General features: G+C 69.2%; 105 protein-coding genes (2 of these 105 cut by a window edge). 30 read left to right on the top strand and 75 right to left on the bottom strand.

Annotation, left to right across the window (positions count from 1 at the left end; genetic code table 11):
* A protein-coding gene (locus A605_RS06630) for an isochorismate synthase (protein WP_027004475.1) crosses the window boundary here: on the top strand, positions 1-361 show its 3' portion. Its footprint begins 752 nt before the window's first position; only the last 361 of its 1,113 coding nucleotides appear in the window; its start codon lies beyond the left edge, outside the window; the stop codon is at positions 359-361.
* Here the strand turns inward: A605_RS06630 and A605_RS06625 are convergent.
* On the bottom strand, positions 358-933 hold the full coding sequence (locus tag A605_RS06625; RefSeq protein ID WP_015400735.1) for a class I SAM-dependent methyltransferase: 576 nt from the start codon (positions 931-933) through the stop codon (positions 358-360). The genes A605_RS06630 and A605_RS06625 overlap by 4 nt on opposite strands.
* On the bottom strand, positions 926-1,732 hold the full coding sequence (locus A605_RS06620; RefSeq protein WP_015400734.1) for a fumarylacetoacetate hydrolase family protein: 807 nt from the start codon (positions 1,730-1,732) through the stop codon (positions 926-928). The genes A605_RS06625 and A605_RS06620 overlap by 8 nt, the downstream gene beginning before the upstream one ends.
* 238 nt (positions 1,733-1,970) lie before the next feature.
* Here A605_RS06620 and A605_RS06615 point away from each other — a divergent pair, with 238 nt between their 5' ends.
* Positions 1,971-2,501 (top strand): DUF488 domain-containing protein, encoded by a 531-nt coding sequence (locus A605_RS06615; RefSeq protein WP_015400733.1) that lies wholly within the window; start codon positions 1,971-1,973, stop codon positions 2,499-2,501.
* Between the two features lie 17 nt (positions 2,502-2,518).
* Here the strand turns inward: A605_RS06615 and A605_RS06610 are convergent, their stop codons facing one another.
* From A605_RS06610 to A605_RS15835, 9 genes are all read right to left on the bottom strand, one after another.
* On the bottom strand, positions 2,519-3,157 hold the full coding sequence (locus tag A605_RS06610; protein WP_015400732.1) for an exonuclease domain-containing protein: 639 nt from the start codon (positions 3,155-3,157) through the stop codon (positions 2,519-2,521).
* Entirely contained in the window at positions 3,157-5,010 is a 1,854-nt protein-coding gene (locus A605_RS06605; protein ID WP_015400731.1) for a DUF294 nucleotidyltransferase-like domain-containing protein, read from the bottom strand. Before A605_RS06605 ends, A605_RS06610 begins: the two co-directional genes overlap by 1 nt.
* A gap of 66 nt (positions 5,011-5,076) precedes the next feature.
* The gene (locus A605_RS06600; RefSeq protein ID WP_015400730.1) at positions 5,077-6,678 is read right to left on the bottom strand and encodes a hypothetical protein; all 1,602 of its coding nucleotides are present in this window, start codon (positions 6,676-6,678) and stop codon (positions 5,077-5,079) included.
* Positions 6,679-6,861: 183 nt separating this feature from the next.
* Positions 6,862-7,527 carry a hypothetical protein gene (locus A605_RS06595; protein ID WP_015400729.1) on the bottom strand — a complete coding sequence of 222 codons (666 nt, stop codon included), beginning with the start codon at positions 7,525-7,527 and terminating at the stop codon, positions 6,862-6,864.
* Positions 7,528-8,205 carry a hypothetical protein gene (locus A605_RS06590; protein WP_015400728.1) on the bottom strand — a complete coding sequence of 226 codons (678 nt, stop codon included), beginning with the start codon at positions 8,203-8,205 and terminating at the stop codon, positions 7,528-7,530.
* 60 nt (positions 8,206-8,265) lie between these two features.
* Entirely contained in the window at positions 8,266-9,066 is an 801-nt protein-coding gene (locus A605_RS06585) for an ABC transporter ATP-binding protein (protein ID WP_015400727.1), read from the bottom strand.
* Positions 9,059-10,135 carry a FecCD family ABC transporter permease gene (locus A605_RS06580; protein ID WP_027004470.1) on the bottom strand — a complete coding sequence of 359 codons (1,077 nt, stop codon included), beginning with the start codon at positions 10,133-10,135 and terminating at the stop codon, positions 9,059-9,061. Before A605_RS06580 ends, A605_RS06585 begins: the two co-directional genes overlap by 8 nt.
* On the bottom strand, positions 10,116-10,691 hold the full coding sequence (locus A605_RS15005) for an ABC transporter substrate-binding protein (RefSeq protein ID WP_244429028.1): 576 nt from the start codon (positions 10,689-10,691) through the stop codon (positions 10,116-10,118). Before A605_RS15005 ends, A605_RS06580 begins: the two co-directional genes overlap by 20 nt.
* Positions 10,613-11,242 (bottom strand): TroA family protein, encoded by a 630-nt coding sequence (locus A605_RS15835; protein ID WP_244429013.1) that lies wholly within the window; start codon positions 11,240-11,242, stop codon positions 10,613-10,615. The genes A605_RS15005 and A605_RS15835 overlap by 79 nt, the downstream gene beginning before the upstream one ends.
* 395 nt (positions 11,243-11,637) lie before the next feature.
* Here A605_RS15835 and A605_RS15830 point away from each other — a divergent pair, with 395 nt between their 5' ends.
* Both A605_RS15830 and A605_RS15825 read left to right on the top strand, forming a co-directional pair.
* Positions 11,638-12,027: a hypothetical protein gene (locus tag A605_RS15830; RefSeq protein WP_051625653.1), complete on the top strand. Its 390-nt coding sequence runs from the start codon at positions 11,638-11,640 to the stop codon at positions 12,025-12,027.
* Positions 12,028-12,143: 116 nt separating this feature from the next.
* On the top strand, positions 12,144-12,908 hold the full coding sequence (locus tag A605_RS15825; RefSeq protein ID WP_051625652.1) for an HNH endonuclease: 765 nt from the start codon (positions 12,144-12,146) through the stop codon (positions 12,906-12,908).
* A gap of 78 nt (positions 12,909-12,986) precedes the next feature.
* Here A605_RS15825 and A605_RS06565 read toward each other — a convergent pair whose 3' ends face one another.
* The 8 genes from A605_RS06565 to A605_RS06530 all read right to left on the bottom strand — a co-directional run bounded on the left by A605_RS06565 (position 12,987) and on the right by A605_RS06530 (position 23,183).
* On the bottom strand, positions 12,987-14,003 hold the full coding sequence (locus A605_RS06565) for a 3-isopropylmalate dehydrogenase (RefSeq protein ID WP_015400725.1): 1,017 nt from the start codon (positions 14,001-14,003) through the stop codon (positions 12,987-12,989).
* A gap of 135 nt (positions 14,004-14,138) precedes the next feature.
* Positions 14,139-15,731, bottom strand: a complete 1,593-nt coding sequence (gene serA, locus A605_RS06560) for a phosphoglycerate dehydrogenase (protein WP_027004469.1) — start codon at positions 15,729-15,731, stop codon at positions 14,139-14,141.
* A gap of 88 nt (positions 15,732-15,819) precedes the next feature.
* Entirely contained in the window at positions 15,820-16,719 is a 900-nt protein-coding gene (locus tag A605_RS06555) for a hypothetical protein (RefSeq protein ID WP_015400723.1), read from the bottom strand.
* A complete protein-coding gene (locus tag A605_RS06550) occupies positions 16,703-18,496 on the bottom strand; it encodes a GmrSD restriction endonuclease domain-containing protein (RefSeq protein ID WP_015400722.1) in 1,794 nt (597 codons plus the stop codon). Before A605_RS06550 ends, A605_RS06555 begins: the two co-directional genes overlap by 17 nt.
* Before the next feature lie 48 nt (positions 18,497-18,544).
* Positions 18,545-19,486, bottom strand: a complete 942-nt coding sequence (locus A605_RS06545; protein ID WP_015400721.1) for a cation diffusion facilitator family transporter — start codon at positions 19,484-19,486, stop codon at positions 18,545-18,547.
* 139 nt (positions 19,487-19,625) lie between these two features.
* A complete protein-coding gene (gene ilvC / locus A605_RS06540; RefSeq protein ID WP_015400720.1) occupies positions 19,626-20,639 on the bottom strand; it encodes a ketol-acid reductoisomerase in 1,014 nt (337 codons plus the stop codon).
* A 157-nt stretch (positions 20,640-20,796) separates the two neighbouring features.
* Positions 20,797-21,312, bottom strand: coding sequence for an acetolactate synthase small subunit (gene ilvN / locus A605_RS06535; protein ID WP_015400719.1), 516 nt, complete (start codon positions 21,310-21,312; stop codon positions 20,797-20,799).
* Between the two features lie 2 nt (positions 21,313-21,314).
* On the bottom strand, positions 21,315-23,183 hold the full coding sequence (locus A605_RS06530) for an acetolactate synthase large subunit (protein ID WP_027004468.1): 1,869 nt from the start codon (positions 23,181-23,183) through the stop codon (positions 21,315-21,317).
* Between the two features lie 312 nt (positions 23,184-23,495).
* Between A605_RS06530 and A605_RS06525 the strand changes: the two genes are divergently transcribed.
* From A605_RS06525 to A605_RS06510, 4 genes are read left to right on the top strand one after another with little or no spacing between them, the layout of a single operon-like run.
* Positions 23,496-25,205, top strand: coding sequence for a mechanosensitive ion channel family protein (locus tag A605_RS06525; protein WP_015400717.1), 1,710 nt, complete (start codon positions 23,496-23,498; stop codon positions 25,203-25,205).
* A 1-nt stretch (position 25,206) separates the two neighbouring features.
* Positions 25,207-25,764 carry a PH domain-containing protein gene (locus A605_RS06520; protein ID WP_015400716.1) on the top strand — a complete coding sequence of 186 codons (558 nt, stop codon included), beginning with the start codon at positions 25,207-25,209 and terminating at the stop codon, positions 25,762-25,764.
* Positions 25,765-27,606, top strand: coding sequence for a dihydroxy-acid dehydratase (ilvD, locus tag A605_RS06515; protein ID WP_015400715.1), 1,842 nt, complete (start codon positions 25,765-25,767; stop codon positions 27,604-27,606).
* Between the two features lie 45 nt (positions 27,607-27,651).
* Positions 27,652-28,980: a glycosyltransferase 87 family protein gene (locus A605_RS06510; RefSeq protein ID WP_015400714.1), complete on the top strand. Its 1,329-nt coding sequence runs from the start codon at positions 27,652-27,654 to the stop codon at positions 28,978-28,980.
* A gap of 288 nt (positions 28,981-29,268) precedes the next feature.
* Here A605_RS06510 and A605_RS06505 read toward each other — a convergent pair whose 3' ends face one another.
* Positions 29,269-30,261 carry a DoxX family protein gene (locus A605_RS06505; protein WP_015400713.1) on the bottom strand — a complete coding sequence of 331 codons (993 nt, stop codon included), beginning with the start codon at positions 30,259-30,261 and terminating at the stop codon, positions 29,269-29,271.
* A gap of 303 nt (positions 30,262-30,564) precedes the next feature.
* The gene (locus A605_RS06500) at positions 30,565-31,362 is read right to left on the bottom strand and encodes an HNH endonuclease family protein (protein WP_015400712.1); all 798 of its coding nucleotides are present in this window, start codon (positions 31,360-31,362) and stop codon (positions 30,565-30,567) included.
* Between the two features lie 140 nt (positions 31,363-31,502).
* On the opposite strand from A605_RS06500, the gene A605_RS06495 reads away from it, so the two are divergent.
* On the top strand, positions 31,503-32,579 hold the full coding sequence (locus A605_RS06495) for a glutathione S-transferase family protein (protein WP_015400711.1): 1,077 nt from the start codon (positions 31,503-31,505) through the stop codon (positions 32,577-32,579).
* Here A605_RS06495 and A605_RS06490 read toward each other — a convergent pair.
* A complete protein-coding gene (locus tag A605_RS06490; RefSeq protein ID WP_015400710.1) occupies positions 32,551-33,444 on the bottom strand; it encodes a LysR family transcriptional regulator ArgP in 894 nt (297 codons plus the stop codon). The two genes, A605_RS06495 and A605_RS06490, sit on opposite strands and share 29 nt — an antisense overlap.
* 70 nt (positions 33,445-33,514) lie before the next feature.
* Here A605_RS06490 and A605_RS06485 point away from each other — a divergent pair, with 70 nt between their 5' ends.
* Positions 33,515-34,216, top strand: coding sequence for a LysE/ArgO family amino acid transporter (locus tag A605_RS06485; protein ID WP_015400709.1), 702 nt, complete (start codon positions 33,515-33,517; stop codon positions 34,214-34,216).
* A 6-nt stretch (positions 34,217-34,222) separates the two neighbouring features.
* Here the strand turns inward: A605_RS06485 and A605_RS06480 are convergent, their stop codons facing one another.
* On the bottom strand, positions 34,223-35,161 hold the full coding sequence (locus tag A605_RS06480) for an aldo/keto reductase (RefSeq protein ID WP_015400708.1): 939 nt from the start codon (positions 35,159-35,161) through the stop codon (positions 34,223-34,225).
* Between the two features lie 113 nt (positions 35,162-35,274).
* On the opposite strand from A605_RS06480, the gene A605_RS06475 reads away from it, so the two are divergent.
* The gene (locus tag A605_RS06475) at positions 35,275-35,751 is read left to right on the top strand and encodes a MarR family winged helix-turn-helix transcriptional regulator (protein WP_015400707.1); all 477 of its coding nucleotides are present in this window, start codon (positions 35,275-35,277) and stop codon (positions 35,749-35,751) included.
* Between the two features lie 27 nt (positions 35,752-35,778).
* Here the strand turns inward: A605_RS06475 and mgrA are convergent, their stop codons facing one another.
* The 7 genes from mgrA to A605_RS06440 form a co-directional block, all read right to left on the bottom strand.
* Positions 35,779-36,879 (bottom strand): L-glyceraldehyde 3-phosphate reductase, encoded by a 1,101-nt coding sequence (gene mgrA / locus A605_RS06470; RefSeq protein WP_015400706.1) that lies wholly within the window; start codon positions 36,877-36,879, stop codon positions 35,779-35,781.
* A 49-nt stretch (positions 36,880-36,928) separates the two neighbouring features.
* A complete protein-coding gene (locus A605_RS06465; protein ID WP_015400705.1) occupies positions 36,929-37,858 on the bottom strand; it encodes a VOC family protein in 930 nt (309 codons plus the stop codon).
* Positions 37,859-38,026: 168 nt separating this feature from the next.
* Positions 38,027-39,322, bottom strand: a complete 1,296-nt coding sequence (locus tag A605_RS06460) for a YkvI family membrane protein (protein ID WP_015400704.1) — start codon at positions 39,320-39,322, stop codon at positions 38,027-38,029.
* A 531-nt stretch (positions 39,323-39,853) separates the two neighbouring features.
* Positions 39,854-41,359, bottom strand: a complete 1,506-nt coding sequence (gene gatB / locus A605_RS06455; protein WP_015400703.1) for an Asp-tRNA(Asn)/Glu-tRNA(Gln) amidotransferase subunit GatB — start codon at positions 41,357-41,359, stop codon at positions 39,854-39,856.
* Between the two features lie 86 nt (positions 41,360-41,445).
* Positions 41,446-42,456: a bile acid:sodium symporter family protein gene (locus tag A605_RS06450; protein WP_015400702.1), complete on the bottom strand. Its 1,011-nt coding sequence runs from the start codon at positions 42,454-42,456 to the stop codon at positions 41,446-41,448.
* A gap of 268 nt (positions 42,457-42,724) precedes the next feature.
* Entirely contained in the window at positions 42,725-43,756 is a 1,032-nt protein-coding gene (locus tag A605_RS06445) for a 6-phosphofructokinase (RefSeq protein WP_015400701.1), read from the bottom strand.
* 10 nt (positions 43,757-43,766) lie between these two features.
* Entirely contained in the window at positions 43,767-45,197 is a 1,431-nt protein-coding gene (locus A605_RS06440; protein ID WP_015400700.1) for an MFS transporter, read from the bottom strand.
* 83 nt (positions 45,198-45,280) lie between these two features.
* Here A605_RS06440 and A605_RS06435 point away from each other — a divergent pair, with 83 nt between their 5' ends.
* A complete protein-coding gene (locus A605_RS06435; protein WP_027004467.1) occupies positions 45,281-45,604 on the top strand; it encodes a hypothetical protein in 324 nt (107 codons plus the stop codon).
* Here the strand turns inward: A605_RS06435 and A605_RS06430 are convergent, their stop codons facing one another.
* The 5 genes from A605_RS06430 to gatC form a co-directional block, all read right to left on the bottom strand.
* Positions 45,605-46,444, bottom strand: a complete 840-nt coding sequence (locus A605_RS06430; protein ID WP_015400698.1) for a siderophore-interacting protein — start codon at positions 46,442-46,444, stop codon at positions 45,605-45,607.
* A gap of 74 nt (positions 46,445-46,518) precedes the next feature.
* Positions 46,519-48,168 (bottom strand): ABC transporter transmembrane domain-containing protein, encoded by a 1,650-nt coding sequence (locus A605_RS06425; protein ID WP_034991033.1) that lies wholly within the window; start codon positions 48,166-48,168, stop codon positions 46,519-46,521.
* A 63-nt stretch (positions 48,169-48,231) separates the two neighbouring features.
* Positions 48,232-49,422 (bottom strand): P-loop NTPase family protein, encoded by a 1,191-nt coding sequence (locus A605_RS06420; RefSeq protein ID WP_015400696.1) that lies wholly within the window; start codon positions 49,420-49,422, stop codon positions 48,232-48,234.
* Positions 49,423-49,646: 224 nt separating this feature from the next.
* On the bottom strand, positions 49,647-51,140 hold the full coding sequence (gatA, locus tag A605_RS06415) for an Asp-tRNA(Asn)/Glu-tRNA(Gln) amidotransferase subunit GatA (protein WP_015400695.1): 1,494 nt from the start codon (positions 51,138-51,140) through the stop codon (positions 49,647-49,649).
* Positions 51,141-51,142: 2 nt separating this feature from the next.
* A complete protein-coding gene (gatC, locus tag A605_RS06410; RefSeq protein ID WP_015400694.1) occupies positions 51,143-51,442 on the bottom strand; it encodes an Asp-tRNA(Asn)/Glu-tRNA(Gln) amidotransferase subunit GatC in 300 nt (99 codons plus the stop codon).
* 276 nt (positions 51,443-51,718) lie between these two features.
* Between gatC and A605_RS06405 the strand changes: the two genes are divergently transcribed.
* Entirely contained in the window at positions 51,719-52,381 is a 663-nt protein-coding gene (locus tag A605_RS06405) for an ACT domain-containing protein (protein WP_015400693.1), read from the top strand.
* Between the two features lie 6 nt (positions 52,382-52,387).
* The gene (locus A605_RS06400) at positions 52,388-52,732 is read left to right on the top strand and encodes a hypothetical protein (RefSeq protein ID WP_015400692.1); all 345 of its coding nucleotides are present in this window, start codon (positions 52,388-52,390) and stop codon (positions 52,730-52,732) included.
* A gap of 3 nt (positions 52,733-52,735) precedes the next feature.
* Here the strand turns inward: A605_RS06400 and ligA are convergent, their stop codons facing one another.
* Positions 52,736-54,778 (bottom strand): NAD-dependent DNA ligase LigA, encoded by a 2,043-nt coding sequence (gene ligA / locus A605_RS06395; RefSeq protein WP_027004465.1) that lies wholly within the window; start codon positions 54,776-54,778, stop codon positions 52,736-52,738.
* Positions 54,779-54,875: 97 nt separating this feature from the next.
* On the opposite strand from ligA, the gene A605_RS06390 reads away from it, so the two are divergent.
* Together A605_RS06390 and A605_RS06385 are read left to right on the top strand one after the other, a co-directional pair.
* Entirely contained in the window at positions 54,876-55,547 is a 672-nt protein-coding gene (locus tag A605_RS06390; RefSeq protein ID WP_015400690.1) for a 3'-5' exonuclease, read from the top strand.
* Positions 55,548-55,602: 55 nt separating this feature from the next.
* Positions 55,603-56,652, top strand: a complete 1,050-nt coding sequence (locus tag A605_RS06385; protein ID WP_027004464.1) for a zinc-binding dehydrogenase — start codon at positions 55,603-55,605, stop codon at positions 56,650-56,652.
* A 55-nt stretch (positions 56,653-56,707) separates the two neighbouring features.
* On the opposite strand, the gene A605_RS06380 is transcribed toward A605_RS06385, so the two are convergent.
* The 5 genes from A605_RS06380 to A605_RS06360 form a co-directional block, all read right to left on the bottom strand.
* On the bottom strand, positions 56,708-57,712 hold the full coding sequence (locus A605_RS06380; RefSeq protein WP_015400688.1) for a uroporphyrinogen decarboxylase/cobalamine-independent methonine synthase family protein: 1,005 nt from the start codon (positions 57,710-57,712) through the stop codon (positions 56,708-56,710).
* On the bottom strand, positions 57,709-58,809 hold the full coding sequence (gene mnmA, locus A605_RS06375) for a tRNA 2-thiouridine(34) synthase MnmA (RefSeq protein ID WP_027004463.1): 1,101 nt from the start codon (positions 58,807-58,809) through the stop codon (positions 57,709-57,711). The genes A605_RS06380 and mnmA overlap by 4 nt, the downstream gene beginning before the upstream one ends.
* Before the next feature lie 70 nt (positions 58,810-58,879).
* Positions 58,880-59,686 carry a sigma factor-like helix-turn-helix DNA-binding protein gene (locus A605_RS06370; protein ID WP_042440091.1) on the bottom strand — a complete coding sequence of 269 codons (807 nt, stop codon included), beginning with the start codon at positions 59,684-59,686 and terminating at the stop codon, positions 58,880-58,882.
* Positions 59,653-60,069: a carboxymuconolactone decarboxylase family protein gene (locus A605_RS06365; RefSeq protein WP_015400685.1), complete on the bottom strand. Its 417-nt coding sequence runs from the start codon at positions 60,067-60,069 to the stop codon at positions 59,653-59,655. Before A605_RS06365 ends, A605_RS06370 begins: the two co-directional genes overlap by 34 nt.
* 94 nt (positions 60,070-60,163) lie before the next feature.
* Positions 60,164-61,288 carry a cysteine desulfurase family protein gene (locus tag A605_RS06360; protein ID WP_015400684.1) on the bottom strand — a complete coding sequence of 375 codons (1,125 nt, stop codon included), beginning with the start codon at positions 61,286-61,288 and terminating at the stop codon, positions 60,164-60,166.
* A gap of 136 nt (positions 61,289-61,424) precedes the next feature.
* Here A605_RS06360 and A605_RS06355 point away from each other — a divergent pair, with 136 nt between their 5' ends.
* Together A605_RS06355 and A605_RS06350 are read left to right on the top strand one after the other, a co-directional pair.
* On the top strand, positions 61,425-62,291 hold the full coding sequence (locus A605_RS06355; protein WP_015400683.1) for a spermidine synthase: 867 nt from the start codon (positions 61,425-61,427) through the stop codon (positions 62,289-62,291).
* A gap of 415 nt (positions 62,292-62,706) precedes the next feature.
* On the top strand, positions 62,707-63,627 hold the full coding sequence (locus tag A605_RS06350) for an ATP-grasp domain-containing protein (RefSeq protein WP_015400682.1): 921 nt from the start codon (positions 62,707-62,709) through the stop codon (positions 63,625-63,627).
* Between the two features lie 96 nt (positions 63,628-63,723).
* Here the strand turns inward: A605_RS06350 and A605_RS06345 are convergent, their stop codons facing one another.
* From A605_RS06345 to A605_RS06325, 5 genes are all read right to left on the bottom strand, one after another.
* Complete coding sequence (locus A605_RS06345) at positions 63,724-64,827, bottom strand: glycoside hydrolase family 25 protein (RefSeq protein ID WP_015400681.1); 1,104 nt, start codon at positions 64,825-64,827, stop codon at positions 63,724-63,726.
* A gap of 233 nt (positions 64,828-65,060) precedes the next feature.
* Positions 65,061-66,014, bottom strand: coding sequence for an electron transfer flavoprotein subunit alpha/FixB family protein (locus A605_RS06340; RefSeq protein WP_015400680.1), 954 nt, complete (start codon positions 66,012-66,014; stop codon positions 65,061-65,063).
* Between the two features lie 34 nt (positions 66,015-66,048).
* Positions 66,049-66,846, bottom strand: a complete 798-nt coding sequence (locus A605_RS06335; protein WP_015400679.1) for an electron transfer flavoprotein subunit beta/FixA family protein — start codon at positions 66,844-66,846, stop codon at positions 66,049-66,051.
* A 98-nt stretch (positions 66,847-66,944) separates the two neighbouring features.
* On the bottom strand, positions 66,945-68,114 hold the full coding sequence (locus A605_RS06330) for a THUMP-like domain-containing protein (RefSeq protein WP_015400678.1): 1,170 nt from the start codon (positions 68,112-68,114) through the stop codon (positions 66,945-66,947).
* Positions 68,115-68,269: 155 nt separating this feature from the next.
* Positions 68,270-69,103, bottom strand: coding sequence for an ABC transporter ATP-binding protein (locus tag A605_RS06325; RefSeq protein WP_027004462.1), 834 nt, complete (start codon positions 69,101-69,103; stop codon positions 68,270-68,272).
* 176 nt (positions 69,104-69,279) lie between these two features.
* Between A605_RS06325 and A605_RS06320 the strand changes: the two genes are divergently transcribed.
* Both A605_RS06320 and glgB read left to right on the top strand, forming a co-directional pair.
* A complete protein-coding gene (locus A605_RS06320; RefSeq protein ID WP_015400676.1) occupies positions 69,280-71,298 on the top strand; it encodes a maltotransferase domain-containing protein in 2,019 nt (672 codons plus the stop codon).
* A 165-nt stretch (positions 71,299-71,463) separates the two neighbouring features.
* Positions 71,464-73,659: a 1,4-alpha-glucan branching protein GlgB gene (glgB, locus tag A605_RS06315; protein WP_015400675.1), complete on the top strand. Its 2,196-nt coding sequence runs from the start codon at positions 71,464-71,466 to the stop codon at positions 73,657-73,659.
* Between the two features lie 72 nt (positions 73,660-73,731).
* Here the strand turns inward: glgB and A605_RS06310 are convergent, their stop codons facing one another.
* Positions 73,732-74,142, bottom strand: coding sequence for an arsenate-mycothiol transferase ArsC (locus A605_RS06310; protein WP_015400674.1), 411 nt, complete (start codon positions 74,140-74,142; stop codon positions 73,732-73,734).
* The gene (arsB, locus tag A605_RS06305; protein WP_015400673.1) at positions 74,139-75,260 is read right to left on the bottom strand and encodes an ACR3 family arsenite efflux transporter; all 1,122 of its coding nucleotides are present in this window, start codon (positions 75,258-75,260) and stop codon (positions 74,139-74,141) included. Before arsB ends, A605_RS06310 begins: the two co-directional genes overlap by 4 nt.
* Before the next feature lie 81 nt (positions 75,261-75,341).
* Between arsB and A605_RS06300 the strand changes: the two genes are divergently transcribed.
* The gene (locus A605_RS06300; RefSeq protein ID WP_015400672.1) at positions 75,342-75,689 is read left to right on the top strand and encodes an ArsR/SmtB family transcription factor; all 348 of its coding nucleotides are present in this window, start codon (positions 75,342-75,344) and stop codon (positions 75,687-75,689) included.
* A 44-nt stretch (positions 75,690-75,733) separates the two neighbouring features.
* Here the strand turns inward: A605_RS06300 and A605_RS06295 are convergent, their stop codons facing one another.
* Genes A605_RS06295 through A605_RS06270 form a run of 6 tightly spaced genes read right to left on the bottom strand, consistent with a single transcriptional unit; the run spans position 75,734 to position 81,844 of the window.
* Positions 75,734-77,029, bottom strand: coding sequence for an LLM class flavin-dependent oxidoreductase (locus A605_RS06295; RefSeq protein WP_015400671.1), 1,296 nt, complete (start codon positions 77,027-77,029; stop codon positions 75,734-75,736).
* The gene (locus tag A605_RS06290; RefSeq protein WP_015400670.1) at positions 77,029-78,159 is read right to left on the bottom strand and encodes an LLM class flavin-dependent oxidoreductase; all 1,131 of its coding nucleotides are present in this window, start codon (positions 78,157-78,159) and stop codon (positions 77,029-77,031) included. Before A605_RS06290 ends, A605_RS06295 begins: the two co-directional genes overlap by 1 nt.
* Before the next feature lie 8 nt (positions 78,160-78,167).
* Positions 78,168-78,995, bottom strand: coding sequence for a DUF1684 domain-containing protein (locus A605_RS06285; RefSeq protein WP_015400669.1), 828 nt, complete (start codon positions 78,993-78,995; stop codon positions 78,168-78,170).
* Positions 78,985-79,941 carry a transporter substrate-binding domain-containing protein gene (locus tag A605_RS06280; protein WP_015400668.1) on the bottom strand — a complete coding sequence of 319 codons (957 nt, stop codon included), beginning with the start codon at positions 79,939-79,941 and terminating at the stop codon, positions 78,985-78,987. Before A605_RS06280 ends, A605_RS06285 begins: the two co-directional genes overlap by 11 nt.
* A gap of 5 nt (positions 79,942-79,946) precedes the next feature.
* The gene (locus A605_RS06275; protein WP_015400667.1) at positions 79,947-80,774 is read right to left on the bottom strand and encodes an amino acid ABC transporter ATP-binding protein; all 828 of its coding nucleotides are present in this window, start codon (positions 80,772-80,774) and stop codon (positions 79,947-79,949) included.
* Entirely contained in the window at positions 80,771-81,844 is a 1,074-nt protein-coding gene (locus tag A605_RS06270) for an amino acid ABC transporter permease (RefSeq protein ID WP_015400666.1), read from the bottom strand. Before A605_RS06270 ends, A605_RS06275 begins: the two co-directional genes overlap by 4 nt.
* A gap of 195 nt (positions 81,845-82,039) precedes the next feature.
* On the opposite strand from A605_RS06270, the gene A605_RS06265 reads away from it, so the two are divergent.
* Positions 82,040-84,001 (top strand): FAD/NAD(P)-binding protein, encoded by a 1,962-nt coding sequence (locus A605_RS06265; RefSeq protein ID WP_015400665.1) that lies wholly within the window; start codon positions 82,040-82,042, stop codon positions 83,999-84,001.
* An 18-nt stretch (positions 84,002-84,019) separates the two neighbouring features.
* On the opposite strand, the gene A605_RS06260 is transcribed toward A605_RS06265, so the two are convergent.
* The 19 genes from A605_RS06260 to rho form a co-directional block, all read right to left on the bottom strand.
* Entirely contained in the window at positions 84,020-84,952 is a 933-nt protein-coding gene (locus A605_RS06260) for a tetratricopeptide repeat protein (RefSeq protein ID WP_015400664.1), read from the bottom strand.
* A complete protein-coding gene (locus A605_RS06255; protein WP_015400663.1) occupies positions 84,952-85,260 on the bottom strand; it encodes a thiamine-binding protein in 309 nt (102 codons plus the stop codon). Before A605_RS06255 ends, A605_RS06260 begins: the two co-directional genes overlap by 1 nt.
* 31 nt (positions 85,261-85,291) lie before the next feature.
* A complete protein-coding gene (locus tag A605_RS06250; protein ID WP_042440087.1) occupies positions 85,292-85,615 on the bottom strand; it encodes a hypothetical protein in 324 nt (107 codons plus the stop codon).
* A complete protein-coding gene (gene nucS / locus A605_RS06245; protein ID WP_015400661.1) occupies positions 85,616-86,308 on the bottom strand; it encodes an endonuclease NucS in 693 nt (230 codons plus the stop codon). It abuts the gene before it with no gap.
* A gap of 20 nt (positions 86,309-86,328) precedes the next feature.
* On the bottom strand, positions 86,329-86,793 hold the full coding sequence (locus A605_RS06240; RefSeq protein ID WP_015400660.1) for a DUF2550 domain-containing protein: 465 nt from the start codon (positions 86,791-86,793) through the stop codon (positions 86,329-86,331).
* A gap of 250 nt (positions 86,794-87,043) precedes the next feature.
* Positions 87,044-87,415, bottom strand: a complete 372-nt coding sequence (locus tag A605_RS06235; protein ID WP_015400659.1) for a F0F1 ATP synthase subunit epsilon — start codon at positions 87,413-87,415, stop codon at positions 87,044-87,046.
* 10 nt (positions 87,416-87,425) lie between these two features.
* Positions 87,426-88,871, bottom strand: coding sequence for a F0F1 ATP synthase subunit beta (gene atpD, locus A605_RS06230; RefSeq protein ID WP_027004461.1), 1,446 nt, complete (start codon positions 88,869-88,871; stop codon positions 87,426-87,428).
* Positions 88,872-88,874: 3 nt separating this feature from the next.
* A complete protein-coding gene (locus A605_RS06225; RefSeq protein WP_015400657.1) occupies positions 88,875-89,855 on the bottom strand; it encodes a F0F1 ATP synthase subunit gamma in 981 nt (326 codons plus the stop codon).
* 56 nt (positions 89,856-89,911) lie between these two features.
* Positions 89,912-91,555, bottom strand: a complete 1,644-nt coding sequence (atpA, locus tag A605_RS06220) for a F0F1 ATP synthase subunit alpha (RefSeq protein WP_015400656.1) — start codon at positions 91,553-91,555, stop codon at positions 89,912-89,914.
* A gap of 57 nt (positions 91,556-91,612) precedes the next feature.
* Positions 91,613-92,431 (bottom strand): F0F1 ATP synthase subunit delta, encoded by an 819-nt coding sequence (locus A605_RS06215; RefSeq protein ID WP_015400655.1) that lies wholly within the window; start codon positions 92,429-92,431, stop codon positions 91,613-91,615.
* Positions 92,432-92,436: 5 nt separating this feature from the next.
* Positions 92,437-93,006: a F0F1 ATP synthase subunit B gene (locus A605_RS06210; protein ID WP_015400654.1), complete on the bottom strand. Its 570-nt coding sequence runs from the start codon at positions 93,004-93,006 to the stop codon at positions 92,437-92,439.
* 33 nt (positions 93,007-93,039) lie between these two features.
* Entirely contained in the window at positions 93,040-93,285 is a 246-nt protein-coding gene (locus tag A605_RS06205) for an ATP synthase F0 subunit C (RefSeq protein WP_015400653.1), read from the bottom strand.
* Positions 93,286-93,378: 93 nt separating this feature from the next.
* A complete protein-coding gene (atpB, locus tag A605_RS06200) occupies positions 93,379-94,176 on the bottom strand; it encodes a F0F1 ATP synthase subunit A (RefSeq protein WP_015400652.1) in 798 nt (265 codons plus the stop codon).
* A 556-nt stretch (positions 94,177-94,732) separates the two neighbouring features.
* Positions 94,733-95,158: a Cg1360 family ATP-synthase-associated protein gene (locus A605_RS06195; RefSeq protein WP_081602167.1), complete on the bottom strand. Its 426-nt coding sequence runs from the start codon at positions 95,156-95,158 to the stop codon at positions 94,733-94,735.
* Between the two features lie 76 nt (positions 95,159-95,234).
* On the bottom strand, positions 95,235-96,410 hold the full coding sequence (locus A605_RS06190) for an MraY family glycosyltransferase (RefSeq protein WP_015400650.1): 1,176 nt from the start codon (positions 96,408-96,410) through the stop codon (positions 95,235-95,237).
* Positions 96,411-97,070 carry an L-threonylcarbamoyladenylate synthase gene (locus tag A605_RS06185; RefSeq protein ID WP_015400649.1) on the bottom strand — a complete coding sequence of 220 codons (660 nt, stop codon included), beginning with the start codon at positions 97,068-97,070 and terminating at the stop codon, positions 96,411-96,413. It abuts the gene before it with no gap.
* 28 nt (positions 97,071-97,098) lie between these two features.
* Positions 97,099-97,944: a peptide chain release factor N(5)-glutamine methyltransferase gene (gene prmC, locus A605_RS06180; protein WP_015400648.1), complete on the bottom strand. Its 846-nt coding sequence runs from the start codon at positions 97,942-97,944 to the stop codon at positions 97,099-97,101.
* Between the two features lies 1 nt (position 97,945).
* Positions 97,946-99,019 carry a peptide chain release factor 1 gene (gene prfA / locus A605_RS06175; protein WP_015400647.1) on the bottom strand — a complete coding sequence of 358 codons (1,074 nt, stop codon included), beginning with the start codon at positions 99,017-99,019 and terminating at the stop codon, positions 97,946-97,948.
* Complete coding sequence (gene rho / locus A605_RS06170) at positions 99,019-100,974, bottom strand: transcription termination factor Rho (RefSeq protein ID WP_015400646.1); 1,956 nt, start codon at positions 100,972-100,974, stop codon at positions 99,019-99,021. The genes prfA and rho overlap by 1 nt, the downstream gene beginning before the upstream one ends.
* A 466-nt stretch (positions 100,975-101,440) precedes the next feature.
* On the opposite strand from rho, the gene A605_RS06165 reads away from it, so the two are divergent.
* The 5 genes from A605_RS06165 to mobA all read left to right on the top strand — a co-directional run bounded on the left by A605_RS06165 (position 101,441) and on the right by mobA (position 106,754).
* Entirely contained in the window at positions 101,441-103,189 is a 1,749-nt protein-coding gene (locus A605_RS06165) for a long-chain fatty-acid--CoA ligase (protein ID WP_015400645.1), read from the top strand.
* A gap of 61 nt (positions 103,190-103,250) precedes the next feature.
* A complete protein-coding gene (moaA, locus tag A605_RS06160; protein WP_015400644.1) occupies positions 103,251-104,354 on the top strand; it encodes a GTP 3',8-cyclase MoaA in 1,104 nt (367 codons plus the stop codon).
* A gap of 36 nt (positions 104,355-104,390) precedes the next feature.
* Complete coding sequence (locus tag A605_RS06155; RefSeq protein ID WP_015400643.1) at positions 104,391-105,647, top strand: molybdopterin molybdotransferase MoeA; 1,257 nt, start codon at positions 104,391-104,393, stop codon at positions 105,645-105,647.
* Between the two features lie 25 nt (positions 105,648-105,672).
* Positions 105,673-106,152 carry a cyclic pyranopterin monophosphate synthase MoaC gene (gene moaC / locus A605_RS06150; RefSeq protein WP_015400642.1) on the top strand — a complete coding sequence of 160 codons (480 nt, stop codon included), beginning with the start codon at positions 105,673-105,675 and terminating at the stop codon, positions 106,150-106,152.
* Positions 106,149-106,754 carry a molybdenum cofactor guanylyltransferase gene (gene mobA, locus A605_RS06145; RefSeq protein ID WP_027004460.1) on the top strand — a complete coding sequence of 202 codons (606 nt, stop codon included), beginning with the start codon at positions 106,149-106,151 and terminating at the stop codon, positions 106,752-106,754. The genes moaC and mobA overlap by 4 nt, the downstream gene beginning before the upstream one ends.
* A gap of 324 nt (positions 106,755-107,078) precedes the next feature.
* Here mobA and A605_RS06140 read toward each other — a convergent pair whose 3' ends face one another.
* A complete protein-coding gene (locus A605_RS06140; protein WP_015400640.1) occupies positions 107,079-108,518 on the bottom strand; it encodes a multicopper oxidase domain-containing protein in 1,440 nt (479 codons plus the stop codon).
* 329 nt (positions 108,519-108,847) lie between these two features.
* On the opposite strand from A605_RS06140, the gene A605_RS06135 reads away from it, so the two are divergent.
* Positions 108,848-110,335, top strand: a complete 1,488-nt coding sequence (locus A605_RS06135) for a DNA methyltransferase (RefSeq protein ID WP_015400639.1) — start codon at positions 108,848-108,850, stop codon at positions 110,333-110,335.
* 9 nt (positions 110,336-110,344) lie between these two features.
* Here A605_RS06135 and A605_RS06130 read toward each other — a convergent pair whose 3' ends face one another.
* On the bottom strand, positions 110,345-110,833 hold the full coding sequence (locus A605_RS06130) for a MogA/MoaB family molybdenum cofactor biosynthesis protein (protein ID WP_015400638.1): 489 nt from the start codon (positions 110,831-110,833) through the stop codon (positions 110,345-110,347).
* Between the two features lie 256 nt (positions 110,834-111,089).
* On the opposite strand from A605_RS06130, the gene A605_RS06125 reads away from it, so the two are divergent.
* Both A605_RS06125 and A605_RS06120 read left to right on the top strand, forming a co-directional pair.
* Complete coding sequence (locus A605_RS06125) at positions 111,090-112,424, top strand: MFS transporter (RefSeq protein ID WP_015400637.1); 1,335 nt, start codon at positions 111,090-111,092, stop codon at positions 112,422-112,424.
* 30 nt (positions 112,425-112,454) lie between these two features.
* Positions 112,455-114,225, top strand: the 5' portion of a protein-coding gene (locus A605_RS06120; RefSeq protein ID WP_015400636.1) for a nitrate reductase subunit alpha. It continues 1,976 nt past the right edge of the window; 1,771 of the gene's 3,747 nt are visible here — the first part of the coding sequence; the start codon lies at positions 112,455-112,457; its stop codon lies off the right edge, out of view.

The raw sequence follows: 114,225 nt of genomic DNA, 5'->3' as shown, positions 1-114,225 counted from the left end.
GATGTGGCACCTGGCCACCCCGATCGTCGGCACCCTGAAGGATCCGGCGACGACCGCGCTTGAGCTGGCGCTGCGGGTGCACCCCACGCCGGCGATCTGCGGTACCCCGACGGATGCGGCGGAGGCACTGATTCAGACGGCGGAGTCGGACCGCGGGTTCTACTCGGGCGCGGTCGGCTGGTGCGATGATTCCGGCGACGGCGAGTACATGGTGGCCATCCGCTGTGCGGAGGTCGCCGGCGACGGCCGCTCGGCCCGGGCGTGGGCCGGCGGCGGCATCGTGGCGGACTCGGTCGCCGAGGAGGAACTCGAGGAGACGACCGCGAAGCTGCGGACGATTCTGCGCTCGCTGGGGCTCTAACCGGTTCTTCCGGCCACCAGCACCACGTCGCGGGTGTGGTGGGCTCCGGCACCGTGGGTGATGCCGCGGTTGACGGTCTCCAGGGTGTGCACGGTGAATTCCGTGCCCAGCAGCTGCGCCACCTGCGCGGGTGAGATGATGCCGGAACGGCCCTGCGGGCCGAAGTCGTGGTGGACCCACAGCAGGGTGCCGCCCGGGGCGACGAGCTGTTCGACGGCCGCGACGGCCTCCGGTCCCACCGGCAGGTAGCTGCAGGCCACGAGGTCGAAGGGCTGGCCGGGGACGAACTCCCCCACCCCGGCGCGCCGGAGCTCCACAGCGACGCCGCGGGCGTCGGCCAGGGCACGGGCGCGCCCGAGGGTCGTGTCCACCGGGTCGATACCGGTCGTCCGCCAGCCGTGTTCGGCGAGCCAGACGACGTCGGCGCCCTCCCCGTATCCGACGTCGAGCGCGGTGCCCGGATTCAGCGGGCCGGCCTCGCGGACCAGCGCCGCATTGGGGTTGCCGGACCATTTCCGGCTCCCCGCGTAGAAGGACCCGAAGTCCTCCCGGTCAGGATGGTGCTCAGGCACGTTCAATCGGGTTGCCGAGCTTGCCGATGCCCGGGATCTCGACCTCGATGTAGTCGCCCGGGACCATGGCCTCGGTTCCCGCGGGGGAACCGGTGCAGATGACGTCGCCCGGCAGCAGGGTCATGGAGGCGGTGATGAACTCGATGATCTCCCCCATCTTCATGATCATCTGCTGGGAGTTGGAGTCCTGCTTCGTCTCGGTCACGCCCTCGTGGGTCAGGCGCGCCTTGATCGGCAGGTCGTCGACGTCAACGGCGTCGAGGTCGGTCTCGATCCAGGGGCCCAGCGGGCAGAAGGTGTCGATGCCCTTGGCGCGCGCCCACTGGCCGTCGGCGAACTGCAGGTCGCGGGAGGAGACGTCATTGACGATGGTGTAGCCGAGAACGACGGACTTCCAGTCCTCAGCCTTGACGTTCTTGCAGGGCTTACCGATGACGACAGCCAGCTCGCCCTCGAACTCGACCTTGGTGGCGAACTCGGGGATCTTGATGGCGGCCTCGGGGCCGACGACGGAGGTCGGGGGCTTGAGGAACAGGGTCGGGGGCAGGGAGTCGGCGGACTTCTGGAACACCTCGGCCACGTGGTCGGCGTAGTTGCGGCCGATGGCCACGACCTTGCTCGGCAGCATCGGGGCGAGGAGTTTCACGTCCTCCAGCGCCCACTCACGGCCGGTGTAGTTCGGCTCGGTGAAGGGGGTGCCCTCGATCTCCTTGGCCACCAGCTTCTCGTTGTTGTCCTCGGCGCCGTCGATCACAGCGAAACACATGCCATCCGGGGTGGCGATTCTTCCATAACGCATAACGGTCATCCTACAAGCCCCGCGGGCACCGGTCGATTCGGGGTGGCCCCTGAATGTTCCCGTCGAGCTGCAGTTTTACCCGCCGGAATTCACAGTGTGATGCGTCAACGTCAACACGCTCGCACTACTCTGCGAAGTTTAAGTTCGCATGCTTGTTAATCCCGCCCGGAACTGTAGCGGGGTGCCCGGCGCGCCCGGTCGCGGGTAGCATCGGGCCCACCGCGTAAGGAGGCCGATGATGACTGAGTTCCTCACCGTGGGCCACTCCAACCGGGAGCTCGGGGAGTTCCTCGACATGCTCCGCGGGGCCGGGGCGGACATGGTCGTCGACGTACGCCGGTTGCCGGGTTCCCGGAAGTACCCGTGGTTCGACCGGGAGAACCTGGCACCCGCACTGCGGGAGGCCGGGATCGGTTACCGCCACGCGCCCTCCCTCACCGGGCGCCGTCCCCGGCAGAAGGACATTCCCGCCGAGGTCAACGGCTTCTGGGAGAACCGCAGCTTCCACAACTACGCCGACTACGCCCTCTCCGGGGAATTTCAGGAGGGCCTGACCGAGCTGCGGGGCGGGGACGCGGCCCGCCCCACGCTGTTGTGCGCCGAGGCCGTGTGGTGGCGCTGCCACCGGAGGATCATCGCCGATCACCTCCTGGCCCGCGGCGAGACGGTCCTCCACCTCATGGGACCGGGCAAGCTCACGCCCGCGAAGCTCAACGAGGGTGCCGAGGTCGGCGCCGACGGAAGCCTCACCTATCCCGGGGACGCCTGACATCCCCCACCGCTGCCCTACCCCTGCAGGTCCTTCAGGGTCGAGGAGGCGGCGTGGGCCTTGAACGCCAGGTAGAGCTCCGCGCAGCCCAGGGCGTCGGTCAGGGCGTTGTGGCTGCGGTAGAACGGCAGACCGTAACGCCGCCGCACCCGCGGGAGCCGCAGATCCTCGCCGCGGGGATAGGTGCCGATGCGCTCCATGCGGCGGCGCTCCAGGGCGAAGGTGTCGATCACCGGCACCCGGAGCCCGGCCCCGAAGTGGCGGCGGCAGGCGTGCGAGAGGAACCCGGTCTCCATGGCCGCGAAGTGCGCCACCATCGCCCGCCCGGCCAGTGCCTCGAGCAGCATCGCCAGCGCCGTGGGCGTGTCGACGCCGAGGGCCACCTGGTCGTCGGTGAGGTGGTGGATGGTCGCCGAGTCCCCCACGTCCCCGCCCTGCAGGACGACGTAGCCGGCCCCCGAGAGATCGATGACGTCGCCGTTGACCGGCACCCAGCCGATGGACAGCAACGTGTCCCGTTTCGGCTTGAGACCGGTCGTCTCGACGTCGACGGCCAGCACCGGCAGGTCCTCGAGCGGGGTCCGCGGCTCCGGGGCGGGGACGGCGGCAAAATCTGCGAGCGGTCCGGTGGGTCTCTCCCGGCGGAACAGTGCCATCAGATGCTCCTGACCGGGTACCTGGTGGCCAGGGCGTTCTGCATGTTCTTGATGATCTGGAAGCTGTCGCGCAGGTGGTCCCGGTCCATCTTCGACAGCTGCTTCGGGTCGATGTTGTAGTCGGGGTCCTCGCCGAGGCGCAGCTGCTCCGCCTGGTGACGCAGGGTGATCATGCGCAGGTACTCGAAGGCGTCGAGCAGGTCCTGCGCGCCGCGTTCGGAGACGGACACCCCGGCGGACTGGGTCAGACGCTGGCGCGTGCCGACGGCCTCGATGCCCGCGCTGATGGCGAAGATACGGGCCATCTGCACGATGCCGGCGGTCCCGCCCTTCTTCACGTTGAGGGTGTTGGCGTACTGGCCCGAGCGGTCGACGACGAGCCCGCGGAAGAAGGTCAGCGGTGGCTCACGGCGGGCGGCCAGACTGGCCAGGTGGGCGTGCAGGCGCCGGGAGCCCTGCCCCATGTTCACGGCGGAGGCGTGGACGGCGTCGGCGAGCGTCCGGTCCCCGTGGATGGCGCGGAAGTCGAAGAAGGTCTGCGCGTGCAGCAGGGCGTCGGCCTCCGGGGCGGTCACCCAGGTGTGGAAGGTGTCCTCCCACTGGCTCACACTCTGGCGCCACTGCGGGTTGGAGGCCATCATGTCGCCGGGGCACAGCACCTGCCCGGCGGTGTCGAGCCCCTGGCACACGAAACTGCTCAGCCGGGCGAAGTATTCACCGTGGGCGGCCTCGTCGTAGTCGTCGGAGAGCACCAGGGCGTTGTCCTGGTCGGAGGCCAGCCCCATCTCGCGCCGGCCCTGGGAACCCAGGACCACGAAGGCGTAGGGCACCGGCGGGGCGCCGAAGCGCTCCTCGGCGATGGTGAGCAGCCGACGGGCCAGGGCGTCGGCCGCGATGGTCATCAGTCCGGCGGTCTCCTCGGCGGAGGCGCCGCGGTCGATGAAGCGGGCGGCGACCTCGGAGGCCCGTGAGTAGGAGTCGATGAGCTCATCAGGAGAATTTCTCCTGGTCAGATCGGCGGTGAGATAGATCGGGTCGTGGCGCAGCAACCGCATGATGTCGGCGGTGGTGACGATGCCGGTGACCTCGCCGTCGTCGACGATCGGCAGGTGGTGGATCGACAGCTCCGCCATGAACAGCATCGCCTCGAAGGCCAGGCTGTCGGAGCTGACGGTTCGTGGATCGGGGGTCATGATCTCGGAGACCGGCAGGTCGATGCCGAGACCGGTGGCGACGACCCGGCCGCGCAGATCACGGTCGGTGACGATGCCGCGGAGCCCGCCGTCCTCGATGATCAACAGGGAGGAGACGTTGGATTCCTCCATCATCCGGGCGGCGTCGCGGATGGAGGTGCGCGGGGACGTGCCCTTCGGTTCGGGGATCTTGAACTCCCCCAGCCTCGTACGCAGCACCTCCGAGGAGGCGCTCTTGCGCAGTTCCTCTGCGGCCGCGCGGATGCGGCGCGACTGGGAGGAGAAGAAACGCATGATGTCCGGGTTGCGCTCGCCCAGGGCGAGGAACTCCTCGCGCGGCAGCTCGATGAGCAGACTGTCCTCCACGGCGACCATGTTGTAGCGCGAGGGGTTCTCCCCCGTCAGCGTGGAGTAACCGAAGCTGCTGCCGGTGTCGCGCCGGTCGAGCAGCAGGTCACCCTTGCCGATGACGTCGATGGCCCCGGAACGGATGATGTGGAGGGAGTCATTGGGTGCCCCGCGGTGGATGACGGTCTCGCCGCGCCGGACGTAACGCATGGTCATCAGGGCGGGCAACCGATCGAGTTCCTCGGCGGGCAGCCGCATGAAGGGCTCGTGGTCGGCGAGGAAGTCGCGGACCTCCTCGAGTTCGATGCTCATGGCCTCCACAGTAGAAAACCCGCTCGGGGCACGGACGGGTTCGGCGGGAATTCTCTGGCACGCCGGCTACTGATAGGAGACGAACCAGGGGCGGGGTTCGATGTCGTAGGTCTGCTCCGGGGTGAACATCGGCGAATCCTCGTCGATGAAGTTCTTCCAGGCCATGAAGTAGTCCTCGGACAGTCCCTGTCGGAGGACGTTCCAGGTGTCGAACTTCTGCTCCGGAACGCCGTTGCCGTCGGCGTGGAGCACGAAGGCCAGTTCCGGATGATCGGTGTTGATCTGCTCCCGGTCGCGCAGCATCTGCAGCTGGAACTGGTGCAGGACCAGAGCCTTCTGCGGCAGGTCATTCTCCCGGACCAGATTCGCCAACCACTCGGAGACCTCATTGACCTCGTGCGCCTCGGCGTGCCCGATCCGCTGCATCGGCTGCTCCCCGGGCTGCAGGTTCCACTCCGGGTCCAGCGCCAGGCCGACATTCGGGTGCAGCAGCAGCTCCTCATACAGCTTGGCCTGCTCCAGGAAGGAGGCCTGGCCCGGCTGCAGATCCAGCACCGCATACCCGCCGGCGTCGATGATGGCGTCAACATAGGGGCGGAGATCCTCGACGGAGAACTCATTGGAGTAGTTGCCGTCCTCGCCGGGGAACTCAGAGGCGACCGTCGCGATGATCTCGAAGGCGGGGATGACGGGCTCGTTCACCAGGGCCTGGTAGTTCTCCACGTGCTCCTCCACCCGGGCGACCGCCTCAGCCGGGGGCTGCTCGCCCATCACGCCCAGCGCGGGCCCGGAGGGGTGGCCGTAGAACGCGATCATGCGACGACCCGGGAAGACCAGGCCGCCGCCACCCGGCAGCTCGCCGTTGTCGGCGAGGTCGATGAGCTCGGAGAACTCCTCATCGGTGCCGAACTGCTGACCCAGCGCCAGAACGTCCTGGTCGGAGACGAGCTCCATGGACTCGCTGCTGATGCGCGGGTCCGCGACCGCGAGCACCGTGACGTCGGCACCCGCCGCACGCGCCGTGGCGACGGCCGCCGCACCGGTCTCCGCGGTGGCGAGCATCGGGGGCATCTGGAGGGGGTGCTCGGTGTGCTCGACCTCGGGCAGCCCCGCCACCGGCGCGGGGGCCTGCCCCCAGCCGACGGTGAGCAGCTGCGGCTCGGACGCGTCGAGACCGGCGACGGCGGCGGTGATCTCCGCCTCGCTGTTCACCGGCCGGGTTTCGACCTCCCGGTCGGTGGCCGCGCCGTCGACGATCTCGACGTCGCCCTCCTCGCCCAGCGTCGTGACGTCGCCGACCTCACCGACGGTGACGACGCGCGCGGCACCCAGCCGCTCGATCTCCTCGACCAGCGCGGCCCGGTCGGCGTCGGCGGAGAGCATCGGGGCGCCGGCGGCCACCGCGATGGAGGCCGCGCGCAGCTGATCCTCCGGGGTGGGGCCGGCGAGCACGACGGTCCCGGAGTTCTCGAAGAGCCGCTGCGAGGCCTCGATGCCGGAGCCGTCCGAATCGGAGATCACCTCGGAGGAGGCCAGCTCGAGGGCGGGCGGCCCGTCGGAGCCCTGGGCCTGCGTCTCCCCGTTACTCCCGGATGAGCCGGAGGTGGTGCATCCGGCCAGGAGGGTGATCGTCGTGCCCACCGCGACAACGGCAGTCAGTTTCTTCATGTGGTCCCTGCACACTCCTCAATCAAGGTCAGCTCCCCGGAGGGGGAACTCGACTCGGTTTCCATGAAACGCCCCGGACGAGTCTAAGGGTCAGGGGCCCACCGGACGGGACGACACCCGCCCGGGAACCCGGACGGGTGTGGTTGGGGAGGGGGGCGCGGACGGGCTTCCGCTCCTTATTGTCTAGCGGGTGCCTTCCCGGTCCCCAGGACGGGTGGCCCACTGGAGGACGGCGTGCAGGAGCTGGGTGGCGCCGGGCATGAACCCCGAGCCGTGGTGGTAGAACGGATCCATCGTGGCCACCAGGAGCCGGGCCCGGCGCGACTCATCGACCAGCAGCAGGGAGCCGTCCCGTTCCCCCTCCGGGGTGAGCAGATCCACCAGGCTCGTGGCCGCCGGACCACCGTGCACGACGCCGTGGTAGTGCCACACCGTGGACCGTCGGCTGAAGATCTCCCATGCGGGGTGCTCCGGGGCGACCGGGCGGATGCGGGAGTCCTCGCCGGTGCGCCACCACCAGAAGATGGTGGGACGGGTGTCGTGCGTGATTCCCGGCACCCACTCCCCCGCGTGGTTCTCGCCGAGGACGACCAGGTCAGTCCCGTTGTCGTGCGCGGCGAGGAGGTGGGGCGCGGCGTCGAGAAGCAGATCCCGGCGCAGCCGGTCCGCCACCACGATCACGTCCGCGCTGTGCAGCGTGTCCGTGTGCCGGTGGACGTGCCGGACGTGGACCGGGGTGATGCGGTAGACCTGCAGCGCCGGGTCCGCGAGAGTGGCCAGCTGGGAGTGTGTGCCGCCGTGGATGACCACGATCCCCGGCATGCCGGAGCGCGTTGCAGAGGTGGGCATCTACGCCTCCTGGGCGGGGTCGGTGGGGCTGATGCGGCCGGCGAGCCAGGCGTGCAGCTGTTCGGCCAGGTGGGTGCTGCCACGTTCCGGGGCGGCGAAGTGCTCGAGGTCATTGCCGCAGTGGACCAGGACGTGTCCGTTGCCGAGCGGGTACTCCACGTCGATCGGCGCGCGGAGCGGACCGAGGCCGTTGATCACACGGGCGCCCTCCGGCAGCGGCAGGAGGTAGCCGCGGCCGTAGAATCCGGCCACGCCCTCTGAGCGCAGCTGCGCCTCGTCTGCCAGGCCCTCCTCAGGTGCGCGGCCGGCGCCCAGCGTGAACTGCAGGCGCAACAGGTCGACGCCGCGCCACACGGGGTGATCGACCAGGCGGGTCAGGGCCAGGTCGTCCGGGCCGCGGTAGTCGAGTCGGCGCCAGGTGCCCAGGCTCTCGAGGAAGGGGCGCTGCACGTGGCCGTTGATGAGGACCCGCCCGCCATGACGGACGAAGTCGTTCAGCAGACCGCGGTGCCCGAGGAGGTGGAGCTGGTCCACGTCCCCGGTAATGATCACGCCCCGTGTCCCCGACCAGTCGAGATATTCGAGGTCATAGACGTCGACATCGTGGAAGAGCGGTTCCTGGCCGGGTTCGGGCTCCGCGACCGGTCTTCCGACCAGTCTGATCACCGGATTGTTCATGGCATGTCTTTCTGTCTGGGTGGGTCTCGGTATGGGTCTCTGTCTGGGTCTCGTGCGGGGTCAGCAGGTGGGCACGGTGTGCAGGGAGGGGCCGAAGTCCGGGACGATGACCCGGCGGTGGTTCTCCCCGACCCGCAGGTCCGACAGCGCTATGCCGAGCCCGTAGAGCTCGGAGAGGGTCTCCTCCCGCAGCAGGCCGGTGGTGGTGCCCACGGCCAGTTCCTCCGGGCCGACGAACAGCAGGCTGCGTTCGGCGATCTGCAGGGCGTGGTCCGGGTGGTGGGTGGTCATCACGATCCCCATGCCCTCATCGGCCAGCGCACGCAGGCAGGTGAGCACCCGGGCCTGGTTGCGCAGGTCGAGCGCGGAGGCGGGTTCGTCCAGCACGAGCACCGAGCACTCCGAGGCCAGGGCGCGGGCGATGAGCACCATCTGCCGCTGTCCGCCCGACAGGGCGTGATAGTTGTGGTCGGCGAGATCCGCGATACCGATGCGTTCCAGCGCGGACCGGGCCGTGGCCCGGTCCTGTTTGCCGGGCATGCGGTGGGCGCGGATGTGGCGGGCGCGGCCCATGACCACCATGTCCAGCACACTCAGTCCGAAGGCCGGGGCGTGGCTCTGCGGGACGTAGCCCACCTCCGTGGAGGTGACGGTGCCTTCGACGGGTTCCTGCAGTCCGCTGAGTGTCTTGAGCAGGGTGGTCTTGCCGCGGGCGTTGGGGCCGAGGACAGCCAGAATCTCCCCCGGCACCAGGGACAGGTTCAGGTCACGGAAGATCCACCTGCCCCGGCCGTAGCGGAAGGACAGGCCGTCCGCCTCGAGCAGGGGCCGGGGGTGTGCGGTGTCGTTGCGGTCAGTCATGGGAACCCCACAGTTGCTTGCGGTTGCGGACGAGGAGCAGGACGAAGAAGGGCGCGCCGATAATGGCGGTGAGGATGCCGATGGGCAGTTCGGCGTCGGTGACGGTGCGCGAGAGCGTGTCGATCAGGGTCAGGTACGCGGCACCCAACAGGGCGCTGGCCGGAATCACGGAGTGGTTGTCCGAGCCCACGAGCATCCGCGCCAGATGCGGGATCACCAGGCCGACCCAGCCGATGACGCCGGCGACGGCGACGGCACCGGCCGTCATCAGGGAGACGACGCCGAGCAGCAGCGTGCGGGTCCAACGCGGGTTGCCACCGAGGGAACGGGCGTCCTCGTCGCCCAGCGCCAGGATGTTGAGCCGCCATCGCAGCAGCATCACGACGGTTCCGCCGGCCAGGGCGGGAATCAGGGCGATCAGCACCGTCGACATGTCGCTCGCGGCGAGTGAACCCATGAGCCAGAAGACGATCGACGGCAGGGTGTCGTAGGGATCCGCGACATAAGTGATGAAGGAGACGAAGGCGTTGAACATGGCGCCGACGACCAGGCCGGCGAGCACGATCACCAGCAGCGGCGCGCCGGGTGAGAGCCGGGAGATGCCCAGCACGATGACGAGGGCGAGCACCCCGCCCACGAAGCTTCCGGCGACCAGCGTGACGCTGCCCAGGCCGAAGAGGATGGCCAGCACGCCGCCGAAGGAGGCACCCGCCGACACCCCCAGCATCTGGGAGCTGGCCAGCGGGTTCTGGAACGCCGCCTGCATCGTGGCCCCGGTCAGGGCCAGGGAGGCGCCGACAATGCAGGAGACGAGCACGCGCGGCAACCGGATGTCCATGACGGCGGCGTACTCCGAGTCGTACCAGGTCTGCTCGAGATCGATGAGCGGGCTCAGGAGAATCCGCAGGACCTCGTTGACGGGCACGGAGTAGCGGCCGATGGCCAGGGCCGCGAGCATGCAGCCCAGACACAGCAGCGCCAGCACCGCGATCACGAGCCGCGGACTGAGGGTCCTGCGACGGCGCGGTTCAGCAGCGGAGTAGGTCCGCTCAGCGGTCGAACTGGTCATAGTCCGCGGAGCCTCCGTTCACGTCGAAGCGCAGGACGGCGTCGATCTCGTCCTCGCTGATCGCATAACCGTAGAGTTCGTCGAAGGCCTCCTTCACCCGGGTCCGCAGGGACTCCTCGGGGGCCAGTTCCTGGTTCGGGTAGAGCACCTCGTTGAGCCACTGCCAGTACAGCGGCGACTCCGCGCTGGGCACCTGCCAGCGGTACGCGCCCAGCGGGTTCTTGTAGACGCGCCTGTCCTTGACCGCGGTGACGTCGGCCAGCCGGGTGTCGTTGTAGATGTCCTCCGGGGTGGAGTCGTCGAAGCCGGAGAGCAGGATGACCTCGGGATCCCACTCCAGGATCTGCTCGGGGTTGACCTGTCCGGACTCGGAGAGGAAGTCCTCGGTGAGGAACTCGACGCCGGCCAACGGGTACTGGAACCCGTCGTAGCTCTGACCGTTGGAGGTGGTGAAGTTGCCGTCCTTGGCTGAGAGCATCATCGCACGCGGGGCAGGCCGGTCGGTGGCGGCGACGCGTTCGGCGATCTCGTCGCGACGCTCGTGCTGCCAGGCGATGATCTCCTCGCCGCGCTCCGGCTTCTGGAGCAGCTGTGAGAACAACGTGATCCGGTCTCGAGGTCCTCCTGGGTGCCGTAATCCAGCCCGACCACGGGGAAGCCGGCGTCCTCGATCGGCTGGATCACGTCCTCGCCCATGTCGCCCCACTGGATCACCACGTCCGGATCGAGGTTGAGAATCGTCTCCACGTTGGGGACGAAGTCGGAGCCGGAGATGGTCGGGGAATCCGCGGATTCCGGGAAGATCGTGGAGAACATGCCCTGCCGGTTGGCCACCAGCGTGGACTGGTTGATGCCGACGACCTTGTCGTAGCTGCGGTCGACCGCCGCGAAGATCGACGGGGCGGGGATGACGGCGAAGGCGGCGGTGTCGATGGGGCCGTCGATGACCACCTCCTGCCCTCGTTGGTCCGTAACGATGATCTGCTCGGCCGAGGCGGCGTCGGCCTCCCCGGCGACCGGGGTGCGGCCGGAGCAGCCGGCCGTCAGCAGCAGCGAGGCGCCGAGCACCCCCGCGAGACTCATCTTCATCAGGCTTCTTCTGGACACACGCGGCACGTGCTCTCCTTCCGGACGGCAGGAGACGAATATCGCCCTCTATTTAGGTTTGCTTTACCTTGCCCAGGTTAGCCTGCCCTTAATATGACAAGACGGAAGGGTGCCCTTTGGGGCGGGCAACGGGGCACGGGCCCGTCCCCGTCCCGACGCCACGCCCACCCGCCAGGCCAGCCCTCCGGGGGACCGCGCACCGCCGAAGTGTTCCAATATCGCGCGCCGAACCTTCCCGGAAAACCTTGAATTGGCCTGGTCACGCTGGCCTTACCCCCGTTATGGGGGTTGTGTCCGGACGGTGTTGTAGCTTCAGTTTCGAACACGCAATCTAATACCTGACCAGGTTCTCGTCCCACGACCAGCCCACCTTCCCAGGAGGTGACCTGCCCACCGTGACCACGACCACCCTGACCACCGCCCCACCGAGCAATCCGCCGGCCTTCTACACCGTCAACAACGCCCTCGATCCGGACGCCGTCGACACCACCGCTCTGCGCGCGGCCGAGTACCGCTTCTGGAAGCGTAAAGCCGACGTTCTCAACCCGGAGCGGGACTGCGACGCGCTCGCCAGCTCGCTGTCCCGGGTGACCGGCAAGCCGAGACGCTACAACTACAATGCGATCAACGCCCTGCTCACCCTGGCAGAACTCCCCCGCCTGCAGGCGCTGCAGGAGGAGCTCTTCCACCTGGACCTGCACCGCCTGCAGGCCATCGACCGGGCCCTGGCACCCGCCGACGCAACTACTTCGCGGAGCTCGACCGCCAACTCACCGACTACCTGACACCGACGAAGCCGAACCAGCACCTGCCCGGCCACAAAACCATTGTCGCGAAAATCCACGCCATCCTCACCGAACTCGACGACTCCATCGCCGTCGACGACGAGGACGGACCCGACGTGCCGGATCACTCCTACGCCCTGCAATTCCACGACGACGGCACCGCCGAACTCACCGCCCGTCTCACCCCGGCCGACGCCGTCGCCGTCGACGCGCGTGTCCGCGCCCTGGCCGAGGCGGAGAAGATCACCCTCACCACGGCACTCGTCAGGCTCCTGATGGGCGATGAGGGGGTCAAGGTCATCCTCGACCTCTACCGGGCGATGGATGTCCCCGACGCCCCGGCCTACCTACCCAAAGCCGGCTGGCTCGACCGGGCCACCACCGACGAGTGGGTCGCCCGCGCCACCCAGGTCCGCGATATCGACCAGGTTGCCGACACCACCACCGGCGCCTATCAGACCCCCGCCGCGATGCGTGCCTACGTGGTCGGCCGTGACGGGGTCTGCCGTTGCCCTGACTGCGGAAAATCTGCCGACGACTGCGAGATGGATCACCGCGTCAACCACGCCGACGGCGGGCCCACCACGCCGGGAAACCTCGCCTCACTGTGCCGCAGGGACCACAACCTGAAGACCTCCGGAGTCGTGTTCTACTTCATGAACCCGCACACCGGGGACATCATCTGGCTCCACGACGACGGACGCTTCACCTGCACCGAACCCGAAGGCCCCTTGTCCCGGACATCCCGCCTGTGGCTGCAGTCCCTTCACAGCCGCCGCGAGGAGCGCAACCACCGCGCCCGCCAGGAGGCCCAACACCGCAAACGACTCCACGACCAGGACAACGGCATCCCCGAGGAGGACACCCCACCACCCTTCTGACGGCTTCGCCTCCGGGCACGGAAAAACCGCCGTCCGGATCCGGACGGCGGTCGGGTTTCCCCGGCCCCTCGGCAGGCCCTACTTCAGCGCGGCGGCGATGCGGTCGCCCACCTCGGTAGTGCGCACCGGGGCGTCGCCACGCGCGGCGACGTCCTCGGCCACGACGGACTCGATCCGTGCGGCGTTGTCCTCGTCGCCGAGGTGGCGCAGCATGAGGGCCACGGAGAGGATGGCCGCCGACGGATCGGCGATCCCCTGCCCCGCGATGTCCGGGGCGGAGCCGTGCACCGGCTCGAACATCGACGGGTTGGTGCGGGTGGCGTCGATGTTGCCGGAGGCCGCCAGCCCGATGCCACCGGTGACCGCGCCGGCCAGGTCGGTGAGGATGTCGCCGAAGAGGTTGTCGGTGACGATCACGTCGTAGCGCGCCGGATCGGTGACCATGTAGATGGTCGCGGCGTCGATGTGGTTGTACTCGACGGTGACCTCGGGGTACTCCGTGGCGACCTCGTCGACGGTGCGCTGCCACAGCGAACCGGCGTTGACGAGCACGTTGGTCTTGTGGACCAGGGTCAGGTGCCGGCGGCGGCCCATGGCGCGCTCGAAGGCGTCGCGGACGACGCGTTCGACGCCGTAGCGGGTGTTCTGGGAGACCTCGGAGGCCACCTCGTGCGGGGTGCCGACGCGCAGACCGCCACCGTTGCCGGCGTAGAGGCCCTCGGTGCCCTCGCGGACCACGACGAAGTCGATCTCCCCCGGCTCCGCCAGCGGGGAGGACGAGGTCGGGTACAGCTTGGCGGGCCGCAGGTTGACGTGGTGATCCAGGGAGAACCGCATCTTCAGCAGCAGGCCGCGCTCGAGGACGCCCGGCGGCACCTCGCCCGGGGCGCCGATGGCGCCGAGCAGGATGGCGTCGTGCCCGCGCAGGGAGGCCAGGTCCTCCTCCGTGAGCAGCTCGCCGTTGCGCAGGTAGCGGCGCGCCCCCAGGTCGTAGTCCGTGGTCTCGACGTCGTCGCGGACCGCGCGGAGGGCCTTGAGCGCCTCCTCGGTGACCTCGGGGCCGATGCCGTCGCCGCCGATGACTGCCAGTTTCATAATGCGGGAATCCTTTCTCACCAGATGAACTTGGAGGCGACTTTACCAGTTGGGGTGGCGGAAGGGTCCCGAACGCACGGAACCCGGCCCCCTCCTTTCGGAAGGGGCCGGGTCGCGGCGTGGCACCGGTGCGGACTAGTCCAGGTTGAGCTGGATGGCCTTGGCGCCGAGCTCCTCGCAGATGGAGTCGACGATCTCCTGGGGGGCCTCGGACTCGATGCGCAGGACCAGGATGGCACCGTCGCCCTTGGCGGCCTGGGTCAGGGCGGCCGCCTCAATGTTGATGCCGGCCTCGCCCAGCTTGACGCCCACCTTGCCCAGCGCCCCCGGGGCGTCGGTGTAGCGCAGGAAGAGGTTGCGGCCCTCGGCGCGCAGGTCGACGCCACGACCGTTGATGCGCACGATCTTCTCCACGCGGTCCAGGCCGGTCAGGGCGCCGACGACGGTGGCGGTCTCACCACCGGCGCCGATGGCCTTGACCTCGACGACGCTGCGGTGGGTCACGGACTCGGTGGCGGTGTCGACCTTCAGCTCCAGACCGCGCTCCTCGGCGATGGTCGGGGCGTTGACGAAGGTGACGGACTCCTCGATGATACCGGAGAACAGGCCCCGGACGGCGGACAGCCCCAGGGCGGAGACGTCCTCGGAGGACAGCTCGCCGCGGGCCTCGACCTCGAGGGAGACCGGGGCGGCGGGCAGCAGCTTGCCGGCCAGCAGGCCGAGCTTGCGGGTGAGATCCAGCCAGACGGAGACCTCCTCGCCGACCCTGCCGCCGGAGACGTTCACGGCGTCGGCGACGAACTCGCCGGCCAGTGCCTTGAGCACGGAGTCGGCGACGTCGGTGCCGGCGCGGTCCTGCGCCTCGGCGGTGGAGGCACCCAGGTGCGGGGTCACGACGACCTCGTCCAGCTCGAACAGCGGGGAGTCGGTGCAGGGCTCGGTGGCGTAGACGTCGAAGCCGGCGCCACGGATCTGTCCGGCCTTGATGGCGTCGGCCAGGGCCTGCTCGTCCACCAAGCCACCACGGGCGGCGTTGATGATGATCTGGCCCTTCTTGGACTTGGAGAGCAGCTCGGCGTTGAACATGCCGGCGGTCTCCTTGGTCTTGGGCAGGTGGATGGTCACGAAGTCGGCGCGGCCCATCAGCTCCTCGAGCTCGACGAGCTCGACACCCAGCTGAGCGGCGCGGGTCGGATTCGCGTACGGGTCGTAGGCGATGACCTCGGTCTCGAAGGCTGCCAGGCGCTGGGCGAACAGCTGGCCGATGTGGCCGAAGCCGACGATTCCGACGGTCTTGCCGAAGATCTCGACACCCTTGAAGGAGGAGCGCTTCCACTCGCCCTCACGCAGGGTGGCGTCCGCGGCCGGGATCTGGCGGGCGGTCGACAGGAGCAGGGAGATGGCGTGCTCGCAGGCGGAGTGGATGTTCGAGGTCGGAGCGTTGGCGACCATGACGCCGCGCTCGGTGGCGGCCTCGATGTCGACGTTGTCCAGACCGACGCCGGCACGGCCGACGATCTTCAGGTTCGTAGCGGCCTCGAGGACCTCACGGTCGACGGTGGTGGCGGAGCGGACCAGGAGAGCATCGGCCTCCGGGACGGCGGCGAGCAGCTCGGGACGGTTCGGACCGTCGACCCAGCGCACCTCCACGGAGTCTCCGAGGGCATCGACGGTGGACTGGGCGAGTTTGTCGGCGATCAGGACGACGGGACGGCTCACTGGTGATATCTCCTGCTCTGAACGGATGGTTGTGGAACGAATGACACTTTAGCCCCCGCCTATCGCCGCCGTCATCACGCCTGCCCTTTATGGGGCATCAGCTGTACTTCTCCTCCCCCGCCCGAATGCGTTCCACCAGCTCCTCCGATGAGCCGAACTGCCCGCCGAGCGCGATGAGCGGCCGGTCCGCCAGTCCCGCCACCGTCTTCATCGAGGCCAGCGAGGAGGCCGGATCCGGATCGGGGAGCACGCTGACGTCGGCGCCGTAGCTGCGGGCGTTGGCGACCGAGACCACGGGGCTCGCCGCGGTGGCGATCACCACCGGCGCCGCGCGGGCGTCGCGACGCGACTGCGCCGGAAAGGCCGGCAGGTTCGCCTCCTCCGCGGGGATCTCGGGCAGCTGCTCCCACGCCGGGACCAGCAGAACACTGCCGCCCGGCTCCAGCGCGGCGAGGTCCGCCACCATGTCCCCGGGAGCGGGGACGGTCTGCCCGGTGAACCGGCGGGCGGTGAGGTAGTCGAGCGCCTCGAGCGTGCCGGGATCCCGGATCACCTCGCGACTCCCGGAGGTGGTGGCCAGCTGGACATCCCCGACGAGCAGGACGCGGGAGGCACCCAGCCGCTCGATCTCGGCGACGATCGGGTGGTGCGTCTCATCGCTGTAACTGAGCATCGGCGCGTGCGAGGCTACGGCTATTGACGCCGCACGCAGCTGCGCCGCATCCGACGGACCGGCGACGACGACGGTGCCCGACTGCTCGAAGAACAACCGGCTCGTCTCCAGACCGTTGGGGTCGTCGAGCACCATGGGGGTGTCCGGGAAGGCCGGGGTGACGTAACGGGACTGATTGGCCGCCCGTGCCTCCCGTAGAGGGTGCTCCCCCGTCGTCGCGGTGGCCGGGGAGGCCGTCGGATCCGGCCCCTGCCCCGCAACCCCGCACCCGCCCAGGGCCAGAACGGCGGCGAACAGCAGCGTCAGGCTAGCGCTCGAACGCATCCGGCCCCTCGTCACCGCCGGCCAGGTTGGCGTCGTCGACATCACGGATGACCGGTTTGCCCATGGCGTGCTCCACGACGCGGACCAGCCGCGCACGACGGTCGGCGAGAAAGGCGTCGACGTCGCCCTCCCGCAGCAGTTCGGGATCGAGTTCGTGGGTGGCCAGCACGGTGTCGAACTCGGAGTCCTCCATCAGGGACTTGGACTGGACGCGGATCAGGTAACGCGAGGGCGAATACCCCTCGAGCACGACCTCGGTGCGCTTGCCCATCGGGGTGCGGTTGAGGACACTGTCGGCCAGCACGGGATCCACCCCGCGCTCCCGGCACCACTCCAGCGGGAAGATGTGGTGGAAACCGGGGTTGAGGTCACCGAAGGTCCAGCGGTCGAAGGGCTGGGCGGTGCGCCAGTCGCGGGCCCCGCGCCCCATGAGCAGGGCGTAGATGCCCTGGTGGGCGCCGGAGTCCTCCCGTACGGAGAAGAAACGGGACTCGGCGAAGGTGGCGTCGGCCACGGACTGGGGCACCTCCCCCACCTCACCCCGGATCCAGGCGGTGACCTGGTCGACGTCGCGGGCGGCGCGGTGGATCACGGCCGCGGAACCGTAGAGTTCACCGAGGACACCGCACCAGAACCACTGGTTGAGCCGGTCCCAGCCCCGCGACGAGGCCAACGCCCGCGGGGTGTCGGTGAGCAGGGCGAGGATCACCGCCAGTGGGATGAGCTGGGCGGTGTAGGGGACCTGCGCGGTGCTGAGGATGCAGCGCTGGGAGAGGAACTCGGCGGCCTCCCGGAAGGTGATGCGCAGTTCCCTCGTCGCGGCGCGGTACTCTCCCAGGCTCAGATTGAGGATGTCCTCGCGTTGGCCGGCGGCGTGCCCGCGGCGACCGGTGACCAGCAGGGAGACGGCCGTGAGGAACTCGGTGCGGCCGATGTCGTCGAGCGCCGGGTAGTCGCGCAGATGACGTTCGGTTCCGGCCCAGTCGTCCGAGAGCCGGAAATCGGGGTCCTCGGAGGCGAAGACGGCCGTGAGCAGTTCGAAGACGTCCATCTGCAGGCCCGCGGAGTTGGCCTGCGCGAAGATCGACCCGATGCCCGCCTGCGCGGTCTCCCGGCCCAGCCGGATCATCGGGATGTCGTAGGCCGACAGTGGCCGGACAATGCGGTCGTAGAAGGCCTTGACGTCGTCGCGCCGTCGCCCGTCGTCCAGGGCGGCGAGATCGAAGAGCAGATCAGTGGCCTCCTCCCCCAGCAGGGCGGAGACCGGTACACACCCGGCGGCGAGGGCGTCCTCCCGATCGGCGAGGCCACCGGGGAGGGACGGGCCGAAGTGCGAGCGGAGCCCGCCGTTCTCGTCGACGGCGAACACGGCCTCGTCCGGCATGACGGGGGCCTCGACGGCCCGGGCGATGTCGACCCAGAAAGTGCGGCGGATGCGCTTGGACCGGAAGTCGACGGTGTCGACGTACCCGTCCCCGCGCAGACAGTGGTACAGGGTGGTCAGACGCTGCTGGCCGTCGAGCAGCAGCAGACCCGGATCGTGCCCGGTGTCCGGGGCACCCGCGATGGGACGCGGCCGGAAGCGCATGGGCTCGCCGCGGGTGTCGAGCGCGAGCAGGGAGCCGACCGGGTAACCACGCAGGACACTGACGACGAGCGCGCGGATGCGGTCGACGTCCCAGGCGTAGGCGCGCTGGAAATCAGGCAGCTGCAGGTCTCCGCGGTCGATGCGGGCGAACAGGTCGGTCAGGCCGTAGCTCGGCGTCGTGAAACCCATGGATCCGAGTCTAACCACCACCCCGACTTCCCACCGGTGCAGCGGAGATCAACAGACCTCCTCGTGGTGCGCGTGCCCGGTCCGCTCGAGCTGGATGGTGGAGTGGTGGATGCCGAAGTCGCGCAGCCGGGCCTGGGCGGAGTCCAGGACGGGGCACTCACCCCCGGAACCGCCGTCGATGATCTCCCCGTCGGCGACGACGAGGTGGCAGGTGGCCAGCGGCTCCGTGCCGTCGGTGCTCCAGATGTGCAGGTCGTGCACGCCGGTCACCCCGCGCAGATCCGTCAGCGCGGCCTCCACCTCGCGGGTGTTGACGCCGCGCGGGACCCGGTTCATCAGCACCGAGACCGATTCCCACAGCAGGCGCAGGGACCGCGGCAGGACGAGGGCGGCGATGAACAGCGAGGCGATGGTGTCCGCCGGCAACCAGCCCGTGAACCGGATGACCAGGCCCGCGATGATGACCGCCATCGAACCGATGAGATCCGAGAGCACGTGCAGGTAGGCGCCCCGCAGATTGAGGCTCTCGTGCTGGCGGCGCACCAGGATGAACGCCGAGACGGCGTTGGCGCACAGGCCGATGACGGCGACGATGAGCATCAGGTCGGTGTCGATCGGGTGGTGCCCCCCGAGGCGGCCGATCGCGCTGATGACGATCCAGATCGAGATCGCGGTGACCGCGGTGGCGTTGACCATCGCGGCGAGCACCTCGACGCGGCGGTGACCGTAGGTCGCCCGGTGGGTGGCCGCCCGGCGGCCGAGGAGCATGGCCACCAGGGCGATGAGCAGCCCGGTCGAGTCCGAGAGCATGTGCATGGCGTCCGACAGCAGCGCCAGCGAGCCGGAGACGACGCCCGCGATCAGCTCGGCGAAGAAGATCGTGCCGGTCAGCGCGAGCACGCCGACGAGCGCCTTGAAAGAACCACTCGGGGCGTGGGTGTGATCGTGGCCGTGCCGGCCGTGATCCTCATGGTGGCCGTGGGAGAACATGTTTCCAGCCTAGCCCGTTGGCGCCTTATTGAAAACCTATTGAAAACTACTGGTGCGGAGATGCGGGCGGAGACGCCGAAAAGGGGCCCGCGGTGAACGCGGACCCCTTTCTCAGGGATGAAACGGTGCTACCGGGGGCTTAGGCGGTGGCGTCGAGCGGGTTCTTGACCCAGCTCATCAGGTCGCGCAGCTTGGCGCCGGTCTGCTCGATCGGGTGCTCGGAGTACTCCTTGCGCAGGCCCTCGAGCTCCTTGTTGCCGCCCTCGACGTTGGCGATCAGACGCTTGGTGAAGGTGCCGTCCTGGATGTCGGTCAGGATGTCCTTCATGCGGGCCTTGGTGTCGGCGTCGATGACGCGCGGGCCGGAGAGGTAGCCGCCGAACTCGGCGGTGTCGGAGACCGAGTAGTTCATGTTGGCGATGCCGCCCTCGAACATCAGGTCAACGATCAGCTTGAGCTCGTGGAGAACCTCGAAGTAGGCCATCTCCGGCTCGTAGCCGGCCTCGGTCAGGACCTCGAAACCGGTCTTGACGAGCTCCTCGGTGCCACCGCAGAGCACGGCCTGCTCACCGAAGAGGTCGGTGACGGTCTCGGCCTCGAAGGTGGTCGGGATGACACCGGCGCGGGCGCCACCGATGGCGGCGGCGTAGGACAGGGCCAGGGCCTGGGCGTCGCCCTTCGGGTCCTGGTCCACGGCGATCAGGCAGGGAACGCCCTTGCCGTCGACGAACTGGCGGCGGACGAGGTGGCCCGGACCCTTCGGGGCGACCATGCCGACGATGATGTTCTCGGCCGGCTTGATCAGGTCGAAGTGGATGTTCAGGCCATGGCCGAAGAACAGGGCGTCACCGTCGTTGAGGTTCGGCTCGATGTCGTTGGTGAAGATGCCGGCCTGGGAGGTGTCGGGGGCCAGCAGCATGATGACGTCGGCCCAGGCGGCGGCGTCGGCACTGGTCTTGACCTCGAAGCCGGCCTCCTCAGCCTTCTCCGCGGACTTGGAGCCCTCGCGCAGGCCGATGACGACCTCGACGCCGGAGTCGCGCAGGTTCTGGGCGTGGGCGTGGCCCTGGGAACCGTAGCCGATGATGGCGACCTTGCGTCCCTGGATGATGGACAGATCGGCGTCGTCGTCGTAGAACGTTTCAATAGCCATGGGAGAAGTTCTCACCTTTCGTCGTGGTGGTCCGGGACACGGGAGCGCGCCCGGGTGCCTGAATCTGTTTGTACCACATCATGAGACAGTGGGGGCGATCCCACCCCGCATGTCGAGGTGGAACAGGCCGTAAGTCTCACTATGTGGGATTTACATGTTATTTGGAGGGGGCCATCGTCTTCGGGCCACGGTTGAGCGCGATCTGCCCGGACTGGATGAGCTCACGGATGCCGAAGGGCTCCAGCACATCCAGCAGGGCGCGCAGCTTGCCCGGGGTGCCGGTGGCCTCGATGACCACGGACTCCTGCGCGACGTCGACGACGCGGGCACGGAAGATGTTCGCGGCGTCAACGACCTGCGGGCGGTTGCTGATGTCGGCGTTGACCTTGACCAGCATGATGCCGCGGGCGATGGTCGTCTCCTCCTCGAGACGGACGACCTTGAGGACGGGCACGATCTTGTTGAGCTGCTTGGTGATCTGCTCGATGACCAGCTCGTTGGCGTCGACCACCACGGTGATGCGGTTGATGCCCTCGGTCTCGGTCTTGGCCGAGACGAGGGAGACGAGGCTGTAGCCGCGGCGGGTGAACATGCCGGCCACGCGTGAGATGATGCCGTCGACGTCCTGGACGAGAACGCTGAGGGTGTTACGGGTGATGTCGGTGGCGGCCATGCCTAGTTCTCCTTCTGCTCGGCGGACTCGTCGATGACCTCGTCGATGTCGGCCGGGGTCTCCGCCGCGGACGCCCCGTCGTTGAAGAACGGGCGCAGTCCCATGGCGTACTGGATGTCGGAGTTGGAGTGCCCGGCGGCGACCATCGGCCACACCTGAGCGTCCTCACCGACGATGAAGTCGATGACCACGGGGCGGTCGTTGATCTCGCGGGCCTTCCGGATCGCCGGGAGGACGTCCTCCTCACGCGTGACGCGGATGGCGGCGCAGCCGAGCGCCTCGGACAGGCCGACGAAGTCGGGCACGTACTCGCCCTGCTCGCGCAGCTTGGTGTTGGAGTAGCGGCCCTCGTAGAACAGGGTCTGCCACTGGCGCACCATACCCAGGTTGCCGTTATTGATCAGCGCGACCTTGATCGGGTAGCCCTCGACCGCGGCGGTGGTCAGTTCCTGGTTGGTCATCTGGAAGCAGCCGTCGCCGTCGATGGCCCAGACCTCGGTGTCCGGGGCGCCGGCCTTGGCGCCCAGGGCCGCCGGCACGGCGTAGCCCATGGTGCCCAGGCCGCCGGAGTTCAGCCAGGTGCGCGGCTTCTCGAAGTCGACGAACTGCGCGGCCCACATCTGGTGCTGGCCGACACCCGCGACATAGACGGCCTCCGGTCCGGCCTCCCTGGACAGCGTCTCGATGACGAACTGCGGCGACATGAAACCGTCCGACTGCGCCTCGTAGCCGCGCGGGAAGCGGTGCTTGAGGTCCTCGAGGTAGTCGATCCACGGGCCGACCTGCGGCTTGTCCAGCTTCTTGCTGGAGCGGTAGGTCCGGAGCAGGGCGGCGAGGACCTCGCGGGCGTCGCCGACGATCGGGACGTCGGCCGCGCGGATCTTGCCGATCTCGGCGGGGTCGATGTCGGCGTGGATGATCTTCGCCTCCGGGGCGAAGCTGTCGACGGCGCCGGTGACACGGTCGTCGAACCGCGCGCCGATGGCGATGAGCAGGTCGGAGCGTTGCATGGCGCCGACCGCCGGGACGGTGCCGTGCATGCCCGGCATGCCCATGTGCAGGCGGTGGGAGTCCGGGAACGCGCCCAGCCCCATCAGGGTGGTGACGACGGGGATTCCGGTGTACTCGGCGAACTCCAGCAGCTCCCGGTGGGCGTCGGCCTTGATGGCGCCGCCGCCGACGTAGAGCACCGGACGTTCGGCCTCGGCGATGAGCTGGACGGCCTGGGTGATCTGGCGGGAGTGCGGCGTGGTGACCGGCTTGTAGCCCGGCAGATCGATGACCGTCGGCCAGTGGAAGTCGAGCTCCGCGTTCTGGACGTCCTTCGGGATGTCGACGAGGACGGGACCCGGGCGCCCGGTGATCGCGAGGTGGAAGGCCTCGGCGAGGGCCTGCGGGATGTCGTTGGGGTCCGTGACCATGAAGTTGTGTTTGGTGACCGGCATGGTCACCCCACGGATGTCGGCCTCCTGGAAGGCGTCGGTGCCCAGCAGGGAGCTGCCGACCTGACCGGTGATGGCGACAATCGGGACGGAGTCCAGGTTGGCGTCGGCCAGCGGGGTGACCAGGTTGGTCGCACCCGGACCGGAGGTGGCGATGCACACCCCCACCTTGCCGGTGACCTGGGCGTATCCGGTGGCGGCGTGGCCGGCCCCCTGCTCGTGCCGCACCAGGACATGACGCACCTTCTCCGAGGAGTAGAGCGGGTCATAGAGGGGAAGAATGGCACCACCCGGCAGTCCGAAGACGATGTCGGTGCCGAGCTCCTCCAGGGTCCGGACGATGGCCTCGGCGCCGGTCATGCGCTCCGGCGCGGCACCGGAGGCCTTCCTGGCGACCGTGGCCGGGGTGGGCGGTTGCGAAGCTGCCACGTTATCAAGCTCCCTAATTCACAGGATCGGTTATTCACCGCGACCGCCGCGTCCGTCCCGGGTGTGGGACGGCGACGCCGGAACGCATACGTCGATGACAGTGTGCTACGACCAAAAAGACAAAGCCCCCGAACAGCACTGTGGGTGGGTGCTGTCGAGGGCGCTTGTCGAGACGACTGGAGGTCAGACCGTCACGGCAGGCGCCGTGCAGCTACTACCACAAGTCGAATGTTGATCATGGAAAAGATGATACACGGATTCGGCAGGTTTCTGGCTGCTTACCCCCAACCTCCCCCACTATGCTGGGATGGCATGCCCGTCAGACGCATACTCACCGACCTCTGGCAGTGGATCGCCGATCTGGGCATCCCCCTCGCCATCCTGTTCGTCATCGCCCTGCTGATCCCCCGGGTGGGGCGTTTCATCCAACGCTGGCTCGACAACCGCCTCGAGGCCTCCGACAACCCGGACGAGAGCAAGGTCCGGATGGCCGTGGCCGGGGTGTCCGTCTACATCGGCGAGATGATCGCCTACTTCCTGCTGCTGATCGCCTTCCTGCAGATGGTCGGCTTCTCCCTCGCGGGGGCGGCCATTCCCGCGACGGTGGTTTCGGCGGCCATCGGTTTCGGCGCGCAGTCGATCATCGCGGACTTCCTCGCCGGCTTCTTCATCCTCAGCGAGAAGCAGTTCGGCGTGGGCGACTGGGTCCGCTTCGAGGGCAACGGCATCACCGTCGAGGGCACCGTCATCCAGGTGACCATGCGCGCCACCCGTATCCGCACCCTCGCCCAGGAGACCGTGATCATCCCGAACTCCACGGCGCGCGTGAGCATCAACACGTCCAACTACTGGTCGCGCGCCGTCGTGGTCATCCCGGTCCCCCTGCTGGGCTCGGACAGTCCGCGGGAGGCCATCGCCCGCTCCGAGGCCGCCACCCGGCGGGCACTGGAGCGCCCGGACGTCGCCCCCGAGCTGCTCGGTGAACTCGACGTCCACCCGGCCGTGGGGGTGAACCCGCCGGCGACCGTCGGCATGCCGTGGACCGTGGACATGCGGTTCATGATGCAGGTGACGGCCGGCTCCCAGTGGCTGGTGGAGCGCGCGATCCGTACCTCCATCCTCGAGGAGTTCTGGGACGAGTACGGCTCGGCCCCCACCGTGACCGGCGAGCTCCAGGACCAGGTGCACACCGCCCCGGCCCCGGACCACGACACGACGGCCGCGCTGCGCACCGCACCGCGTTTCGACGTCCCCGTCGACCCCGCCCCGACGGCGGCCACCGACACCACCGGCACCACCGACACCACAGAGATCTTCGCGACGGCGGAGACCACCGCCCTGCCGGGCAGCCCCGACCGGCCTGAGACGTCGTTCACCCCTCCCCCGGGTTACTCCGGCGAGGAGGGCAAGGACCCTGCGGTCGTCGACAAGGATCTGCAGCTCAACGAGCCTGACGACAAGGACGACGCCGAGGCGTCCCGCCGGGACGAGCCCACCACCCGCTGGCAGAAGGTGACCACCCTCAACGGCCGGACACGGCCGTCGACGACCTACCTGTTCGCCGCCCTGTTCCTGCTGCTCATCCTCCGCGGTCTGACGCTGGGCGCCGGCGAGAACGGGCAGGGCGCGAGCGGTGTCCTCGCCCCACCCGCCCCGGCCCCGGAGACCACCGTGGAACAGCCGGAGCCGATCCCCTCCCCGGAGACGGTGCCGCCGACGCCCACGACCCCGTCGCCGGGGAACACCACCACCCCGGAGACGCCGCAGGGCACGCAGACCCAGCAGAGCCCCGAGGGAACCCAGTCCCCGCAGGGGACGCAGACGCCGCAGGGCACGCAGACGCCGCAGGGCACGCAGACCCAGCAGCCGCAGGCGCCGGACCAGACGGCCGGGCCGGCACCGGCCACCGAACCCGGCCCCTCCCCCGGGACCGGGACCGGGGGCGGCGGGACAACGCCGCAGGGTGGCGGACCGGAGGCCGCGTCGACCCCGGGCACGGGGGTGGACCAACCCCTGAACTAGCATGGTGACCATGAGTTCTGAAGCAGAGCACCCGGAGTCGGCGCAGTTCCAGCCGGAGCGCACCCACCTCCTGGCCGCCCTCCTGATGATCGGTATCGCCATGCTGGTCATCGGCGTCGCCCCGCTGTACCTGTTCTGGATCCTGGTCTTCCCGATCCTGTTCATCGTGTGGGTGCTGCGCGCCCGCACGGTCGTCGACGGCTCGGGGATCCGCATCCGCTACGCCTTCCGCGGCAGCCGGCACATCGTCTGGGATGACCTCTCGGGCGTCGGGTTCCGCGGTTCCCGGGCACTGGCGACGACGACCGGGGGCAGGGAATTCCTGCTGCCGGGTGTCACCTTCAACTCACTGCCTCGTCTGTCGAAGGCCTCGCAGGGCCGGATTCCCGACGTGCTGACCGCGGGTCGGGCCGCCGCCGACGACAAAGTCGTGGTCATCCACCGCGACGGAGAACAGGTCCTCATCACCAAGGAGGAGTACGCAGCCCGTCAGGCTGCCCAACGCGCCGAGGAATCGGCCGAAGAAGATCCCACCAACGACTCCCCGAGGAGCAAGTAAGTGATCCCGCTGCGATCAAGAGTCACCACCGTCGGCCGCAACGCCTCCGGGGCCCGCGCGCTGTGGCGCGCCACCGGCACCCGTGAGCACGAGTTCGGCAAGCCGATTGTGGCGATCGTCAACTCCTACACCCAGTTCGTCCCCGGTCACGTGCACCTGAAGAACGTGGGTGACATCGTCGCCGACGCCGTGCGCGCCGCCGGGGGCGTGCCGAAGGAGTTCAACACCATCGCCGTCGATGACGGCATCGCGATGGGTCACGGCGGCATGCTCTACTCCCTGCCCTCGCGCGAGATCATCGCCGACTCCGTGGAGTACATGGTCAACGCCCACACCGCCGACGCCATGGTCTGCATCTCCAACTGCGACAAGATCACCCCCGGCATGCTCAACGCCGCCATGCGCCTGAACATCCCGGCGATCTTCGTCTCCGGGGGCCCGATGGAGGCCGGCAAGGCCGTCGTCGTCGACGGCGTCGCCCAGGCCCCCACCGATCTGATCACCGCGATCACCGCCTCCGCCAACGACGCCGTCTCCGACGAGGATCTGCGCACCGTCGAGGAGTCCGCCTGCCCGACCTGCGGCTCCTGCTCCGGCATGTTCACCGCCAACTCGATGAACTGCCTGACCGAGGCGCTCGGCCTCTCCCTGCCGGGCAACGGCACCACCCTGGCCACCCACACGGCCCGCCGTCAGCTGTTCGAGCAGGCCGGCGAGAAGATCGTCGAGCTGTGCTCCCGCTACTACGGTGAGGAGGACGAGTCCGTCCTGCCGCGCAACGTGGCCACCAAGGAGGCCTTCCGCAACGCCATGGCGCTCGACATGGCCATGGGCGGCTCCACCAACACGATCCTGCACACGCTCGCCGCCGCCCAGGAGGGCGAGGTCGACTTCGACCTGTCCGACATCGACGAGATCTCCCACCGCATCCCGTGTCTGTCGAAGGTCGCGCCGAACGGCACGTACCACATCGAGGACGTCCACCGGGCCGGCGGAATCCCGGCCATCCTCGGCGAGCTGCACCGCGGCGGACTGCTGGAGGAGGACGTCCACACCGTGTCCCATCCGTCGCTGGACACCTGGCTCGACGACTGGGACGTCCGCGGCGGCAAGGCCATTGACGACGCCGTGGAGCTGTTCCACGCCGCACCGGGCGGCGTGCGCACCACCGAGGCGTTCTCCCAGTCGAACAGGTGGGAGTCGCTGGACACCGACACCGAGAACGGCTGCATCCACGACATCGGGCACGCCTTCTCCTCCGACGGTGGCCTGGTGGTCCTGCGCGGCAACCTGGCCCCGGACGGCGCGGTGCTCAAGTCCGCGGGCGTCGAGGAGGAGCTGTGGACCTTCACCGGTCCCGCACGCGTGGTCGACTCCCAGGAGGCGGCCGTGTCCACCATCCTCAAACGGGAGGTCCAACCCGGCGAGGTCGTGGTCATCCGCTACGAGGGCCCCTCCGGCGGGCCCGGCATGCAGGAGATGCTCCACCCCACCTCCTTCCTCAAGGGCGCGGGCCTGGGCAAGAAGTGCGCCCTGATCACCGATGGCCGCTTCTCCGGCGGCACCTCGGGTCTGTCGGTCGGCCACATCTCCCCCGAGGCCGCCCACGGCGGTCTGATCGGCCTGATCGAGAACGGCGACCCCGTCACCATCGACGTGCGCGAGCGCCGCCTCAGCCTCGACATTCCGGACGAGGAGATCGAGCGTCGCCGGCAGGAGATGGTCTCCCGCGAGAAGCCGTGGTCCCCGGTCGGCCGCAAGCGCGAGGTCTCCAAGGCTCTGCGCGCCTACGCCAAGATGGCCACCAGCGCCGACAAGGGTGCCGTGCGGCAGGTCGACTGACCCTCGTCCTTTGCCCGTGACAGGGTCTCCCCTAATCTTGACCGGGTGAGTGACCAACAGACCAGGCCCGCCCGAACCCCCCGCGACCTCATCATCACGATGATGACGGTCCTGGGGTTCGGTGCGGGCCTCGCCGCTTCCTTCGACCTCGCCCGCATCACGGACTTCCCGGTCGACATGATCATCTACCGGGACGGCGTGCGCGCCTTCCTCTCCGGTGACGAGATGTACTCGGTACCGATGCAGGCCGGGGATCTGCAACTGCCGTTCATCTACCCGCCCTTCGGGGCCCTGGTGCTCGTCCCACTGACGGTCTTCGAGTGGATGGACGACTACCGCGCAGCCACGTTCATGATCCTCGGCTCATCACTGCTGATCCTGCTGTGTCTCCACCTGGTGCTGCGCGCGCTGCTGCGCGACGTCGAACCCCGGGTGCGCCTCATGGTCACCGCGGTGACGTGGGCCTTCACGCTCCTGCTCGAGCCCGTCTGGCTCAACGCCAGCTTCGCCCAGATCAACGTCGTCATCATGGCGCTGGTGGTGCTCGACCTGGTCCCGCGCAAGCGCTGGCTGCCCCAGGGCTGGCTGATCGGCGTGGCCGCCGCGATCAAACTCTCCCCGCTGGCGATGCTGCTGTACTTCCTGCTGCGCCGGGATTTCAGGGCGATCTTCACCGCCGCCGCCTCCTTCCTGCTCATGACCCTGGCGGCTGCGGCGGTGCGCTGGGACGCGACCGTCGAGTTCTTCACCACGGTGCTGCTGGGCATGGGCACCGGCTCGGAGGTCGGCGTCGACCCCGCCTACACCTCCAACAGTTCACTGAAGGCCATGGTGATGCGTTTCTTCGACACGCAGGCGGCCCTCGACGCCAACGGCACGGCGCTCAACATCATCTGGTTGGTGCTCTCGTTGTCGGTCATCGGCCTCGGCGGGTGGCTCATGCTCGCCCTGATGCGCCGCGATCTGCACGTCGACGCCTGGCTGGTCAACGCGTTGATCATGCTGCTGATCTCCCCGATCTCCTGGTCGCATCACTGGGTGTGGGTGGCCCTGCTGCTGCCCGTCGCCCTGTGGCGCTGGGCCGCGGTGCTCGGCCGCCCCACCTTCCTCGGCGTCGTGCTGATGGTCTGGGGACTGGTCATGCTCACCGATCCGCCGAAATGGTGGTTCGGCGACGGCGTCGACGTCTACGCGCTCTCGATCTTCGAGAAGATCCTGGTCTCCGACTACGTGTGGTTCGCGCTGCTGACCATGCTCGGGTTGGCGCTGGCGCTGCGGAAAGTGCCCGTGCCGCCGAAAACCGCCGCAACGGAGGATCAGGCGGATCAGTCCGCTCCCGCCCGCGGACCTCAAGGCCCGCCCGGCTCCGCCTGAACCGACAGCCATGGCCTGCGCCATTTCCAATGCCCGGGCGGTCGCGGCGTCGGGAATGACCACGGTCCCGCCGGTGCCCTGCTGGCCCCGTCCCGCCCAGTCCAACAGGTTCCGGTCATCACCGTCGGCCCCAGCTATCCGGTGTTTCCGCGGGAGGGGCGGAAAGCGTCGGTTGCCCTGAACCGGCCCGAGGGTGCGGAAACCGGGCCCGTCAATCGGCGATGACGAAGGCCTGCTCCCGCAGCGACGGGAGCAGGCCTTTCGATCGGGAGCGAGCCGACGGGCGGGTTAAACGAAGGGGTTGGCACCCGCGCCGAACCACCACAGGCCCACACCCGCAGCGATCGCGATGACCACGAAGATCCAGGAGCTGAACAGCGGACGACGTGCCCAGCTGCGGCCGTAGTCGAAGGAGTACAGGCCAGGTCCGGTGAACTGCAGCGCCAGGGAAACCCCCAGCAGCACCAGGGAGAGCAGCGCGGAATCGGTCCAGGCGAAGAGGTTGTAACCGCCTCCGCCGACCGCGACCGCGTGCAGGAAGGTGAAGGAGGTGACCACGGTCGCGAGCATCGCGAACAACGGGGTGATCAGGCCGAAGATCAGGAAGACGCCGGCCGCCAGCTGCATGGCGGGCACCGCGATGGCCAACATCTCGGGGGCGAGGTAACCCGCATACTCGGCCTCGAGGCCGTTGATGCCCTCATTGCCGCCGAGCCGGAAGAAGGTGGCCACGGCCACGAGCACCAGCCAGACCCCCAGCAGCAGGCGGATGATGAGCAGGCCGAGGTCGATGGTGCCACGACGCGGGTCGGGCGCAGCCGCCTCTGTCCGCTCCTGCAGATAGTCGTCGCCGGCCACGGCCGTCGCCGCGGAACCGACGGGCACGGTGTTCGAGGGGGCGGATGCCGGGGCCGCGGCGGGTGCTGCGGGCGTCCCACCGGTCGTGGAGGCCGCGGACGCCGCGGAACTGCCTGCCGGGGCGAAATCCTGGTCGGCGTACGGAGTGGCACCGGAGGGTTCCTCAGGGCGATCGGAGGCCGCGAAGGCGGTGGTCTCCGCCGGCTGGCTGCCCCGGCCCGAGACCTGCCCCGTCGGCGGGATCTCCTGTGGAGCGGCGCGCCCGGTGCGCTCGTAGGGATCAGCGGGTCTGCCGTTCCCGGCGGCGGGGCCGGGACGGCCGGTGGTGCCTGGGGCGTCGGTGTCCCTGTGGTAGGTGGGGACATCCATGTCGTCGAAGTTCGACGGATTGGCCCGATCCGGTTTCTGCGTGTTGTCGCTCATACCTGTCAGGGTAGGTCAGGTTGGACTCCCGCCGCCGCCGAAATCCGGCGATTCGGTCCGGTACGTGGGAAAATCGTTATGCCGGGGACACGGTCGCCCGCTGGAAAGGGGACCCGGCCGTCTGCTGTGGCGGGACCGTCGGAACGCCCGCGACCGGACAGCTCGCCCGGCGTGCCGGCGGACAGCCGAGATGCGGAACGGGTTGCGTCCTCGGCCTTCCGGGTAATTTCCACCGATCACGTCGAGACCGGAGGAGCGCAACGGACCTGCCGGAAGAAGGCGACGGGAAAACCCCCTGTCCGCTCATGGACAGGTGTTCAGCTGCCGTTCGAGCGCGTCCCGCTCGGCCGCGGTGACCCACAGGTCGTAGCGCGCCTTGACGGTGATCTGCCGCTGGGCGTAGGTGCACCGGAAGGCCCGGTTCGGCGGGAGCCAGGTCGCCGCGTCACCTGCCCCCTTCTGCGCGTTCAGGCCGCCGTCCACGGCCAGGAGATTGTCCGGATCATTGGCGAGGTTCTGCCGGGTCCGCTCATCCAGCGCCCGGGCGCCCTTGGCCCAGGCGTCGGCGAGCGCCACGACGTGGTCGATCTGGACGTCGGAGGAGGTTCCCCGGCCGCGGGTGAACTCGATCTCCCCGCCGGAGTAGGGGTCGATGATCGTGCCGGACTCCACCAGGCAACCCTGGGTGCCCGGCCGGATCTGCACGGTCTCGAAGTCCCGCCGGAGGATGTCGTTTCTGGTGTCGCAGCCGTTGCGTCCGAATTCCACGTCCACGTCGTCGGTCCACGCCTGCCCGAAAAGGTCCCGGTCGTATCCGGTCATCGGGGCCCGGCCCTTCACCGGCAGCGACGCCAGGAGCTGGTGGTACTCCCCCGCCGCCCGGGGCGCGTCGCCCTGTGCGGAGGTGGACGGGGTGGACCCCGGCTCCCCTGGGGGCGCCGGCGCGGTGGAGCCCGTCGCGGTGGCGGTTTCGGTGACAGAGTCCGCCACTCCCCCGGAGCCGAATTCCTGGGTGCAGGCGGTGGCTCCGAGTGCCAGGGACAGGACGGCGGCGATGCCGGTCAGGAGCCGGACCGGCGTGCCCGGCGGGGATTTCCTCATGATCAGACAACCGTAGCAACGGCGCCGGAAGACAGACACAATGGAGTTGGGCGGGAGCCGGACCTGGAAAGGGACGGGCTTTTCACGTAGGATTGTTGATGCGTCACTAAGTTACGGCATTCACGAACAGGAGCCACACGATGAGCACCACCGACAAGGACTGGGTGGGCGACCCCAGGAACGCTTCCCCGGACGGCGAATTCGTCCGCGACACCACCTACATCGACGACCGCATCACGGCCGACGCCCCCGCCGGGCAGCCGACCGCGCAGGAGGACGGCACCTTCCACTGGCCCGTCGAGGCGGGTCGCTACCGGCTCATCGCCGCACGCGCCTGCCCGTGGGCCCACCGAGCCGTCATCGTGCGCCGCCTGATGGGCCTCGAGGACGTCATCTCCCTCGGTCTGGCCGGCCCCACCCACGACGTCCGCTCCTGGACCTTCGACCTGGACCCGGGCGGGGTGGACCCGGTGCTCGACATCCCGCGGTTGCAGGAGGCCTACTTCAACCGCTTCCCCGACTATCCGCGTGGCATCACCGTCCCGGCGATGGTCGAGGAGTCCTCGAAGAAGGTCGTCACCAACGACTTCCCCTCCCTGGTCCGCGACATGATCATCGAGTGGACGGACCACCACCGTCCCGGCGCGCCGAACCTGTACCCGGCCGAGCACGCCGAGGAGATGGAGGAGATCAACAAGTACCTGTTCACCGAGATCAACAACGGCGTCTACCGCTGCGGTTTCGCGGGCACCCAGGAGGCCTACGAGGCCGCCTACGAGCGGCTGTGGAACGCCCTCGACTGGGCCGAGGAACGACTGTCGGCCCGCCGCTACCTCGTGGGTGATCACGTCACCGAGACCGATATCCGGCTGTTCACCACCCTGGTCCGTTTCGACGCCGTCTACCACGGGCACTTCAAGGCCTCCCGCAACAAGATCACGGAGATGCCGAATCTGTGGGGCTACCTGCGCGAGCTCTTCCAGCTGCCGGGCTTCGGCGACACCACGGACTTCACGGAGATCAAGCAGCACTACTACATCGTGCACAAGGAGGTGAACCCGACCCAGATCGTCCCCGTCGGCCCCGATCTGTCCGGTCTGGCCACCCCGCACGGCCGCGAGGCGTTCGGCGGTCAGCCCTTCGCCGACGGCACCACCCTGCCCGGCCCGCTCCCGGAGGGCGAGGGACTCAAGAACCCGGAGCCGTTCCAGAAGTAGACAGCGGGGTCGCGGCGGCCGCGACAGAGCAGGTGAGTCTTTCCAGCAGCTCCGACTCGAGCCGCCAGCGCTGCCAGTACAGCTCCACCTCCAGGACCTTCTCGTCCAGGGTGACCAGTTCGCCCGCGTCGAGAAGGTCCTTTGCCTGCAGCTCGGGCAGCAGCGCCCAGCCCAGGCCGACGCGGGCGGCGTGGACGAAGGCCTCCGAGGACGGAATCTGGGAGATATTGCGGCGGCGCCTGACCGACCCGTCGAGCCGGCCCTCGAGGTCGGCGTCCTGGAGGGCGTCGTTGGGTCCGAAGCGCAGCGTCGGCATGTGTGCCCAGTCCAGCTCTCCGCCCCGGGTGAAGTCGTCGCGCAGTTCCGGTGTGGACACCGCGAGGTAGCGCATGACCCCCAGCGGCAGGGATTCGCAACCGGAGACCGGGGCGGCCTCGCGGGTGAGGGCGCCGAGGACGTCGCCGCGGCGCAGCAGGGCGAGGCTGTGGGCCTCGTCCTCGATCTGCAGGCGCAGGGTCACGTCCCCGAAGCCGGCGACGTCGGCGAGCACTGGCCGGAACCAGGTGGCCAGGGAGTCGGCGTTCACCGCGACGGACAGGGGCACGCGCGCGAGACGCCCGTGCAGCTGGGCGTCGGTCTCCGCCTGGAGCAGGCGCATGCGCCGGGCGGCCTGCACCAGGATTTCACCGGCGTCGGTGGCCGTGGCGGGGCTGGTGCGGCGGACCAGCACCCGCCCCGCCTCCCGTTCGAGGGCCTTGATGCGCTGGCTGACCGCCGAGGGGGAGATCCCCAGCACGAGGGCCGCGAGTTCGAAGCTGCCCTCGTCGACGATGGCCAGGAGGGTCTGCAGGTGAACCGGGTTCATGAAGCAATTCTAAACCACGCTGAAGGAACTTAACTGGTCTTCATGGGTGCGATGGACGAGACTGTCGGGTATGTCGATTGTGCTCGCCGGATTGTTGCTGGGACTGTCCCTCATCGTCGCCATCGGCCCCCAGAACATTCTGCTGATCAAACAGGGGGTGCGCCGTGAGGGGATCACCGCCGTCATCATCGTCTGCATCGTCTCCGACGTGATTTTGTTCACCGGCGGGACCCTGGGCGTGGGCGCGCTCGTCGAGCACGCTCCCCTGCTGCTCACCGTCCTGAAGTGGGCGGGCGTGGCGTATCTGGGATGGTTCGCGCTCATCGCCTTCCGGGACGCGCTGGCGCCGGGGAAGATCAGTGTGGTCGACTCCTCCGAGCCCCACGGCGGGGAGCCCGGGGGTTCCGGCGGCGGCACCGCCCTGGCGACCCGCACGCGGGTGGAGCCGGAGGTCCGGCGGGGACAGCGCCAGCGGCGGCAGCGGTCGTGGGTGAAGCCGATGTGGTTGGCGATCGCACTGACCTGGCTCAACCCGGGCGCGTACCTCGACTCGCTGGTGATGATCGGTGGCATGGCCAACCAGTACGGCGAGACGCTGCGCTGGCTGTTCGCCGGCGGAGCGCTGCTGGCCAGCCTCATCTGGTTCCCGGTGGTCGGCTACGGCGCCCGGGTGCTGTCGCGCCCCCTGTCCAGCCCCCGCGTCTGGCGGGTGCTCAATGTGGTCATCGGCGTCGTGCTGGTCGCCATCGCCGTGCAGGTGGCGCTGCAGTAGCGGTCATCAGCCGGCGAACGGTGCGGAGGCCTCGTCGAGCCTGGCCACGGCGGCGTCGTCAAGCCTGAGTTCGGGGGCGGCCATGAGTTCCGGCAGCTGGTCCGGGGTGGAGACCGAGGCGATGGGGGCGGTGACCCCCTTGGTCAGCAGCCAGGCCAGCGCGACGGTGGTCGGGGCGGAGTCCGCGGACTCGGCGACCTCGACCAGGGCGTCGACGACCCGGAGCGCGTCATCGGTGACCAGGTCCTCGGCGAAGCCCTGGCGGGCGCGGCCCTCGAGGTCCGCCTTGGAGCGGTACTTGCCGGTCAGCACGCCCGAGGCGAGGGCGAAGTACGGGAAGGACGCGGCCTGGAACTCCTCGGCCAGCGGGCGGTAGGAGTCCTCGTAGTCCGTGCGGTGGAGGAGGTTGTACTGCGGCTGGACGGCCACCGGGAACGCCGCGGAACCCTGCGTGATCTCGAAGAACTCGCGCATGCGCTCGGGGCGGTAATTGGACAGGGCCAGGTGCCGGATCCTGCCGTCCCTGATCAGACTCTCGGCGGTGGCGGCCTGCTCGGCGAGCGGGATGTTCTCGTCGTCGTAGTGGTAGTAGAAGATGTCGATGGTCTCCAGGCCGAGGCGCCGCAGGGAGTCGTCGACCGCACGGTAGGTGGCCTCGCGGGAACGGCCCTCCGAGGAGGGGTGACCGCCGGACTTGGTGGCGACGATGAGTTTGTCGGCGCCGCGGGAGGCCAGCCACTGGCCGATGATCTCCTCCGACTCGCCACCGGAGTTGCCCTCGGCCCACATGGAGTAGATGTCCGCGGAGTCGACGAAGTTTCCGCCGGCCTCGACGAAGGCATCGAGGATCGCGAAGGACTCATCCCTGTCCGCGGTCCAGCCGAAGGGGTTGGTGCCCAGGTTCAGCGGGAAGACGTCGAAATCGGTACGGGGAATCAGGGTCATGGCCGTTCCTTTCGGGGGTGGATGTTCCGTGCAGGCCCCACCCTAACGGCGCGGCTTACTTTAAGGCTCAAGTTTTGGCGTCGGAGCACCTCCACCGGCTACGATCGGTACCCATGAATGAACCGGTCAACTGGCTGAACACCGCCGAATCCCGCACCTGGCTGGCCCTGTGGTCGGTCAGCGAGTGGCTTCCGGTCCGTCTCGACGAACAGCTCAAACGCGACTCGGGGGTCAACCACCGCGACTACTTCGCCCTGGCCCAGATCTCCATGGCCCCCGGCGAGCAACTGAGCATGACGGAGCTGGCCAGGCTGTCCGACATGTCCGCCTCCCACCTCTCCCACGTGGTCAGCCGTCTGGAGAAGCGGGGATGGGTGGTGCGTCAGCCCTCCCCCGGCGACCGGCGCACGAACATCGCCTCCCTGACGGAGGAGGGCCGTGCCTTCCTCCGCGGGGCCGCCCCCGGCCACGTCACGGAGGTCCGCCGACGCGTCTTCGACACCCTGACGGAGGATGAGACCGTGCAGCTCGGCGACCTGCTGTCCAAGGTCCTCGGCGGACTCGAGCCACCCGGCACGCCACGCGCGTGACGGTGCGACCGCGTGCCGACGCCCGCGTCAGTCGCCGTGGATGCGCGAGGCCGTCGCCCCCGCCCAGATGTTGATGCCGGCGTCGCGGGCGACCTCGTCGATGGCCCTGAGTTCGGCAGCGGTGAACTCGAGATGGTCGAGGGTGTCGAGGTTCTCGTCGAGCTGGGCCACGCTGGAGGCGCCGATGAGCGCCGAGGCGACGGTCTCCGCCCCGTAGTCGCCCTGCTGGCGCAGCACCCACGCGATCGCCATCTGGGCCAGCGTCTGCTCCCGCTCCCGGGCGATGTCGTTGAGGCGGGAGACCATGGCCAGGTTCTCCTCGCTGAGCATCTCCCCCGACAGCGACTTCTGCGCCGCTGCCCGCGAATCCGCCGGCACCCCCTCCAGGTAACGGTTGGTCAGCAGCCCCTGGGCCAGCGGGGAGAAGGCGATCACGCCGAGCCCGTTGGCGGCGGCCGACTGCAGCAGGGACTCCCCGTCCTCGCCGGGCTCCTCCACCCAGCGGTTGACGATCGAGTAGCTCGGCTGGTGAATCAGCAGCGGGCACCCCTCCTCCGCCATGAACTCGGCGGCCTCCGCGGTCAGTTCCGGGCCGTAGGAGGAGATGCCCACATACAGGGCCTTGCCGGCGGTGACCATGTCGCGCAGGGCGTAGAGGGTCTCCTCCAGCGGGGTGTCCGGATCCGGCCGGTGGTGGTAGAAGATGTCCACGTAGTCCACGCCCAGCCGCGTCAGTGACTGGTCGAGAGAGGCCGTGAGGTACTTGCGGGAGCCCCCGAAGCCGTAGGGGCCGGGCCACATGTCCCAGCCGGCCTTCGACGAGATGATCAGCTCGTCGCGGTGGGCGGCGAGATCCTCGCGCAGGACGCGCCCGAAGTTGGCTTCGGCGGAACCGGGCGGCGGGCCGTAGTTGTTGGCCAGGTCGAAGTGCGTGACGCCCCGGTCGAAGGCGCGGCGGACGATCGCCCGTTGCGTCTCGAGCGGCCTGTCGTCCCCGAAGTTGTGCCACAGGCCCAGCGAGATGGCGGGCAGCCGGAGGCCCGAGTTCCCCACCCGGCGGTAGGGCATGTCCTCGTAGCGGTCGACGGCGGGGGTGCGGGAGGAGGAGGCGGTCCTGTGGAAGCTCATGGCACCAGTGTGCCCCGCCACGCGCCCCGGTGTCGAGGGTCTTCCCCGCCTAGGCGAGCGGGCGGTGCTCCGGGAGCAGCAGGCCCTCGGTGGTGGTGCCCGGCAGGGAGACCGTCACCTGCGTGTTCCACGGGTCGCGCACCGCGACGGTCCGGCCGTCGTCGCTGAACTGCAGATCCGCGGCCCGCAGTCGGGCGACGAGCAGGTCGAGATCCTCACGCGCGGGCACGGTGACCGCGACGTTGCCGAGGCCGAGGGTCGCCGCGCGCGGGCCCGCTCCCCGGCTGTTCCAGATGTTCATGGCCACGTGGTGGTGGTAACCGCCGGCGGAGGCGAACAGGGCGCCGGGGTACCGGGACTGCGTCACCTCGAAGCCGAGGGCGCCGACATAGAAGTCCCGGGCCCGGTCCAGCTCGCCGACCTGGAGGTGGACGTGGCCGACCTCGCCGTCGAGACTGGTGGTGTCGCCCACCGTCGCCTCCGTCAGATGTTCGGAGAGGTACCTGTTCGGATCGAGCCGGATGGTGTCCATGTCCACCTCACCCGCGGTGTACCTCCAGGCCCCGCGCGGCCGGTCGACGTAGAGCTCGATGCCGTTGCCCTCCGGATCCGTGAAGTAGAAGGCCTCGCTGACCAGGTGGTCGCTCGAGCCGACGAAGCGGCTGCGCGGGTCCCGGGCGGCGTGGTAGACGGTCGCCGCGAGGTTCGCGGCGTCCGGGAACAGCCAGGCGGTGTGGAAGAGCCCGGCCTGGCGGGGGTTGCCCACCGGCAGATCCGGCGTGGCGATGAGCCGGATGAGCGGCGCCCCCCTCCTGCCCAGTACGCGGTAGACCTCGTCGCCGTGACTCTTCTCCTCGAGGGGTTCCAGGGCCAGCGCGCCCGAGTAGTAGGAGGACATGTTCTCCAGGTCACCAACCCGGAGGGTCACGGCGTCCATGGTGGTGTCGGCGTTGAGGGTGGCGTTCTGCAGCGTGGTCATTTTCTTTCCCTTTCCATTACTTTAACTTTAAAGTTTAAGTGTAGGAGTGTGATGTTGACACGTCAATAGGGGCGGTGGTTTTTCCCGCCCCTCCCCACGGAGCGGACAACGACGTGCCCCGCTGTAGGGCGGGGCACGTCTCGGAAGCTACTACGAGCGGGTGCCGGCTCAGCCGCGCCCGGTGGTGGCCCGGACATCCCGGCCGGTGTCCACCTCGACCCTGATGTCCGAGGAGCGCTCGAGCTCGTCCATGACCTCCTCCTGGAGGGACTCCCACAGCTCGCGCCCGTCGACGCAGGAGTCCCCGGCCAGGCCACGGACCTCCTGCTCATCCCGCCTGGACAGCTTCTTGCGGGGGTGGAGCTTGATGAAGGCCAGCTCGCGCAGGCGGTCGCGGATCCGGATCTCCCGGCCGATGCGGGCGCGGCCGCGCACCCAGGCGACGACCATGACGACGATCATGACCATGCCGATGTAGCCGAGGACCGGGTAGACCCAGCCCAGCAGATTGCTGAAGCCCAGGAAACTGACGACAAAGCCGGCCAGCGTGCCGATGACGAACACCGGGCGGAACCTCTCCGGGCGCTTCGCGGTCAGGCGCTTGCCCAGGGCGTAGAACATGCCGATGGCGGTGTTGTAGATCATCGCGTAGATGACCAGGGCGACGATCACGCCCACGGCCGGGTGCATCTGATCGAAGACCGCCAGCAGCGGCATGTCGGTTCCGGCGACGGTCCCGATATTGAGGAACAGCACGAAGGCCAGGATGAGCAGCAGCACCGTGAACACGAGGCCACCGGCGAATCCGCCGATGCCGGCGGCCTTCGGGCTCAGCGCGTTACCGCCGATGACCAGCAGCATGGACAGGCCGAGCATCAGTGCCATGGAGGTGTAGTTGACCGCGGAGAGCAGCCAGTGCGACAGCGCCGACGACTCCTGGGCCGCGATGCCCGACAGTCCCGTGAGGTCCTCGGGGAGGTTGAACAGGGTGTAGACCCCGGCGACGATGACCGCGATGATGATCAGCGGGGTGATGCCGCCGATCACCTGGCTGATCTTCTCGACGTTCAGGAGACCTGAGACCAGCACCAGCACGGTCATCAGGGCCGCCCCGACCCAGGTGGGCAACCCGAACTGCTGTTCCAGGTTGGAGCCGGCGCCGGCGATCATGACGAAGCCGATGCAGAACAGCGTCAGGGTCGTGGAGATGTCCAGGAACCGCGAGACGATCGGGTGGGCGACATTCCGGAACACCGCATTGTGGTCGTCGGCGAGGAAATAGCTGCCCATCTGGAGGATCACCGCTCCCGCCAGACACATGAGGACACCGGCGACGACGACCCCCCACAGTCCCATGGACCCGAAGGAGATGAAGTACTGGATCACCTCCTGGCCCGATGCAAAACCGGCCCCCACCAGTAATCCCACGAACGCCAACGCGATGGTGACGGTCTTTTTCAGCACTTTGAAATTCAGTCCTTCGCACACTGAGTGTGGCGAGGTGCGCACGCACGGGAGGTCGCGCACCCCGTCAGTTGTTTTCTGACGTCGGACGCGGTCGAGCATTCCCGGCCCCCGCACGGTTCCCCCGAACCGCTTCCAATCGTTATCCACCGGGAGTCTGCGACCACGTCTCGCTTTCCCGTGCAACGGGCACTGACCTTAACAGGCCCGGAGAAATAAAGCACGGCAGAAGCGGCATAAAGCAGACCCGGGACGACGCGGTGGGACCCCTCCGCGACGCAGACCCCCGGTTCCCCCGTGCTGCGGACACCTGCGGCGGATTCTCCATATCTGCCCCCTGTGACCTGCTCTGATGCCGCCCGGGGCCCCGGCGGTTCGCGCGGTGGGAGCAACGGCGGCATCCGTGCCGGTTTCGTCACCGGATCTGGATCCTCCGCTTCGTCCCCGCCGTTCCCCCGGGGGCCGGGGCGGTTACGACGCCAAAAGGGACCCCGACCGTGAAGGTCGGGGCCCTGTTCAGCGGGAGAAGACTTACTGCAGCTTTTCGGCGATCAGCTTGTTCACCTGGGCCGGGTCGGCCTTACCCTTCGTGGCCTTCATGACGGCACCGACGATGGCGCCGGTGACCTTCTTGTTGCCGGCGCGGTACTTCTCGACGATGTCCGGGTTGGCCGCCAACGCCTCGTCCACGGCGGCCTCGATCGCGCCGTCGTCACGCACGACCTCCAGGCCCCGGGCAGCGACGACCTCGTCGACGGTGCCCTCGTCGGCGAGGACGCCGTCGACGGCCTGCCGGGCGAGCTTGGTGGTCAGCTTGCCCTCGTTGACGAGTGTGACCACGCGGGCGACCTCGGTCGGGGTGATCGACAGGTCCTCCAGCTCGACACCGGTCTCATTGGCCTTCTGCGACAGGTAGGACACCCACCAGGAACGCGCCTCGTTCGGGGTGGCGCCGACCTCGACGGTCTCGATGATGCGGTCGAGGGCGCCGGCGTTGACCAGGTCGCGCATCTCGGCGTCGGAGAGCTGCCACTCCTTCTGGATACGTGCGCGGCGCACCCAGGGCAGCTCGGGCAGCGTGGAGCGGATCTCCTCGACCCAGTCCTTCGGCGCGATGACCGGGGGCAGGTCGGGGTCGTTGAAGTAGCGGTAGTCCTCGGCGGTCTCCTTCGGACGTCCCTTGGAGGTCGAGCCGTCGCCCTCCTGGTAGTGGCGGGTCTCCTGGACGATCTCCTCGCCGTTCTCGAGGGCGGCGGCCTGGCGCATCATCTCGAAGCGCACGGCCTGCTCGACCGACTTCAGCGAGTTGATGTTCTTGGTCTCGGTGCGGGTGCCGAACTCGTACTGCCCGATGGGGCGCAGCGAGAGGTTGGAGTCCACCCGCATGCTGCCCTGGTCCATGCGGGCGTCGGAGACGCCGAGGGCCTTGACCAGGTCGCGCAGCGCGGAGACGTAGGCGCGCGCGATCTCCGGGGCACGCTCGCCGGCCCCCTCGATCGGCTTGGTGACGATCTCGATCAGCGGGATGCCCGCCCGGTTGCAGTCGACCAGGGAGGCCGTCGCGCCGTGAATGCGGCCGCTCTCGCCGCCCAGGTGGGTGAGCTTGCCGGTGTCCTCCTCCATGTGGGCGCGCTCGATCTCCACCCGCCACTCGGTGCCGTCCTCGAGGATGATGTCGAGGTAGCCGTTGTAGGCGATCGGCTCGTCGTACTGGGAGATCTGGTAGTTCTTCGGCTGGTCCGGGTAGAAGTAGTTCTTCCGGGCGAAGCGCGAGGACTCGGCGATCTCGCAGTTGAGCGCCAGGCCGATCTTGATGGCCCACTCCACACCCTTGGCGTTGACCACGGGCAGGGCGCCCGGCAGGCCGAGCGAGACCGGGTCGACGTTGGTGTTGGGTTCTGCGCCGAAGTGCGCGGAGCTGGCGGAGAACATCTTGGTCTCCGTCCCCAGCTCGACGTGGACCTCCAGGCCCATGACAGGATCGAATTTTTCCAGGACCTCGTCGAAGTCCATCAGGTCATACGTGGCGGCAGTCATGGCGACCATTCTAGATTGTCCCGTTCGCGTACGCGCCAGAAGGTCGACGCCCCCGGTGGGCTCCCCGCTGCGTCTCGACGTCCGCGTCAGCGGCGGGGCCGGTCGGCGGCACGGCACAGCGCCGCCACCACGGCGCCGGAGAGGTTGTGCCACACCGAGAACACCGCACCCGGCAGTGCGGCCAACGGCGACATGTACTGGGTGGCCAGACCGGCCGCCAGACCGGAGTTCTGCATCCCGACCTCGACGGCCATGGTGCGCCGGGCCGGAACGGGCTGCCCCGTGAACCGGCCGGCGAGATAGCCCAGGAGGTACCCCAGGGCGTTGTGGATGATCACCGCCACCAGCACGATCAGGCCCGCCTCCACGATGACGTCGCGGGAACCGGAGACGACGATGGCGACGATCATGGCGATGGCCACCACCGACACCCACGGCAGGACCGGCAGCACCGCCTCAACGACCCGGGGGAGGAGCAACCGGATGAGCAGACCGGCGATGACCGGGACCAGGACCACCTGGACGATGGACAGCGCCATTGAACCGGCGTCGAGGGGCATGTACCGCCCGGCGAGCCACAGGGTGAGCAGCGGAGTGAGGAGCGGCGCCAGGAGCGTGGAGACGGAGGTCATGGTCACCGACAGTGCCACGTCACCCCGCGCCAGGTAGGAGACGACGTTTGAGCTGGTGCCGCCGGGCGCGCAGCCGACCAGGATGACACCCGCGGCGATCTCGGGGGGCAGCTGCAGGATCCACACGACCAGCAGCGCGATGAGGGGCATGAGCACGTACTGGGCGACAACGCCGATCGCCACCGGCAGGGGTCGTCTGGCCACGAGTGCGAAATCGACGGGCCTGAGGGTGAGCCCCATGCCGAACATCACGATCCCGAGCAGCGTGTTGGTCCAGCCGGAGATCGTCGACACCGCATCTGAGGCGGTGAAACCGACGATTCCACCGATGATCACCAGGATCGGGAATCCCAGCGCGGCGATGTAGGCGGCGCGGTCCTCGGTGGCGGAGATGGATGGGGTGGGCGTGGTGGATCCGGTGTCGACGTCCGGGGTCACGCGGGAGGTGTCGCGGATGTGGGACATTGTTCTTCCTGGTCAGCGGTTCGCCGCCCATCACTTCTTTGATGGTGACGAGAGGAGGGTGCGGAGTCAGGACGGGCCGTGGCCGCACGGCCGCGGTTGGTGGCGTTGCGGGGTCTCCCCCGCCCCAGGTGATGGCAGGGTCTGCCGGACCCGTCCATGACCGGTCACTGCTTTATGGTTCCGGTCACACCCGGTACACCCTATGTCGCGCCGCCCGGGGTGTCATCACCGGGTGGTCCGCAGGGACCGAGCCCCTCCGTCGGCGGAATCACCCGAACATCGCCTGCGCGGTGTGGTAGCGCTGCACCGGCACCTGCTTGAGGGTGTCGACGGCGTCGTCGAGGCGGATCATCTCGATGTTCTCGCCGTGCAGGGCCACGCACGAGCCGAAGTCCCCCTCGTGGCAGGCCCGCGCGGCGCGCACGCCGTAGCGGGTGGCCAGCACGCGGTCGAAGGCGGTGGGGGTGCCGCCGCGCTGGATGTGGCCGAGGACGGTGGTGCGCACGTCCTGGCCGAGACGCTGGTGGATTTCGTCGGCGATCTGCTGGCCCATGCCGGTGAAGGTCCGGTGGCCGAACTGGTCGACCTCGCCCTCACTGACGTTCATGGTGCCCTCCTTCGGCGTCGCCCCCTCGGCGACCACGATGATGCCGTACTTCTCCCCCAGCTGGAAGCGGCGTTCCATGGCCTTGGCTATCTCGGCGATGTCGAAGGGCACCTCCGGGATGACGGTGTAGTGCGCGCCGCCGGCCATGCCCGCGTGCAGGGCGATCCAGCCGACATGGCGGCCCATGACCTCGACGATCATGACGCGGTTGTGGGACTCGGCGGTGGTGTGCAGCCGGTCGATGGCGTCGGTGGCCACGGAGACGGCGGTGTCGAAGCCGAAGGTGTAGTCGGTGTTGTTGACGTCGTTGTCGATGGTCTTGGGCACACCCACCACCGGGACACCGTTGTCGGCCAGCCACTTCGCGCCCTTGAGCGTGCCCTCGCCGCCGATGGGGATCAACGCGTCGATGCCCGCGTCCGCGAGGTTGGCCTTCACGCGGTCGATACCGGCCCGGAACTTGTCCGGGTGCAGACGTCCCGTCCCCAGGATGGTGCCACCGCGGAGCAGGATGCGGTCGATGTTCTCGTCATCGTAGAGCTGGACGCGCTTGTCCTCCAGAAGGCCCTGCCAACCGTCCTGGTACCCCACGACGGTGGAGCCGAATTCAGCGCTGGCGGTGCGGACGATTCCGCGGATGACGGCGTTGAGGCCGGGGCAGTCGCCGCCGGAGGTGAGGGTGGCAATACGCATGGCCACCACTCTAGCGAGGAGGTCCGCCGCCCGCCGGGTGCGTGGCGGCCGGCAGATCGGCCCGGAAGAAGGACACCGCGACGAAGCCGAGGACGAGGACGAGCGCCGGAAGCAGCAGCGCATCGGCCATGCCGGTGGCCAGTCCCGCCCGCGCCACGCCGATCTGCATGCCCGCCCCGACGGCCGCGGCACCCAGGACCGAACCGGTCTGCCGGGTGGTGTTGTAGACCCCCGACGCCGCGCCCATGTGCGCGATCTCCACATCGCGCATCGTCGTCGTGGAGTTCGGCGCCCACACGAAGGAACTGCCCAACCCCATCAGCGCGGCCGCGGCCAGGAACCAGCCGGTCGGCACCTCCGAGCGCATGATCGCCCAGGCCGTGAGCAGTGAGCCGGCCATGAGCCCGAAACCGAGCATCGACAGCAGGCGCGGGTGGTAGCGGTCCGCCAGCGGGCCGACCAGCGGGGAGAGCACCATGGCCACCACCGCCATGGGCACCATCATCAGGCCGGCCTGCTCCGCGGAGAGCCCGCGGGCGGCCTGGAGCCAGATCATGATCGGCAGCATCATCGAGGAGACGGTGAAGCCCATCGTCGCGATCGAGAACGCCCCCAGGGAGTAGTTGCGGTTGCGGAAGATGCTCAGCGGCACGAGCGGCTCGCTGCCCCGGTCTCCGGCACTGGTCTGCAGGCGTACGAACACCACGACCAGGATCAGGCCGGCGGCGAGCAGCCCCCACACCCACGCCGGCCAGCCGAGTTCGGGGCCCTGCTGGATGGCGAAGACGATGGCGGCCATGGCGACGAAGGAGACGGCCACGGAAGGCACGTCGATCCTCCGGGCGTAGGTGGGCAGGGTGGGCACCCACCGGCCGGCGAGCACCAGGGCCAGCAACCCGACGGGGACGTGCAGGAAGAAGATGCCCCGCCAGCCGAAGGTACCGACGATGAAACCGCCGAGCACGGGCCCGACGAGGCTGGCGACGGATCCCACCGCGCCCCACGCACCCAGGGCCCGGCCGCGGCGGTGGCGGGCGAAGACCCGGTTGATCACGCTCATGGTCTGGGGCGTGAGGATGGCCGCGCCGAGTCCCTGGACGGCGCGGGCGGCGATGAGCACCTCGATCGTCGGGGCCAGCGCGCAGGCGATGGCCGCCAGCGTGAAGACGCCGACGCCGATCTGATAGACGGTGCGCTGACCGAACCGGTCGCCGAGTCGCCCGGTGAACAGCAGGGGCACGACGATGCACAGCAGGTAGATCGAGGTCACCCACACGACCTGGTTGAGGCTGGCGTCCAGCTGCGTCTGGAACTGCGGGGTCGCCACGGCGACGATGGTCTGGTCCAGCAGGATCATGAAGAAGCCCAGGCACAGGGCCGCGAGCGCGCGCCAGGCCTGCGGCTCGGGCAGCACGGTCTCCTGCGGGCTCTGGGTGGTCACCAGGGTGATCCTAGCCGGTGGCACCGCCGCACCGGGTGAGGCGTGCCCCCTCGGCGGAGGGCGGACAACGTAGACTCGCGGTCATGGGAATGATCGACATCAAGAAGCCTGAGAACGTCTCCACCGCCACGGTTGTCGCCGGTGGCCTGCTCGGCGGGTGGTTGACCGCCCGCGAGACCGGAATCCGCCCCATCGGCGGTGTGGTGCTCGCCGCGGCGGGCATCTGGGCCGGCCGTTCGTGGCTGGCCAAGACCGATGTGCCCACCACCGTGGGACTGTCCGCCCTCTACGTGGGCGCGTTCGGCGCCTCGCACCCGCTGGCGAAGAAGATGGGCTCCTGGCCGTCGGTGCTCACCGTCACCGCGGTGGCCGCCGGCGCCGCCTACGCCCTGGCGGACGCGCGCTAGTCAGGCGCGCAGCCTGGACTCCTCTTCCTCGAGAGATTCGTTGAACTCCCGCTTGGAGGCCTGCCACTGGTCCTCGGTCATGCCGATGCGCCAGTAGCCGGAGATGGACACATCGTCGCGCCCGATGCCGCCGTCAACGAAAAGGAAGCGGCGCATCTCCTTGATCATCTCGGCCACACCGTGGATGAACCAGGAGGTCCGGGCCTGTGGGATGCCCGCGGCCCGCACGGCGGCCGACAACTCGGTGCCGTGGGTCGCGCCGTTGCGGTGGACCCAGTGCAGGGTGGCGCCGGCGTGGGTGGGCATCTCGAATTCGGAGTCCGGGCCGGCGATCTCGACGTAGACGTCGGCGGTGGCGTCCTCCGGCAGCTCCTCGACGGCCGCGGCGATGGCGGGGGCGGAGGCCTCGTCGCCGGCCAGCACGAAGTGCTCGTAGCCCTCCCCGGGGTGCCAGGCACCGCCGGGGCCGGAGAAGCCGATGGCCTCCCCCACCTCGGCACGCTGGGCCCAGGGTCCGGCCAGCCCCTCGTCGCCGTGGGTGACGAAGTCGACGTCGAATTCACCCGTGGCCGTGTCCACGCGGCGGAAGGTGTAGGTACGGGTCACCGGCTGGAGCTCACGCGGGTGGGTCTCGCGGATGGTCGGCAGGTCGAAGGGCCAGGAGTAGCCGGCCCCCTCCGGCACGAACAGCAGCTTGATGTAATGGTCCGTGTGCGGCAGTTCGCGGCCGATCAGGGCGGGGGCCGTGAAGCTCAGGCGGATCAGGTCCGGGGACAGTCGCCGGATGGCGGTGACGGTGGCCTCGTGGGCGGGGCGGGCACGGCGGTTGGGGTTGTTCATCGGGGAAAGTGCCTCCTGGGACTTGTTGTCGCGTACGCTACTTAGGCTAGCCTACCTTTTCACTGTGGAGAAGATCATTCGTCCTCCTCCACCCCCGGGTCGCCGCCGCTCCGCGACCGGGTGGCGCCGGCCGGCGCCTCCCCGCCGACGTCCCAGGCGATGAAGTTCTCCGCCAGCAGTTCCGGGCGGTGGGACGAGAAGAATACCACCCCGGGATAGTTGTCGATGATGCGCCGCAGCAGGTCGATTCCTTCGGCACCGAGCAGGCTGTCCACGCCCTCCAGAACCAACAGGGGCGGGCGGCGCAGCAGCGCACGGGCCAGCTTCAGTCGCGTGACCTCGCCCCCGGACCAGGGGCTCCCGCCATTCTTGAGCTTGAGGGAAAGCCCCCTCCCCGCCGCCCTGACCGTCTCCCGCAGTCCCACCTCGTTGAGCACCTGCCGGATTTCCACGTTCGAGGCGTCCGGCACCCGGTAGGACACCAGCCGCGAGACGGAGCCCCGCTCGAGCGGGATATGCCCGGAGGCCAGACCCACCAACCCGCGGCGCGCCCTGGCCGGCGTCCCGGCGTAGTCCCGGCCGTCGATGCCCAGCACGCCTGCGGTCCCGGTCCCGAACAGTTCCCGGACGGCCGCCCGGACCTTGGCCGGATCCGCGGAGCTGAGGAGGATCCGGTCGCCTGGGGCCGCGTGCAGGTCCGGCAGCCGACGGCCGTCCACCACCAGCCCGCGGACGGTCACCTCCCCCGGCCCGGTGGCCACCGACGGCCCGACGTCCGTGCGCCGGAACTCCGCCCGGCGCCGCCGCTCCCGGGCCGTGATGGCGTCGGCCTCCGCCATGAGGGGGACGAGAATACGCGCCGCCGCCCGGTAGTTCTGGCGGTACTCCACGACACGCCCGAAGTCAGTGACGGGGGTGGACATCACTCCCAGCAGGGTCATCACCGAGGCGACGCCGGCGGGATCGGCGTGGCCGAGAACGGCGAGGACGACGACGGCGACGGTGCACAGCGAGGCCGCCGTGACGGTCAGGGCCCTGGTCAGTCCCGTGATCCACGCGCGGTCGACCGCGGCGGTGACCACCTTGCCGGAATCGCGGTCCACGGCCTTGAGTTCCCGGTGGACCGCCCCGGACACGCGGACCGACTCGCCCGCGAGCACCGAGTCCGCGATCCGGGCGGACATCCTCCCCCGACGCCGGCGCAGCTCGCGGGAACGCCGCAGCGTCTGCGAGGCCAGCACGGGGACGGCCGCGACAACCAGCAGCAGCGGAGCCGAGACCACGGCGGCGACCCGCCAGTCGATGACCGCCAGTCCCAGCAGAATGACCAGGATCAGGGGGACCGCGGTCACCAGCGGGACGAGGCCGAGCGCCACCCAGTTCCGCACCGCGGTCAGGTCATTGCTCGCCCGCGTGACGGTCACCCCGAGGGAACCGGCCGGATTTGTCGAACCGAGGGCACTGGTCATCAACCGGCGGCGCTGCTCGAAGACATAGTCCTGGCCGAGCTCCTCGGCCACCACGCGTTCGATCCAGCGCGCCAGACCGATGCCCAACACCGAAGTGCCCAGCGCCATCAGATCCCACCCGTCCCAGGAGGGGTTCGGCGAGAGCAGGGCGTTGACGGTCATCGCCATCATCAGCGCCAGGACCGCCTGCAGACCGCCGAGCACGGCCAGGCAGACGAGCAGCCGCCGACGGCGTCCCGCCCACACGGGTGGCATGCGCCCAATGGCCTCCTCCCCCTCGCGGCCCCCCTCCGGGCCCTTCCGATCCGGCGCCGTCATCTACCCGCGCACCAGCAGTCCGGCGGCCAGGGCCGGGTCGGTGAGGTCGAAGGTGGGGTGCACGGGAACCCCGGCCGGGACGAGGACGTCCCGTGCCTCGTCGGCGGCCAGGGGTGAGGAGGTGACCACACCGGCGAGGGCGGCCACCCGCAGGCCCGCCTCCTGCAGGGCACTCACCCCGGCGTAGGCGCCGAGAGCGTCGGTGGCGGCGAAGACGACCTGGTCGACGGTGTCCTGGAACAGTTCGTCGCGCAGCAGTCGGGCGGTCTCGCCCTGGTAGATACCGTCGGCGATTTCGACGATCACCACGTCGCAGTCCGTGGCGAGCTCGTCGATCATCCTGACGGTCAGCGTGCGGATCTCGGCGAAGTTGAGCCGGAAGGTGGTCGGGTAGCCGAAGTCGGTGAAGTCGATGACCCGGTGGGCCCCGGCATCGTGGTAGATCATCCGGTCATTGCCCGCCCCGGTGCCGGTGATCTTGCCCGCGCCGACGCGTCGGCCGGCGGCGCTCAGGCCGTTGACCAGACAGGCCTGGGTGGTGGACTTGCCGGAGTTCATGGCCGTGCCCAGCACCGCGATGACCTCCGGTCGACCGTTCGCGCCGACCCCGGTCCCCGGCCTGATGCCAGTGGTGTCATTGGAGTGCGGCGCGAAGCGGCGGAGGTTGACCACGCCGGATGAGTCGGCGAGCAGCCCCAACGGCTCGATTTCCGTCGGCCCGGAGATCCGGGAGTGGGAGTGGGTGACGGTTCCGGCGATGCCGCCGGCGGCGACCAGGTGGCAGTGGTCGAGGCTGTCGGGCACGTGGGCGAGGAACTGGTCGGCGGCGTATCGGTGACCGTAGGCCAGCAGGACGAGATTGTTCTCGAACAGGATGGCCTTGCGGGACCCGGAGGTCTCCACCCGCTTGTGGTGGCGGATGGCGCTGACCCGCGCGACGACGACATCACCCGGTTGCGGGGTGATCTCCTCGCCGGCGATGAGGTGGAAGGCGCCCCGGTCCGACTCGAGGGCCTGCGCGACAAAGCGGGTGGTGTAGGAGGCCTGGATGCGCTCCGGCACCGCGGTCGCACGCAGGGCCCCGGTGGCTGCCGCGGCGGCGTAGTGCAGCTCTGCGGTGGCGGGAACCTGGGCGGCCAGATGGTCGACGGTCGGGGCGATGGACTCCACCTGGGGGAAGGAAGTGGACATGGTGTGGGTGCCTCTCTCGTTACGGTCCGAACCGCGCAGTTTGTCTGCCCGGCGTCACACACCACTTAACCGCCGCCACATGAGAACCCGGTGAACCGGAAATGAAGCTCCCTTCATCTTCGCCACCGCCCTCTCTGACCTCGTCTTTTAACGAAAAACGACGGCACCCCGGTGACCTGTCGTCGGTCGCCGGGGTGCCGGGGCGCGGGATGGGCCGGAAGGGGTTATTTCCGGCCGGCCTCGAACGCACCGCCCACACGGTAGAGGCGGTCGTCGCCGAAGGCCGGGGCCATGATCTGCAGCCCCACGGGCAGGTTGGTGTCCGAGGCGAAGCCGGCGGGCACGGACATACCGGCCAGTCCCGCCAGGTTCAGCGGCAGGGTGCACAGGTCGAAGTTGTACATCGCCAGCGGGTCGGAGATCTTCTCCCCCAGCTTGAAGGCGGTGGAGGGGGTGGTCGGGGCGACCAGCACGTCGACCTGCCCGAAGGCCTGCTCGAAGTCGCGGGCGATCAGCGTGCGCACGCGCTGGGCCTGCAGGTAGTAGGCGTCGTAGTAGCCGACGGACAGGGCGTAGGTGCCCAGGATGATGCGGCGCTTGACCTCCGGGCCGAAACCCTCGGCGCGCGAGAGCGCCATGACGTCATCGGCCGAGCGGGTGCCGTCGTCACCGGAGCGCAGACCGTAGCGCATGCCGTCGAAGCGGGCGAGGTTCGAGGAGACCTCGCACGGGAGGATGAGGTAGTAGGCGGCCAGCGCGTCGTCGAAGTGCGGGCAGTCGACCTCGACGATCTCGGCGCCCTGGGACCTGAGCTGCTCGACGGAGGCGTGGAAGTTCTCCAGCACGCCCGGCTGCCAGCCCTCACGGTCGAACTGCTTGACCACGCCGACCCGGACGCCCTTGAGGTCGCCGGTGGAGCCCTCGTGGGCCGCCTCGACGACCGGGGCGACCGGACGCGGCACCGAGGTGGCGTCGAAACGGTCGTGACCGGCGATGACCTCGTGCAGCAGCGCGGTGTCGAGCACGGTGCGGGCCGTCGGACCGCCCTGGTCGAGCGAGGAGGCGCAGGCGATCAGGCCGTAGCGGGAGACGGTGCCGTAGGTCGGCTTGACGCCGACGGTGTTGGTCAGCGCGGCCGGCTGGCGGATGGAGCCGCCGGTGTCGGTGCCGATGGCCAGCGGGGCCTGCCCGGAGGACAGCGCGGCCGAGGAGCCGCCGCCGGAGCCACCGGGCGTGCGGTCCAGGTCGTAGGGGTTGCGGGTCGGGCCAAAGGCGGAGTTCTCGGTGGACGAGCCCATGGCGAACTCGTCCATGTTGGTCTTGCCCAGGATCGGGATGCCGGCGGCGCGGATCTTCTTGGTCACCGTCGCGTCGTAGGGGCTCACCCAGCCCTCGAGCATCCTCGAGCCGGCGGTGGTCGGCGCGTCGGTGGTGGTGAACACGTCCTTGAGCGCGAGCGGCACGCCGGCCAGCGGGGAGGCGGGGGCCTCGCCGGCGTCGAGACGCTTGTCGACGTCGTCGGCGGCGGCGAGCGCCTCCTCGGCACTGACGTGCAGGAAGGAGTTGATCGCCTCGTTGGTCTCGCCGATGCGGTCCAGGTGCGCCTGCGTGACCTCACGGGAGGTGACCTCGCGGGAGTGGATCTTGCGGGCCAGCTCGGCGGCGGTGAGTCCGGTCAGCCCGGATTCGGGCACGGTGTGGGTGGTCGTGGTGGTCATGTTTACTCCTGCTCCCCCAGAATCTGCGGGACGACGAACCGCTGGTCCTCGACCGCCGGGGCCTGGTCGAGGGCCTGCTCAGCGGTCAGCATCTTCTCCACGACGTCCTCCCGCATGGCGGTGGTGATGGAGTGCGGGTGGCTCATCGGCTCGACGCCCTCGGCCGGGACCTGCTGGACAGCCGAAACGTGGGCGACGATCCCGTCGATCTGCTCGGCGAACTTGTCGAGTTCCTCCTGGCTCAGCTCCAGGCGGGACAGCTTCGCGAGGTGGGACACCTCGTCACGCGAAATTTCAGGCACGGGGACACAATCCTTTGCGCGTCGATTCTTGAACCTTGGACATCTTGGAACTCAGCCCATGTTACTGCAGCCCGCACGGCGTGCGGACACTCGGTGCGCCACCCCCGTTTTTCACCCGAAGCAGACACAACAGGGCACAATTGTGAGTTAGATCGCTCCTACTTCTTGAGTGGTCATTAAAATTGACTTACCCCCGCCTGAAGTTGTCGACCCAAGCATCTGCCTGCCATGTCTCTTCCCACCATGACCCATCCATCCGAAAGGGTGTCCACGCCCATGTCGTTCCTCATCCGCGTCCTGCTCCCCGATCGCCCGGGCAGTCTCGGACAGCTCGCCGAGGCCTTCGGTCTCGTCGAGGGCAACATCCGCTCCGTCGACGTGGTCGAGGCCTTCCCCGACGGAACCGTGATGGACGACATCGTGATCGCCCTGCCGAAAACGGTCATGGCCGACGTGCTCATCACCGCCGCCCGCAGCGTCGAGGGCGTGGAGGTCGACTCCATCCGCCCGTTCTCCGGCACGGTGGACCGCCGCGGTCAGATCCGGATGCTCGCCGACGTCGCCGCCTCCGCCCGCGACATCCCCCACGCGATGGACAAGCTCGTCTCCGTCATCCCGAAGTCGATGACCGCCACCTGGGCCGTCGTCCTCAACGACGCGGAACCCATCACCCGGGTGGCCGCCTCCCAGGCGGCCCCCGAGGACGACGGCTCGATCCCGATCTCCATCCACGTCACCGAGGCCCGGGTGCTCCACCCCGACCAGGAGGACTGGATCCCCGCCTCCTGGGCGCTGCTCGACTCCGCCCTGGCCGCCACTCCCCTGGACGGCACCGGCATGGTGCTCATCGTCGCCCGCACCGGCGGGCCGGACTTCCTCGCCAACGAGGTCAGGCACCTGGCCAACCTCGGCAAGATCGTCGGCACGCTGCTGACCTAGCCGACCATGCGACAGACACTCCTGGCGGCGGCCGTGCTCAACGGCGTGCTCCTGGGACTCTTCTTCCTCAGCCTCCCCGCCGGACCGACCCCCCTCGCGATCGTGTGCTGGGCCGGGGTGCTCACCGCCGCGGTGGTGGCGGTGCTGCTCACCTGGCGCAGCCACGGCGTCACCATGCTGGCCACCGGGCTGCTCGGCTGCGCGGCGGGGCTGACGGGCTGGGGTTCGTGGCTCTATTTCTGGTGGACGGCCGACATCGGCCCCGTGATCAACCTCTGGGGCCTCATCGGTCCCGTCACGGCCGCCGCCCTGTTCACGGTCTCGGCCCTGCTGGTCTCCCGCCGGCGGTGACCACTACTCCGGGTTCCCGGTCTCCAGCAGCCGGACGAAGCCGGCCTCGTCCAGGATCGGCAGGCCCAGGTCGCGGGCCTTCGTCTCCTTGGAGCCGGCGTTCTCCCCGACCACCACGTAGTCGGTCTTCTTCGACACCGAGCCGGAGGCCTTGCCGCCACGGGCGATGACGGCCTCCTTCGCGCCGTCGCGGCTGAAGCCCTCCAGCGAACCGGTGACCACGATCGTCAGCCCCTGCAGCGTCTGCTCGGCGAGGTCGTCGGCGTCGTCCTCCATCGTCACGCCGGCCGCGGCCCAGCGCTCGACGATCGCGCGGTGCCAGTCGACCTCGAACCACTCGCGGAAGGACTCCGCGATGATCGTGCCCACCCCGTCGGTCTCGGCGATGTCCTCGACCGGGGCGTCGACGAGCGCCTGCAGCGAGCGGTAGCGGGTGGCCAGCGCGCGGGCGGCGGTGGGGCCGACGTGGCGGATGGACAGGGCGACCAGCACGCGCCACAGGTCGGTTTTCTTCGCCGTCTCGAGGTTGTCCAGCAGTTTCTTGCCCGAGGCGTTGACCGTGCCGTTTTTCGCGGTGTAGACCTGCGAGTCCAGCAGCTTCCCCTCCGTCAGGTCGAACAGCCCGGACTCGTCGGTGAGGATGCCGCGGCGGATGAGGTCCTGCGCGCCCTTCTCCCCGAGGGCCTCGATGTCGAAGCCGCCGCGCCCGGCCAGGTAGGTCAGCCGCGAGGACAGCTGGGCGGGGCAGCTGCGGGTGTTCGGGCAGCGCCAGTCGGCGTCGCCCTCCTTCTGCGGTGCCAGACGGGTGCCGCACGACGGGCACAGCGTGGGGAAGATGAACTCGCGCTCGGTGCCGTCGCGCTTCTCGGCGACGGGGCCGAGCACCTCGGGGATGATCTCGCCGGCCTTGCGGATGACCACGGTGTCGCCGATGAGCACGCCCTTGCGCTTGACCTCGGTCTGGTTGTGCAGCGTGGCCATCGCGACGGTGGAGCCGGCGACGAGGACCGGCTCCATCACGGCGAAGGGGGTGACCCGGCCGGTGCGGCCCACGCCGACCTGGATGTCCAGCAGCCGGGTGGTCACCTCCTCCGGCGGGTACTTGTAGGCGATCGCCCAACGCGGGGCCCGCGACGTCGCCCCCAGCGCCCGCTGCTCGGCGTAGGAGTCGACCTTGACCACCAGGCCGTCCATCTCGTGGACGGCGTCGTGGCGGTGGTCGGCCCAGTAGGTCACGCGCTCGACGACCTCCCCGGCCGAGTGCACCTGCTCGGTGTACGGGGACACCGGCAGCCCCCAGGCGGCCAGTGCCCGGTAGGCGTCGTGCTGGCTGTCCGGGGTGAAGCCCTCCCGGGCGCCGATGCCGTGGGCGATCATCCGCAGGCGGCGCCTGCGCACGTCCTCGGGGTTCTTCTGCCGCAGGGAACCGGCCGCCGCGTTGCGCGGGTTGGCGAAGGGCTTTCCGCCCTCGGCCTGGCGCAGCTCATTGACCTCGGCGAAGTCCTCGATCGCGATGAACACCTCGCCGCGGACCTCCAGCAGCGCCGGCACCGGGAACTCGTCGGTGCCGGTCAACCTGTGCGGGATGTCGTCGATGACCCTCGCGTTGGCGGTGACGTCCTCGCCGACGCGGCCGTCACCGCGTGTGGCGGCGCGCTCGAGCACCCCGTCGCGGTAGACCAGCGCGATGGACAGGCCGTCGATCTTCAGCTCGGTGAGGTAGGTGCCGCTCGGGGTGCGTGCGAGCCACTCGGCGAGTTCCCCGGCGTCGAAGACGTTGTCCAGGCTCATCATCCGTTCGAGGTGCTCGACATTGTCGAAGGTGGAGCTGGCCACCGGCGGGGCGCCGACCTCCATGGTCGGGCTGTCCGGCACGGCCAGCTCCGGATGCGCCTCCTCGAGAGCCTGGAGCCTGCGGAAGAGCGCGTCGAAGTCGGCGTCCGGGATCGCGGGCTGTCCGTTGTAGTACAGGTCCCGGTGGTGGCGGACCTCCTCGGCCAGCTCATTCCACTGCCGGCGCAGATCGGTGTCGGACCCGTCGGTCAGCTCGGCGGGTTCGTCGGCGGGGTCAGTCACAGCGTCAGTCACCCGCCCGATCTTAGCGGCGACGGTTGTGTCCGGGTCGTTGTCTAGGGTTAGGGGCATGACGAACTTCGACGCCTCGCGCATGCTCTCCTTCGATCTCGAGACCACCTCCCACAAACCGCTCGAGGCCCGCATCGTCACCTCGGCGCTGGTGCGTATCGACGGCCGCGACGTCGACACCGTGGAGATGCTCGCCGACCCCGGTGTCGAGATCCCCGAGGAGGCGGCGCGCATCCACGGCATCAGCACCGAGAAGGCGCGCGCGGAGGGCCGCCCCCACGACGACGTGCTCGTCGAGACGGTGCAGCATATCAAGGCCGGTTGGGAGGCGGGGCTGACCCTGGTCGTGTTCAACGCCAGCTACGATCTGACGGTGTTGCGCCAGCTCAGCGGCGACTTCACCGTCACCGGCCCCGTCTTCGACCCCTACGTCATCGACAAGGTCAAGGACCCCTACCGCAAGGGGCGGCGCACCCTCGGCAACCTCTCCGAGCATTACCGGGTGCGCCTCGACAACGCCCACGAGGCCACCGCGGACGCCCTGGCCGCCGCCCGCATCGCCTGGAAGCAGGTCAAGCTCTGGCCGGAACTGACCCGGATGTCGGCCGATGAACTCATGGAGTTCCAGGCGGTGGGCTACTACGAGTCACAGACGGGCCTGAAGAAGTACTTCGAGGGCCAGGGGAAGGACGCCTCGGACGTCAATGTCTCCTGGCCGATGTACGGGTAGGCAACGCCGTCATCCGTCCGGGCCCTCCACCGCAGCCGCTGCCACAATGGGTGGTATGAGCACAATGACGGCAGCGGTACTGACGGAGCACGGTGGACCTGACACTCTGCGGATCCGGGACGACTGGCGTCGACCGGAACCGGGGGCAGGTGAGGTGCTGGTGCAGACACGTGCGGCAGCGCTGAACAACACGGACATCTGGACCCGGGAAGGCGCCTACGGCCTGCCGGGCGAACCGGACGCGCGGGCGGGCTGGCGCGGCCCTCTTTCTTTCCCGCTGATCCAGGGCGGGGACATCGCCGGTGTGATCACGGAGGCCGGGGCCGGTGTCGACGCCGACCGCGTGGGCCAGCGGGTCCTAGTCGATCCGGCCATCTACCTGGACGACTCCCCGACCGCGCCACCGGTCGGACTGCTCGGGAGCGAGGCGGACGGCGGCTTCGCGGAATTCGTCACCGTCACCGGGGCCCAGGCCCATGACGTGACGGATTCCCCTCTGACGGATGAGCAGCTGGCGGCGCTGCCCGTGTCCTACGGGACCGCCATGGGCATGCTCGAACGGGCGGGCATCGCGGAAGGGGAAAATGTGGTGGTCACCGGGGCCTCCGGCGGCGTCGGACTCGCACTGGTCCAACTCGCCGCTGCGCGGGGCGCGAATGTCACCGCCGTCACCAGCGGCAGCAAGGCCACCCAGGTGCTCGCCGCAGGGGCGCGACACACCGTCGACCGCGGATCCGGGGCCCTCGCGGAACAGATCGAAAACCACACCCGGGGGAAGGTCGACGCCGTCGCCGACATCGCCGGCGGGGCGCTGGTCTCCGAACTGCTGCCGCTCGTCCGCGACAACGGGCGATGGGTCATCGCGGGGGCCGTCGCCGGGCCGGTGGTGGAATTCGACCTGCGCCGACTCTATCTCCACAACATCAGCCTCATCGGTTCGTCCATGCACACCCGCGGGCACTTCGCCGCGCTCCTCGGCACCGCCCGCAGTGGCGCAGTGCAACCGGTGATCGCCGCCCGCTTCCCCCTGGACGAGATCGCGGAGGCCCAGGAGTACTTCTCCCGCGGGGACTACGTCGGAAAGATCGTGATCAACCTCAACTGACGCCACACTCCCCGCTGGCGTGAACGTGTGCGCGGCCGCGCACACGTTCCGCCCCCTACGGATCTCCCGCGTCGCGGGTCAGCATGCCCTCGACAGCCACCGCCATGCGGTAGGCGTGGGCGGCGTCGACGGCCGTGCCCTCGGTGACCGGACCGCGCGGGTGGACGTCGACGGCCGTTGCCAGCAGCTCCCGGTCGAGGGACAGCTCGTCCCAGAAGCGCGCCACCCGCACGGCCTTTTCGCGGGGTCGCTCCCCCAGCTCGTCGACACGGTCCTCGGGGCCGGTGACGCCGAGGCCGACCCGCAGGCCGTTCGCCACGGCCTGCCCGATCCCGTCGAGTTGCTCCGTGCCCCGGATCTGGTCGAGAGTGACCAGCACTGTCCGTGCTCCACACTTGACTGCGAGCTCCCAGAGGGGTGCGTAGCCCGTCTGGTTGAGCAGCACCTGCTCTGCGTCGAGGGACTCGACGACGTGCGCCAGGCGCTCGGCGGCGTCGGTGGCATTGACCGCGCGAACGGGGTGGAAGTCGGTGGCGCCGCGCAGTTCGCCGGCTACCACGGCGGGCAGGCGCGGCTCGTCGAGCTGGACGACCACCTCGGCCGGGTCGAGGTGGAAGCGCTTCGCGACGTCCGCGACGTGGGCGTTGGTGCCCTCGATCAGCGCGTCGGTGAGATCGCGCAGCGCGCCGCGGTCGGTGATCACGCGGTGGCCGTTGGCCAGCTCGATGGAAGCGGCCAGGGACCAGGGTCCGGCGACCTGGACCTTGAGCGCCGTGAGCGAGGTGCCCCAGGCCTCCTCGCACTCGTCGAGGTCGCGGGCCATGCGGTCCCAGGTGCGCCGGGTCAGCAGCTGGGGGCGGTCGGTCATGATCCAGGACCGTGGCCCGCGGTCGACGGTGACGGCCGCCAGCAGGCCGGCGGTGCATCCGATCAGGTCGGAGCCCAGGCCCCGGGCGGGCAGCTGCGGCAGGTGCGGGAGATCGCCGGTCTCACCGACGATGAGGTCGGCGGCCTCCGCGATCGAGGTACCCGGCAGGGGGCCCAGTCCGTAGGCGCTCACGCGGCCACCGTCCGGCAGATCGTGCCCGAGCCGAGGACGATGTCGCCGCCCTCGTCGGGCAGGTAGAGCACGGCGGCCTGGCCGCGGGCCACCCCGGACAGCGGCTCCGCCAGCTCGAGGACCAGGGAATCGGCCTCCCGGTCGACCCGCGCGCGGCAGGCGACGACGGAGCCGTGGGCGCGGACCTGGACCTCGGCGTCGAACTCGCCGTCCATCGCCGGGTGCAGGAACTTCAGACGGTCGGCGTGAATCTCGGCCACGGCGAGCTTCTCGCGCGGGCCGACGGTGACGGTGCCGGTGGCGGCGTTGATGTCGGTGACGTAACGCGGACGGCCATCGGCGGCCGGAGCCTTGATGTCAAGCCCCTTACGTTGACCAATGGTGAATTCGTGGACGCCGTTGTGACTGCGCAGCTCGGTGCCCTCCTGGTCGACGATCATGCCGGGGCGCAGCCCGATGTGGTTGCCCAGGAAGGCCTGGGTGTTGCCGTCCGGGATGAAGCAGATGTCGTAGGAGTCGGGCTTCTTGGCCACCGAGAAACCGTGGTTGCCCGCCTCCGCGCGGATCTCCGGCTTGACGGTGTCGCCGACCGGGAACATGCAGTGGGCGATCTCGTGTGCACCGAGCACGCCGAGCACATAGGACTGGTCCTTGTCCGGGTCGACGGCGCGGCGCAGGTAGCCGTCGCCGCCGTCGGCCGGCTGGGTCAGTCGGGCGTAGTGGCCGGTGACCACGGCGTCGAAGCCCAGGGCGATGCCGCGCTCGAGCAAGGCCGCGAACTTGATTTTCTCGTTGCAGCGCAGGCACGGGTTCGGCGTCTCGCCGTGAGCGTAGGAGTCGATGAAGTCGTCGATCACGTCGGCCTTGAAGCGGTCGGAGAAGTCCCAGACGTAGAAGGGGATGCCGAGCCTGTCGCAGACCCGGCGCGCATCCGCCGAGTCCTCCAGGGAGCAGCAGCCCCGGGAGGATTCGCGCACCGACTGCGGATCGCGCGACAGGGCCAGGTGCACGCCGACGACGTCGTGCCCGGCCTCGACGGCGCGGGCCGCCGCCACCGCCGAATCGACGCCTCCGCTCATTGCTGCCAGTACCCGCATCGTGTTCCTTCTTCCTCCTCGTGACCGGTGGTCGGTGTCTCCCCCTGGTTCAACACAGCAGCGTAACGCTTTAGTTCCGGTGATCCCGAATCTCGTGCTGCTTGGCGGGGTTCTGCTGGATCTGGATGCCGGTGACCCGGCCGCCGGAGGACTCGAGGACGACCAGGCGGACCATGTCGGGCGAGACCGCGCGGATCACCACCGCCCCGTAGCCGGTCTCGACGCTGAGTGCGGGCATGCCGAAGCGGTCGATGATGCCGGCGAGGAAACGGGCGACCTTGTCCGCCCCGCTGACCGGGCGCCGGGCGGCCCGGGTGGCGCCACCGGAGTCGGTCCACAGCACGACGTCCTCGGAGAGGGCGGCGATGAGCGCCGACAGGTCCCCGGCCCGCAGGGCGGTGGCGAGTCGCCCGGCCAACCCGGCGTCGTGGGCGGTGGCGGGCGCCTCACGCAGTGCCCGGCGGGCCCGGGAGTGGCGTTTGCGGGCCGCCGCCGGGGTCGTGTCGGTGATGCGTGCGATCTCGTCGTGGGGCACGCCCGCGACGTCGTGGAGCACGACGATGGCGCGGTCGACCGGGGCGAGCGTGTGGAGCAGGCGCACCAGGGCGAGGTCGACGAGCCCGGCCCCCACGACGGCGTCCCCGGTGCTGTCGGTGCGCTCGGTGCCGGGGAGCACCACGACGTCGGGCAGCCAGGGGCCGACGTAGTCGACCCGGCGGCGTTCGGCGGTGGTGGCGGCGTCCAGGGTCAGCCGGGAGGTCACGGTGGTCAGCCAGGCGGCGGGGTCGGTGATTCCGGTGGTCTGGCGCAGACGCAGCCACGCCTGTCCGGTCATCTCCGGGGTCACCTCCGGCTCAGTTTTCCGATCCGGTTCCATGTGTTGATCGTAGCGATCGCCGCGATGAGGTCACCGGTGGTCTTCGGCCCGAATTCCGTGAGGACGCGCCCATGCAGTTCCTCGTCGAGGCTGTCCGTCAGACGCGTGCCCATGGTGGTGAAGTCCAGGATGAGGCGGTCGCGCTCATCCCAGGTGGGGTGGTCACGGCCGGTGCGGACGGCGCCGATGAACTCCTGGCCCGGCCCCTTCCTCAGCGCCTCCCTCGTGTGGAGGTCGATGCAGTAGCGGCAGTCGTTGAGGAAGGACGCGTGCAGCTGGACCATCAGCCGGGTGCGGTGGTCGAGGCCCCGGCCGGCGAGTTCGAGGGCGCCGAGGGCGGCGTAGAAGCGCTTGTGGGTTCTGAGCAGGTCGATGGTGGTCATGGTCGTCTCCGTTCGAAAGTGGGGTGGACCTGTCACAGAGGAGACGACGCAGCCTGTCGGGATGTGGCAACCCGCAGCTGGCCGGCGTGCCGGGTCAGGCGGCCATGCCGGCGGCCCGGGCGCGGGAGACGACCTCGGTGATTCGGTCGGCCAGGTAGTCGACGTCCTCGGCGGTGGTGGTGCGTCCCAGGGTCAGGCGCAGCGAGCCGCGGGCGTCGTGTTCGTCCACGCCCATCGCCAGCAGTACGTGGCTGGCGCGGTTGACGCCGCTCGAGCAGGCCGAGCCGGTGGAGGCCTCGATGCCGAGGGAGTCGAGCAGCATGATCATGCTGTCGCCTTCGGCCCCGGGGAAGGACAGGTGCACGTGGCTCGGCAGCGCCGGTTCGGTGGTGTTGACGGTGACGTCGTCGACCTGGCCCAGGATCCGCTCGCGCAGCCGGTCCCGCAGCTCCCGGATCCGGGACTGCTCGGTCTCCATCTCGCGGACGGACTCCTCGAGGGCGGCGGCCAGCGACGCCGCGCCGGCGACGTTGACCGTGCCGGGGCGGATGCCGCGCTCCTGCCCGCCGCCGTGGAGGATGGCCGTCGGGGCCGGGGAGCGCCGGGCCAGCAGCAGTCCCACTCCCCTGGGTCCGCCGAACTTGTGGGCGCTGGCGGCCAGGGTGGTGGCGCCGAGGGCGTGGAAGTCGACGGGCAGCTTGCCGACGACCTGCACCGCGTCGATGTGCGTCGGGGTGCCGGCCGCCGCGGCCCGGGCGACGATCTCCGCGACGGGCTGGATCGCTCCGGTCTCGTTGTTGGCCCACATGCAGGTGGCCAGGGCCGCGGGCTCATCCAGTGCGGAGAGCTCCGAGACGTGCCCGGTCCCGGTCACGGGGAGCAGCGCCACCTCGGCGCCGTCGAGGGCATTGACGGTGTCGCGCACGGCGGAGTGCTCGATCGGGGTGGAGACCACCCGGTTCAGCTCCGAGGCGGCGTAGAGCCCCTGGATGGCCAGGTTGTCCGCCTCGGTGCCGGAGGCGGTGAACACGACCTCCACCGGGTCGGTGCCGAGCAGCCGGGCGACGGTCTCGCGGGCGTCGGAGAGCACGCTGCCGGCGTGGCGGCCGGAACCGTACTGGCCGCCCGGGTTGAGCGTGCCGGCGTGCTCGACGAACGCGTCGATGGCCGCCTGCCGCATCGGGGAGGTGGCCGCGTGGTCGAAGTAGTGGGTGGTCATGCTACCGCCGTTTCTGGTCTCGCTGCTGGGTGGCCGATTACCGCGATGATAACGCCCTGCCGTTCCCGGCGCGCTCCCCGCACACCGGGTGGCCGGTCGGGCGGCGGGTCGGGCGGGCAGGATAAGGTGCCTGTCCATGGGAAGGAAGCGCAGAGGTGAGCGGTCGGCCGGACAGACCACCGGTCCAGGACCGGGCACCTGGGAGATCTCGACCGGCACCGCCGAGCTCGTCGCCGACGACTTCCTCGACGACGCCTGGACGCTGCAGGTCAACGGCGTGCCCTCCTCGCATGTGGTGCTCGGCCGGCCCCGCGAGCTCGCCTTCGAGTACATGCGCTGGATCGCGGCCTTCACAGAGGAGTTCGTCCATTCCCACCTCGACCCGGACGCGCTGCGGGTGACCCACCTCGGCGGGGCGGCCTGCACCATGGCGCGCTACTTCGCGGACGTGTGGCCGCGCTCCCGCCACACCGTCGTGGAGCTGGACGCGAAGCTCGCGGATCTGGTCCGGGAGTGGTTCGACATTCCCCGGGCGCCGACGGTGAAGATCCGGGTGGGTGAGGCCCGCGCGGAGACGGCCGGCTTCGTTCCCGCCAGCCGTGACGTGATCATCCGGGACGTGTTCTCCGGCGCGGTGACTCCCCGCCCGTTGACCACCGTGGAGTTCTTCCGGGCCGCCCACGCCTCCCTGGCGCCGGGTGGGCTGTACGTGGCCAACTGCGGCGACCACTCCGATCTCACCGGCGCCAGGGCCGAGCTCGCGGGGATGGCCGAGGTCTTCGACCACCTGTCGGTCATCGCCGATCCGCCGATGCTCAAGGGGCGGCGCTACGGCAACATCATCCTCATCGGCTCGGACCGCGAGCTGCCGGTGGAGGGGTCGCCGGAGGCCGCGACGATCGCCCGGAGCCTGCTCGGCGGGGCGGTTCCCGCCCACCTCAAGGATGAGGACTGGACGCGGAGGTTCCTCTCGGGGACGCGCGCCCGTCATGACGGGGACTGAGCGCCGGACCGCGGGGACTCACCGTCCCGCGGGGCTGGCCGCCGGATAGTCGATGGCAACTCGGGCCAGGGCTCCACACCCTCGCCCATAAGCTGAGAATATCCTTATCCGTACTGGTGGAGATCCCTCGGTCCCACCTATTGCCACCTCCGAACAGGGGGGCGGACTGGGCGATTCTCTCCCCCCTTCTCCCCGCGTCGCGCGTTCATCTCAGGACAAATCAAGTTTTCTCCTTCATCTCCCCTCATATTTCGCCAGAAACATTTATAGTTTCCTAAGGGAGAACTCAGCATCTCCGGGCCGGCAGGATCCGGCCCGCCCCTCCCCCTCCACGGCCACCGGATGAGCCCGCGTACCCAGTCCCCCATTTCAGCACCTACTCCTTCCTCCCCCACCCAGCAAAGGAATCAGTACCGTGTCTTCCCACATCCGCACCATCCTGATCACCGGAGCCGGCGGTGCCGCCGGCCGGAGCCTCTGCCGCCAGCTGCGCCTGCTCCGGAACGCCCACCTCCGCATCATCGCCACCGATGTGCGCGAGGTCGAGACCTGCGCTGACATCTTCCTGACCGGCCCCGCGGCGGATTCGCCGGAGCTGATCGATTTCCTGCGCTCGGTCATCGCCTCCTACGACGTCGACCTGGTGCTACCCACGGTCCAGGACGAGCTGCCGGTCGTGACCGCGGCCGCCCCCGAGCTGGGCAACCGCGTCATCCTCTCCGACCCGGTCAGCGTGGACGTGTGCCACGACAAGCTGCTGACCGCGCTGCGCCTGGAGGACCAGGGCATCGCCGTACCGTGGACCCGGGCCGGCTCCCAGACGCCGGTCGATTACCCGCTGGTGGTCAAACCGCGCGTGTCCCACGGGGGGCGTGGCGTGGTCGTCGTGGACACCGCCGAGGAGCTGCCGGAGCTCGACGAGTCCGTGATCATCCAGGGGTTCGCCGGCGGCGTCGAGTTCTGCCCGCAGGTCTACCGCTCCCCCATCGATGATTCCGTCACCACGGTGATGCTGCAGAAGATGAAGCTTCGCGACGGCCGCATCGGCAATGCCGACTCCGTGCTCCGCATCGCGCGCTCACTCGCCCCGGACGTCGCCGAACTCGCGGAGGCCACCGTGGTGGCCCTGGAGCTCTACGGCCCGGTCGACCTCGACATCCGCCGCGGGAGGGACGGCACCCCGGTGGTCCTGGACGTCAACGCCCGGTTCGGCCCGCACTCCGCCTGCGCCCCGGAACTGCTGAGGCAGCTGCTCGCCGACGCCGCACTGGTCGTCCCGGAGGCCCCGGAAGCGCCCACCGCCGCGTTCACCACCACCGCCCTCCAGGCCAGCTGACGCCTCCCCCTCAAGGGCGCCACGACGCCGCCTTCCCCCGGGGTCGGGGGAAGGCGGCGTCAACGTCTGTCGTCGAAGGCGCGTGCCGGATGGATGTCAGGCGTTGGCGGCCGCGGCCGCCCGGACGGTGGCCTCCACCGCGGTGAGGTCGACGTTGTCGAGCAGGATGAGCAGATCGCCGATGGTGTAGTCGCCGGTGGCCGCCATCCTCTCCAGATCGGCGACGGGCAACTGGCCGCTTTCGATCTGGGCGCCGATCTGCTCGGCGAGGGGGCGTGCGACGGAGGCGTCGAAGCCGAGTTCCTCGGCCACCGCGACGATCACGGGGATGGCGACGGCCCCGGCGGCCGCGGCGAGGATGACGTTGGCGAGCACACTGTTGTCGGCCCCGAGGATCTCGAGGTCAGCGAGCCCGGCGGTGTCATCCGGAATCCGGAAGCCGTCGGCGACGGCGGCGCCGAGGTTCACGTGGTTGCCGGCCACGAACCGGTGGAGCTGGGGCTCGCTGCCGTTGAACAGGTTCAGGTCGACCGGTCCGGAGACGCCGGCGACCGTGCCCGCGTCGCTGCGCTGCCAGAAGGTCAGGTGGCTCCAGCCGCCCACGGGTTCGGGGGCGGTGTTCTGGTAGGCGGCCAGCCACAGCGGGTAATTGCTGAACTCGGTGGTGTTTCCCATGTGCTCGGCCCAGAAGTAGCGGTAGGTGTAGATCATCGGCCGGCGGCCGGTCAGCGCCTCGATCTCGGTGACGAACTCGCGAACCCAGTTCTGCAGCTCGGGCGCGCTCAGCCCCTCGTCGACCTCGATGTCGAGCACGGGCGGCAGGGAGTTCTGCGGCAGGGCCGCCAGGGCCGTGGCGTAGTGGGCGGCCTGGGTGCGGGCGTCGCGGGACGGGCGGGCGTAGTGGTAGGTGCCGATCACCATTCCGGCGGCGTGGGCGGCGTGGACGTCGGGGAGGAAGTGCTCATTGACGTAGCCCGTGCCCTCGGTCGCCTTGATGAAGGCGTAGCGCTGGCCGTCGGCGGCGACCCGGCGCCAGTCGACGCCCACGCCCGCGGCGTGCTGGTGGCTGGAGACGTCGATGCCCGAGGGGGAGACCGGGGTGAAGGCGCGGGACTGGGGCACGGCGGCGAGCGTGACGGTGAGGGCGGTGGCGAGCAGGGCGGCACAGGCGGCGGTGACGGACCGGCGGAGGACGTTCATGCGGTCGAAGGTAGCCGAAAACGCCTCACGCGGCACTTGAATCACACTATTAACTTTCGTAACATGTCTCACTTTCCGCAGGCAGAACCGGGTGAGGAAGGCTCCCCCGCTGGCTGCGAGGCATACTGACCGCGGAAAACGGGTCGGCGGCACAGACACGAAAACTCCGCCGGGACGACGGTCCCGACGGAGTTCCCACTGCCGCCCACTCCTCTGCCCGGGGCGCGGGTGGACTACTTGCGCGTGTTGATCTCGTCGACGAGCTTCGGCACGACCTCGAAGAGATCGCCGACGACACCGAGGTCGGCGATCTGGAAGATCGGGGCGTCCTCGTCGTTGTTGACCACGACGACCTTCTTGGCGGTCTGCATCCCGGAGGTGTGCTGGATGGCACCCGAGATGCCCAGGCCGATGTACAGGTCCGGCGAGACGGTCACGCCGGTCTGGCCGATCTGGTACGAGGCGTCGTAGTACTCCAGGTCCACGGCGTCACGGGTCGCGCCCACGGCGGCGCCCAGGGCGTCGGCGAGCTTCTCGACGACCTCGGTGAAACCCTCGGTCGAACCGACGCCGCGGCCGCCGGCCACGACGATCTTCGCCTGGGTCAGGTCCGGGCGGTCCCCGCGCACGGCCGGAGTGAAGTTGGTGACGGTGACGTCCTTGGCGGTCACGGCCGGCAGCTCCAGGGCGGTGACGGCACCGGCGGCGGCCTGCGGCACGGCGTCGACCACGCCGGGGCGCAGCGTGTAGATCGGGCTGGCACCGCCAACGGCCGCGGAGACCTGGATGGTGTCGCCGAAGACGGACTGCGCGGCGGTGCGGTCGGCGTTGATGCCGACGACGTCGATCAGCACGCCGGAGGCCAGGCGGGCGGCCAGGCGGCCGGCGATCTCGTTGCCGGTCGGGCCACCGGAGATGACGATCGGACCCGGGGCGGCGGCCGCCAGCATCGACAGGGCGTCGACCTGCGGGAGGATGAGCCGCGAGGCGTTGAGGTCGCTCTCCGCGGCGACGACGGTGGCGGCACCGGCCTCGGCCAGCTGCGGGGCCAGGGCCTGCGTCTCGCCGGGGGCGCCGACGACGACGGCGGTGACCTCCCCCAATGGGCGGGCGGCGGTGATCAGTTCAGCGGTGACGGGGGCGAGCTCGGTTCCGGTGTGCTCGACCAGGACGTAAACGGTGGACATGCGTGGGCTCCTTAGCTATTCGGTCGAGTACGGATCAGAGGAACTTCTCGGCGGCGAGGAACTCGGCGACCTGCGCGGCCGCGTCCTCGCCACGGATGACGTCGCCGCCGGTGCGCGCCGGGCGCCCGCTCGCGGCGGTGACCGCGGTGGCGGCCCGGTCCAGGCCGACCTGCTCGGGGGTGACGCCGACCGACGCGAGACCCAGGGTGGTGATCTCGTGCTTCTTGGCGGCCATCAGGCCCTTGAAGTTCGGGAAACGCGGCTTGTCCGCCTTGTCGGTGACCGAGACGATCGCCGGCAGCGGGGCCTGCAGCTCGTAGACCCCCTCGTTGGTCTCGCGCACCGCGGAGATCTGCTCGGCCTGGTCCCCGGTGAGCGTGACGGAACGGACGTTGGTCAGGGCCGGGATCTGGCGGTACTCGGCGAGGATGCCCGGCAGGGCGCCCATCGCGCCGTCGGAGGAGGCGCTGCCCGCGACGATGAGCCGCACGTCCTCGATGGTGTTGAGCGCGTTCGTCAGCGCCCAGGTGGTGCCGAGGACGTCGGATCCGGCCAGGGCGTCGTCGACGAGGTGGACGGCGTCGTCGGCACCCATGGCCAGCGCCTTGCGCAGGGCCTCGTCGGCGCCGACGGGACCCATGGTCAGGGCCACGACGCGGTAGTCGGCGTCCGGGTTGTCATCGCGCAGTCGCAGGGCCTGTTCCACGGCGTATTCGTTGATCTCGTCCAGGACGGAATCGACGTTGGTCCGGTCCAGGGTGTGGTCGGCCTCCAGAGATTTGGCGGACCAGGTGTCCGGGACGTGCTTGACGAGCGCGACGATGGTGGGCATCGTTATCTCTCCCCTTTCGACGGGTGACGGTTCGCTGCGGTGTTAACGACTGTTCAGAGAGTCTAGTGTAGGTCCGGATTCAAAATATGAGGCAATGCTCACCTGTTCTCGGCCCCGTCCGTGCGCGGCCCGCAGATCAGCGCCACCCCCTGACTGCCGATGCGGGTGCACACCACCGCCATCGGTCGCCTCCCCTTCAACTTGAGCTTTTTGCGCAGGTCATCGGGGTCAACGTCAACGCCGCGGACGAGGATCTCGAGGCTGCCCGCCCCGTGCGCCGCGAGTGCGGGCTTCAACTTCTTCAGGGGCACCTGCTCAATGAAAGGAAATCCCGTGCGCCCGGCCGGGAGGCGGTCACCGGTCAGGTACGCGATGCGCTCGTCGAGCATCCACAGCCCCTCCCGCGCCGCGTAGTGGCGCACCAGCCCGGCGCGCACCACCGCCCCGTCGGGATCGAGGATGAACCGGCCCGGCGCTCCCGCGGTCACGGCGTCGGCGGCCTCTCCCCCGGCGTCGGTGAGGCGGTCGACTTCCCCGCCGGAGACCATCACGGCCTCCCGCCTCGTCCCGCCGCTCAGGCCGGGGGTGTAGAGGCAGGCCTCCTTGACCGCGCCGTCGACGCTGACGAGGCTGACCAACCCCTCCCACTCAGAGAAGTCGAGTCCCGGTGCGCACTTGACGGCCAGTTCCCTGCCCCGCCACGCCTCGACCAGATCCGGCAGGGGCGGCAGCAGCTGGTCGGGCCGGGTGATGCGCCGTCCCCCGGCGCGCCGGGCGGGGTCGGCGACCACGGCGTCGGCGCCCCGGCTGACCGGGTGCAGGGCGTCGGCGCGCACGAGCCAGGCGTCCCCCAGGTTGTGGCGGGCCATGGCCAGGCGCGGGGCGTCGAGGTCGGAGCCCAGATAGCCCAGGCCAGCGGCGCGCACCGATGCCCCCTCGGTGCCGATGGAGCAGGTCACGTCGTGGATCAGTGCGCCGGCGCCGAGTTGCTCACGCAGGCGGGCGGCGCGCACCCGGGCGACCACCGACGGGGTGGCCTGCTGGGCGGCGTCGTGGTCGGTCAGCCAGGTGGCCGGGAACTTCGCCGCGGCCGAGCGCCGGGCCCGGACGAGTTCGGCGACGGCGCGGCCGTGTCCGCCGAAGCGCTCGCGCAGGGTTGCGGCGTCGGAGAGCGTCGATGCGCGGGTCAGCTCGAGCCGGGCGGTGGCGTCGGCGATCTCGGGCGCGTGGGCGGCGAGGAAGGCGACCTCGTCGAGGGTGAAGGCCATGGAGGATGTGTCCGTCAGATTTTTTCGGGGTGGACAGAGGCGAAGTACTCACCGTAGCGCGCAGCCCGGGCCGGGCCACCAACGACCGGGGCGGGCCCGGGGTGCGGTGGTGCGCAATGCACCGGGGTTCCGGCGCCCCTGAACCCCACCCGGGGTCACTTCGCCCGGTGGAGACCGCCGGGGCGGCTGCGGCGGGCGAAGAAGCGGCCGCCGATGCGGTCGAGTTCGATCGGCTGGCGGAAGGTCTTCGAGAGGTTCTCGCTCGTGAGCACCGTGTCGATGAGGCCCTGGGCGACGACCTCGCCCTCGTCGAGCAGCATGGCGTGGGTGAAGCCCTCCGGAATCTCCTCGACGTGGTGGGTGATCATGACGATCGCGGGGGCGTCGGCATCCATCGCCAGGTCCCCGAGGTAGCCGACGAGATCCTCGCGCCCGCCGAGGTCCATGCCCGCGCCCGGCTCGTCGAGGATGAGCAGCTCGGGGTTGGTCATCAGGGCGCGGGCGATGAGCACACGCTTGCGCTCACCCTCGGAGAGGGTGCCCCACTCCCGGTCCATCAGGTGGAAGGCCCCGACCTGGTCGAGGATGTTCTGGGCCTGCTCGAAATCGATTTCGTCGTAGTCCTCCCGCCAGCGCCCGAGGATGGCGTAGCCGGCGGAGACCACCAGGTCGCCCACCTTCTCCTGCGCGGGGATGCGGTTGCCCAACGCGGAGGAGGACACGCCGATCATCGCACGCAGGTCACGCATGTCGGTCTTGCCGACCCGCTCGCCCATGATGAAGGCCTGCCCCGAGGACGGGAACTCCTCGGCGGCGGCTATCCGGATCAGCGTGGTCTTGCCCGCACCGTTGGGTCCGATGATCACCCAACGCTCGTCCAGCTCCACCTGCCAGTCCACCGGCCCCACCAGGGTCCGGCCCTCGCGTCTGAAGGTCACGTCTCGGAAATCGACCAGGAGGTCCTCATTGGTATCAGTCACAACCCCCATTGTGGCTGATTCCCCAACTGCCCTGTGGAACTGACACAGCTCCGCTAGGCTCTCTGGCAGACGAGCCCCGCCCCGGCCCAGCGTGCTGAGCTGGGCCGAACCGGTGCGCAACCCGGAGATGACCTCCCTCGTCGCAGCCCATGGACCCACGAACCATTAGCGAAGGTGAACCACGCATGATCGGCCGACTCGGTATTGACGACGTACGCCCACAGATCTCCGGACGACTGCACCCCGCGAAGGCAGTCGTCGGTGAGGTCGTCCCCGTCACGGCGCTGGTGTGGCGCGAAGGCCACGACGCCGTGGCCGCCACCCTCAACGTCACCGCCCCGGAGTCGGGCGAGACCATGGCCATCCACATGCATCCCGAGCCCGGGAACCAGGACCGGGTGCACGCCGTGTTCATCCCGGACGCCCCCGGCACCTGGACGTTCCGAATCGACGCCTGGTCCGATGCGTTCGCCACCTGGCGCAACGCGGTGACCAAGAAGATGGACGCCGGACAGGGCATCGACGAGCTGGCCAACGACCTGGCCCACGGCGCGGAGCTGTTCGAGCGCGCCGCCGAGCAGTCGCCGGAGACCGAGGCCGGTATTCTGCGCGCCGCCGCCGAGTCCCTGCGCGCCGAGGTCCCGCTGCACGCCCGTGTCAAGGACGCCCTGTCTGATGAGGTCAGCGGGATCCTCCAGGACTTCCCGCTGCGTGACCTGCTGGTCCACGGCCAGCTCCACCAGGTCAAGGTGGAGCGCCGCGCCGCCCTGGTCAACTCCTGGTACGAGCTGTTCCCCCGCTCCACCGGCGGCCGAGACGCCGAGGGCCGGCCCGTCCACGGCACCTTCGCCACCACCGCCGACGCCCTTGAGCGCGTGGCGAAGATGGGCTTCGACACCGTCTACTTCCCCCCGATCCACCCCATCGGCGAGATCAACCGCAAGGGTCGCAACAACACCCTTACCCCGGAGCCCACGGACGTCGGCTCACCCTGGGCCATCGGCTCGGCCGAGGGCGGCCACGACGCCGTCCACCCGCAGCTGGGCACCATCGACGACTTCCGCGACCTGCTGGACCGCGCGGACGAACTCGACCTGGAGGTCGCTCTCGACCTGGCGCTGCAGACCGCCCCGGACCACCCCTGGGCCACCGAGCACCCCGACTTCTTCACCGTGCTCGCCGACGGCACCATCGCCTACGCGGAGAACCCGCCGAAGAAGTACCAGGACATCTACCCGCTCAACTTCGACAACAACCCGGAGGCGATCTACGAGGAGGTTCTCCGGGTGGTGAGGTTCTGGGTGGAGCTGGGCGTGCGCACCTTCCGCGTGGACAACCCGCACACCAAACCGGCGAACTTCTGGCACTGGTTGATCGAGGAGATCCACAAGACCGATCCGGACGTCATCTTCCTGGCGGAGGCCTTCACCCGCCCAGCGCGCCTCTACGGCCTGGCCAAGCTCGGGTTCTCCCAGTCCTACACCTACTTCACCTGGAAGACGACGAAGGCGGAGCTGACCGAGTTCGCCACCACCGCCGCGGAGATGGCCGACATCTCGCGCCCGAACCTGTTCGTCAACACCCCCGACATCCTGCATGCCTCGCTGCAGCACGGCGGGCGCGGCATGTTCGCCATCCGCGCCGCCCTGGCCGCCACCATCTCCCCGCTGTGGGGCGTCTACTCCGGCTACGAGCTCTACGAGCACGTCGCCGTGGCCCCGGGCAGCGAGGAGTACCTCGACTCGGAGAAGTACGAGCTGCGTCCGCGCGACTTCGAGGGCGCCCTGGCCAGCGGTGACTCCCTGGAGCCGTTCATCACCTCGCTGAACACCATCCGTCGGGAGAATCCGGCGCTCCAGCAGCTGCGCAACCTGCACATGCACGCGGCCGACAATGATCAGATCCTCGCCTTCTCCAAACTGGATCCGGTCAGCGGCAACGTGGTGCTCGTGGTCGTCAACCTCGACCCGCGCAACGCCCAGGAGGCCACCGTGACGGTGGATCTGTCCGCCGTCGGCCGGGACGCCGGGGCGAGCTACCCCGTCCGCGACGCGATCACCGGTGCCACGTACACCTGGGGCGAGCGCAACTTCGTCCGCCTGGAGCCGTGGCGCGACGTCGCCCACATCTTCGTGCTGCCCGACGTGCCCGTCGAGCGTCGGGAGGAGCTCGCCTGGCGCGAGATCGGCGACTACCGCCCCTGACCCGGCCGCGGCCCGCCCGCGACCTTTCTCCGGCCGGTCCCCGACCGGTCACCCCCGGGCGAATGGCCACGCCCGGATGCGCCCGCTCAGGTACCGTCAGGAAGTACCGTGCGCGGGCCGAGCCCGCCGACAATCCGGAACCTACCCGCACCCCGAGGAACAGTCATGACCGACGGTATCGACCAGCACCTTCTCATCCCGGAGCAGGACGCGAACCGGTTGCGCACCTGCAGCCACCACGCCCCCCACGACTTCTACGGCTGGCACCCCACCCCGGACGGATCCGTGATCCGCACCCGCCAGTTGGGCGCCACCCGGGTGGAGCTGCTCATCCACGACGACGTCATCGACCTCTCTCCCATCGGAGATGACATCTGGGTGGTCGACCTGCCCGACACCGACTCCCCCGACTACCGTCTGCGGATCCACTGGCCCGACACCGAGCCGGTGGAGACAGCGGATCCGTACCATTTCCTGCCCACCCTCGGCCCCCTGGATCTGCACCTGATCAGCGAGGGACGCCACGAGCGGCTGTGGGAGGTGCTCGGCGCCAACCCGCGCAGCTACGAGACCGAGCGCGGCACCGTCACCGGCACCTCCTTCGCCGTGTGGGCCCCGAACGCCACCGGCGTCGCCGTCATCGGCGACTTCTGCGCCTGGAACCCCAACCAGTTCCCCATGCGCTCGTTGGGCTCCTCTGGTGTCTGGGAGGTCTTCCTGCCGAATATCGGGCCGGGCACCATCTACAAGTTCGCCATCCAGACCAAGGAGGGCCACCGCCGCGACAAGGCCGACCCGATGGCCAAGGCCACCCAGGCCCCGCCGGAGACCGCCTCCGTGGTCGCGGATTCCTCCTACCGGTGGAATGACGGCGAGTGGATGCGCCAGCGCGCCGGGCAGGACATCGACTCCTCCCCCATGAGCGTCTACGAGGTCCACCTCGGCTCCTGGCGAATCGGCTACGGCTACCGCGAACTCACCGAGAAGCTCGTCGACTACGTGGTCGAGCAGGGCTTCACCCACGTCGAACTCATGCCCGTGGCCGAACACCCCTTCGGCGGTTCCTGGGGATACCAGGTCTCCGGCTACTACGCCCCGACCGCCCGCTGGGGTGACCCGGATGAGCTACGCGCCCTGATCGACGCCTTCCACGCCAGGGGCATCGGCGTGATCGTCGACTGGGTGCCGGGCCACTTCCCCAAGGACGACTTCGCGCTCGCGCGGTTCGACGGCCAGGCCCTCTATGAGCACCCCGACTGGCGCCGCGGGGAGCAGAAGGAGTGGGGCACCTACATCTTCGACTTCGGTCGCCGTGAGGTGCGCAACTTCCTCGTCGCCAATGCCCTGTACTGGATCGAGGAGTTCCACGTCGACGGTCTGCGCGTGGACGCCGTGGCCTCCATGCTCTACCTGGACTACTCCCGCAACGAGGGCGAATGGCTGCCCAACCAGTACGGCGGCCGCGAGAACCTCGACGCCGTGCAGTTCCTCCAGGAGATGAACGCCACCGTCCACCGCACCCACCCGGGTGTGCTCACCATCGCCGAGGAGTCCACCTCCTGGCCGGGCGTGACCGCCCGCACCGAGCACGGCGGCCTGGGCTTCTCCCTGAAGTGGAACATGGGCTGGATGAACGACACGCTCGAGTACTTCAAGCTCGACCCCATCCACCGCTCCCACCACCACAACGAGATCACCTTCTCGCTGATCTACGCCTACTCCGAGCGCTACGTCCTGCCGTTCTCCCACGACGAGGTCGTCCACGGCAAGGGATCGTTGTGGGGCCGGATGCCGGGCGACGACTGGAACAAGGCCGCGGGCCTGCGCACCCTCTTCGGCTACATGTTCTCCCACCCGGGCAAGAAGCTGCTGTTCATGGGCCAGGAGTTCGGGCAGACCGGCGAGTGGGACGAGGCGCACTCCGTCGACTGGAGCAACCTCGAGGGCTGGGGCAAGGAGTTCCACGAGGGTATCCATCAGCTGGTCCGGGACATGCACGGGATCTACCGCGACACCCCGGCGCTGTACACCCAGGACAGCGAGCCGGCCGGTTTCCAGTGGGTCAAGGGTGACGACGCCGAGCACAACGTCCTCGGCTACGTCCGCTGGGGCTCCGACGGCTCGGGGCTGCTGGCCATCGTCAACCTCTCCGGCTCCTCCCACTCCGACTACCCCCTCGGTGTCCCCCGGGGCGGCGAATGGGACCTGGTGCTCAACACCGATGACGGGAAGTACGGGGGCGCCGGCAACGAGCTGCCGGCCACCGTCACGGCGGCCGAGTCCGAGTGGGACGGCTACCCGAATTCGGTGACGCTGGACATCCCGGCGATGAGCGTCCAGTGGTACCGCTGGCGCGGCTGAGTTCCGCGCATGAGTGAGGGGGACCGGCCCGTGCGGGCCGGTCCCCCTCTCTTTTTCGTCTGTGCTGCGGCGCTACAGCTCCCCGAGCAGCGTACGCACGCGGGCGTCGATGTCGTCGCGGATCAGCCGCATACGCCCGAGCCCCTCGATGCCGCGGTGCGACGGCTCGTCGGTCACCCAGCGCTCGAGGGTGCCGCGCGCGTCGTCGGGAAGCTCGAGCTGCGCATCCGCGCCGAGGACGATCACGCGGTCGACCTCGCGCAGCAGCTGCGGGTCGACGCCCTTGGGGTGGCCGTGGGACATGTCGGCGCCGGCCTCCGCGATCGCCTCGACCGACTCCGCGTTGAGCCTGGTGCCGGGTTTCGTGCCGGCGGAGTGGATCTCAAGCTGGCCGACGGCGTGTTTTTCGGCCAGGGCGGCGGCCATCTGGGACTTGCCGCCGTTGCCGACGCAGACGAACAGGACAGAGGGGTGGGCGGTCATGGGGTGACGGTCTCCTTCTCGGAAGCGGGAATCCGGGTGCTCGGGCGGGCGGTGGCGGGCAAAGTGGGGTCGCCGGGGAAGAGCCTCGGGCCCAACCACAGCATGACGTAGACCAGGCCGACGAGCACGGGGATCTCGATCAGCGGGCCGATGGTGCCGGCCAGGGCCTGAGCGGAGGTCGCCCCGAAGGTGCCGATCGACACGGCGATGGCGAGTTCGAAGTTGTTGCCCGCGGCGGTGAAGGACACGGAAGCGGACTGGGCATAGCCCATACCCGAGAGCCTGGAGGCTGCCAGGGAGATGGCGAACATGCCGACGAAGTAGATCAGCAGCGGCACGGCCACCCGCGCCACGGTCCAGGGCTGTGAGGTGATCTGTTCGCCCTGCAGGGAAAACAGCAGCACGATGGTGTAGAGCAGGCCGATCAGGGCCAGCGGGGAGATGGCGGGCAGGAACTTCGACTCGTACCAGCGCCGGCCCTTGGTCTTCTCGCCGATGACACGCGAGAGCACGCCGGCGAGCAGCGGGATGCCGAGGAAGACGAGCACCGAGGTGACGATCGACCGGAACGAGAACTCCGCGGAGGTGGTCTGAAGTCCCAGCCAGGAGGGCAGGACCTGCAGATAGAACCAGCCCAGCACGCCGAACATGATGACCTGGAAGACGGAGTTGATGGCCACCAGCACGGCGGTGGCCTCCCGGTCCGCGCACGACAGGTCGGACCACACGAGCACCATGGCGATGCAGCGGGCCAGGCCGACGATGATCAGTCCGGTGCGCAGCTCCGGCTCATCGGGCAGGAAGAGCCAGGCCAGGGCGAACATCAGGGCCGGGCCGACGAGCCAGTTGAGGACCAGGGAGACGCTCATCAGGCGTGTGTCGGCGGTGATCTCGCGGGTCTTGTCGTATCGGACCTTCGCCAGCGGCGGGTACATCATCACCAGCAGGCCGAGGGCGATCGGCAGGGAGATGCCGCCGACCTCGAGCGCGCCCAGGGCATCCCCAAGGCCGGGGATGGACCGACCGAGGAAAAGACCGAGCGCCATGGCGAGGATAATCCAGGCGGGCAGCCAGCGGTCCAGGAAGGACATTCGGGCAGGCTGGTGTGGTGCGGTCATGCGTCACCTTTCATGGTATTGACGTTGATCGATATGAAAACTACTTCCCATATCGATGGCAGTCAATATATGGTGGTGGGTATGACGACCGGCCAGTTCCTTCCTCTCACGGATCTCACCGACTGCTGCTCACTCGGCAGCGGTCCGTTGAGCGATGACGAGGCCGGACGCTACGCCGCACTGTTCAAGATCCTCGCCGACCCCGCGCGGCTGCGGATCCTGTCCCAGCTGGCCGCCGGCGGGTGCGGCCCCGTCAGCGTCGGGGAGCTCACCGGGAAGCTCGACCTCAGCCAGCCGACGGTCTCCCACCACCTGAAGAAGCTCACCGACGCCGGTCTGCTGGAGCGCAGCCGCGCAGGCCGCACGGTCATCCACTCGGTCCGCCCCGAGCTGTTCGCCGAACTGCGGACCGTCCTCCAGATGGATTAGCGCACCGGGGAAACATCCCGGCGCACCACTTCCCTGCCCCCCCCTTACCCGACCGGACGCAGGCCGAGGTTCTCGCGCAGGGTGGGGCCGGCGTAGTCCGCCGGGTAGATCCCGCGGTCCTGCAGGCGCGGCACCAGGCCGTTGACGATGTCGTCGAGGCCGGAGGGCACGAGCCACGGGCTGATGTTGAAACCGTCCACGGCACCGGTGCGGGCGTACTCGGCGAGCCGGTCGGCCACCTCGTCGTAGCTGCCGACGAAGGAGTTGCCCGGCTGAGTCAGGCGGCTGGTGGCGAACTGTCGGATGCTCCACCCCTTCTCCTCCGCCTCCTTGCGCCAGGCCTGCGCCAGCTCCTTGGCCTTGGCACCCTGGAACATCGCGCCACGGGTGACGTCGGATTCCTCGACCACCGGGTCGAACTCCGGCAGCGGGCCGTCGGCGTCGAGCCCGGAGAGGTCGGTGCCCCAGTACTGCTCGAGGTAGGCGATGGCCTGCTCCGGGCCGACCTGGAGTCCGCGCACGCGGGCCTCCCGCTCCTTCGCCTCCGCCGGGGTGTCGGCGAGGATGAACTCGGCGACGGGCATGATCTTCACGTCATTGGCGGGACGTCCCGCCTTGACCGTGCGCTCGACAATGTCGGTGCGGAACTCCTGCGCCTTCTCCAGCGCGGCGAACGGGGAGAAGATCACGTCGGCCTGCCCGGTGGCCACGTCGCGGCCCTGTGGGGAAGCACCGGCCTGGAAGAGCACCGGTCTTCCCTGGGGGCTGACGGGCAGGGCCGGGGTGAAGTCGATGCGGTAGTGGTCGCCCACGTGGTCGACCGCCCGCCCGGCCCAGATGTCCTTGGCCACCCGGACGAAGGCCTCGGCGTGCTTGTAGCGGTCGGCGTGGTCGAGATAGCCGCCGCGGCGGAAGTTCGCCCCGGTCCAGGCGTTGTCGGTGGTCACGATGTTCCACGCCGCCCGCCCCTCGGAGAGCAGGTCCAGGCTGTGCAGCCGGCGCGCCAGATCCACCGGATCGTTGTAGGTGGTGTTCTGGGTGGCCACCAGGCCGATGTTCCCGGTGATGGCGGCGGCCGCGGCGAGCAGCGTCTGCGCGTCGGGCCGGCCGGAGACGTCGAGGTCGTAGATGCGGCCGCGGTGCTCGCGCATGCGCAGGCCCTCACCGAGGAAGAAGGCGGCGAACTTGCCGCGCTCGGCGGTGGTGACCATCTGCCGGAAGGACTCGAAGTCGATCTGGGATCCGGACTCCGGGCTCTTCCACACGGTGCCGGCGTTGACGCCCTGGAAGAAGCAGCCGAACTGCAGGACGCCCGAGGGGGTGAAGTCAGTGGTGCTCATCAGTTCTCCTTCGATGCGGTGGTGGCGGTGTAGCGGCTGGCGGGGCGTGTGAGCCCGAGCAGATCACGGAAGCTACCGTCCACCGGGGTCTCGGCGAGGCCGGTCTTCCGGCGCAGCCCCGGCAGGACGAGGTTGACCAGCTCCGGCAGGTCGACATCGACCTCGGCCGGGCGCAGGCGCACACCGTCGACGGCGGCGAGCACGCGGGCCAGCTCCGAGGTGACGTGCGCGGCGGTGCCGCTGAGCAGCACCGTGTCCGGGGTCCAGATCGTCTCGGCGTCGAGGGTGGCCAGCCGGTCGGCGGCGGCGCGGCCCCGGGCGTCGAGCGCCACCGCGACCTCCGCGATGACGATGCGGGCACCGTTGTCGCGGGCGGTGGCAGCGGCCTCGAGCAGGGCGTCGACGGAGTCCGCGGCGACGAGCACGCCGTCGACCTCGGCCTCGGCGGAGACCAGGTCGGAGGGGGCGAGTACGGGCAGCTGGCCCTGCGGCGGGCGCGGGGTGATCGACGGGCCCTTGACGGAGTAGTTCTCGCCCTCGAAGTCGACGTAGTGGATCTTGTCGGCGTCGAGGAAGCGGCCCGTGGCGACGTCGCGGATTTCGGCGTCGTCCTCCCACGAGTCCCAGGTACGGCGGGCGACCTCGATCGCGTCGACGACCTCGCGCTTGACGCGCGCGGCGTCGGCGACCTCGCGGCCGACGGTGCGGGCCTCGATCTCTTCGCCGGTGCCGTAGACGATCCAGCCGGCGCGGCCGCGGGTGACGAAGTCCAGGGACATCAGCTGGGTGGCCAGGTGGAAGGGCTCGGTGTAGACGACGTCGGCGACCGGGATGAGCGCGGCGCGGCGGGTCAGGGGGCCGGCGTAGGCGGCGGCGTGGATGCCGGCCAGTCGGCCCGGGTGGGTGGTGGCGCGGGCGTCGAGGGCGCCGTCGGCGAAGGTGATCGCCTGGAAACCCCCGGCCTCCGCGGCCTGCACGCGGGTGGCGAGGCGACGTCCCGAGTGGGCGGCGGCCTGCCCGGCTTCGGGCTCCCGGGCGGCGGGATGGTCGCCGGCCCCGTCGAGATTCAGCGCGAGAAAGGGCTGGGCGAGGGTGCGGCCGTACTCCGGACGCTGCTGTGATGAAGTCACTGTTTCCTTCACTTTCTTTCGTTCGGGATGATTTCGCCTGCGGTGACCTCAACGTCGAGGTGGTTGCCGGCCGGCGGCAGCGGGCAGGTCGCGTGGTCGGTGTAGGCGCAGGGCAGGTTCACGGCCCGGTTGAAGTCGACGATAACCGGACCGGAGACGTCGACGGACAGGGTGCGGGCGTCCCGCCAGGTGGTGGCGCCGGAGGTGGCGTCGGTGAACAGCAGCTGGACCGTGGTCGGGTCGCCGGTGGCCAGGACCGTCAGCTCGTGGTTGGTGCCGGCGAGCTCGAGGACCAGAGTGCCGGCGGCACGGAACTGCTCGTGCTCGAGCCCGTCGAGCACCGAGCCCAGGGTGATCGGGCGCGGGTGATCGAACGGGCGGTAGGTGGCGGTGACCGCCCACGCGGGATCGGCCGGGTACGCGGGGGTGCCGCGGTAGCCGGTGACTGACGGGTTGCGTGGGTGCCGGGGACGCACGATGGGGCGGGACCCGCGCAGCGCGACCTCGATGCGGTGGTCGCCGTCCCCGATCAGGTAGCCGACGGCGGTGACCTCGGGAAGGGACACCGTGGTGTCCCCGCCCCGCGGGTTGAGTTCGCGCCCGTCGAGCACGGGGTTCTCCCCCACCGCCAACTCCAGGACGACCCGGCCGTCACGCCAGGACCACCGACCCGGCGCGCCGTTGACCCGCACCGGGGTCTCGTCGAGCCAGGCCATGCCCACCGGGGACAGCGGGCCGAACGGGGCGCCGACGCCCTTCTCGTGTGTGGCGTGCCAGCTCTCCCACTCGGCGGCGAAGCCGGTGCTTTCAGCGCTTTCAGTATTCTCAGTTGCCATAATCCTCCAGACTCCTCGTCTCCACCCCGGGCAGGGCCTCCTCGCCGAGTTCCCACCGGTCCAGCACCTGCTGGTAGGTGCCCTCCTCGATCAGTTCGTTCATGGCCGCGGTGTAGGCCGGGGCCAGCCCCGAACCGCGGGCCATCGCGGCGCCGACGAGCGTCTCATCGGGCCAGCCGGCCGAGATCTGTCCGGCCACCGCCACGTCCTCGCGGGTGCTGGCCAGGTAGGACGCGCCCGGGAAGTGGTTGAAGAACGCGTCGACGCGCCCGGAGACCACCGCCATCGTCATGTCGTTTTCGTTGACGTAGTAGTACAGGTCGGCCGGTTCCCTCCCCTGCGCCGCCAGCTGTTCGTTCCAAGCCAGGAGCACGCGCTCCTGATTCGTCCCGGCGACCACCGCGATGCGCAGGCCCGCGATGTCGTCGGCGCTCTCGATGCGCAGGTCACTGTCGGCAGGTTTGAGAAAGCCCAGATACGCGGCGCGGTAGGGCGTGAAATCGAATTTCTGCATCCGCTCGTCCGTGATGCCGATGTTGGCGTGCATCGCCTCATACTCGTTGGCCTCCACCTTCAAGGGCCAGTTGTCCCAGCTCGTCAGCTCGAGATCCAGCTCCAGGCCCAGCTTGTCGGCCACCAGTCGGGCGAGGTCGACCTCCACCCCGATGGGTGTGGCGTTGTCGGTGGCCATCATGACCAGGGGCGGGGCGCCGTGGATGAGACTGCCCACCGTCAGTGCACCGTCGGCGCTGATCTGCTCGGGCACCATCGCGGCGATCTCCGGGTTGGCGGTGGAGCGGACCGGATTCTGCGCGGGGCTGAGATTCAGACCCGTGTCCTCCACGGCCGCGAGATTGACCGGATCGGCGCAGGAGGCCAGGCCGAGGGCGGTGACCACCCCCACGACCGCCAGGGTGGCACGGCGCCGGAGTTGCGGTGCGCGCATCGCCGTCACTCCTCCCCTCCGACGTCGCGGATCCGGGACAGGAAGTCCCGGGTGCGGTCATGCCGCGGGTGGTTGAAGAACTCGGCGGGCGGGCCCTGCTCCACGATCCGGCCGTCGGCCATGAACACGACCGTGTCCGCCACCGTGCGGGCGAACCCCATCTCGTGGGTGACCACGACCAGGGTGGTTCCCTCATCGGCGAGGTCGCGGATGACGGCGAGCACCTCGTCGACGAGCTCGGGGTCGAGTGCGCTGGTCGGCTCGTCGAAGAGCAGGACCTTCGGCTGCAGGGCCAGGGCCCGGGCGATGGCCACGCGCTGCTGCTGGCCGCCCGAGAGCTGACGCGGGTAGGCGTCCTCCTTGTCGGCCAGGCCGACGCGTTCGAGCAGGCGGCGGGCGGTGGCCTGGGCCTCCTTCACCGGCACGCCGAGTGCGCGGACCGGTGCCTCCGTGATGTTGCGCAGGACTGTCATGTGGCCGAAGAGGTTGAAGTTCTGGAAGACCATGCCGATCCCCGTGCGCTGGCGCAGGATCTCGGCCTCGGTCAGCTCGTGCAGCACGCGCGGGTCGGAGGCGTCCTGCCGGTAACCCATGATCTCGTCGTCGACCCGCACCATGCCGGCGTTGATCGTCTCCAGGTTGTTGATGGTCCGCAGCAGCGTGGACTTCCCGGAACCCGAGGGGCCGATGATCACGGTGACCTCGCCCGGTTCCACGGTCAGGGAGACCCCGTGCAGGACCTCCTGCCGGCCGAAGGACTTCCGTACGTCGGTGATCTCCACCTTTCCGCGGGTCGCGGTCGGCGCCTGGGCGGTGTTGTTCTGCTGGCTCACAGTGATCCCTCCTGGGTGTGCTGTGTCGGCCGGGACGTGGGCTCGGAGGCCGACGGAGACGCCGACGACTGAGTCGCTGCCCAGGACGGGCCGGAGCTCTCGGGACGACGGCGGAACTTCGCGCGGAAGCGCTGCAGCGGCGTGGGCGGCAGCTCACGCAGGGAGCCCTTCGCGAAGTGGCGCTCGACGTAGTACTGGGCGATCGACAGCGCCGAGGTGATCACGATGTACCAGATGGTGGCGACCAGCAGCATCGGCAGCACTTCCTGGGTCCGGGCGTAGACGACCTGGACCGTGAGGAACAGCTCCTGGTAGGCGAGCACGTAGACGATGGCGGTGCCCTTGACCAGAGAGATGATCTCGTTGAAGGAGGCCGGCAGTGCGGCCCGCATGGCCTGCGGCAGCACGATGCGCAGGGAGCGGTCGCTGGCCGGGATGCCCAGGGCGGCCGCGGCCTCGAGCTGGCCCTGGTCCACCGAGAGGATACCGCCGCGGATGATCTCGGCGGCATAGGCGGCCTGGTGGAGGCCCAGGCCGAGGATAGCCGCCATGAACGGGGTGATCAGTTCATTGGTCTCCATGTTCAGGAAGGCGATGCCGGTGAACGGGATACCGAGGGTGACCTGTTCGTAGAGATAACCGATGTTGTACCAGAGCAACAGCTGAACCAGCAGCGGCGTCGAACGGAAGATCCAGGAGAAGGTCCAGGACACACCCGACAGCAACGGCGAACTCGACAGTCGCATCAGGGCGAGCACGGCACCGAGGACGAAACCGAGCACACCGGCGATGACGGTCAGCTTGAGGGTCTCGAACAGGCCGACAAGCACGGACTCGGCGAACAGCCACGCGGCGACGACGTCCCAGCCCCACCGGGGGTTGGTCGCGAACGACCAGAAGACGGCCAGGACCAGCAGCGCGACCAGCACGGTGCCCACCCAGCGGCCGGGACGACGCACGGGTTTGACGCGGTAGTCCGTGATCGAGCGCCCCGGCCCCGGGGACGAGTCCCGCTGCGTCTCGGGCCTCCGGGTCGCCGCCTGCTCGGCGGCCCCGCTGCGGGAAACCATGTGGCTACCACCTTTCTCTGGTCGGAGTCGGGCCGGTCGGGGAAACTGAGCGCACCACCACCGGCAGACTGAGCAGTCTAACTCATTAGACTAAACTGTCTACCACAGGCTAGCCTGTTGTTGACACCAACGCGTAAACCGGATGGTGGCCCACATTCAGCCCCTGCCCCGCCCACCACCGGCCGAAGGAGAAGGATGCCCGCTCCGCTCACCCGTCTGCTCATCGTCGGAGGAGGTCCCCGCGCCGCGGGCATCCTCGAGCGCATCCTGGCGAACACCGACCTGCTGGACGGCTCCCGTCTCCACATCGACATCGCCGATCCGCACCAGCCCGGCGCCGGACGCATCTGGCGCCCTGATCAGAGCGGTCTACTGCTGATGAACTCCCGCGCCGAGGACGTCAGCGTCTTCACCGATGATTCGGTGACCTGTGCAGGGCCCGCACGGCCCGGACCGTCCCTGAGCGAATGGGCCGCGCTCGTCCGCGCGGGGGAGATCAGCCTGCCCGAGGGCACGGACGACCTGCTCCCGGAGCTGGCCGGGCTGGACGGCGGCAGCTTCGCCTCCCGGCGCCTGCTGTCGCAGTACCTGAGCTGGTTCTTCCACGAGACCATCCAGACTCTGCCCGGGCACGTCACCGTGGCCTCCCACCCCCTCCTGGTCACCTCGCTGACCGAGCACGCCGGGGCGGACGGCGACGGTTCCCCCTTCACCGCCCGGCTGTCCGACGGCACCGTGCTCGAGGCGGATCTCGTCGTGCTCTCCCTCGGCCACACCGACGCCGCGCAGGACGCCCGCGCCACGGCCAACCGGGACTTCGCCCGGCGGCACGGGCTGTTCTACTCCGCCCCCGCGCAGTCCCACGAGCTCGACCTCTCCGGGGTCGGGGCCGGCCGGGATGTTCTCGTCTCCGGCATGGGCCTGGCGTTCATCGACGTGATGGCCCAACTCGGCGAGGGGCGCGGCGGCGTCTTCCACCCGGATCCGCGCCCGGATCAGCCCGACCGACTGCGCTACGAGCCCTCCGGGCGCGAGCCGCGGATGTGGATCGGGTCGCGGCGCGGGGTGCCCTACCACTCGAAGATCAGCTCGCAGCTGCGCGGGCAGACCGGCACCCGGCTGCAGTTCATCACGCCCGAGCTCATCAACCGGCTGCCGGAGACCATCAATTTCCGCGAGCACATCCTGCCGGCCATCACCGCCGAGTGCGAGTACTTTGTCTACCGGGAGATCCTCACGGGCCATCCCGGGTGGTCGGCGATGAGCTGGGAGGAGTTCGAACCGCGGTTCCGCTCCGCCGTCGCGGCAGGCGCCGACCGTTCCGCCCTCATCGCCGCCGCCGTGCCGGATGACTCCCTCCACCTGGATCTGGCGGCGATCAATCTCCCCTTCGCCGGGCGGCATTTCTCCTCCCCTGAGGAGGTGGAGGACGCACTCGTGGCCTATATCGAGGAGGATCTGCACCTGCGGACCTCCCCGGAGCACTCCGAGACCCAGGCGCTGTTCATGGCGATCCTGCTCATCCACATGGAGCTGGCCCGGATCCTGCCGGTCGCCCGGCTGGACGCCGCCTCCCGCCACGTCTTCCCCGACCGCTGGCAGTCCTTCTTCAGCCTGGTGGACTCCGGCCCCCCACCCCACCGGCTCCACCAGCTGCTGGCCCTGCACCGCGCCGACGTCCTCCGCTTCCTGGGCCCGGGTGTGGTCGTGCGCGCCGACGAGGAGACCGGCCGCTTCACGGCCACCAGCCACCAGTCCCCCGTCGAGCTCAGCGCGGAGGCCTACATCGACGCCTTCCTACCCCCGCAGGTGGTCGAGGGCACCGCGAACCCGCTGCTGGCGCAGGTCACGGCTGACGGCCTGGTGCGCGAGGAGCGTATCGACGCCCCGACCGGGGCCGGACACCCGGTGGGCACGGGCCGGCTCGAGGTGGACACCGACCACCAGCTGCTCCGCCCGGACGGCTCCCGGCACACCCGGCTGTGGGCCACCGGCCCCACGAGTTCCGAAATTCCGCTCGGCGCGTTCTCCCGGCCGAACACGAACGCCGCCCCCTTCCGGCGCAACGACGCCATGGCCCGCGACATCCTCAACGCCGCCCGGGACTCAGGCGACGACCGGGTCACGTCCCTGGCCGGGCGCGGGCAGGGGCGGTGACACCCGGGCCGGGTGCCCTCAGAACAGGGCGCTGGCCATCTTCGTCCGCGCGGTGACCACCCGTGGATCGGCGGCGTCGAAGAGCGCGAACAGCTCGACCAGGCGGTCGCGCACGCGGGTCCTGTCCTCGCCGGCCTGCGTGGTCATCAGGGCGATGAGCCGGTCGAAGGCCTTCTCGGGGGCCCCGGCGACGATCTCGGCGTCGGCGGCGTCGAACTGCTTGTCGACGTCCGCCGGGTCCGCGTCGGCGGTGGCGACCGGGTCGTCGGTGCGCTCCGCGGGGTTGAGCCGCTTGAGCAGACGGGCGGTGTCGCGGGCCTGGGCGATCTCGGCGTTCTTCGGATCACCGGTGAGGATGTCCTCGTAGATGGCGATCGCGGCGTCGAAGTCGCCGGTGTTGAGCGCGGAGGTCGCGGCGTCGAGACGCGGGTCCTCCGGCTCCTCCTGCGGTGCCGCGGTCGGCTGGGCGTCGAGCCCCTGCAGCTGCGGGCCGACCTGCTGGACGAGCGCATCGATCCACTGCTTGACCGCGTCCCTCGGCTGACCACCCTCGAAATTGGTCAGCGGATGGCCGGCGGCGAGCGCGATCACCGTGGGCAGGCCGGTCACGCCGAAAGCCTGCGCCACCTCGGGGGTGGCGTCGGCGTCGACGTAGGCCGCGATGAAGCTGAGCCCGCCCCCGGAGGCCAGGGCCTGCAGGTCGGCCTTCAGCTGCTCGGAGTCGGGGCTGCGTGGGGTTCCCACCAGGACGACCACCGGCACCTGCAGCGAACGGCGGACGACCTCCTCCTCGAAGTTGGCGGGCGTGACGGTGAGGAAGGGTTGGACGCCGCCGGCTGCGGGCTGCTGCCCGTTTTGCTGTGTCCGGGCGGCCTGCTGGCGGGCCTCGGCACGGGCCTTGACCTCACCGAGGTCCAGGGCCCCGGAGACGAAGCGGTTCGGGGTGGTCACTACTTCCCACCTCCGAGGCGCTTCTCCACGGAGTCGACCTTCTGGGTCAGCTGCCCGGTGTGCCCGGGGCGGATATCGGCCTTGAGGACGAGCGAGACGCGCGGGGAGACCGCGAGGACGGCGTCGGTGGCCTCCTTGACCACGGCCATCACCTCGTCCCACTCCCCCTCGATCAGGGTGAACATGGCGTTGGTCTCGTTCGGCAGGCCGGAGGCCCGCACGACGCGCACGGCCTCGGAGACGGCGTCGGCCATCTCAGCCGTCGGGCTCGGGGTCTCGGTCGGGGCGACGGAAAAAGCGATGATCATGTCCACCAGGCTACCCGTTGCGGGTTCCGCGTCACCGCCGGTCCCAACAGTGGCGGTGCCAGTGCCGCCGGTCGTCGGCGCCGCGGCCCGTCTCCTTCGGCCAGGCGACGATGTGCGCCACCCCGGGAGGGATGTTCTGGTTGCACCCGGGGCAGACGTAGAACTTCTTCGCCGCGTGCGAGCCCATGTGACGGAACAGGTACGGCTCACCGAAGGTCCAGCGCGGACCCTCCGTCTCCTGCGTGCCGTAGAAGGCGGCCCCGTCGCGCGGCAGCTCCCGCGGCACGGCGCGCTGATCCCGGCGTCCCGGATTCCCGCGGCCGGCCCCACGGGACGGGCGGTTCCTGCGTGGCATCTAGAACAACCGCAGCTCGTCGCTCTCGATGCCGCGCAGCGCCTGGTAGTCCAGGGTCACGCAGCGGATGCCGCGGTCCTCGGCCAGGGTGCGCGCCTGCGGCTTGATCTGCTGGGCGGCGAACACGCCCTGCACGGGCCGGAGCAGCTCATCGCGGTTGAGCAGTTCGAGGTAGCGGCTCAGCTGCTCGACGCCGTCGATGCCGCCGCGGCGCTTGACCTCCACGGCGACGGTGACCCCGTCGTGGTCCTTCGCGAGGATGTCCACCGGTCCGATCGCGGTCGGGAACTCGCGGCGGATGAGGCTGTAACCCTCGCCGAGGGTGGTGATGTGCTCGGCGAGCAGCTCCTGCAGGTGGGCCTCCACGCCGTCCTTGACCAGGCCGGGGTCCTCCCCCAGCTCGAAGGTCCGCTCGTGGTGCACGGCCTCGATGGTGATGCGCAGCTGCTCCCCCTTGGGGTTCTCCACGATCCACAGCAGGTCACCGGTGTCCTCGCCGTCCTCGTCCGTGATCGGCGATTCCGTGACACTGCAGGGCGGGGTCATCCAGTTCAGGGGTTTGTACGCGCGGTCGTCGGCGTGGACGGAGACGGAACCGTCGGCCTTGATCATGAGGAGACGATCCGCCATGGGCAGGTGGGCCTCCAGACGGCCGACATAATCAACTGAGCAGCGGGCGATGACGAGACGCATGAAATCCAGGGTATCGGAGTTCAGTTCCGGCCCCGTCGCCGGGTGATCTTCTCCCGCAGGGCGTGGTGGTCGATGCGCTCCTGGCGGATGTGCGGGGCGGACTCCACCCAGGCGGTCAGCGCCATCGCCCCGTGCGGATCCAGGGCGATCTCGTAGCGGGTCCCACCGAAGGAGATGTCGAAGACGCCCAGTCCCGGGGCCATGAAAGAGGACTCCGCGGCCGTCAACCCGCGGGTGCCGTGGAACTCGGCGGTCTTGCGGTTGAACACGAGGTTCGCCATCGGCGAGATGGAGCGCAGCTTGAAGTACTCCAGGTCGTCACCGTTGTAGCGGATGGTCCCGTGCCGCCAGCCGTGGGTGCCGCCGGCGGGCAGCCGGCGCAGGATGACAGTGGTGCCCCGGGATCTGAGAGTCAGAAAACGCCATGCTGCGAGCAGCACGGCGAGAACGGCGATGACGATCAGTACCCACATCACGATGTCCACGGCGCGCTCCTTGTTGTCGTCTCCGTCCCCGGAAAGGGTGGTGACCCGCGCTGCTCGACGCTGTCGCCGGAGAGGATGGTTAGCTGACGAGTCTACCAACCGGGCCGCCGTCGCCAAACTCGCCGGACAGCAAAACACACCCGCAGGTCAGCGCCCCATTTCGGGGCTCTGACCGGCGGGTGTGTCGAGAGAGGAAGAGGCGAAAGACGCGGTGCCTTCAGATGCCTTCAGCCTGGGGCCGGTGGTCCGGCTAGGCTTCTGCCTTGCGACGGACGGCGCGCAGACCGGCCTCGGCGCGGGACCGGGTCAGCTCGTCGTCATGCTGTGCGTCGGACTCCGCGGCGGAGGTGTCCACCTCGTCGGCCCAGACAGCGAAGTCGGCGAGGATGGTGACCTTCTCCGCCGAGACGGAGAGGAAGCCACCCTGGACGGCGGCGACGAGCTTGTCACCGTCGACCGGGCGAATGGTCACGACACCGTTCTCGACCAGCTGGCCGAGCACGGGCTCGTGGCCGGGCAGCACGCCGATCTCACCCTCGGTGGTCTCCGCGGTGACGATGGTGGCCTGTCCGGACCACAGCATGCGCTCCACGGAAACCAGTTCCACGGTGATGTCAGCCATGTGCGTCTCCCTACTTCTCGGTCATCTTCTTGTACGCGGCCTCGACGTCGTCCAGGCCACCCAGGCCGTTGAAGGCCTGCTCCGGGTAGTGGTCGAAGTCGCCGTCGCAGATGCGCTCGAAGGCCTCGATGGTGTGCTCCAGCGGGACGTAGGAGCCCGGCAGGCCGGTGAACTTCTCCGCGACGAAGAAGTTCTGGCCCAGGAAGCGCTCCAGACGACGGGCACGCTGGACGGTGATCTTGTCCTCCTCGCCCAGCTCGTCCATACCGAGGATGGCGATGATGTCCTGCAGCTCCTTGTTCTTCTGCAGGATACCGATGACGCGCTGCGCGACCGCGTAGTGACGCTCGCCGACGATGCCCGGCTCGAGGATACGGGAGGTCGAGGTCAGCGGGTTCACGGCCGGGTAGATGCCCTTCGACGCGATGGAGCGGTCGAGCTCGGTGGTCGCATCCAGGTGGGCGAAGGTCGTCGCCGGGGCCGGGTCGGTGTAGTCGTCGGCGGGGACGTAGACGGCCTGCAGGGAGGTGATCGAACGGCCCTTGGTGGAGGTGATTCGCTCCTGCAGGACACCCATCTCGTCAGCCAGGGTCGGCTGGTAACCGACGGCGGAGGGCATACGACCCAGCAGGGTCGAGACCTCGGAGCCGGCCTGGGTGAAACGGAAGATGTTGTCGATGAACAGCAGCACGTCCTGGTGCTGGACATCGCGGAAGTACTCCGCCATGGTCAGACCGGACAGCGCCACGCGCATACGGACTCCCGGGGGCTCGTCCATCTGGCCGAAGACCAGCGCGGTGTCCTGGAGAACGCCCATCTCCTCCATCTCGAGGAAGAGGTCGGTGCCCTCACGGGTGCGCTCGCCGACGCCGGCGAACACGGAGGTACCGGAGAACTCGCGGGCGATACGGGTGATCATCTCCTGGATGAGGACCGTCTTGCCCACGCCGGCGCCACCGAACAGGCCGATCTTGCCGCCCTTGACGTACGGGGTCAGCAGGTCGATGACCTTGATGCCGGTCTCGAGGATCTCGGTCTTGCCCTCGAGCTGGTCGAAGGGCGGCGGGTCGCGGTGGATGCCCCACTGCTCGCCGTCGCGGCCGAGGCCCGGCTCGTCGAGGCAGTCACCCAGGGCGTTGAACACGTGGCCCTTGACGACGTCGCCGACCGGGACGGAGATCGGGTTGCCGGTGTCCGTGACAGTGGCGCCGCGGATGAGACCGTCGGTCGGGGCCATGGCCACGGTACGGATCAGGTTGTCGCCGAGGTGCTGGGCGACCTCGAGCGTGATGGTCTTGGCGACTGCCTCGAGGGTGACCTCGACAGTCAGCGCGTTGTACAGGGCGGGCAGCTCGCCGCGGGGGAACTCCACGTCGACGACCGCACCCGTGACGCGCACGACACGGCCGGCGCTGGACGCCCGCTGCACGTTCTGCTCTTCGAGAGCTGTAGTCATAATCTAGTCACTTTCTCCGCTTTCGGCGAGCGCGCCAGCGCCACCGACGATCTCTGTGATTTCCTGGGTGATCTGCGCCTGGCGGGCCTGGTTGGCCACGCGCGAGAGGTCATGGACCAGCTCGGTCGCGTTGTCGGTCGCAGACTTCATCGCGTTGCGGCGGGACGCCGACTCGGCGGCCGAGGCCTCGAGGAACATCGCGAACAGGCTGCGCGAGACGTACTTGGGCAGCAGCTCACCGAGCAGCGTGTCCGCGTCCGGCTCGAAGTCGTAGTCCGGGGCGAGGTCGCTCCCGCGATCCTCCAGCGCGCTCTCGCCGAGCTCCATCTCCTCTTCCTGGATGACGGGCTCGATCGGCAGGAGCTGCTGGGCGCGCGGGTGCTGGCTCAGCATGGACTCGAACTCGGTGTAGACCACGTGGACCTGGTCGAAGCCGCGCACCGGGGTGTCCTCCCCGGAGTTCAGGCCCTCCCGGTACTTCGCCTCACCGGTCGAACCGGCGATGAAGCCGTCGATCAGGTGGCGGCGCACGTCATGGGTGGCCTCCCAGGACGGGTCCTGTGAGAACCCGGTCCAGGCACCGGCGACCGGTTCCTCACGGAACTGGTAGTAGCCGACGCCCTTGCTGCCCGTGACGTAACGGACAACCTCGTAGCCGGCCTCCCCGAGCATCTTCTCGAGCTCGGCGGCCTTCTTGAACACGTTGTAGTTGTAGCCACCGGCCATGCCTCGGTCGGAGGTCACCACCAGGACAGCGGCGACCTTCCCGTCCTCACGCTCTCGGAGCATGGGGTGATCCAGGGTGCTCGCAGCGGCCAGCCGCTCCATGACGTTCGACAGCTCGTGGGCGTACGGCAGCGAGGCAGCAACCCGGGCCTGCGCCTTGGTGATGCGCGAGGTGGCGATCAGCTCCTGAGCCTTGGTGATCTTCTTGGTCGAGTTGACGGACCGGATGCGGTCACGCAATTCGCGAAGATTAGCCATGGTTCACACTCCTCCCTTCTGTGTAGCCGACGGTTTCGTAGTGGGGCATCCGTGCCCTACTTCTTGGCCGTCTTGCGGGGGACGTTGAGCTGGGTCTTCTTGACCTCGTCGCCGGAGAGCGCCTCGGCGTCCTGCTCGTTGATGACCGGACGGCCCTCAGAGGTCTGGAAGGTGCGGCTGAACTCGTCGGCCGCGCCCAGGAGGGCCTCCTTGGACTCGTCGGACAGCGCGGCGCCACCGGCGATCTGCTCGAAGACCTGCGGGGTGTTCGCGTTGAGGTACTCGTGCAGCTCGAACTCGAAGCGACGGACGTCCTCGACGGGAACGACGTCGAAGACACCCTCGTTCGCCAGGAAGATGGAGACCATCTGGAACTCCACCGCCTGCGGGGAAGACTCGGACTGCTTCAGCAGCTCGACCAGGCGCTGACCGCGCTCCAGCTGAGCCTTGGAGGCGGAGTCCAGGTCGGACGCGAAGGTCGCGAAGGCCTCGAGGTCACGGTAGGCGGCCAGGTCCAGACGCAGCGAACCGGCGACCTTCTTCATGCCCTTGGTCTGGGCGGCGCCACCGACACGGGAGACGGAGACACCGACGTTGATGGCCGGACGGATGCCCTGGTTGAACAGGTCGGACTCGAGGAAGACCTGGCCGTCGGTGATGGAGATGACGTTGGTCGGAATGAAGGCCGACACGTCGTTCGCCTTGGTCTCGATGATCGGCAGTGCGGTCATCGAGCCGGCGCCCAGCTCGTCGTTGAGCTTGGCGGCGCGCTCCAGCAGACGGGAGTGCAGGTAGAACACGTCACCCGGGTAGGCCTCACGGCCCGGCGGGCGGCGCAGCAGCAGGGAGATCGCACGGTAGGCCTCGGCCTGCTTGGTCAGATCATCGTAGATGACCAGAACGTGGTTGCCCTGGTACATCCAGTGCTGACCCAGGGCGGCACCGGCGAACGGGGCCAGCCACTTGAAACCGGCGGAGTCGGAGGCCGGAGCCGCGACGATCGTCGTGTACTCCAGGGCGCCCTGCTCCTCCAGCGTCTTGCGCACGCCGGCGATGGTGGAGCCCTTCTGACCGATCGCGACGTAGATGCAGCGGACCTGCTTGTCCTTGTCGCCGGACTCCCAGTTGGCCTTCTGGTTGAGGATGGTGTCGATGCACACCGCGGTCTTACCGGTCTTACGGTCGCCGATGATCAGCTGACGCTGACCACGGCCGATCGGGGTCATCGCATCGATGGCCTTGATGCCGGTCTGCATCGGCTCCTCGACCGGCTGGCGGTCGAGCACGCCGGCGGCCTGCAGCTCGAGGACGCGGTCCTCTTCCGCCGCGATGGCGCCGAGACCGTCGATCGGCACGCCCAGGGGGTTGATCACTCGGCCGAGGAAATCCTCGCCGACCGGGATGGACAGGACCTCGCCCGTCCGCTTGACCTCGTCGCCCTCCGTGAGGGTCTCGTAGTTACCCAGGACCACGACGCCGACGGAGTCGGTGTCGAGGTTCTGCGCGACGCCGATGACGCCGCCCGGGAATTCGAGGAGCTCATTCGCCATGACAGACGGGAGCCCCGAAACCTGGGCAATACCGTCCGCCGCCGAAATGACCACGCCGACCTCCTCACGGGAGGCCTCCGCGGAGTAGCTCGAGGTGTAGTTCGCTATCGCGCTACGGATCTCATCGGAGGAGATCGTCAGCTCCGCCATGTTCTTCCTGCTCTCGGTTGTGTCTTCCAGCATTATCTATCAAGTAAAGGTCGTGTCCTAGACAAGCGAGGCGCGCATGCGGGCGATCTTGCCCGCGGTGCTGCCGTCGATGATCTCGTCCTCGACGCGGATGGTCATGCCACCGAGGAGGCTGGGGTCAACCTCAGAGTGGATGGACATCGCACGACCGTAAATCCGTCCCAGCTTCTCGGCGAGCGCCGCCTGCTGGACCTCATTCAGCTCTGCCGCTGCGACAACATGCGCGACCGAACGGCCCTGCAGCTGTGCTGCCATGGCCGCCAGATCGGCGATGTCGTCGGCCGGGTTGTGCTCCGGGCGACCGATCACCTGCAGCGCGAGCGCCTCGGTGACCATGGTGACCTTGCCGTAGAGCACGTTCGCCAGCAGCCCACGCCTGCGCGTGGACTCCGTGTTCCGGTCGGAGAGCAGCTGGGTCAGCTGGCCCTCCTGCTCCAGAATGCGGCTGAGGCGGAAGAGCTCGTCCTCGACCTGGCCCAGCTGGCCCTGGGTCTCGGCACCGCGCAGCAGTGCACGACGACCGAGGGAGACCAGGCCGGCACGGAACTCCCGCGGGCTCGACCAGATGCGGCCGGCGGCCTCGCGCAGCACCTCGAGGGTGGTGTCAGCGACCTTGCCACCGAACACGGCCCGGATCAGGCCCGTGCGCTGCTCGGCCGGGGCGGAGGCCTCGGCGACTGCGACACGCAGGGCGCGGTCGCCGTCGAGAACCTCGACGACGTCGAACAGTTCGGTGCCGGTCTGTGCGGAGATGGCCACGGCATTGTCGGACCTGGAGATGACTCCGTCCAGGTGGGACTCGAGCTGTGCTAGTGCTTCGCGGCTCGCTGCGTGCATGTCGCTCACTTTCCTGCCGGTGCCACGGTGTCGAGGTCGGACAGGAACGAGTCAATCGTGCCGGAGCGCTTGGTGGCGTCGGAAAGCTCGCCACCGAGCAGGCGCTCGGCCAGGTTGATCGAGTTCTGTCCCATCTCCTTGCGAAGCTCAACCACGACCTGCTCACGCTGGGCCTGCAGCTGCTTCTCACCGGACTCGATGATGCGGTTGCTCTCCTCGGACGCCTTGGCCTTCATGTCGGCCTCGATCTGCTTGCCCTTCTCGCGGGCCTGTTCGCGGATCTCGGCTGCCTCGGCACGGGCCTCGGCGAGCTGCGCGTTGTACTTCTCAAGTGCAGCCTTGGCCTCAGCCTGAGCAGCCTCGGCGCGCTGAATGCCGCCCTTGATCCGGTCCTCACGCTCGGTCAGGACCTCCTGGAACTTCGGAAGCACAAACTTCCAGAAGATGAGCAGGATGACGACGAGCGGAATGATGGACCAGACGATGTCGTAGGTCTTGGGCAGGAGAATGGAGTTGCCGCCTTCCATGGGAAAGGTCTCCGCCTCCTGCGCAAGGTAGTAGATGACGTTCGTCATGAGTCTCCAGTCTTCGTTTGTTCTGCCCGTTTATTAGTTGGTGAACAGGAAGCCGGCGACCAGGCCGATGAGGGCCAGGGCCTCAACGAAGGCGATACCCAGGAACATGGTGGTGCGGAGCTGGCCGGCCATCTCGGGCTGGCGGGCCATGCCCTCCAGAGCCTTGCCGACGAGGATGCCGATGCCGAGGCCCGGGCCGATGGTGGCAATGCCGTAGCCGACAGCGCCGAGGTTAGGGGCGGCGGCGGCAGCGTCCTGGGCGAGGATGATCTCGTTCATTGAAAGTCGTTCCCTTTCTTGGTGCCCGGCGTCTGCGCCGGGCGAGATGGTTTTTCAGTGGGGGTATTCAGTTGACCGCGAAACCGCGATTCATCAGTGCGAGTCCGCATGCAACGACAGCTCGATGTACACCGCGACCAGCAGGGCGAAGATGTAGGCCTGCAGGAAGATGATGATGCACTCGTACAGCGTGAATGCGATTGCTGCAATCTGAGTCACTCCAGCCATCGCGGTCCAGCCGTTCATCTGCCAGAAGAAGAAGTTAGTGGCAGAGAACAGTAGAACCAAGATGAGGTGTCCCGCAAGGAAGTTCGCCATGAGACGAAGCGCGAGAGTGACCGGACGCATGATGAACGTCGAGAAGAACTCGATCGGCACCACCAGGATGTGGAGGGCCGGGGGGAGGTTCGGGATGACCACGGAGGACTTCATGAACTTGAAGAAGCCGTAGCGCTTGGCGCCGGCGTAGATCATCGTGACGTATCCCAGAATCGCCAGGGCGATCGGCATGCCGATACGCGCGTTAGGCGAGACGTTCAAACCCGGAATGACCGCGGGGATGTTCATCGCCAGGACGGCGAAGAAGATGGTGGCGATGACCGGCAGGAACCGGCGCCCCTCCTTCTTGCCGAGAATGTCCTCGGCGATGTGCACCCGCACGAAGTCAAGAGCGAGCTCTGCGAAGTTCTGCAGCCCACGCGGAACCAGCTTGGGGTTCCGCATGGCGACGATAAACAGGACGGCGAGGATCACCGTCATCAGAATGCGGATCAACATGAGGCGGTCAAGCGCGAACCAACCGTTGGCGAAATCGGTCAGTATCATGTCGCCGTAGGTTTCCCCCGGGAAAAATTCTGAATCCAGGTCGGGTGCGTGGAACTCACCCTTCATGGACAGTGTTGTAACGCTCAGCGTTCTCTCCCGTGTTAGGGCCGGGCGGATTGTCAGTTCCGCACGGTGCGATGGACGTCTGAAAACTCTCTGGCACCACCACGGACTCCGTCGCACATCAGCGAGGCGGTGACAGGGGATGCACCACAGGCAGGTTCCTGCGGCGCAGACGTAACTATCGCACGAACGCAGGGGACTTGCCGGGCTAACCCGCAGGACAGCCTATCAGTCGAAACGTTCTTTCTCCCCCACGAGGTGGGGTATCTTCCCCTCCCCCGGTGGACGGCCCCGAAAATCGCCGGTATAGGGCCTATTCCCCCTGCTGTAAGGTCTGTCACACTCGCCTTTTCCCTACCTCCGTCGGGGGTGGTCCCGCACGAAATCCGATGGAAAAGATACGGCCCGTCCCCCACGTATGAGACAGCTTCCGGGCGCTCCGCCCCTGGTGCGATCGTGGGGGCGGCGGGAAAACGGACAAAACGGGGTGGGAGCGCGATCGCAATCGCATTCCCACCCCGTACCGCCCCCGCCGGCCGTCCGGAAGGGCCGGCCGACGTCAGCTGGTGTAGGTCACCCGCGCGGTGATGACCCCCCAGACCTCGGTCGCCAGCACGACGATCAGCGCCAGCACCGTGGTCACCATCAGCGCCGCCTCGTTGTAGAAGGTCAGGTCCCGGATCAGCGCGAGCACCAGGACCAGCACGACGATCTTGAGCAGCCAGCTGCCGAGCACCACCGCCCCGGTCGTCGAGGGGGTGGAATTGGCGGTCAGCAGCACGCTCAGCGCCGTCAGCAGCACCATGCCGCCGCCGATCGCGGCGCCGATGACCACTCCCCAGATGCCGGGCAGGTCCCGCCAGGCGCCCCAGATGACCAGGGAGATGATCATGATGACCACGAGCGCGACCGAGCCCAGGCGGAGGGCACGTACCAGCGGGCGGCGCGGGTCGTCGTACTCGGAGACCGTGTCGGCGGTGTCCACGGTGTCGTCGTTGTCGGGGGTGTTGTTCTGCGGGGTGCTCACGAGGGGGAATCCTACCCGCCGCACCGGGTGCGCCCTATTCCGGTTCGGTGTGGGTGACCACGGTGCTCGACCTCCCCCGCCCCAGCTTGCCGGCACGGGCCGGCACCAGGGTGACCAGAGCGGCGATGACGACGGCCACGACCGAGGCGATCAGCGCCCAGCGGGCGGGCACGACCGAGAAACTCACCGCGCCGAAGGCCACGACCGAGACCCACAGGTAGAGCACCAGCACGGTGCGGCGGTGGGTGTGGCCGAGCGAGAGCAGCCGGTGGTGCAGGTGCATCTTGTCCGCGGAGAACGGTGAGGTACCCCGCGCCAGGCGCCGCACGACGGCGAGCACGAGGTCGAGGACGGGCACGAACACCGCCGCGGCCACCACGATGATGGGGCTCATCAGGGCCACGATGTCGGCGGTGCCGTAGAGGCTCATGTTGATCTTGCCCGACGCCGAGGTGGACGCCGCCGCCAGCAGCAGGCCGATGAGCATCGAACCGGAATCACCCATGAAGATGCGCGACGGCTCGAAGTTGTGGGGCAGAAAGCCCAGGCACACCCCCACCAGTCCGGCGGCGATGATCGCCGGCGGGTAGGCGGAGACCGCCCCGCCCTGGTCGTGGAGGACGGTCAGGGAGAACAGCAGGATCGCCCCGCCGGCGATCATGCCCAGCCCCGCGGCCAGTCCGTCCAGACCGTCGACGAAGTTGATCGCGTTGACCACCGCCACGGTGAAGATCGTGGTCACGATGGTGGCCTGGACCTGGTCGAGGACCACCGTCGTGCCGTCCCCGACGGGCAGGTAGAGCAGCGTCCACGACAGGCCCAGCACGCTCAGCGTGATCGCCGAGAGCAGCTGACCGATCAGTTTGGTGACCGCGTCGAGTTCGTAGAGGTCGTCGAGCACGCCGACGACCACGATGGCGAACGCCGCCCACACCACCGCGTTCATCTCCGGGGTGATCGGCATGAACCCGCGGGTCAGGGCGGGCAGCTGCGCGGCGAGGAAGACGGCCGCGAGGAAGCCGGAGAACATCGCCACCCCGCCGAGGCGCGGGGTGGGCTGGGTGTGGACGTCACGAGTGCGGATCTCGGCGACCCTGCCGGCCCGCACCATCAGCGAGCGGATGACGCCGGTGGTCAGGTAGGTGATGGCCGCCGCCACCAGGATGACCAGTCCCAGCTCCCGCAGCGGAACTCCGGCAGCGGCCGCCATCTAGTCGGCGCCCCGCAGGGTCTCCGGGGACACGCCGATGACCTCACCGATGCGCTCGGCGCTGATCGCACCCTCACGCAGCAGGCGCGGGGTGGGGCCGGACAGGTCGACGATGCTCGACGGCTTGCCGACGGGCGTTTCACCGCCGTCGAGGTAGACCGACACGGCGGAGCCCAGCTGCTGCTTGGCCGCGATCGCGGTGGTCGGCGGCTGCTTACCGGAGATGTTCGCCGAGGACACGGCCATCGGGCCGACCTCGCGCAGCAGCTCGATGGCCACGGGGTGCAGCGGCATGCGCAGCATCACGGTGCCGCGGGTGTCGCCGAGGTTCCACGGCAGGCTCGGCGCCTGCGGGACGACGATGGACAGCCCACCCGGCCAGAACGCCTCGACCAGGGTGCGGGCCTGGGCGGTGTACTCGCGGACCAGGCCCTGGATGGTGTCCCAGGAGCCGATGAGCACGGGCACCGGCATGTCGGGGCCGCGGTGCTTGGTGGCCAGCAGGTTGGCCACGGCGTTGTTGTCGAAGGCGTCGCAGCCGAGCCCGTAGAGGGTGTCGGTGGGCAGGACCACCAGGCGCCCGCCCTTGACGGCGTCGACCGCCGCCCGTATGCCTTCGGCGCGGCTGGTTTCGTCGGCGCAGGAATGGATTCTGCTCACTGAGACTCCCCTCGGTGGTCTATGTTGGTCAGTCAGACAGTTTACTCGCGGTGACAAACCGGGCCCGACCGGTCAGGTCGGTGAGCACCTCCGGCTCATGGAAGCCACCGTGCGCACGCACCGCCTGCCGCACCTGTTCCGAGGTGGAGTCGTCGTGTTCGATGCCCACCGCTCCCCCGTCCTTGAGCAGGGCGTGGATCGTGGGCAGCATCGCGTCGATGACGTCCATACCGGACTCACCGGCGAAGACGGCCTCGTGCGGGTCGGCGTAGACCTCCGGGTCGAGGTCCCCGGTCTCCGGCACGTACGGCGGGTTGGTCAGCACCAGGTCGCAGGTGCCGTGCCAGTCGGCGAGCACGCCCGCGTCGGTGGCGTCACCCCGGACGAGGCGCACCCGCGGGGCGAGCGCGGCGATGTTGCGCCGCGCCCACGCGTGGGCGATCTCCTGCTTCTCGACGGCCGCGACCTCGGCGTCGGCCCGCGCGTGCGCCACATACAGCGCCAGCGCGCCGGTGCCGGTGCACAGATCGACCACCCGCGGGGCGTCGGCACCCCGGACCTCCGCCAGCCGGCGCACGCCCCAGTCGGCGAGGACCTCGGTCTCGGGGCGTGGGATGAACACCCCGGGACCGACCGCCAGGTCGAGCGGGCCGAAGGGCGCGGTTCCCAGGATGTGCTGGAGCGGCTCGCGGGCGGCCCGTCGGGCGACGGCGTCGTCGAAGCCGTCCGGCACGGGGCCCTCGGCGTGGCGGAGGACCTCCATCGGGCCCACCCCGAGCAGGTGGGCGGCGATCAGACGGGCGTCGACGGCCGGGGACGGCACCCCGGCCGCGTGCAACCGTGCGGCGGCCTCACGCAGCGCCCGGCCCAGCACCCTATTCCGCCTCGAGGCGCTCGGCCCGCTCGGCGTCCTTCAGGGCGGTCAGCAGATCGTCCATGTTGCCGTCGAGGACGGAGTCGAGGTTGTTGGCCTTGAAGCCGATGCGGTGGTCGGAGATGCGGTTCTCCGGCCAGTTGTAGGTGCGGATGCGCTCGGAGCGGTCCATGGTGCGCACCTGCGCGGCCCGCCCCTCGGCGGCCTCGGCCTCGGCCTTCTCGCGCTCCATCTGCTCCAGGCGAGCGGCGAGCACCTGCATGGCGCGCGCCTTGTTCTGGATCTGGGAGCGCTCGTTCTGGCAGGTGACCACGATGCCGGTGGGCAGGTGGGTCAGGCGCACGGCCGAGTCGGTGGTGTTCACGCCCTGGCCGCCCTTGCCGGAGGAGCGGTAGACGTCGACGCGCAGATCCTTCTCGTTGATCTCCACGGCCTCGACCTCGTCGGGCTCGGGGTAGACGAGCACGCCGGCGGCGGAGGTCTGGATGCGTCCCTGCGACTCGGTCACGGGCACACGCTGGACGCGGTGGACACCGCCCTCGAACTTGAACACGCTCCATGCGCCGTCCCGGGACGGCTGCTTGGACTTGATGGACAAGGTCATGTCCTTGATTCCACCGAGATCCGACTCCGAGAGACCGATAACCTCCCAGGTAAAGCCGTGCTTGTCGGCGTAGCGCTCGTACATGCGGGCGAGGTCGCCGGCGAACAGCGCGGCCTCCTCACCGCCGGCGCCGGCCTTGATCTCCATGATGATGTCGTCGCCGTCGTGCGGGTCGCGGGGTGCCAGCAGGTCGGCGAGCTTCTCCTCCAGCTCCACCTCCTGCTCGGCCAGACGCGCGGCCTCGGCGGCGAACTCGGCGTCCTCGTCGGCCATCTCGCGGGCGGCCTCCAGGTCATCGCGGACCTGGTTGAGCTGGTTGCTGACGTTGATGATCGGCTGCAGCTCGGAGTAGCGCTTGGACACGCGGCGGTAGGCCCCCGGATCCTCGTGCAACGTCGGATCGGACAGCTGTGCCTCAAGTCCCTGGTACTCGGAGACGATGTCGTCGACCGCGGAAACCTGTCCTGCCATTAGGAGTAGTCCTCCTCGTCCTTGTCGGCCGCCATGGGGGCGGAGGATGCGACCTGCATGAGGAACTCGCCGTTCGACTTCGTCTTCTTCAGCTGCTTGATCAGCAGGTCGATCGCCTGCTGCGGATCCAGCGCGGAGAGGATGCGGCGCAGCTTGTGCATCACGCGGGCCTCATCCGGGGCGAGCAGCAGCTCGTCCTTGCGCGTGCCGGAGGGGTTGACGTCCACGGCCGGGAACACGCGGCGCTCGGAGATCTTGCGGTCCAGCTTGAGCTCCGCGTTACCGGTGCCCTTGAACTCCTCGAAGATCACGGTATCGCCGGCGGAACCGGTCTCGACCATCGCGGTGGCGATGATCGTCAGCGAACCACCGTTCTCGATGTTGCAGGCGGCGCCCAGGAAACGCTTCGGCGGGTACAGGGCGTTGGAGTCCACACCACCGGAGAGGATGCGGCCCGACGCCGGCGAGGAGTTGTTGTAGGCACGGCCCAGGCGGGTGATGGAGTCCAGCAGGACGACGACGTCCTTGCCCTGCTCCACCAGGCGCTTCGCGCGCTCGATGGCCAGCTCCGCGACGGCGGTGTGCTCCCCCGGCGGGCGGTCGAAGGTGGAGGCGATGACCTCACCCTTGACCGAGCGCTGCATGTCGGTGACCTCCTCGGGGCGCTCGTCGACGAGGACGACCATGAGGTAGCACTCCGGGTTGTTCGTGGAGATCGCGTTCGCGATGTTCTGCAGGATCGTCGTCTTACCGGCCTTCGGCGGGGAGACGATCAGGGCGCGCTGGCCCTTGCCGATCGGCATGATCAGGTCGATCACGCGGGTGGTCAGGACCTTCTGCTCCGTCTCCAGGCGCAGGCGCTGGTTCGGGTACAGCGGAGTCAGCTTGGAGAAGTCCGGGCGCCCCTTGGCCGACTCGACGTCCATGCCGTTGACCGAGTCCACACGCACCAGCTGGTTGTACTTGCGGCGGTTGCGGCCCTGGCCGTGGGTCTGGCTGCCACCCACCTTCACCTGGCCGGTGATGGCGTCGCCGCCGCGCAGCCCGAAGCGGCGGATCAGCTGGTTGGGGACGAACACGTCGGCCGGGGAGGCGTGGTAGCCGGTGGTGCGCACGAAGGCGGTGTTGTTGTCCACGACGTCGAGGATGCCCGCGACGTCCTGCAGCTCGGTGTTGTCGCCGCCCTGCTGGTTGTCGTGGCGGTCGCCGCCGTCGTGGCCCTGGTTGTCGCCGCGGTTGTTGCGGCGGTTGCGGCGGTTGCGACGACCCCGGCGGCCCTCGCCGTCGTTGTGGTGGTTGTCCTGCTCGCCGCCGCGGTTGCGGCCGCGGCGGTTGCCCTGGCCGCCGTCGTCCTGGCCGGAGTCCTGCTTGTCGCGGGAGTCCTGCTTGCCGGAATCACGCTTGTCGGAGTCCTGCTTGTCGCGGGAGTCCTGCTTGTCGCCCCCCTGCTCGCGCTGGCCGTGACGGGCGCGGTTGCGACGGGCACGACGGGCGGCGGAACGCGATTCGTAGCGCTGCTCGCCGTCGCCGTCCTCGTTGCCGGAGTTGCTGTCGGAGTCGTCGGAATCGTTGCGCTGGCCGTCGCGCTTGTTCTCGTCGCGGCCGGCGTCCCCGGCGTCCCCGGTGTCCGCTGTGCCCGCGGTCGCCTCCGCACTGCCGGAGGTCTCCTCGGTGGTCGTGGTGGCGCGGCGACGACGGCGCGGGGCCGGGGAGTCCCCGGCCTGCTCCTGCGGCTCCTGCCGGACCGGCCCGGTCTGCCCGGCGGTCTCCTCGCCGGCCGCGGCCGGTTCGGACTTGGCCGCCTTGGCGGCCTTCGGGACGACGCCCGACTGGATGGCGGAGATCAGTTCGCCCTTGCGCAGCCCGGAGATGCCCTTGAGACCCTTCTCGGCGGCGATCTTGCGCAGTTCAGGCAGCCTGAGGGCGGACAGGTTCGCCTGGTCGGCGCCTCCCACAGCGGTACCTGCAGCGGTGGCGTTGTCCGTATCGATCACGGATGTCCTTTCATTGCTTCACCAGCCGGGTTTTTCGGGTGCGGTGGACGCACACGGCTGGAAGCCTTCTGTGGAATTGACTGACTCAACGTCGTGGGACCGGAGGCGGAGAGACCGCTGGCCGTGTCACGCGGAGCCGAAAGTTAAGGGGTTTGGTCCCGGCGGCTGGTGGGCCAGGTGCCGGAATCCTCAGACCGAGCTGGAGCGATACTCCGCGACCCTCACCCGTGACATTGCCGGGTGGTCGGCCGCGTGAGACGGTCAAGGGGGTCGAATTCCCCGTGAGCCACTTGCCCCGGGCGGAGCGGGACTGAAAGCCGTCCCGTCGATCTGTCGAACAGTGTAGCGCATAATTCGTTTACCCCGGCACCGACCCGCCCTCCCCGGAGGCCCAACCCCGTCCGCTCCCCCGGCTAGAGTGTGGGACATGCTCTCCACCATGCAGGACCTGCCGCTGTCGATCGCGCGGATTCTGGAGTACGGCACCACGGCCCACGCGTCGACGAAGGTGACCACGTGGAGAACCGACCGCGCCGAGGAGACCACCTTCGACGCCATCGGGGCACGCGCCGCCGCCCTCGCTCACGCACTGCACGATGACCTGGGCATCACCGGCGACCAACGGGTCGGTTCCCTCCTCCACAACTGCGCCGAGCACCTGGAGGTGATGTTCGGCGTCTCCTGCATGGGAGCCGTGTTCACGCCGCTGAACAAGCAGCTGATGGACGACCAGGTCCGGCACATCGTCAACCACGCGGAAGTCGAGGTGATCATCGCCGATCCGCGCCTGGCCACGCAGCTGGGCCGGGTGATCGACGGCTGCCCGTCGGTGCGCGCCGTCGCGTTCATCGGGCTCGGCCCCGTCGATGAGCTGGCGGCCCAGCTGCCCGGGGGTGTGGCCGTGCACTCCTACGAAGGGCTTCTCGACGGCCGCGCGACCCGCTACGACTGGCCGCGGCTCGACGAGAACACCGCGGCGGCCATCTGCTATTCCACGGGCACCTCCGGTGCGCCGAAGGGCGTGGCCTACTCCCACCGCTCCCTCTACCTGCAGGCGATGGCCCTGCGCACCACCGATTCCCTGGCCGTCTCCCACGGCGAGTCCTTCCTGTGCTGCGTGCCGATCTACCACGTGCTCAGCTGGGGCGTGCCCTTCGCCGCGTTCATGTCGGGTACTCCCCTGGTCTTCCCCGACGCGGACGTCTCCGCCCCGACGCTGGCCCGGCTCATCGCCGCCACCCACCCACGCGTGGCGCACGGTGTGCCCACCCTGTGGATCCAGCTGATCGTCCACTACCTGCACAACCCGCCGGAGCGCATGTCGCTGACCGAGATCTACGTGGGCGGCTCACCGGCCCCGCCGATCCTCATCAAGCTGTGGGAGGAGCGCTACGGCGTCGACATCGTCCACGTGTGGGGCATGACCGAGACCTCCTCGGTGGGCACCGTCGCCCGGCCGCCGTCGGGCTCCTCAGGCGAGGCCCGCTGGGCCTACCGCGTCAGCCAGGGCCGTTTCGCCTCCCTGCTGGAGTACCGGGTGGTCAACGACGGCCGTGTCGTCTCCGCCACGGACCGCAACCAGGGCGAGATCCAGGTGCGCGGCAACCTCGTTGCCGGTTCCTACTACCACTCCCCGACCGAGGAGGGCGAGGGCGCGGCCGCCAGCTTCCGCGGCCGGGACGTCGACGCCGCGGCTGAACTGTTCACCGCCGACGGCTGGCTGCGTACCGGTGACGTCGGCTCGGTGACCTCCGACGGCTACCTGACCGTCTCCGACCGGGCCCGCGACGTCATCCGCTCCGGCGGTGAGTGGATCTACTCCGTCATGCTGGAGAACCTGATCATGGAGGCCCCGGAGGTCGTCGAGTGCGCCGTCATCGGCTACCCCGACGAGAAGTGGGGCGAGCGGCCGCTGGCCGTGACCGTCCTGCACGAGGACATCGCGCAGACCCGGCAGACCGCCGAGGAGCTGCGCGACGGGCTGCGGTCCACTCTGCCCGGCTGGATGCTGCCCGAGTACTGGACCTTCGTCCGCGACATCGACAAGACCTCGGTGGGCAAGTTCGACAAGAAGGATCTGCGCCAGCACCTCTCCGACGGCGAGTTCCGCATCATCCGGCTCCAGGGGCCGGGGCACCGGAGAAGCGACGAGGAGTCCGACGGGGCCCCCGGATAACCCCGATCAGGCACGGTCGGCCCTTGGCAGATTCCCGGCATCTTCCTACTATGGGAGGGCAATGACTACGCGACTGACGCTGAAGACGACTCCGCCGGGAGCCCCCGCCTCCTACACCGCGCCGACGGATCTCCCGGAGGCCGCCACCGACGGCTCCCGCGCGCTCGTCGACAAGTTCGGCCGCGTCGCCCGTGACCTGCGCGTCAGCCTCACCGACCGGTGCAACCTGCGCTGCACCTACTGCATGCCCGCTGAGGGCCTGGAGTGGATGCCCACCGAGCAGACGCTCAACGACGAGGAGGTCATCCGCCTGATCACCCTCGCCGTGACCAAACTCGGCATCCGTCAGGTCCGCTTCACCGGCGGCGAGCCTCTCCTGCGCAGGTCGCTGGAGAAGATCATCGCCGCCACCACCGCCCTGACCACCGACGAGGGCGGGTCCGTCGGCACCGCCCTGACCACCAACGGGCTGGGCCTGGACAAGCGCATCACCGCGCTCAAGGAGGCCGGGCTGGGGCGGGTCAACATCTCACTCGACACCCTCGACCGGGAGCACTACGCGAAACTGACCCGGCGCGACCGGCTCGACCACGTGCTGCGGTCCATCGACGCGGCCATCGGGGCGGACATGCACCCGGTGAAGATCAACACGGTGGTCATGCCGGGCGTCAACGAGGACGACATCGTCCCGCTGGCCGAGTACTGCCTGCGCAAGGGTGCCCAGTTGCGGTTCATCGAGCAGATGCCGCTGGGCCCCCGCGAGCAGTGGAAGCGCTCCGACATGGTCACCGCCGAGCAGATCCTCGAGCGCCTGCGCACCGCCTTCGAGCTCTCCCCCGCCTCGGAGCCGCGGGGTTCGGCCCCGGCCGCCCTGTGGAACGCCCGGGGGCGTGGCCTGGCGGGGAAGATCGGTGTGATCGCCTCGGTGACCCACTCATTCTGCGGCAACTGCGACCGCAGCCGGTTGACCACCGACGGCGCGATCCGCAACTGCCTGTTCTCCAACTCGGAAACCTCGCTGCGCGACCTGATGCGCTCCGGCGCCAGTGACGAGCAGCTCGCCCAGGCCTGGGCGGGCGCGATGTGGGGCAAGCTGCCCGGGCACGGGATCGACGACCCCGGCTTCCTCCAGCCCGACCGTCCGATGTCCGCCATCGGCGGTTAGGCTGGCGGAGTCTCCACCCGGAAAGGTCGTGTCAGCATGTCCCACGTCGGCGCTCCGGCGCGCTCCATCGACGAGCATCTGGCGGCCGTGCTCTCCCTCAGCCGCACGACGGCCCCGGTCACCCTCCCGAGTGTTGCCGCCCTGGGATCCGTCCTGGCCGCCGACGCCGTCGCGACGCTGGCGGTCCCGCCGTTCTCCAACTCCGCGATGGACGGTTTCCTCCTCCACGCCGCCGACCTGAACGGTGCCGGACCCTGGACGCTGCCGGTCGCCGGCGACGTCCCGGCCGGCTCGACGGCGGTGGAGGTTCCGCGTGGTGCGGCCGTGCGGATCATGACGGGCGCACCCGTCGGCGACCCGGTCGACCCCGGGCTCATCGTCGTGCCCGTCGAACAGACCACCACCCCGCCCGGCCCCGGGGTACTGCCGGCCGAGGTCACCGTGCGCGAGGTCACCCCCGGCCGGGCCCACATCCGCCGCGCCGGGGCCAACACCTCCCCCGGGGACGTCGTCGCCCGGGCCGGCACCCGCGTCGACGCCGGCACGCTGGCCGCCCTGGTCTCCGCCGGGGTGGACTCGGTGTCGACGCACCCGCCGGTGCGGGTGGCGGTGATCTCCTCCGGGGACGAGCTCGTCGAGCCCGGCGTCACGCCCGGCCCGGGGCAGATCCCGGACTCCAACGGCCTGATGCTCGCCGCCCTGCTCACTGAGGCCGGGGTGTCTGACGTCTCCCGCGCCCACGCCGGGGACGTCGACGGCGGCTTCGCCGAGGAGCTCTCCCGCGCCTGCACGGATAATGACCTCGTGATCACCAGCGGCGGGGTCTCGGCCGGAGCGTTCGACGTGGTCCGTGAGGTGACGGGGGCGGGTGACATGTGGTTCGGCCACGTGGCCCAGAAGCCCGGCGCGCCGCAGGGGCTCGGAGTGTGGGAGGACACCCCGCTGGTGTGCCTGCCCGGCAACCCGGTCGCGGCGTTCGTCTCCTTCCACCTGTACGTCGCTCCCCTGGTCCGGGCACTCGCCGGCCATCCGGCACCGGCCTCCCAGCTGGCCCGGCCGCACGTGACGGCCGTGGCGGAGCGGGAGTTCCCCGTCCCGCGGGACCGGGCGATCATTGTCCCGGTGCGGTTGGACTGGTCGACGGGGCGGGCGGTGGCCACCCCGTTCGCCCGGCGGGGCGTGGGCTCCCATCTGGTGGCCTCCCTCGTGGCCACCGACGGCCTCGCCGTCATCGCACCGGATGCGCCCGCCCCCGCCGCCGGTGATCCGGTTACCGTTGTCCTGACCCACTGACCAGCCCCACCCCGGGAGGAAACACGTGAAGTTCACCCATCTCACCGACGCCGGCACGGCCTACATGGTCGACGTCACGGAGAAGAAGCCCACGGTGCGCGCCGCGACCGCCCGCGGCGAGATCGCCTGCTCCCCGGAGGTGCTGACCGCACTGCGCGACGGCACCGTGCCCAAGGGCGACGTCCTGGCCGTGGCCCGGGTGGCCGGCATCGCCGCCGCCAAGAAGGTCCCGGACCTGCTTCCGCTGGCCCACACCATCGGCGTCCACGGCTGCGCGGTCGATCTCGAGATCCGTGACGATCACGTGGCGGTCGAGGCCACCGTGCGCACCGCCGACCGCACCGGCGTGGAGATGGAGGCGCTCACGGCCGTCTCGGTGGCCGCGCTCGCGGTCATCGACATGGTCAAGGGCGTGGACCGTTCGGCCTACATCCGCACCTGCGGCATCACCGCCAAGTCCGGTGGCCGCTCGGGTGACTGGTCACGGGAACTGCCGCGCCCATGAGCGGCGGACACCGACCGGGGGTGATCATCCTCGCCGGCGGACGAGGCTCCCGCATGGGCGGGGTCGACAAGTCCCAGGTCCGACTCGACGGGGTCACGCTGCTGGACCGGGTACTGGACGCCGTGACCCGGCAGCTGCCCGGGGTCGGCGAGATCGTCGTGGTCTCCCCCCACGACGTGCCCGTGCCCGCCGGGGTGGCCGTGGTCTCCGAGGATCCGCCCTTCGGTGGGCCGGCCGCCGGCGTCGCCGCCGGATTCGCCGCCCTGGACGCCCCGGCGATCGTGCTGGTGTTCTCCGTCGACGCCCCCGAATCACCGCGCGTGGCCACCCGCCTGTTGGCCGGGCTGGTGCGCGACCTCGACGCCGATGTCGCCGTGGTCCGGGCGGCGGACGGCCACCTCCAGCCGCTGTGCGCTGCCTGGCGGGGCGAGGGGCTGGCCCGGGCGCTGGAGAACCTCGGGGATCCGCGGGACGTGGCGGCGAAGAAGCTGCTGGCCGCCGCCGGGAAGGTCACCGAGATCAACGGCGACGGCCGCGAGCGCGACTACGACACGGTGGCCGAGCTCTCCGAGCGCGGGGAGGTCGGGCTTCCAGAGGGGTGAGCGGAAGTGCCGGTCGCGTTCACCGGGGCATGTGTACCATCTTCGGTCACCGGCCCCTGCCCTCCGGCTTTCCCGTGGATTTCCCCCTCTTGCCCCGCATTAAGGAGTGAAAGTAGTTGTCCGTCGTCGTGGTTGCCCTGATCCTGCTCTTTTGGATCCCGGGGTTGGTGGTCATCTCGCTGATGGGTTACGGGGTATATCTCCTCGTGCAGGAACGCCGGAGGCGGACAGCGCGGAAGAGCCGGCCAGGTGATTGTTCTTCAGCGGCTCGCTGCCCCTGAAGTGGACGGCACGTCGATGGTCGTCGATGGTCATGGCCGGTGCCTACTCCACCACGATCCGCCCGTGCTGGCCCTTCTCCGCGTCGGTCATCACGTGGTTGACGAAGGTGTAGGTGCCCGGCTCGTCGAAGGTGACCTCGACGAACCCGGCCTGGGCCGGCACCAACGGCAACACCTGGGCGCCCGTGGACTGCGCGAGTCCGTCGCGGATGGTGTACCTGCCCTCGGTGAACACGGTGTCGAAGATCTCGCCCACGATGTGGAAGCTGAGCGGGTTGTCCGGGCCGGCATTGAGCACCCAGAACCGGGCCGACTCCCCCACCCCGATCTCGAGGGGCCGGTGGTCGTACTGGTTGGGATGGCCGTTGAAGGCCGTCAGGTCATACAACCCGTCGCTCACCCGCTGCGCGTCGGCGCCCACGTCCTCCTGGCCGAGGAAGACCTCGTGGCCGACGAGCAGGTACTCGTGATCGACACCCCCGAGCGCCAGCTGCGAGCCCGCTGGCGGGTCGATGACCACCGCCCCGGCCATGCCGTTGGCGATGTGCAGACTCATCGGCGCCGTCGCGCAGTGATACATCCAGATTCCGGCCCGCCGGGCGGTGAATTCGTAGACCAGTGACTCACCGGGCTGGATGGTGGACATCGCGGCGTCGGGACTGACCTCCCCGGCATGGAAGTCCACGCTGTGGCTCATCGTGCCTTCGTTGACGAGCTTGACGCGGAAGGTGTCGCCGACCTTGCCCCGCAGGACGGGCCCCGGCGCGGTGCCGTTGAACAACCACTGCACCTGCTGGTGCCCCGGCGCGACCTCGCGGACCTCCTCCGTCATCACCAGCTCGATTTCGTGCACATCACCCTCCGGGGCCGGGGCCAGCACCGGGTCGTGGGCGAGGAAATCCCCGCCCGGGTCGAGCTGGCGCTCGGCGGGCGTGGGCACGTCGACGAAGGGGTTGGCCGGGGAGCCGGCCGCCGACGCCGTGTGGTCCACGCCGGCCATCGCACCGCCGTCGCCACCGGTGACGTCAACCCGGAAAGTCATGCCCATGGCCTTGTGCCCGGCGATGGTGCACCAGCCCTCGGCCGACTCCCCGAACACGCCGGCGTCGAAGGTCACCGTCTCCCCGGGCGGGATGTCCCCGGACCGCTGGCCGTTGATCGCGAGGTCGTGCCGGAGCTCGTCATCGTTGGTGATCTCGAGCACCAGGCGGGTGCCGGCAGGCACCTCGACGGCGGCGGGGATAAACGCCATGCCCTCGATGCGCACCTGGTGGGTGACCGTCTCCGCCGTCGCGGCCGCCACGGAGCCGTCGCCTGCCGACGCCGTGGTGGTGCCGTCGGCGGTGTTCGTCGAGGGGGTCAGCGCCACCGAGAGCACGACCACGGCCGCGACCGCCAGGCCGATGAGCAGCCAGGACGCCCAGGCGCCACGGGTGCGGTCGGCGGATCCCGGGCCGGAGGGGGAACCGGGCGGAGGGGTCATCTCGTCTCCAATCGATGCTGGGCGGTGATGGTTGCGCCGACGGTGGGGCGGCCGATCTGGCGGGCGCACCCTGAGCACACCGGAGCGCTTTTCTTTTCCACGGTGTTTATCGTACTAATGTCCGGGTCAAGGTGGAAACACACCTCCGCAGTCCCGACGAGGCCCGCGAGGAGATCTTCGGACTGGGGCATCTGCAGGAGGGTCCGCAGGGCCGGTGGCCGGGCAGGTCGGGTGACTGGGTGATCACCGGACCCTTTTCCACATCCGGGCACCCCACGTCCCCATGCCGGATATGCTCAGGGCAAGTCCCCCGCCCCGTGGGAGGTGCCATGCGCCAACTGCCCACCCCTCTCCGGAAGGCACTGTCCGGCCACGGCGCCTTCCCGGATGCCGCGGCCGTGCGCCGGGCCGCTGAGCGACTGGATCCGGAACTGCTACGGGCCCTGCTCGCCTCCCCCGGCTTACGGCGGCGCCTCTTCACGGACGTCGACGGGGTGGCCGTCTTCGACCGCGCCGCGTTCACCGCCCTGTTGGATGGGGTCACCGGCCCGAACGATGGCGTCAGGCTCATTTGGCCGGATGCCGGGGCCAGGCCGTCCGTCGGCGCCACCACCGCGCGTCTGGCCAACGCCCGCCGCCATACCGCCGACCGTGTCGAGACGGTCAGGCACGCAGACGACGGTGACAACCTCCTTGTCAAGGGTGAGAACTTGAAAGTTCTGGGATCCCTGCTGCCACTGCTGCACGGGGGCGTCCGGCTGATCTACATCGATCCGCCCTACAACACGGGCAACAGCGCCCTCCCCTACGAGGACCGGCTGACCCGCCCGGAGTGGCTGACATTCATGCGCGACCGGGCGGAGGTGGCCGCGCAGCTGCTCACATCCGACGGGGTGCTGCTCATCCAGTGCAGCTCCCACCAGGCCGCCCACCTGGAGGTCATGCTCGAGGGCGTCGACCAACTGCACAAGGTGATGGTCTTCCACACGCTGGTGCGCCACCCCGACCGCGCCCTGACCGCGGGCAAGCAGTTCAATGACGTCGTCGAGCAGATCCTCGTCTTCGCCCGCGACCGGCACTTCCGCATGCCGCGGCGCACCCGGCCCCGCCGACTCGACGACTACCGCTGGCAGATCGAGGTCACCGGCCCCGGCCGTCCCATGCAACTCGGGGGCCGGGCCTGCACCGTGTTTCCCGGCGGCGAGTGGACCAGGCGAGCCGCCGAGCCCGGTGCGGACAATCTCCGCTCGCACTCCATCCGGGGAAGCCTGCGCGAGAAGAACTCCTCGGGCCGCTTCTACGTCGCCCACATCGAGCCACTGGCCGCACAGCTGGGGCCGGGGACGCTGGTGCGGGTGCCGGACATCGGCGATGACGGCCTGGGCCACCGGTTCTTCCACACACCGCGGACCGGCACCAAGAACGGCACCTACTTCCAGGGGGTACCGCAGTCGACGGCCGCGACCACCCTGCCCCATCCGAACTTCCTGGACTTCCACGGGGAGTTCAACCGGGTGGCAGCCGAAGGCGGGGTGGACTTCCGCAACGGCAAGAAGCCGGAGGCGCTGCTGAAATTCCTCCTCGAGATCTTCACCGAACCCGGGGACACGGTCCTGGACTACCACCTGGGTTCCGGCACCACCGCGGCCGTCGCCCACAAGCTCGGACGGCGCTGGGTGGGCATCGAGAAGATGGACTTCATCGAGACCGTCACGCTCCGGCGGCTGTGCGGGGTCCTCGCCGGCGAGCAGTCGGGCATCTCGGGCGAGGTCGGCTGGGCGGGCGGCGGCGGATTCGTCTACGCGGAGCTGAACTGAGCGCCGACGTCAGTCGCGGCCGAGGCGTTCGAAGATATGGGGCAGCAGCGGACAGAGGACGCCCAGGGTGTCACGCACCCCGCCCTGAGAGCCAGGGGCGTTGACGATCAGCGACGCGCCGGCCTCGCGCCCGGTCAGCCCCACCAGCCCGCGGGAGAGCCCGGCCTGCGCGGAACTCTCCAGCCCCTCAAGAAGAATCTGGGTGGCGACCCCGGTCAACTGGATCGACAGCAGCGGTGCGGTGGCCTCCGGCGTCTGATTGCGCGGGCCGACCCCGGTGCCACCGACGGTGACGATCACGCGCACACCGTCGACGAGGGCGGCGCGCAGCCGGGCGGCGACGGCGTCGATGCCCTCCGGCACGACGATGACCTCGCGGACATCAACCCCCGCGGCGGAGAGCAGCTCCCGCGCAATCGGCCCGGCCTGATCCCCGCGCTCGCCGGAGACGATCCGGTCAGAGACGACGACCACCGCACCGGTCAGTTTCGTGGTCATGGCCACCCTTTCCCAATTACAGTAATCTGTGAATTACGTCATATCCCGCCTATTCGGAGCGGAGGTCCACCCGAACACCGCCATGGCCGACCTGCACCAAACCAAAACTGGGACGAATTACGCAACAGAAGTATGCGCTAATTTTAGCCGGAATTTCCCGTTTTAACGGTCGACAACGCAGGTCACAGCCTATACCGTGGCGAATAAGATTCGGCTTGTATGTATAAATTCCGAACTGACTCACAGTGAGGTAGACATGACCGCTCTCAACACCGAAGGACGCGTGCTCCAGGGCTGGGACCCCGAGGACGAGGAGAGATGGGACTCCAGGATTGCGTGGACCACCTTGTGGATCTCCACCATCACCCTGTTCATCGGCTTCGCCACCTGGTATCTGGTCTCCGCCATCGCACCGATGCTCAACCAGATCGGCTTCGACCTCACCGCGGGCCAGCTGTACTGGCTGACGGCGATCCCCGGGCTGGCCTGCGGCATCTTCCGGCTGATCTGGATGTTCCTGCCGCCGATGCTGGGCACCCGCAAGCTGGTGACGCTGTCGTCGCTGCTGTTCGTCATCCCCATGCTCGGCTGGTTCTTCGCCGTCCAGGACACCTCCACCCCCTTCTGGTGGCTGATGCTCCTCGCCTTCCTCTCGGGCGTCGGCGGCGGCGTATTCTCCGGATTCATGCCCTCGACCGGGTACTTCTTCCCGAAGCGGCTGTCCGGCACCGCCCTGGGCCTGCAGGCGGGCCTGAGTAACCTCGGCATGTCCTTCATCCAGCTGGTCGCCCCGTGGCTGATGGGTTTCACCCTCCTGGGCATCGGCTTCGTCGCCCCGCAACGCACCGGCACCGGTGACAACATCTTCGTCCACAACCCGGCCATCTTCCTGGCCCCCTGGGCGGTCCTCATGGCGGTCATCGCCTGGATCTATCTCAAGGACGTGCCGGTCACCGCGAACTTCCGCCAGCAGATCGACATCTTCGGCAACACCAACACCTGGGTGCTCACGATCATCTACCTGATGACCTTCGGTGCCTTCTCCGGTTTCGCGGCCCAGTTCGCCCTGCTCATCAACAACATCTACGGCGCCAACTCCCCGTTCGCCGAGACCAGGGGCATCGAGGATCTCCCCCGCGGCGCCGCCTGGGCGTTCCTCTTCCCGCTGATCGGTGCCCTGGTCCGCGCCCTGTGGGGTCCGTTGTGCGACAAGTTCGGCGGTGCGGTCTGGACCTTCGTCGGCGGAGTGGGCATGACCATCTTCACCGCGGTGGCCGCACTGTTCCTCACCCCGGATTCACCGGACCAGTTCTGGTGGTTCCTCGGCGCGATGCTGATCATGGCCTTCTTCACCGGCCTCGGCAACGCCGGCACCTTCAAGCAGATGCCGATGATCCTGCCCAAGCGTCAGGCCGGCGGAGTGATCGGCTGGACCGGCGCCATCGGCGCCTTCGGCCCGTTCATCGTGGGCGTGCTGCTGTCGATGATGGCCCCCACCGTCTTCTTCTGGGGGTGCGTGGTCTTCTTCGCCGTCGCCACCGCGCTGACGTGGATCTTCTACGCCCGCCCCAACGCCCCCTACCCCGGCTGACCCCGGTCTGATCGAGAAGTTAGGAATGACATGACAACCTCCACCCGCCAGAGCGGAACGGATTCGGTCAACCCGCTGTTCAAATTCGGCAGCTTCCTGCGCAAGGGCGACACCGGTCCGGGCGGCCAGCAGCTGTTTCTCCAGGGCGGCCGCCAGGCCGACGTGTTCTACCGCAACCGCTGGTCCTTCGACAAGATGGTCCGCTCCACCCACGGCGTGAACTGCACCGGCTCCTGCTCCTGGAAGGTCTACGTCAAGGACGGCGTGATCACCTGGGAGTCCCAGGCCGTGGACTACCCCACCACCGGCCCGGACATGCCGGACTACGAGCCCCGCGGCTGCCCCCGCGGCGCCTCCTTCTCCTGGTACACCTACTCGCCCACCCGCATCCGCTACCCTTACGCCCGCGGCGCCCTCGTGGATCTCTACCGCGAGGCCAAGCGGCGCCTGGGGGATCCGGTCCTGGCCTGGCGCGAGATCGTCGAGGACCCGGACAAACGCGAGTCCTACGTCTCCCAGCGCGGCAAAGGCGGTCTCATCCGCATCTCCTACGAGGAGGCCATCGAGATCGCCGCGGCCGCCCACGTCTACACCATCCGTGAGTACGGCCCGGACCGCATCGCCGGCTTCACCGTCATCCCCGCGATGTCGCAGGTCTCCTACGGCGCCGGCACCCGCTTCCTGCAGACGATCGGCGGCGTCGCCCTGTCCTTCTACGACTGGTACGCGGACCTGCCGCCGGCCTCCCCACAGACCTTCGGCGACCAGACCGACGTGCCCGAGTCCGGCGACTGGTACAACTCCGCCTACCTGATGATGTGGGGCTCGAACATCCCCGTCACCCGCACCCCGGACGCCCACTTCATGACGGAGGTCCGGTACAAGGGCACCAAGGTCGTCGTGGTCTCCCCCGACTTCGCCGACAACACCAAGTTCGCCGACGAGTGGATGCGCATCGCCCCGGGCACCGACGCCGCCCTGGCCTTCGCCATGGGCCACGTCATCCTCTCCGAGTTCCACGTGGGCCGGCAGACGCCGTACTTCATGAACTACATGCGCAAGTACACCGACGCGCCCTTCCTGATCTCCCTGGACGAGCACGGCGACGGCACCTACACCCCGGGCAAGTTCCTCACCGCCTCACAGCTCTCCGACACCGCGCTCAGCTCCACGGCCAATGCGACCCACCGGCTGCTGACCATGGAGCCGGACGGACGCGTCGTCGACCCCGGCGGTACCGTGGCCGACCGTCACGGCGAGGACGGCGTCGGCAAGTGGAACCTGCGCCAGGACGGCGTCGACTCCGTGATGTCGATCGCCGAGACCGACACCTTCGGCACCGCCGAGGTCCTCTTCCCCCGCTTCGACCTGACCCCGGACCCGGAGGACGTGGACGGCACCGGCCCCATCGGCGCCGGCACCGTCCACCGTGGTGTACCGGTCCGCGAGGTCGACGGGAAGAAGGTCACCACCGTCTTCGACATCATGCTCGCCCACTACGGCGTCAACCGCCCCGAGCTGAACCTGCCGGGCGAGTGGCCGACGGACTTCCACGACGCCTCCACCCCGGGCACCCCGGCCTGGCAGGAGGAGCTGACCGGGGTGCCGGCCAACGCCGCCATCCGCATCGGCCGGGAGTTCGCCCAGAACGCCGTGGACTCGCAGGGCCGCTCCCAGATCATCATGGGCGCGGGGGTGAACCACTACTTCCACGCCGACAACATCTACCGCACCTTCCTGGCGCTGACCTCGATGTGCGGCACCCAGGGCGTCAACGGCGGCGGCTGGGCCCACTACGTCG

This window comes from Corynebacterium halotolerans YIM 70093 = DSM 44683, assembly GCF_000341345.1.
Classification (GTDB): Bacteria; Actinomycetota; Actinomycetes; order Mycobacteriales; family Mycobacteriaceae; genus Corynebacterium; species Corynebacterium halotolerans.
The sequence above is the reverse complement of the archived record's forward strand: the minus strand, read 5'-3'. Positions and strand labels throughout refer to the sequence as shown.

What these genes read in the sequence shown, in the direction of transcription:
- A605_RS06620 (WP_015400734.1), bottom strand. Translation starts at nt 1,732, where the DNA reads ATGCGTTATGGAAGAATCGCCACCCCGGATGGCATGTGTTTCGCTGTG.
- A605_RS06615 (WP_015400733.1), top strand. Translation starts at nt 1,971, where the DNA reads ATGACTGAGTTCCTCACCGTGGGCCACTCCAACCGGGAGCTCGGGGAG.
- A605_RS06610 (WP_015400732.1), bottom strand. Translation starts at nt 3,157, where the DNA reads ATGGCACTGTTCCGCCGGGAGAGACCCACCGGACCGCTCGCAGATTTT.
- A605_RS06605 (WP_015400731.1), bottom strand. Translation starts at nt 5,010, where the DNA reads ATGAGCATCGAACTCGAGGAGGTCCGCGACTTCCTCGCCGACCACGAG.
- A605_RS06600 (WP_015400730.1), bottom strand. Translation starts at nt 6,678, where the DNA reads ATGAAGAAACTGACTGCCGTTGTCGCGGTGGGCACGACGATCACCCTC.
- A605_RS06595 (WP_015400729.1), bottom strand. Translation starts at nt 7,527, where the DNA reads ATGCCCACCTCTGCAACGCGCTCCGGCATGCCGGGGATCGTGGTCATC.
- A605_RS06590 (WP_015400728.1), bottom strand. Translation starts at nt 8,205, where the DNA reads ATGAACAATCCGGTGATCAGACTGGTCGGAAGACCGGTCGCGGAGCCC.
- A605_RS06585 (WP_015400727.1), bottom strand. Translation starts at nt 9,066, where the DNA reads ATGACTGACCGCAACGACACCGCACACCCCCGGCCCCTGCTCGAGGCG.
- A605_RS06580 (WP_027004470.1), bottom strand. Translation starts at nt 10,135, where the DNA reads ATGACCAGTTCGACCGCTGAGCGGACCTACTCCGCTGCTGAACCGCGC.
- A605_RS06565 (WP_015400725.1), bottom strand. Translation starts at nt 14,003, where the DNA reads ATGAAACTGGCAGTCATCGGCGGCGACGGCATCGGCCCCGAGGTCACC.
- A605_RS06555 (WP_015400723.1), bottom strand. Translation starts at nt 16,719, where the DNA reads ATGCGTTCGAGCGCTAGCCTGACGCTGCTGTTCGCCGCCGTTCTGGCC.
- A605_RS06550 (WP_015400722.1), bottom strand. Translation starts at nt 18,496, where the DNA reads ATGGGTTTCACGACGCCGAGCTACGGCCTGACCGACCTGTTCGCCCGC.
- A605_RS06545 (WP_015400721.1), bottom strand. Translation starts at nt 19,486, where the DNA reads ATGTTCTCCCACGGCCACCATGAGGATCACGGCCGGCACGGCCACGAT.
- ilvC (WP_015400720.1), bottom strand. Translation starts at nt 20,639, where the DNA reads ATGGCTATTGAAACGTTCTACGACGACGACGCCGATCTGTCCATCATC.
- ilvN (WP_015400719.1), bottom strand. Translation starts at nt 21,312, where the DNA reads ATGGCCGCCACCGACATCACCCGTAACACCCTCAGCGTTCTCGTCCAG.
- A605_RS06525 (WP_015400717.1), top strand. Translation starts at nt 23,496, where the DNA reads ATGCCCGTCAGACGCATACTCACCGACCTCTGGCAGTGGATCGCCGAT.
- A605_RS06520 (WP_015400716.1), top strand. Translation starts at nt 25,207, where the DNA reads ATGGTGACCATGAGTTCTGAAGCAGAGCACCCGGAGTCGGCGCAGTTC.
- A605_RS06505 (WP_015400713.1), bottom strand. Translation starts at nt 30,261, where the DNA reads ATGAGCGACAACACGCAGAAACCGGATCGGGCCAATCCGTCGAACTTC.
- A605_RS06500 (WP_015400712.1), bottom strand. Translation starts at nt 31,362, where the DNA reads ATGAGGAAATCCCCGCCGGGCACGCCGGTCCGGCTCCTGACCGGCATC.
- A605_RS06495 (WP_015400711.1), top strand. Translation starts at nt 31,503, where the DNA reads ATGAGCACCACCGACAAGGACTGGGTGGGCGACCCCAGGAACGCTTCC.
- A605_RS06490 (WP_015400710.1), bottom strand. Translation starts at nt 33,444, where the DNA reads ATGAACCCGGTTCACCTGCAGACCCTCCTGGCCATCGTCGACGAGGGC.
- A605_RS06485 (WP_015400709.1), top strand. Translation starts at nt 33,515, where the DNA reads ATGTCGATTGTGCTCGCCGGATTGTTGCTGGGACTGTCCCTCATCGTC.
- A605_RS06480 (WP_015400708.1), bottom strand. Translation starts at nt 35,161, where the DNA reads ATGACCCTGATTCCCCGTACCGATTTCGACGTCTTCCCGCTGAACCTG.
- A605_RS06475 (WP_015400707.1), top strand. Translation starts at nt 35,275, where the DNA reads ATGAATGAACCGGTCAACTGGCTGAACACCGCCGAATCCCGCACCTGG.
- mgrA (WP_015400706.1), bottom strand. Translation starts at nt 36,879, where the DNA reads ATGAGCTTCCACAGGACCGCCTCCTCCTCCCGCACCCCCGCCGTCGAC.
- A605_RS06465 (WP_015400705.1), bottom strand. Translation starts at nt 37,858, where the DNA reads ATGACCACGCTGCAGAACGCCACCCTCAACGCCGACACCACCATGGAC.
- gatB (WP_015400703.1), bottom strand. Translation starts at nt 41,359, where the DNA reads ATGACTGCCGCCACGTATGACCTGATGGACTTCGACGAGGTCCTGGAA.
- A605_RS06450 (WP_015400702.1), bottom strand. Translation starts at nt 42,456, where the DNA reads ATGTCCCACATCCGCGACACCTCCCGCGTGACCCCGGACGTCGACACC.
- A605_RS06445 (WP_015400701.1), bottom strand. Translation starts at nt 43,756, where the DNA reads ATGCGTATTGCCACCCTCACCTCCGGCGGCGACTGCCCCGGCCTCAAC.
- A605_RS06435 (WP_027004467.1), top strand. Translation starts at nt 45,281, where the DNA reads ATGGGAATGATCGACATCAAGAAGCCTGAGAACGTCTCCACCGCCACG.
- A605_RS06430 (WP_015400698.1), bottom strand. Translation starts at nt 46,444, where the DNA reads ATGAACAACCCCAACCGCCGTGCCCGCCCCGCCCACGAGGCCACCGTC.
- A605_RS06425 (WP_034991033.1), bottom strand. Translation starts at nt 48,168, where the DNA reads ATGCCACCCGTGTGGGCGGGACGCCGTCGGCGGCTGCTCGTCTGCCTG.
- A605_RS06420 (WP_015400696.1), bottom strand. Translation starts at nt 49,422, where the DNA reads ATGTCCACTTCCTTCCCCCAGGTGGAGTCCATCGCCCCGACCGTCGAC.
- gatA (WP_015400695.1), bottom strand. Translation starts at nt 51,140, where the DNA reads ATGACCACCACGACCACCCACACCGTGCCCGAATCCGGGCTGACCGGA.
- A605_RS06405 (WP_015400693.1), top strand. Translation starts at nt 51,719, where the DNA reads ATGTCGTTCCTCATCCGCGTCCTGCTCCCCGATCGCCCGGGCAGTCTC.
- A605_RS06400 (WP_015400692.1), top strand. Translation starts at nt 52,388, where the DNA reads ATGCGACAGACACTCCTGGCGGCGGCCGTGCTCAACGGCGTGCTCCTG.
- A605_RS06390 (WP_015400690.1), top strand. Translation starts at nt 54,876, where the DNA reads ATGACGAACTTCGACGCCTCGCGCATGCTCTCCTTCGATCTCGAGACC.
- A605_RS06385 (WP_027004464.1), top strand. Translation starts at nt 55,603, where the DNA reads ATGAGCACAATGACGGCAGCGGTACTGACGGAGCACGGTGGACCTGAC.
- mnmA (WP_027004463.1), bottom strand. Translation starts at nt 58,809, where the DNA reads ATGCGGGTACTGGCAGCAATGAGCGGAGGCGTCGATTCGGCGGTGGCG.
- A605_RS06370 (WP_042440091.1), bottom strand. Translation starts at nt 59,686, where the DNA reads ATGGAACCGGATCGGAAAACTGAGCCGGAGGTGACCCCGGAGATGACC.
- A605_RS06365 (WP_015400685.1), bottom strand. Translation starts at nt 60,069, where the DNA reads ATGACCACCATCGACCTGCTCAGAACCCACAAGCGCTTCTACGCCGCC.
- A605_RS06360 (WP_015400684.1), bottom strand. Translation starts at nt 61,288, where the DNA reads ATGACCACCCACTACTTCGACCACGCGGCCACCTCCCCGATGCGGCAG.
- A605_RS06355 (WP_015400683.1), top strand. Translation starts at nt 61,425, where the DNA reads ATGGGAAGGAAGCGCAGAGGTGAGCGGTCGGCCGGACAGACCACCGGT.
- A605_RS06345 (WP_015400681.1), bottom strand. Translation starts at nt 64,827, where the DNA reads ATGAACGTCCTCCGCCGGTCCGTCACCGCCGCCTGTGCCGCCCTGCTC.
- A605_RS06340 (WP_015400680.1), bottom strand. Translation starts at nt 66,014, where the DNA reads ATGTCCACCGTTTACGTCCTGGTCGAGCACACCGGAACCGAGCTCGCC.
- A605_RS06335 (WP_015400679.1), bottom strand. Translation starts at nt 66,846, where the DNA reads ATGCCCACCATCGTCGCGCTCGTCAAGCACGTCCCGGACACCTGGTCC.
- A605_RS06330 (WP_015400678.1), bottom strand. Translation starts at nt 68,114, where the DNA reads ATGGCCTTCACCCTCGACGAGGTCGCCTTCCTCGCCGCCCACGCGCCC.
- A605_RS06325 (WP_027004462.1), bottom strand. Translation starts at nt 69,103, where the DNA reads ATGGGGGTTGTGACTGATACCAATGAGGACCTCCTGGTCGATTTCCGA.
- A605_RS06320 (WP_015400676.1), top strand. Translation starts at nt 69,280, where the DNA reads ATGATCGGCCGACTCGGTATTGACGACGTACGCCCACAGATCTCCGGA.
- glgB (WP_015400675.1), top strand. Translation starts at nt 71,464, where the DNA reads ATGACCGACGGTATCGACCAGCACCTTCTCATCCCGGAGCAGGACGCG.
- A605_RS06310 (WP_015400674.1), bottom strand. Translation starts at nt 74,142, where the DNA reads ATGACCGCCCACCCCTCTGTCCTGTTCGTCTGCGTCGGCAACGGCGGC.
- arsB (WP_015400673.1), bottom strand. Translation starts at nt 75,260, where the DNA reads ATGACCGCACCACACCAGCCTGCCCGAATGTCCTTCCTGGACCGCTGG.
- A605_RS06300 (WP_015400672.1), top strand. Translation starts at nt 75,342, where the DNA reads ATGACGACCGGCCAGTTCCTTCCTCTCACGGATCTCACCGACTGCTGC.
- A605_RS06295 (WP_015400671.1), bottom strand. Translation starts at nt 77,029, where the DNA reads ATGAGCACCACTGACTTCACCCCCTCGGGCGTCCTGCAGTTCGGCTGC.
- A605_RS06285 (WP_015400669.1), bottom strand. Translation starts at nt 78,995, where the DNA reads ATGGCAACTGAGAATACTGAAAGCGCTGAAAGCACCGGCTTCGCCGCC.
- A605_RS06280 (WP_015400668.1), bottom strand. Translation starts at nt 79,941, where the DNA reads ATGCGCGCACCGCAACTCCGGCGCCGTGCCACCCTGGCGGTCGTGGGG.
- A605_RS06270 (WP_015400666.1), bottom strand. Translation starts at nt 81,844, where the DNA reads ATGGTTTCCCGCAGCGGGGCCGCCGAGCAGGCGGCGACCCGGAGGCCC.
- A605_RS06265 (WP_015400665.1), top strand. Translation starts at nt 82,040, where the DNA reads ATGCCCGCTCCGCTCACCCGTCTGCTCATCGTCGGAGGAGGTCCCCGC.
- A605_RS06255 (WP_015400663.1), bottom strand. Translation starts at nt 85,260, where the DNA reads ATGATCATCGCTTTTTCCGTCGCCCCGACCGAGACCCCGAGCCCGACG.
- A605_RS06250 (WP_042440087.1), bottom strand. Translation starts at nt 85,615, where the DNA reads ATGCCACGCAGGAACCGCCCGTCCCGTGGGGCCGGCCGCGGGAATCCG.
- nucS (WP_015400661.1), bottom strand. Translation starts at nt 86,308, where the DNA reads ATGCGTCTCGTCATCGCCCGCTGCTCAGTTGATTATGTCGGCCGTCTG.
- A605_RS06235 (WP_015400659.1), bottom strand. Translation starts at nt 87,415, where the DNA reads ATGGCTGACATCACCGTGGAACTGGTTTCCGTGGAGCGCATGCTGTGG.
- atpD (WP_027004461.1), bottom strand. Translation starts at nt 88,871, where the DNA reads ATGACTACAGCTCTCGAAGAGCAGAACGTGCAGCGGGCGTCCAGCGCC.
- A605_RS06225 (WP_015400657.1), bottom strand. Translation starts at nt 89,855, where the DNA reads ATGGCTAATCTTCGCGAATTGCGTGACCGCATCCGGTCCGTCAACTCG.
- atpA (WP_015400656.1), bottom strand. Translation starts at nt 91,555, where the DNA reads ATGGCGGAGCTGACGATCTCCTCCGATGAGATCCGTAGCGCGATAGCG.
- A605_RS06215 (WP_015400655.1), bottom strand. Translation starts at nt 92,431, where the DNA reads ATGCACGCAGCGAGCCGCGAAGCACTAGCACAGCTCGAGTCCCACCTG.
- A605_RS06210 (WP_015400654.1), bottom strand. Translation starts at nt 93,006, where the DNA reads ATGACGAACGTCATCTACTACCTTGCGCAGGAGGCGGAGACCTTTCCC.
- A605_RS06205 (WP_015400653.1), bottom strand. Translation starts at nt 93,285, where the DNA reads ATGAACGAGATCATCCTCGCCCAGGACGCTGCCGCCGCCGCCCCTAAC.
- atpB (WP_015400652.1), bottom strand. Translation starts at nt 94,176, where the DNA reads ATGAAGGGTGAGTTCCACGCACCCGACCTGGATTCAGAATTTTTCCCG.
- A605_RS06190 (WP_015400650.1), bottom strand. Translation starts at nt 96,410, where the DNA reads ATGGCGGCCGCTGCCGGAGTTCCGCTGCGGGAGCTGGGACTGGTCATC.
- prfA (WP_015400647.1), bottom strand. Translation starts at nt 99,019, where the DNA reads ATGGCAGGACAGGTTTCCGCGGTCGACGACATCGTCTCCGAGTACCAG.
- A605_RS06165 (WP_015400645.1), top strand. Translation starts at nt 101,441, where the DNA reads ATGCTCTCCACCATGCAGGACCTGCCGCTGTCGATCGCGCGGATTCTG.
- moaA (WP_015400644.1), top strand. Translation starts at nt 103,251, where the DNA reads ATGACTACGCGACTGACGCTGAAGACGACTCCGCCGGGAGCCCCCGCC.
- A605_RS06155 (WP_015400643.1), top strand. Translation starts at nt 104,391, where the DNA reads ATGTCCCACGTCGGCGCTCCGGCGCGCTCCATCGACGAGCATCTGGCG.
- mobA (WP_027004460.1), top strand. Translation starts at nt 106,149, where the DNA reads ATGAGCGGCGGACACCGACCGGGGGTGATCATCCTCGCCGGCGGACGA.
- A605_RS06140 (WP_015400640.1), bottom strand. Translation starts at nt 108,518, where the DNA reads ATGACCCCTCCGCCCGGTTCCCCCTCCGGCCCGGGATCCGCCGACCGC.
- A605_RS06135 (WP_015400639.1), top strand. Translation starts at nt 108,848, where the DNA reads ATGCGCCAACTGCCCACCCCTCTCCGGAAGGCACTGTCCGGCCACGGC.
- A605_RS06130 (WP_015400638.1), bottom strand. Translation starts at nt 110,833, where the DNA reads ATGACCACGAAACTGACCGGTGCGGTGGTCGTCGTCTCTGACCGGATC.
- A605_RS06125 (WP_015400637.1), top strand. Translation starts at nt 111,090, where the DNA reads ATGACCGCTCTCAACACCGAAGGACGCGTGCTCCAGGGCTGGGACCCC.